The sequence below is a fragment of the Soonwooa sp. genome (assembly GCF_030151385.1).
Classification (GTDB): domain Bacteria; phylum Bacteroidota; class Bacteroidia; order Flavobacteriales; family Weeksellaceae; genus Soonwooa.
Genome location: NZ_JASLDS010000046.1, coordinates 1 through 115,343 on the forward strand (window position 1 = coordinate 1; position 115,343 = coordinate 115,343).

General features: G+C 34.9%; 93 protein-coding genes, 1 pseudogene and 1 riboswitch. Of the genes and pseudogenes, 43 read left to right on the forward strand and 51 right to left on the reverse strand.

What is annotated here, in order from left to right; translation table 11 throughout:
* The 5 genes and pseudogenes from Q1V95_RS16290 to Q1V95_RS08250 form a co-directional block, all read left to right on the forward strand.
* Positions 1–117, forward strand: a pseudogene (locus tag Q1V95_RS16290) (DDE transposase); the annotation flags it as partial.
* A 109-nt stretch (positions 118–226) separates the two neighbouring features.
* Positions 227–2,374 carry a DNA mismatch repair protein MutS gene (locus Q1V95_RS08235; RefSeq protein ID WP_300672804.1) on the forward strand — a complete coding sequence of 716 codons (2,148 nt, stop codon included), beginning with the start codon at positions 227–229 and terminating at the stop codon, positions 2,372–2,374.
* 90 nt (positions 2,375–2,464) lie between these two features.
* Entirely contained in the window at positions 2,465–2,926 is a 462-nt protein-coding gene (locus Q1V95_RS08240; protein ID WP_300672599.1) for a hypothetical protein, read from the forward strand.
* A gap of 86 nt (positions 2,927–3,012) precedes the next feature.
* Positions 3,013–3,381 (forward strand): hypothetical protein, encoded by a 369-nt coding sequence (locus Q1V95_RS08245; RefSeq protein ID WP_300672604.1) that lies wholly within the window; start codon positions 3,013–3,015, stop codon positions 3,379–3,381.
* Positions 3,382–3,509: 128 nt separating this feature from the next.
* A complete protein-coding gene (locus Q1V95_RS08250) occupies positions 3,510–3,740 on the forward strand; it encodes a hypothetical protein (protein ID WP_300672606.1) in 231 nt (76 codons plus the stop codon).
* Between the two features lie 151 nt (positions 3,741–3,891).
* On the opposite strand, the gene Q1V95_RS08255 is transcribed toward Q1V95_RS08250, so the two are convergent.
* Both Q1V95_RS08255 and Q1V95_RS08260 read right to left on the reverse strand, forming a co-directional pair.
* Positions 3,892–4,524 carry a hypothetical protein gene (locus Q1V95_RS08255; RefSeq protein ID WP_300672608.1) on the reverse strand — a complete coding sequence of 211 codons (633 nt, stop codon included), beginning with the start codon at positions 4,522–4,524 and terminating at the stop codon, positions 3,892–3,894.
* A 166-nt stretch (positions 4,525–4,690) separates the two neighbouring features.
* Complete coding sequence (locus Q1V95_RS08260; RefSeq protein ID WP_300672610.1) at positions 4,691–5,830, reverse strand: hypothetical protein; 1,140 nt, start codon at positions 5,828–5,830, stop codon at positions 4,691–4,693.
* Positions 5,831–5,987: 157 nt separating this feature from the next.
* On the opposite strand from Q1V95_RS08260, the gene Q1V95_RS08265 reads away from it, so the two are divergent.
* The 3 genes from Q1V95_RS08265 to Q1V95_RS08275 are packed head-to-tail and all read left to right on the forward strand — an operon-like array spanning position 5,988 to position 8,654.
* A complete protein-coding gene (locus Q1V95_RS08265) occupies positions 5,988–6,977 on the forward strand; it encodes a hypothetical protein (RefSeq protein WP_300672612.1) in 990 nt (329 codons plus the stop codon).
* Complete coding sequence (locus tag Q1V95_RS08270) at positions 6,978–8,075, forward strand: hypothetical protein (RefSeq protein ID WP_300672614.1); 1,098 nt, start codon at positions 6,978–6,980, stop codon at positions 8,073–8,075. It abuts the gene before it with no gap.
* A 12-nt stretch (positions 8,076–8,087) separates the two neighbouring features.
* Positions 8,088–8,654, forward strand: coding sequence for a hypothetical protein (locus Q1V95_RS08275; RefSeq protein WP_300672616.1), 567 nt, complete (start codon positions 8,088–8,090; stop codon positions 8,652–8,654).
* Between the two features lie 55 nt (positions 8,655–8,709).
* On the opposite strand, the gene Q1V95_RS08280 is transcribed toward Q1V95_RS08275, so the two are convergent.
* The 4 genes from Q1V95_RS08280 to Q1V95_RS08295 all read right to left on the reverse strand — a co-directional run bounded on the left by Q1V95_RS08280 (position 8,710) and on the right by Q1V95_RS08295 (position 13,736).
* Positions 8,710–9,297, reverse strand: a complete 588-nt coding sequence (locus Q1V95_RS08280; RefSeq protein ID WP_300672618.1) for an HD family hydrolase — start codon at positions 9,295–9,297, stop codon at positions 8,710–8,712.
* A 2-nt stretch (positions 9,298–9,299) separates the two neighbouring features.
* On the reverse strand, positions 9,300–9,983 hold the full coding sequence (locus tag Q1V95_RS08285) for a hypothetical protein (RefSeq protein ID WP_300672620.1): 684 nt from the start codon (positions 9,981–9,983) through the stop codon (positions 9,300–9,302).
* 12 nt (positions 9,984–9,995) lie between these two features.
* Complete coding sequence (pepE, locus tag Q1V95_RS08290) at positions 9,996–10,688, reverse strand: dipeptidase PepE (RefSeq protein WP_300672622.1); 693 nt, start codon at positions 10,686–10,688, stop codon at positions 9,996–9,998.
* 633 nt (positions 10,689–11,321) lie between these two features.
* A complete protein-coding gene (locus Q1V95_RS08295) occupies positions 11,322–13,736 on the reverse strand; it encodes a TonB-dependent receptor plug domain-containing protein (protein ID WP_300672806.1) in 2,415 nt (804 codons plus the stop codon).
* Positions 13,737–13,957: 221 nt separating this feature from the next.
* On the opposite strand from Q1V95_RS08295, the gene Q1V95_RS08300 reads away from it, so the two are divergent.
* Positions 13,958–14,338: a hypothetical protein gene (locus tag Q1V95_RS08300; RefSeq protein ID WP_300672623.1), complete on the forward strand. Its 381-nt coding sequence runs from the start codon at positions 13,958–13,960 to the stop codon at positions 14,336–14,338.
* A 173-nt stretch (positions 14,339–14,511) separates the two neighbouring features.
* Here Q1V95_RS08300 and kdsA read toward each other — a convergent pair whose 3' ends face one another.
* From kdsA to Q1V95_RS08325, 5 genes are all read right to left on the reverse strand, one after another.
* Positions 14,512–15,321 carry a 3-deoxy-8-phosphooctulonate synthase gene (kdsA, locus tag Q1V95_RS08305; RefSeq protein WP_300672625.1) on the reverse strand — a complete coding sequence of 270 codons (810 nt, stop codon included), beginning with the start codon at positions 15,319–15,321 and terminating at the stop codon, positions 14,512–14,514.
* Positions 15,322–15,325: 4 nt separating this feature from the next.
* The gene (locus tag Q1V95_RS08310) at positions 15,326–15,682 is read right to left on the reverse strand and encodes a DUF1697 domain-containing protein (protein ID WP_300672627.1); all 357 of its coding nucleotides are present in this window, start codon (positions 15,680–15,682) and stop codon (positions 15,326–15,328) included.
* Between the two features lie 34 nt (positions 15,683–15,716).
* Positions 15,717–15,857, reverse strand: coding sequence for a DUF1697 domain-containing protein (locus Q1V95_RS08315; RefSeq protein ID WP_300672629.1), 141 nt, complete (start codon positions 15,855–15,857; stop codon positions 15,717–15,719).
* Between the two features lie 7 nt (positions 15,858–15,864).
* Positions 15,865–17,211 (reverse strand): hypothetical protein, encoded by a 1,347-nt coding sequence (locus tag Q1V95_RS08320; protein ID WP_300672631.1) that lies wholly within the window; start codon positions 17,209–17,211, stop codon positions 15,865–15,867.
* A 67-nt stretch (positions 17,212–17,278) separates the two neighbouring features.
* Entirely contained in the window at positions 17,279–20,764 is a 3,486-nt protein-coding gene (locus Q1V95_RS08325) for a DUF2723 domain-containing protein (protein ID WP_300672633.1), read from the reverse strand.
* A gap of 216 nt (positions 20,765–20,980) precedes the next feature.
* On the opposite strand from Q1V95_RS08325, the gene Q1V95_RS08330 reads away from it, so the two are divergent.
* Entirely contained in the window at positions 20,981–22,018 is a 1,038-nt protein-coding gene (locus tag Q1V95_RS08330) for a cysteine synthase family protein (protein ID WP_300672635.1), read from the forward strand.
* Between the two features lie 50 nt (positions 22,019–22,068).
* Positions 22,069–23,340, forward strand: coding sequence for an aminotransferase class I/II-fold pyridoxal phosphate-dependent enzyme (locus Q1V95_RS08335; protein ID WP_300672637.1), 1,272 nt, complete (start codon positions 22,069–22,071; stop codon positions 23,338–23,340).
* Between the two features lie 441 nt (positions 23,341–23,781).
* Here Q1V95_RS08335 and Q1V95_RS08340 read toward each other — a convergent pair whose 3' ends face one another.
* The 3 genes from Q1V95_RS08340 to Q1V95_RS08350 all read right to left on the reverse strand — a co-directional run bounded on the left by Q1V95_RS08340 (position 23,782) and on the right by Q1V95_RS08350 (position 26,488).
* Positions 23,782–24,096 (reverse strand): helix-turn-helix domain-containing protein, encoded by a 315-nt coding sequence (locus Q1V95_RS08340; RefSeq protein ID WP_300672639.1) that lies wholly within the window; start codon positions 24,094–24,096, stop codon positions 23,782–23,784.
* A gap of 158 nt (positions 24,097–24,254) precedes the next feature.
* Positions 24,255–24,677: a transposase gene (locus Q1V95_RS08345; protein WP_300672641.1), complete on the reverse strand. Its 423-nt coding sequence runs from the start codon at positions 24,675–24,677 to the stop codon at positions 24,255–24,257.
* Positions 24,678–25,267: 590 nt separating this feature from the next.
* The gene (locus Q1V95_RS08350; protein WP_300672643.1) at positions 25,268–26,488 is read right to left on the reverse strand and encodes a hypothetical protein; all 1,221 of its coding nucleotides are present in this window, start codon (positions 26,486–26,488) and stop codon (positions 25,268–25,270) included.
* Positions 26,489–26,638: 150 nt separating this feature from the next.
* On the opposite strand from Q1V95_RS08350, the gene Q1V95_RS08355 reads away from it, so the two are divergent.
* The 4 genes from Q1V95_RS08355 to Q1V95_RS08370 all read left to right on the forward strand — a co-directional run bounded on the left by Q1V95_RS08355 (position 26,639) and on the right by Q1V95_RS08370 (position 31,805).
* Positions 26,639–27,010 carry a helix-turn-helix domain-containing protein gene (locus tag Q1V95_RS08355; protein ID WP_300672645.1) on the forward strand — a complete coding sequence of 124 codons (372 nt, stop codon included), beginning with the start codon at positions 26,639–26,641 and terminating at the stop codon, positions 27,008–27,010.
* Positions 27,011–28,266: 1,256 nt separating this feature from the next.
* Positions 28,267–28,722, forward strand: coding sequence for a glucosaminidase domain-containing protein (locus Q1V95_RS08360; protein WP_300672646.1), 456 nt, complete (start codon positions 28,267–28,269; stop codon positions 28,720–28,722).
* Positions 28,723–28,783: 61 nt separating this feature from the next.
* Positions 28,784–30,148: a hypothetical protein gene (locus Q1V95_RS08365; protein ID WP_300672647.1), complete on the forward strand. Its 1,365-nt coding sequence runs from the start codon at positions 28,784–28,786 to the stop codon at positions 30,146–30,148.
* On the forward strand, positions 30,138–31,805 hold the full coding sequence (locus Q1V95_RS08370; protein ID WP_300672649.1) for an MBOAT family O-acyltransferase: 1,668 nt from the start codon (positions 30,138–30,140) through the stop codon (positions 31,803–31,805). The genes Q1V95_RS08365 and Q1V95_RS08370 overlap by 11 nt, the downstream gene beginning before the upstream one ends.
* Before the next feature lie 722 nt (positions 31,806–32,527).
* Here the strand turns inward: Q1V95_RS08370 and Q1V95_RS08375 are convergent.
* A complete protein-coding gene (locus tag Q1V95_RS08375; RefSeq protein WP_300672651.1) occupies positions 32,528–33,838 on the reverse strand; it encodes a GDSL-type esterase/lipase family protein in 1,311 nt (436 codons plus the stop codon).
* Positions 33,839–34,414: 576 nt separating this feature from the next.
* On the opposite strand from Q1V95_RS08375, the gene Q1V95_RS08380 reads away from it, so the two are divergent.
* Positions 34,415–37,105 carry a T9SS-dependent M36 family metallopeptidase gene (locus Q1V95_RS08380; protein WP_300672653.1) on the forward strand — a complete coding sequence of 897 codons (2,691 nt, stop codon included), beginning with the start codon at positions 34,415–34,417 and terminating at the stop codon, positions 37,103–37,105.
* Between the two features lie 82 nt (positions 37,106–37,187).
* Here Q1V95_RS08380 and Q1V95_RS08385 read toward each other — a convergent pair whose 3' ends face one another.
* The 3 genes from Q1V95_RS08385 to Q1V95_RS08395 form a co-directional block, all read right to left on the reverse strand.
* Positions 37,188–37,904, reverse strand: a complete 717-nt coding sequence (locus Q1V95_RS08385) for a 3-ketoacyl-ACP reductase (RefSeq protein ID WP_300672655.1) — start codon at positions 37,902–37,904, stop codon at positions 37,188–37,190.
* A 192-nt stretch (positions 37,905–38,096) separates the two neighbouring features.
* The gene (locus tag Q1V95_RS08390) at positions 38,097–38,795 is read right to left on the reverse strand and encodes a glycerophosphodiester phosphodiesterase family protein (protein WP_300672657.1); all 699 of its coding nucleotides are present in this window, start codon (positions 38,793–38,795) and stop codon (positions 38,097–38,099) included.
* 73 nt (positions 38,796–38,868) lie between these two features.
* Positions 38,869–40,599 carry a hypothetical protein gene (locus tag Q1V95_RS08395; RefSeq protein ID WP_300672659.1) on the reverse strand — a complete coding sequence of 577 codons (1,731 nt, stop codon included), beginning with the start codon at positions 40,597–40,599 and terminating at the stop codon, positions 38,869–38,871.
* A gap of 266 nt (positions 40,600–40,865) precedes the next feature.
* Here Q1V95_RS08395 and ligA point away from each other — a divergent pair, with 266 nt between their 5' ends.
* Positions 40,866–42,872 carry an NAD-dependent DNA ligase LigA gene (gene ligA / locus Q1V95_RS08400; RefSeq protein WP_300672661.1) on the forward strand — a complete coding sequence of 669 codons (2,007 nt, stop codon included), beginning with the start codon at positions 40,866–40,868 and terminating at the stop codon, positions 42,870–42,872.
* A 652-nt stretch (positions 42,873–43,524) separates the two neighbouring features.
* Here ligA and Q1V95_RS08405 read toward each other — a convergent pair.
* Positions 43,525–44,862, reverse strand: coding sequence for a T9SS type A sorting domain-containing protein (locus Q1V95_RS08405; RefSeq protein WP_300672663.1), 1,338 nt, complete (start codon positions 44,860–44,862; stop codon positions 43,525–43,527).
* Between the two features lie 330 nt (positions 44,863–45,192).
* Between Q1V95_RS08405 and chrA the strand changes: the two genes are divergently transcribed.
* From chrA to Q1V95_RS08420, 3 genes are all read left to right on the forward strand, one after another.
* Positions 45,193–46,518, forward strand: coding sequence for a chromate efflux transporter (gene chrA / locus Q1V95_RS08410; protein WP_300672665.1), 1,326 nt, complete (start codon positions 45,193–45,195; stop codon positions 46,516–46,518).
* Between the two features lie 73 nt (positions 46,519–46,591).
* Entirely contained in the window at positions 46,592–47,011 is a 420-nt protein-coding gene (locus Q1V95_RS08415) for a transcriptional repressor (protein WP_300672667.1), read from the forward strand.
* Positions 47,012–47,057: 46 nt separating this feature from the next.
* Positions 47,058–49,055 carry a heavy metal translocating P-type ATPase gene (locus Q1V95_RS08420; RefSeq protein ID WP_300672669.1) on the forward strand — a complete coding sequence of 666 codons (1,998 nt, stop codon included), beginning with the start codon at positions 47,058–47,060 and terminating at the stop codon, positions 49,053–49,055.
* A gap of 73 nt (positions 49,056–49,128) precedes the next feature.
* Here the strand turns inward: Q1V95_RS08420 and Q1V95_RS08425 are convergent, their stop codons facing one another.
* Complete coding sequence (locus tag Q1V95_RS08425; protein WP_300672671.1) at positions 49,129–50,469, reverse strand: T9SS type A sorting domain-containing protein; 1,341 nt, start codon at positions 50,467–50,469, stop codon at positions 49,129–49,131.
* Positions 50,470–50,726: 257 nt separating this feature from the next.
* Here Q1V95_RS08425 and Q1V95_RS08430 point away from each other — a divergent pair, with 257 nt between their 5' ends.
* A complete protein-coding gene (locus Q1V95_RS08430; protein ID WP_300672673.1) occupies positions 50,727–51,389 on the forward strand; it encodes an MgtC/SapB family protein in 663 nt (220 codons plus the stop codon).
* A gap of 19 nt (positions 51,390–51,408) precedes the next feature.
* Positions 51,409–51,792, forward strand: coding sequence for a hypothetical protein (locus tag Q1V95_RS08435; protein WP_300672675.1), 384 nt, complete (start codon positions 51,409–51,411; stop codon positions 51,790–51,792).
* A 58-nt stretch (positions 51,793–51,850) separates the two neighbouring features.
* Here the strand turns inward: Q1V95_RS08435 and Q1V95_RS08440 are convergent, their stop codons facing one another.
* The 6 genes from Q1V95_RS08440 to Q1V95_RS08465 all read right to left on the reverse strand — a co-directional run bounded on the left by Q1V95_RS08440 (position 51,851) and on the right by Q1V95_RS08465 (position 58,822).
* Positions 51,851–52,807 (reverse strand): T9SS type A sorting domain-containing protein, encoded by a 957-nt coding sequence (locus Q1V95_RS08440; protein WP_300672677.1) that lies wholly within the window; start codon positions 52,805–52,807, stop codon positions 51,851–51,853.
* Positions 52,808–52,967: 160 nt separating this feature from the next.
* Positions 52,968–54,548, reverse strand: a complete 1,581-nt coding sequence (locus Q1V95_RS08445; protein ID WP_300672679.1) for a DHA2 family efflux MFS transporter permease subunit — start codon at positions 54,546–54,548, stop codon at positions 52,968–52,970.
* Between the two features lie 8 nt (positions 54,549–54,556).
* Positions 54,557–55,663 (reverse strand): HlyD family secretion protein, encoded by a 1,107-nt coding sequence (locus Q1V95_RS08450; RefSeq protein WP_300672680.1) that lies wholly within the window; start codon positions 55,661–55,663, stop codon positions 54,557–54,559.
* Between the two features lie 15 nt (positions 55,664–55,678).
* Entirely contained in the window at positions 55,679–56,983 is a 1,305-nt protein-coding gene (locus tag Q1V95_RS08455; protein WP_300672682.1) for a TolC family protein, read from the reverse strand.
* Entirely contained in the window at positions 56,964–57,596 is a 633-nt protein-coding gene (locus tag Q1V95_RS08460; protein ID WP_300672684.1) for a TetR/AcrR family transcriptional regulator, read from the reverse strand. Before Q1V95_RS08460 ends, Q1V95_RS08455 begins: the two co-directional genes overlap by 20 nt.
* A gap of 101 nt (positions 57,597–57,697) precedes the next feature.
* Entirely contained in the window at positions 57,698–58,822 is a 1,125-nt protein-coding gene (locus Q1V95_RS08465; protein WP_300672686.1) for a DNA polymerase III subunit, read from the reverse strand.
* Positions 58,823–58,993: 171 nt separating this feature from the next.
* Between Q1V95_RS08465 and Q1V95_RS08470 the strand changes: the two genes are divergently transcribed.
* From Q1V95_RS08470 to Q1V95_RS08480, 3 genes are read left to right on the forward strand one after another with little or no spacing between them, the layout of a single operon-like run.
* The gene (locus Q1V95_RS08470; protein WP_300672688.1) at positions 58,994–60,271 is read left to right on the forward strand and encodes a hypothetical protein; all 1,278 of its coding nucleotides are present in this window, start codon (positions 58,994–58,996) and stop codon (positions 60,269–60,271) included.
* Positions 60,272–60,289: 18 nt separating this feature from the next.
* A complete protein-coding gene (lptC, locus tag Q1V95_RS08475; protein ID WP_300672690.1) occupies positions 60,290–60,892 on the forward strand; it encodes an LPS export ABC transporter periplasmic protein LptC in 603 nt (200 codons plus the stop codon).
* Entirely contained in the window at positions 60,892–61,956 is a 1,065-nt protein-coding gene (locus Q1V95_RS08480) for an anhydro-N-acetylmuramic acid kinase (RefSeq protein WP_300672692.1), read from the forward strand. Before lptC ends, Q1V95_RS08480 begins: the two co-directional genes overlap by 1 nt.
* Here the strand turns inward: Q1V95_RS08480 and Q1V95_RS08485 are convergent.
* Positions 61,953–62,339: an SRPBCC family protein gene (locus tag Q1V95_RS08485; RefSeq protein WP_300672694.1), complete on the reverse strand. Its 387-nt coding sequence runs from the start codon at positions 62,337–62,339 to the stop codon at positions 61,953–61,955. The genes Q1V95_RS08480 and Q1V95_RS08485 overlap by 4 nt on opposite strands.
* 35 nt (positions 62,340–62,374) lie before the next feature.
* Between Q1V95_RS08485 and Q1V95_RS08490 the strand changes: the two genes are divergently transcribed.
* Entirely contained in the window at positions 62,375–62,986 is a 612-nt protein-coding gene (locus Q1V95_RS08490; protein WP_300672696.1) for an NUDIX domain-containing protein, read from the forward strand.
* On the opposite strand, the gene murF is transcribed toward Q1V95_RS08490, so the two are convergent.
* Together murF and gldJ are read right to left on the reverse strand one after the other, a co-directional pair.
* Complete coding sequence (gene murF / locus Q1V95_RS08495) at positions 62,981–64,252, reverse strand: UDP-N-acetylmuramoyl-tripeptide--D-alanyl-D-alanine ligase (protein ID WP_300672697.1); 1,272 nt, start codon at positions 64,250–64,252, stop codon at positions 62,981–62,983. The genes Q1V95_RS08490 and murF overlap by 6 nt on opposite strands.
* Positions 64,253–64,323: 71 nt before the next feature.
* Complete coding sequence (gldJ, locus tag Q1V95_RS08500) at positions 64,324–65,916, reverse strand: gliding motility lipoprotein GldJ (protein ID WP_300672699.1); 1,593 nt, start codon at positions 65,914–65,916, stop codon at positions 64,324–64,326.
* A gap of 158 nt (positions 65,917–66,074) precedes the next feature.
* Between gldJ and porU the strand changes: the two genes are divergently transcribed.
* The 3 genes from porU (at position 66,075) to Q1V95_RS08515 (ending at position 73,484) form a co-directional block, all read left to right on the forward strand.
* Positions 66,075–69,974, forward strand: coding sequence for a type IX secretion system sortase PorU (porU, locus tag Q1V95_RS08505; protein ID WP_300672701.1), 3,900 nt, complete (start codon positions 66,075–66,077; stop codon positions 69,972–69,974).
* Positions 69,975–70,019: 45 nt separating this feature from the next.
* Positions 70,020–71,174: a type IX secretion system outer membrane channel protein PorV gene (porV, locus tag Q1V95_RS08510; RefSeq protein WP_300672703.1), complete on the forward strand. Its 1,155-nt coding sequence runs from the start codon at positions 70,020–70,022 to the stop codon at positions 71,172–71,174.
* Positions 71,175–71,237: 63 nt separating this feature from the next.
* A complete protein-coding gene (locus Q1V95_RS08515; RefSeq protein ID WP_300672705.1) occupies positions 71,238–73,484 on the forward strand; it encodes an FUSC family membrane protein in 2,247 nt (748 codons plus the stop codon).
* 53 nt (positions 73,485–73,537) lie between these two features.
* Here the strand turns inward: Q1V95_RS08515 and Q1V95_RS08520 are convergent, their stop codons facing one another.
* The 4 genes from Q1V95_RS08520 to Q1V95_RS08535 form a co-directional block, all read right to left on the reverse strand.
* The gene (locus tag Q1V95_RS08520) at positions 73,538–75,514 is read right to left on the reverse strand and encodes a T9SS type A sorting domain-containing protein (RefSeq protein ID WP_300672707.1); all 1,977 of its coding nucleotides are present in this window, start codon (positions 75,512–75,514) and stop codon (positions 73,538–73,540) included.
* An 18-nt stretch (positions 75,515–75,532) separates the two neighbouring features.
* Positions 75,533–76,987 carry an ELWxxDGT repeat protein gene (locus Q1V95_RS08525; protein ID WP_300672709.1) on the reverse strand — a complete coding sequence of 485 codons (1,455 nt, stop codon included), beginning with the start codon at positions 76,985–76,987 and terminating at the stop codon, positions 75,533–75,535.
* A gap of 139 nt (positions 76,988–77,126) precedes the next feature.
* Positions 77,127–77,741: a 4'-phosphopantetheinyl transferase family protein gene (locus Q1V95_RS08530; RefSeq protein ID WP_300672711.1), complete on the reverse strand. Its 615-nt coding sequence runs from the start codon at positions 77,739–77,741 to the stop codon at positions 77,127–77,129.
* A gap of 168 nt (positions 77,742–77,909) precedes the next feature.
* Positions 77,910–78,044: a hypothetical protein gene (locus Q1V95_RS08535; protein ID WP_300672713.1), complete on the reverse strand. Its 135-nt coding sequence runs from the start codon at positions 78,042–78,044 to the stop codon at positions 77,910–77,912.
* Positions 78,045–78,386: 342 nt separating this feature from the next.
* Between Q1V95_RS08535 and Q1V95_RS08540 the strand changes: the two genes are divergently transcribed.
* The 7 genes from Q1V95_RS08540 (at position 78,387) to Q1V95_RS08570 (ending at position 89,251) form a co-directional block, all read left to right on the forward strand.
* Complete coding sequence (locus Q1V95_RS08540; protein WP_300672715.1) at positions 78,387–79,469, forward strand: efflux RND transporter periplasmic adaptor subunit; 1,083 nt, start codon at positions 78,387–78,389, stop codon at positions 79,467–79,469.
* 98 nt (positions 79,470–79,567) lie between these two features.
* Positions 79,568–82,768, forward strand: a complete 3,201-nt coding sequence (locus tag Q1V95_RS08545; protein WP_300672717.1) for an efflux RND transporter permease subunit — start codon at positions 79,568–79,570, stop codon at positions 82,766–82,768.
* Positions 82,746–84,197 carry an efflux transporter outer membrane subunit gene (locus Q1V95_RS08550; protein WP_300672808.1) on the forward strand — a complete coding sequence of 484 codons (1,452 nt, stop codon included), beginning with the start codon at positions 82,746–82,748 and terminating at the stop codon, positions 84,195–84,197. Before Q1V95_RS08545 ends, Q1V95_RS08550 begins: the two co-directional genes overlap by 23 nt.
* Before the next feature lie 164 nt (positions 84,198–84,361).
* Positions 84,362–85,675, forward strand: a complete 1,314-nt coding sequence (gene ahcY, locus Q1V95_RS08555) for an adenosylhomocysteinase (RefSeq protein WP_300672719.1) — start codon at positions 84,362–84,364, stop codon at positions 85,673–85,675.
* A gap of 80 nt (positions 85,676–85,755) precedes the next feature.
* Positions 85,756–87,891 carry a BspA family leucine-rich repeat surface protein gene (locus tag Q1V95_RS08560; RefSeq protein WP_300672721.1) on the forward strand — a complete coding sequence of 712 codons (2,136 nt, stop codon included), beginning with the start codon at positions 85,756–85,758 and terminating at the stop codon, positions 87,889–87,891.
* Between the two features lie 118 nt (positions 87,892–88,009).
* Positions 88,010–88,402, forward strand: coding sequence for an inner membrane protein YiaA (yiaA, locus tag Q1V95_RS08565; protein ID WP_300672723.1), 393 nt, complete (start codon positions 88,010–88,012; stop codon positions 88,400–88,402).
* A gap of 279 nt (positions 88,403–88,681) precedes the next feature.
* A complete protein-coding gene (locus Q1V95_RS08570) occupies positions 88,682–89,251 on the forward strand; it encodes a TMEM175 family protein (RefSeq protein ID WP_300672724.1) in 570 nt (189 codons plus the stop codon).
* A 60-nt stretch (positions 89,252–89,311) separates the two neighbouring features.
* On the opposite strand, the gene Q1V95_RS08575 is transcribed toward Q1V95_RS08570, so the two are convergent.
* Positions 89,312–89,812: an FUSC family protein gene (locus tag Q1V95_RS08575; RefSeq protein WP_300672726.1), complete on the reverse strand. Its 501-nt coding sequence runs from the start codon at positions 89,810–89,812 to the stop codon at positions 89,312–89,314.
* Positions 89,813–89,948: 136 nt separating this feature from the next.
* Between Q1V95_RS08575 and Q1V95_RS08580 the strand changes: the two genes are divergently transcribed.
* Positions 89,949–91,391, forward strand: a complete 1,443-nt coding sequence (locus Q1V95_RS08580) for an aminoacyl-histidine dipeptidase (protein WP_300672728.1) — start codon at positions 89,949–89,951, stop codon at positions 91,389–91,391.
* 64 nt (positions 91,392–91,455) lie between these two features.
* Here the strand turns inward: Q1V95_RS08580 and Q1V95_RS08585 are convergent, their stop codons facing one another.
* Positions 91,456–91,890, reverse strand: a complete 435-nt coding sequence (locus Q1V95_RS08585) for a DUF3060 domain-containing protein (RefSeq protein WP_300672730.1) — start codon at positions 91,888–91,890, stop codon at positions 91,456–91,458.
* 294 nt (positions 91,891–92,184) lie between these two features.
* Between Q1V95_RS08585 and Q1V95_RS08590 the strand changes: the two genes are divergently transcribed.
* The 3 genes from Q1V95_RS08590 (at position 92,185) to Q1V95_RS08600 (ending at position 98,029) form a co-directional block, all read left to right on the forward strand.
* Positions 92,185–94,941 carry a M4 family metallopeptidase gene (locus Q1V95_RS08590; RefSeq protein ID WP_300672731.1) on the forward strand — a complete coding sequence of 919 codons (2,757 nt, stop codon included), beginning with the start codon at positions 92,185–92,187 and terminating at the stop codon, positions 94,939–94,941.
* Positions 94,942–95,247: 306 nt separating this feature from the next.
* Positions 95,248–96,597: a DNA repair protein RadA gene (gene radA / locus Q1V95_RS08595; RefSeq protein ID WP_300672733.1), complete on the forward strand. Its 1,350-nt coding sequence runs from the start codon at positions 95,248–95,250 to the stop codon at positions 96,595–96,597.
* Positions 96,598–97,048: 451 nt separating this feature from the next.
* Positions 97,049–98,029: a hypothetical protein gene (locus tag Q1V95_RS08600; protein WP_300672735.1), complete on the forward strand. Its 981-nt coding sequence runs from the start codon at positions 97,049–97,051 to the stop codon at positions 98,027–98,029.
* Between the two features lie 81 nt (positions 98,030–98,110).
* On the opposite strand, the gene Q1V95_RS08605 is transcribed toward Q1V95_RS08600, so the two are convergent.
* From Q1V95_RS08605 to Q1V95_RS08620, 4 genes are read right to left on the reverse strand one after another with little or no spacing between them, the layout of a single operon-like run.
* Positions 98,111–100,378 (reverse strand): DUF5074 domain-containing protein, encoded by a 2,268-nt coding sequence (locus Q1V95_RS08605; protein WP_300672737.1) that lies wholly within the window; start codon positions 100,376–100,378, stop codon positions 98,111–98,113.
* Between the two features lie 29 nt (positions 100,379–100,407).
* Complete coding sequence (locus Q1V95_RS08610; protein ID WP_300672739.1) at positions 100,408–101,661, reverse strand: cell surface protein; 1,254 nt, start codon at positions 101,659–101,661, stop codon at positions 100,408–100,410.
* Between the two features lie 13 nt (positions 101,662–101,674).
* Positions 101,675–102,811 (reverse strand): DUF5074 domain-containing protein, encoded by a 1,137-nt coding sequence (locus tag Q1V95_RS08615; protein WP_300672741.1) that lies wholly within the window; start codon positions 102,809–102,811, stop codon positions 101,675–101,677.
* Complete coding sequence (locus tag Q1V95_RS08620; RefSeq protein ID WP_300672743.1) at positions 102,808–104,772, reverse strand: TonB-dependent receptor; 1,965 nt, start codon at positions 104,770–104,772, stop codon at positions 102,808–102,810. The genes Q1V95_RS08615 and Q1V95_RS08620 overlap by 4 nt, the downstream gene beginning before the upstream one ends.
* Positions 104,773–104,938: 166 nt before the next feature.
* Positions 104,939–105,123, reverse strand: a riboswitch (cobalamin riboswitch).
* A gap of 191 nt (positions 105,124–105,314) precedes the next feature.
* On the opposite strand from Q1V95_RS08620, the gene Q1V95_RS08625 reads away from it, so the two are divergent.
* Entirely contained in the window at positions 105,315–105,881 is a 567-nt protein-coding gene (locus Q1V95_RS08625) for an ACP phosphodiesterase (RefSeq protein WP_300672745.1), read from the forward strand.
* Positions 105,882–106,010: 129 nt separating this feature from the next.
* Here Q1V95_RS08625 and Q1V95_RS08630 read toward each other — a convergent pair whose 3' ends face one another.
* The 12 genes from Q1V95_RS08630 to Q1V95_RS08685 form a co-directional block, all read right to left on the reverse strand.
* A complete protein-coding gene (locus Q1V95_RS08630) occupies positions 106,011–106,757 on the reverse strand; it encodes a CPBP family intramembrane glutamic endopeptidase (protein WP_300672747.1) in 747 nt (248 codons plus the stop codon).
* Between the two features lie 142 nt (positions 106,758–106,899).
* Positions 106,900–107,490, reverse strand: coding sequence for a DUF6624 domain-containing protein (locus tag Q1V95_RS08635; protein WP_300672749.1), 591 nt, complete (start codon positions 107,488–107,490; stop codon positions 106,900–106,902).
* Between the two features lie 448 nt (positions 107,491–107,938).
* Positions 107,939–108,604, reverse strand: a complete 666-nt coding sequence (locus Q1V95_RS08640; protein ID WP_300672751.1) for a hypothetical protein — start codon at positions 108,602–108,604, stop codon at positions 107,939–107,941.
* Between the two features lie 7 nt (positions 108,605–108,611).
* A complete protein-coding gene (locus Q1V95_RS08645) occupies positions 108,612–109,082 on the reverse strand; it encodes a hypothetical protein (RefSeq protein ID WP_300672753.1) in 471 nt (156 codons plus the stop codon).
* A 187-nt stretch (positions 109,083–109,269) separates the two neighbouring features.
* On the reverse strand, positions 109,270–109,602 hold the full coding sequence (locus Q1V95_RS08650) for a gamma-glutamylcyclotransferase family protein (RefSeq protein WP_300672757.1): 333 nt from the start codon (positions 109,600–109,602) through the stop codon (positions 109,270–109,272).
* Positions 109,599–110,219 carry a GDSL-type esterase/lipase family protein gene (locus tag Q1V95_RS08655; protein WP_300672760.1) on the reverse strand — a complete coding sequence of 207 codons (621 nt, stop codon included), beginning with the start codon at positions 110,217–110,219 and terminating at the stop codon, positions 109,599–109,601. Before Q1V95_RS08655 ends, Q1V95_RS08650 begins: the two co-directional genes overlap by 4 nt.
* 106 nt (positions 110,220–110,325) lie before the next feature.
* Positions 110,326–110,853 carry a DinB family protein gene (locus tag Q1V95_RS08660; protein WP_300672762.1) on the reverse strand — a complete coding sequence of 176 codons (528 nt, stop codon included), beginning with the start codon at positions 110,851–110,853 and terminating at the stop codon, positions 110,326–110,328.
* 191 nt (positions 110,854–111,044) lie between these two features.
* Positions 111,045–111,365, reverse strand: a complete 321-nt coding sequence (locus Q1V95_RS08665; protein WP_300672764.1) for a barstar family protein — start codon at positions 111,363–111,365, stop codon at positions 111,045–111,047.
* Positions 111,366–111,369: 4 nt separating this feature from the next.
* Positions 111,370–111,960, reverse strand: a complete 591-nt coding sequence (locus Q1V95_RS08670; RefSeq protein WP_300672766.1) for a matrixin family metalloprotease — start codon at positions 111,958–111,960, stop codon at positions 111,370–111,372.
* Complete coding sequence (locus Q1V95_RS08675; protein WP_300672768.1) at positions 111,960–112,511, reverse strand: ribonuclease domain-containing protein; 552 nt, start codon at positions 112,509–112,511, stop codon at positions 111,960–111,962. Before Q1V95_RS08675 ends, Q1V95_RS08670 begins: the two co-directional genes overlap by 1 nt.
* A 10-nt stretch (positions 112,512–112,521) precedes the next feature.
* Positions 112,522–113,313 carry an NAD(+) synthase gene (gene nadE, locus Q1V95_RS08680; protein WP_300672770.1) on the reverse strand — a complete coding sequence of 264 codons (792 nt, stop codon included), beginning with the start codon at positions 113,311–113,313 and terminating at the stop codon, positions 112,522–112,524.
* 22 nt (positions 113,314–113,335) lie between these two features.
* Entirely contained in the window at positions 113,336–113,866 is a 531-nt protein-coding gene (locus Q1V95_RS08685; RefSeq protein ID WP_300672772.1) for a GNAT family N-acetyltransferase, read from the reverse strand.
* A gap of 112 nt (positions 113,867–113,978) precedes the next feature.
* Here Q1V95_RS08685 and Q1V95_RS08690 point away from each other — a divergent pair, with 112 nt between their 5' ends.
* Both Q1V95_RS08690 and gldC read left to right on the forward strand, forming a co-directional pair.
* Positions 113,979–114,974, forward strand: a complete 996-nt coding sequence (locus Q1V95_RS08690) for a gliding motility protein GldB (protein WP_300672774.1) — start codon at positions 113,979–113,981, stop codon at positions 114,972–114,974.
* Positions 114,975–114,985: 11 nt separating this feature from the next.
* Entirely contained in the window at positions 114,986–115,309 is a 324-nt protein-coding gene (gldC, locus tag Q1V95_RS08695; protein WP_300672776.1) for a gliding motility protein GldC, read from the forward strand.
* Positions 115,310–115,343 lie beyond the last annotated feature (34 nt).

Sequence of the window (115,343 nt, forward strand, 5' to 3'; positions counted from 1 at the left end):
AGCACAAATGCTTCAGCAGAAAGTTTCAATGCCAAAATCAAAAACTTCAGATTACAACTTCGCGGCGTAAAAGATAGATCCTTTTTTCTATTTAGATTATCCAATCTTTTTGCTTAGTCCCCAGGTTTTGTTCTTGATCCACTGCCACCTTACACATAACAAATAACACCTATTGCCTATCACCTATTACCTATTACCTATCACTTCAATTTCTTATCTTTGTATTGTGCAAGTCAGTCAAGAAAATTTACAAGAACTAGAGTTTCCGCGCTTGTTGGCCGAAATCGCGCCACTAGCCTACTCTCCCAAAATATCCGAAAAAATCCTAGAGCTTCAACCAATGCCAATTGATGAAGCCGAATTGTCATTGAAAAAAACATCGGAGTTCCTAAGCTCCTATGAAAGCGAAAACGCTATTCCGTTTGATGAATATGAGGATATCGAAGATGCATTAAAAGTAATGCACATCGAAAATTTCCGATTAGAAAATCATGCTTTTATCAAAATTAAAAACTTAACAGAGCAAGTTGGCAAGCTTCAAAATTACTTTCCAAAACTAATCGAAGTTTTCCCGAGTCTCAATGATGATGTTAAAGATTTAGATTTTAGAAAAGAAATCATTGACAAAATCGCTAAAGTCTTTAACCGTTTTGGTGAAGTTAAAAGTGATGCTTCAACGGATTTAAAAACGATTCGAGGCGAAATCCAACATGCCAGAAAAGCCATTCAAGAGAATTTTAATCGCGCATTATCTTCACTTGCGCAAGGTGATTTTCTAGATGACATTCGTGAAAGTATTATCGACGACCAACGCGTTTTGGCTGTTAAATCTGGTTACAAAAAAAGAGTTGCAGGTCGTACATTAGGTGTTTCCAAAACAGGATCCATCACTTACATCCAACCAGAAAGTGTCGTTAATCATCAGTTTCGTCTTCGTGAAAATGAAGAATTAGAAAAAAAAGAAATTGACAGAATTCTTAGAAAGCTAACTGCTGAACTTGCAGAGTTCCAACCGCAATTAGAAGATTATCAGGCTTATATTTTTGAGCTTGACATTATCCGTGCAAAAGCAAGGTTTGCCAAAATGATCAATGGTATTTTGCCAAAGATCAATCGTCACAAAAGTTTAAAACTGATTAATGCTTTCCATCCTTTACTTTGGTTAAGAAACAAAGCCGAAAACAAAGAGATATATTCGCAGACTTTAGAACTTTCTGAGAAGAATCGTATCATTTGTATTTCGGGGCCAAATGCTGGAGGAAAATCGATTACGTTAAAAACTTTAGGTTTGCTTCAGTTGATGATTCAGACGGGGATTTTGGTTCCTGTTCATCCAAAGTCGGAGATGTTTTTCTTTGACAAATTAATGACGGACATCGGCGACAACCAATCGATTGAAAATCATCTTTCGACCTACTCTTCCCGACTCAAAAAAATGGCGAGCATCATTCGCGAAGCCAACGAAAATACGTTATTGCTAATCGACGAATTCGGGACAGGATCTGATCCAGAATTAGGTGGCGCCTTGGCAGAAGCTTTTCTAGAATTTTTCTACGAAAAAGGAAGTTATGCGATTATAACAACGCATTATACCAACATCAAATTGGTTGTAGAGCAACTTCCACATGCGATGAATGCAGCAATGCTTTTCGATGAAGAAACCTTGGAACCGATGTACAAATTGGAGATTGGTCAAGCAGGAAGTTCATTTACTTTTGAAGTTGCGGAGAAAAATCGAATTCCGAGATTCATCATTCATAATGCAAAAAAGAAAGTTGAGCACGACATTGTTAATCTTGACAAAACGATTGTAAAACTTCAACAAGAAAAATATGAAGTTGAAAAACTAAAATCTGACCTTACAACTCGAAAAGAATCTGTTGAAGACAAACGTGACAATCTTCACAAACTAAATGAACAATTACAACAAAAGCTTTTCAATTTTCAAAAATTGTATGAAGACGAACATCGCAAATTGCAATTCGGAAACAAAGTCGAAGCCTTTATAGACAGCTATACCAAAGGAAAATCGCGTAAAGATGTGGTTAAAGATTTTGTTAAACTTTTGGAACAAGAAAAATTCCGAAAAGTTGGCGCCGACAAGGATGAATCCAAACGTCTGCAAGTTGTAAAACGCAAAATTACGCAACAACTCAAGAAAGAAGAAGTCATTGAAAAGATTGCTGAAACCAACGAAAAAATCGAAGAAAAACGTCAAAAAGAACGTGCGCTTTGGTTAAAAATTGGACAACGTGTTCGCATCTCGGGAAGCACGAGTGTTGGAACCATCGAAATGATTAACAAGAATAAAATCACGGTTAATTACGGAACTTTCAAAACAGTGATTAGCGCTGACGAGTTGGAGAGAATTTGAGGTTTTTTATTAAATTTATTTAGAAAAAAGATAAATTGATTCATTACCGTTCACCTTTCTTGGTTCTTATAATTTCAAAAAAACAATGCTATGAAAATCATATTGATAATTATAACAATATTTACTTCGCAAAGCTTATATTCTCAAGGAAATACTAAGCCAGAAATAATCAAAACTTTACTTAAAGAAGTACAAGAAATTAATCACATTTATAAATCGAATATTGTTGACAAAAATCTAAAATTACAAGAATATTTTACAGATATTGTATATTGTGATATTTGTGAAAAGAAAATAGGAGATTTATTAAATCCGAAAATAGAAAATCGAACATTTATACAAAACAATCTCATAGAAGTAATTAATTTATTAGATGTCAATAAATTAAAAAAAGGGAAGTACTTATATGACACCGAAACTAAAGAATACACTTTATCCTATCTTACAGCTGCACCTAATAAAAAAACAGGATTTGAAGGAGGAAGCGCAATAATTTATTTTGAAAAATTTGATGGAAAATTTAAAATTTGTCGTATAACAACTATACCTTAATTACATAAATACAAAAACATATACACATTAGTTAATATTTAAAAAATTCAAATTGCCTTTACAACATAGCTTGAAAATTGATATTTATGTCAAAAAAAATGCTTGAAAATCTTTTTGGAGTTCAAATCAATAAAAAGGCTAATATAGCAATCGGTCTAGGCGTTCTATTATTTGTAGTGCTGTGCTTCTATTTCGTGCCTAAATTTTCTAAAAAGCAAGGAATGATAGTAAAAGAAAATTGGTATAAATCTGAATTTTCAGGAACTGTTGATAGCCTATCCCACGATTATACAAATCATGGAGTAACCTCAATCTATCTAAGTAATGGATTAAAAAAAACGAACTTACCACAGGAATATTACTACGCCATCAAAAAAGGTGATTCTATTTACAAACCAATAAATAATGATTCTTTTTTTATTAAGCGACAAAACCAATTAATAAAATTTAGATAAAAATATCTGTGTTTCCTTTGTTTAAATATTACAGCATTTGACATGGCAAAGATTCTCCAAAAGCCGAAATACTAACTTTAAAAAATATCATATTTTTTTGCTTAAATTTGAATTAAACATTTTGCAAAGTGAGTCCAGCTGAATTAAAATTAAAACTTGAATTAATTAACCAAATAACTGAATTAAAGGAAATTCGGATTGTTAAGGAATTGAAAAAACTTCTTGATTTTGAGCTTAATGAGGAAGTTTTTGAGTTATCTCAAAAACAAAAAGACAGAATTAAAGAAGCTAGAGAAGAATATTCAAAAGGCGAAATATTTTCGAACGAGGAAGTTGAAAATGAAATCGAACATTACTAGTCATAACTCACAATTCCAACATACTTTTTGTCATTCCGACTAAGGAGGAATCTCAATTTAAGATTCTTCGCTTCGCTCTGAATGGCAGCCTTTTTTCTACCTCCAGCACTAAATCATAGAATAGTATAATATTTAATCTTACTTAAGAATATCAATTATTTTTCTGTCTGTAACTCATCATTTGGAATTCAAAACTTTTGAAAATCCAACTATTTGCTAAATCATTCGCAACTTGCTCACTTATTCTTATAGGCGGTTTTATTTCTTCAATATCATCAATAATGTGCGCCTTAAATCGTAATGGTTTTGTTTTACTTTTTATATAGGAAGTTAAATTTTGGTATAAAGGGTAAGAATTTGGTGAATGCAATTGTATGTCTTTATATATAAAATATTTTCCTTTTTTATCTTCCATATCAACGCTGACACCTTTTTGCAGTGTTATCTGTACAGCCCAAGAATTAATTCGAACCGCTTCTCTATAATATGGCCAATGCACCATATTTGCAGGATTTATTATAAAACCAATGCCGTTTTCAATGGACAAACTGCAAACAAAACTTTTTATGTTAATGAAAGAAATATTAGCTTGTTTCAGGTAATTTTTAGGCTTTTCTTGAGAAACAAGTGAGTTGTAAAACCTTTGATATTCTTTGTGGATATCTTGACCATTCTGAACAACAAATTTGATTTTTAGTTCTTCGCAATATTTTACAAAATCCGAAAATTCTTCAGGACTTAAAATAAATCCTAATTTCCAAAATCCATTTTTAATTGTTCCCATATTTTTTACTTAAAATTCTTACGTTATTTCCGTTATATCTCTCATAAATAAGCGTTTAGTTCAAAAGAACTAATAATCTTATCTGTTTGGGATGGTCGAAGAAATGAAGATGAAAGCGATTTTGACTATACCTAAAAAGCGATTAACAAAATTTGACATTAATATCCTACTTCGAAAAATGTCGAAACATCGCTAAATAAAAATAAGCCATTTCTTTGGAATGTCGATCGTTAACCCAATTGGAGATATTTTGTGTTGCTAAAAGCACATCTTTATTTTGGATTTTAGTTTTCAGAATGGCAGCATAAGCGACGTGGTCAAAAGCGTCTGTCAATTCCAAAATCATCGAATCTGCATCCGAATATTCTACTCTAAAACTTTTATATTTTGCAAACAAATAGTATTCAGCATTTGGAAACATATTTTCGTCGACTTGTTTTATCTTTTTAGAATAATAATTTTGAATGCTCGCCCAAGCTTTTCCATCATCCGTCGCAATTGGCATCACTTCCATTGACATTAATTTCAATTTCGAAAATTGCCTTTCTTTGGCAGATTCTAAGCTTGTTAAGAGTTCGGATTTTGTTTCTTTGACGGTTTCCAAATCCAAGCTATTCAAACTTTTTTCGTAAGCTTCCCACTCTTTCGGCAGCGCAACAGGCTCTGACTTAAAAAAGTTTTTCGCCAATGACAATTGACCAATCGCAAGCTCCAATTTTTGAGGAATATCAAGGTCAAATGAGAAATGTTCATTTGCCGAATAGAACACAGCAAAGGCTTTTTTATCTTTTAAATATTTGAAATAAATACAATTGACAGTTCCTCGATCTCGAAAGATAAGACTTTCGTTATCCGAATAATAAATCGCATCAACATCTTTTAGTTGTTTTTTAACTTTCTCAATAGTCACCGCATCTTCCTTGTCCGTCCACACAAGATTCATGGCACCTTGATCGATATTTTCATCCTTATATTTTAACTCATCTTCAAAACCAAAAGCAAAAAAATTATCACTTTCGCTATTTAATTCCAAATCACCAATTTGCCACATAAACAGAGATTCTGCTCGGTTTTTAGCTTTCATTTTAATATTAAAAGGCAAGGTCAATTTGTCCTTATCAAAACTTACGACTTTCTCAACTTTCTTTAATTGAAGCATTTTCGCAATCTCTTCTTGCGATGGTATTTTGTCCGAGGTAGCTTCTGGTTTTACAACAGTATCGGTCGACGACGTTTGCTTTGGCGTTTTGTCAGAACAAGAACCCAAAAAACACATTGATAATAAGCAAATTTGGATGATTTTCATTTTATGTTTTTAATTGAAAAATATTAACACTTCCAAAGTAAGAAATTTTAAAACCAAAAGCATCGTTCATTTCAAAAAATCATGTATAAATCCTCAATTATTTAACAAAAGCTTTTAATATTTAGAAATATATTTTTATTTTTAAACAAAATACAATATGAAAAAATTCCTTTGGATCGGCTTATCTATTGTCGTACTGTGGTTTTTGTACATTTGGGTGCAATACCATTTTCTTTATAAGTCCTATTCTCAGGAAGAAATCAACAGCATTTTTAAAAAAGAAAATCTAGAACCTCCTGTTTACGATTCAATATTTCTGCGTGGCTACCAAATCTATTATCTGACCAATAAACTTAATAGAAATGTAGAGCTTGATCCTAATACCAATAAGAGAAAGCCTTACTTAGTTCTATTGCACGATGGCGGAAAAAGCTCAAATTATTTTTTAGATTATTTCAAAAATAAAAACACCAATTCTCGCTATCACATAATTGCGATTGACAGATTAGGATTTGGAAAAAGTCATTTTATAAAACCTGAAAGTGAGCAATACATTTTCCCTCCCGATAAAGTCGAATATGGCGAACACGCTGAATATGTCAACAGTATCGCTCCAAAAGAGATACTAGGTCAAGAAGGTCAACATCTGGAAGAAACACGCATTGTCTCCGATGGCAAAACGGCTTATGTTGGACTGCGAGCTTATAATTCGAATTATCTATCTTTTGTTAAAACATTTCTTTTCTATCCCGATCTTGATAAAAGGTCTTCTATCGCTAAATTTTTTAGTAAAACGGTGGCAATGCAGCCAATTTCTTATCTATTTCCGCGCGCTTTCGTTAACAAACATCGGGATCTTATAATGTTGGATGAACCTAAAGATCGCGCAGATGATAACACACTTGGCAACGCAAAATATTCCGAAGATCAAGCTAATGAAGGTTACAACAATCTTAATATGAAAACTGTATTTTTTATCACAGATAACGAAAAGGAAAAACAGAAAATTCGAAAGGATATTGGTAATGACAAAAACTTTATTATCGATGTAGAAAAAAAGGAAAGTATCTACACCAATCCTAGTTTTGTTAATGATATTATTATGAAAAATGATGTCTATAATTTTGATTTTAACCGAATTAAATAAATGAAAGCAATACGATTTTCCAGTTTCATTTTATTTTTGTTTGTCAATACTTTCGTTTGGGCAAACATGGCGAAACCTACGGTGGATGGCTCAACTGGCTCAACATTATTGGGAAGTAAAGATTGTGACGTCATCAGCGAAAGGATAGATATCACAGCGATTACAAAGTATAATGAGTATCAGTTGTTTGATTTGCATTACAAAGTTTCTTATAAAATAAAAAGTGCAAAAACAGCGAATCTGCCTTTGCTTTTTATCGGTACTGGACTTACAACTCCAGACTACATTATGGTGAATGGTAAAAAAGTAAATTACCAATCCAGTAATAAAAATTCGATTGACAAGTTTCCGTTTCTGAAGCCTGTTAATGATATTGGTACCGAAAAAAAAGTCAGTTTCGATGGTGAGACTGATTATAGAATCCCTATTGAAGGGAATTTGTATTTTGATGCACCAATCGTCAAAGGCGAAAATACCATCACCTTAGAATATATTGGAACGCCAGAATATAATGTCTATGGTATTTTGCGAGAATTCAAAATTGAATATGCGTTGTATCCGTCAAAATATTGGAAGTCTTTTGGTCCGATTACAGTCTTCTTGCATTTGACACCCGACACCGAATTGAGATCAACAAATATTGGAAGTGCCAAAAAATTAGAAAATAACGACTATCAAATAGACATTGAGCATTTATCCCACGACAATCTCGAAATTATTTATTCTAAAAAATTATCGCTCCTTGCAAAGTTTTTGATCATGCTTGATCCATTTGGGATTTCTTGTATTCTCTTTGTAGCAATGGCATACCTGCATTATCGTTGGGTTGTAAAAGTCCGAAAAAAACGACCAAAGAAATTCAATTATACTGTATTATTGGGAAGTTTCATCATTTCGATTTTATATTCTTTAAGCTACATTTTCAGTTTTGACTTTATCGATTGGCTGGTTGATGAGCAAGGCATGAACCACGGTTATATTTTACTGGGCATTTTCGTTATGATACCCTATTCTTTTATGATCGAACTTATCTTTTCGTGGTACATCGATGTCAGAACTAAGAAAAAACTAAATACAATAGAAGAACAAAATAACTAAAAAAACAACTTTATGAAAAAAATTATGTTTGTATTAGGCGTCCTTAGCGCGCCCTTAGCATTCTCGCAAGTAAGCACAGTTACCGATGGTTTTTCCACCAATCTTACCAAATCCGATTTGGATTTTTCTGGTGACCGAAAGCTTTATGCTATTGGTCTTAACGACAAAACATCCGACAATTATTTAGTCGTTTCTAAAAACAAAATGGGCGCAGACAATGATGTTCTTTATGTTGAAAAATTCCGCAAAAATGGTGACGGAACTTTCACAAGAGTTGTCAGTGAAAAGTTTACCCATCCGATTAACAAATCACTTTCTTTTGTTAACAACCGAATGATGTACAGTGATGTTGACAAAGATGGAAACGCAGATTTCCTTTACAACATCGAGCAAAATGAAAACGGCGTCGAAAGTCCTCTAGAAAAAGCTTGGGGCTTAGTTGTTTTTAACAATAAAGCTTACAAACTTTGGAAAAATAAAGATGATAATTTTAAGAAAACTTATACAGACGAGGCTTTTCAAAAACTTCCGGATTCTGTCAAATCTAAATTCTTAGAGTTTTTCAACGGACTTTATTAAACATAAAAAACGCAAAGCTTTGGCTTTGCGTTTTTTGATTTTTATCTAGATTGGATTATTTTAGGCGTCCTTCAGCAATATTTTTGTCAATAAGGATATCGAAAACTTCACCCATTTCGTCGGACGAACGCTTCACAGCATTTTCGATAATTTTGCGCGCTTGCTCCGCTGTAACACCAGCTTCTGTCCAGCTTTTCCCTTCTGTGTAAGAGTTCAGGATGAATGGCATAATTCGGTCGATAGAACAAGCAAAAATAGCATCAGCTGTTTTTTCTTCTTCAAATTCTAGCCAAAGATTGTAAAATTCTTCTCCCAAATCTTCGCCAAGAATTCCGAATATCTTACGTGCTGCAATTTTTTCACGCTCAAATTTTCCTTCCATTAAGGCTTCATCGAAAATAAAAGTATCGCCTGCATGAATCTCTACCAAATCATGAATTGACAACATTCTAATCACACGTAACAAATCGATTTGCTCTTTTTGTTTAGCGTAAGGATAAAGAATCTGTGCCAAAATGATAATTTGCCAGCTATGTTCAGCTGTATTTTCGCGACGGCTATCATCAGCATTATAATTTCTGCGGTTAACATTTTTTAGCGCATCAACCGCCAATATAAAGTCTATTTCTTTCTGTAATTTCATTTTTATTCTTTGTAATAATCTTTGATTTTATAGGTTTTGGTCTTTGTTTGCCATTTTCCTTTTACTAGATTTCTGGTAATGACTTTAACGTTTTCGCCACCTGTTGCATCTTCTTCAAATTCCGATACCTTTACAAGTCCTTTTTTCGGCACAACCTCATATTCTGTTTTTATATGCCAGCAACAACCTGATTTTGCATAAGTTGTAATTCGTTTTTTGCTAGAATCGGTCTCGAACATCCCAAGATTTTCATAGGTTAAATCCGTTAATTCTTCGCTCAAAACATATTGCTTCTTTGTCGAATTATAAACATAAACATCATAAGACGGCCCTCCATAACTTCCTTGATTTCCGTTACGAACAGCGACATCTTCGGAACCATCAAAATTGAAATCACCAAAAATAAGTGGGCTTTGCTCACCATACATTTCGATAACATTGACGCTTGGCTTTTGGTTTTTGTTGAGATAAAAGTACAAATCTTCCGACGTCAAAGTTTGGAAAATCTTCTTCGTTTTTTTATCGATTAATTTTATTGTTCCTTCGCCGCTACAGGTATCGCCTTCACAATTCTGAACTGAGATTTTCGCATCGAAATCATTGCTCGCATTTTTGAGATTAAAATTGTATTGACCAAAACAAAACTGTCCCAAAACTAAAACTGGTAAAAAGGCTGTCTTTTTCATCGTTGTTTGTGTTTATAATTCGCTGCCCGATTCGATTTCGTAAGGTTCTTTGCCTTGTTCGAAGATTCGGGTTAGTTGTGAGCCTTCAACTGTTATTTTGTTGTCAATTCTTCTGATCCAGTTCCCTTCTCGTAAGCCAACAACTTTAAGGTTGTTCTGTGTCAGAAATTCTAAGATTCTTGTTTCGCGGGTTTCGCCATTGTGGTGCAAATCTGGATTTGGATCCAAATAATGTGGATTGATATTAAATGGAACCAATCCCATACAATCAAAACTTGGTGGATATACAATCGGCATGTCATTGGTGGTTTTCATATTAACACCACCAATATTGCTTCCTGCACTGCATCCTAAATATGCTTTCCCCGAAACGACATTTTGTTTCAGAACTGACATCAAATGTTCTTCATGCAATGTCTTTACCAATAGAAAAGTGTTTCCTCCTCCAGTGAAGTAAGCTTTTGCTTGGTTGATGGCTTCGGCTTTGTCTTCGAACTCATGAAGTCCTCTTACTTTTTTACCAATTGTTGCAAAAAAACTTGCTGCTTTTGCGGTATACTCTTCATGCGAAATGCCTCCTGGACGTGCAAATGGGACAAATAAAATCTCATCAGCGTCCGCGAAAAGTTTTTCTAATTTTGGTTTTAAGTATTCTAAATATTGTCCTCCATATAATGTGGAAGTCGATGCTAATATTATATTCATTTTTATTGTTTTATTTTTCAGATTTTGGATTTACGATTTACGATGCATGATTTACGATGTACGATGTACGATTTAAGATTTACGATTTAAGATTTACGATTCTTAATTATTAGGATTTCTCGATTCACTTCAGCTCCACTCAGTAACCACAGTATCTAACTCCTAATTCCTAAAACTTCAATTGTAATTCGCAGATAATTATGCTCCTCCATTCACTTCGGCTCCGCTCAGTGACCACAGTCCTTAATTCCTAATTCGTAAATCGTCATTCGTAAATCGTCATTCGTCATTCGTCATTCGTCATTCGTCATTCGTCATTCGTCATTCGTCATTCGTCATTCGTCATTCGTCATTCGTAAATAACGTTTTCTAATTTATGGACAAATTTCGGGATTCTGATTTGGATGGGAAAATTTTCTTATTATCACTTTCTGTGAGGGATGGCAGCGGCATCCTTGTGGGCGAGTGAGGCGGCGGAGCGCAGCGGAGCCGTCCGAGCCAGCCCGTCAAGATATAGCGAACAGCCCGACCCAAGCGAGGAACTGGAGGCGCGGCGTAGCAAGCGACGGAAGTTACCGAGCGAAGGGGCACAGCCTAAAACAAAAATGCTTCGCAAAATCGCGAAGCATTTTTTTATAGTTTAAACTCTAATTTCACATTAAAGAATCGTCCTGTTAATCGAACCGGAACTGGATAATAAGCGGTGCTGTTAACATCATTCACCCATTGATTAGCAACAGTGTTATTAATATTAAATGCATTGAAAATCTGAACGCCCAAAGTCAATTCTCGGAAATTACCCCAGAAACCACCTGTCACTTTGTTGTCTTTTTGATCGATGAAAACCTTCGTCAAACCAATATCAACACGTTTGTAAGCAGGCAAAGTTCTTTGATAATTATACGCAGCCAAATAATCTGGCTGTCCATTGTTATCGAACATCACAGGCGTACCAGACGGCAATCCACTTGCGTAAGTCAAGGTTAAGTTAACACGCATACTTGGGAATTTTGGCATATAATCTTGGTAGAACATCGAAAACTTGAATCGTTGATCTGTCGGTCTTGGAATATAACCATGGTTTTCGATATTTTCATAAACTCTGGCATAACTTGCAGAAATCCATGAATCTACACCTGGCACAAACTCTCCAAATAATCTTGTATCTAATCCGTAAGCATAACCTTCCGCATTATTTTTACCAGAATAACGTATTCTAACATTATCCAGATAATATGGAATTAAATTATCAAACTTCTTATAGTAAGCTTCAGTTGTTAACTTAAATGGTTTTGAATCTTTAGCAGTTCCTAAACGGAATTCGTAATCGTTGCTCAAGATAATTTGGTAAGAACGTTGCGCTTTGATATTCGGATTAAAATCACCATTAAGGTCTTTGATCTCCTTATAGAAAGGTGCTTGGTAATATACACCACCTGTCAATTTGAACAACATATCCATATCCCAGTTTGGCTTAATCGCAAACTGAGCTCTTGGACTTACCAAAGTTTCTTTAGTAAAACTCCAATTCTGAACTCTTACACCTGCATTAACAAAAACCTTGTTATCTCCCCAATTGAATTTTTGAGAATATTGTGCGTAAGCTGACAATCTCGTAGCATCGATGTCATTAACGCCCGCAATGTGGTATTTTAACTTTAACGCAGAGGCATCTAGATTTCCTGGAAGTACAAAATCTCTTGGCGTGCTGTACCCCAAAGAATCCACCAATTGCCATTCGTTAGTATTATCTTGTAATTTTTCTTTTTCGATTTTAACACCAACTTCGAAGTCTGTATTGACGTTTGGTGAAAAACGTGCTCTTGCTTGTGCGCCCATCGTACGAACACGTAAATCATTTCTGGCATGATCGATTTGTCCTCCAGCATCATAAGAAGCTACGGGATCTCCAGTTTTGGGATCAAAAGCCTGTAACATATATCCTGACGCAATGCTATAATATTCGCGCTCACGATTTTGATAAGCAAAAGCATCAACACCAAGATTCCATTGTTTGGTCGGCTTATAGTTAAAGCTCAAAGTTCCCATCATGTTTTTGTACTGATCGTCCTCTTTACCATTATAACCAACAGTCAAACGGATTGGCTGAAACAATGATCCAAACTCAACTTCTTTTTGTTTTGGAATCATCTCGTAGTCGTTTTTAGAAAAATATCCTAAGAACGATACATTCAGCTTGTCATTGAATTTATACGTAATATAAGATTGGAAATCCATATACTGAGGATTGAAATCCGTATCCTCATTAAGTGTATTTAGCACCAAATTCGTATTACGATATCTCGCACTCACAAGCGCAGAAAGCTTCTTGTCCTTCGTTGTTCCACCCAAAGTTAAACGACCTCCAATAAGAGAAGCTTCACCAGAAAGTTCTAATTCTCGCGGTTGTCTATAATAGATGTTAAGCACCGACGACATTTTGTCGCCATAACGCGCTTCGAAACCTCCAGCAGATACGTTAAGCGAGCCAACCATATCTGGGTTAATGATACTCATCCCTTCTTGCAAAGAGTTTCTAATCAAAAACGGACGGTAGATTTCTATATCATTAATGTAGATAAGGTTTTCGTCATAATTACCACCACGCACCATGTACTGCGAACTAAGTTCGGTATTGGAGTTAAATTGCGGCAGTGTCTTGATCAAACCTTCTACACCACCAGAAAGTGAGGCAACAATTTGCGCTTCTCTTGGCGAAATCTCTACAGAACTAAGATCGTTAGATTTTGGTTTTATTTTCTTTTGGAAAATTACTTCTTTGATCTCGTTAAGTTTAGCAACAGGCACAAACAACACATTAAGGTTTTGCGTTTTTGGCGTCAATGGAATTTGCTTTGTAAAAGATTTGAAATCTTCTTTTTCCACTGACAAGCTTGTAACTTCGGTCGCTAATGGGATTTTAATAAAACCTTTGTTATCGGTTTGGTATTCTTGATTGTTATAAGTCACTTTTGCTTGGCCAATTGCATTGCCGTCTTCGTCCAATACTTTTAGGTTAATTTGAGAGAAAACAGCCAAAGGCGTCATCAAAAGAAATAAGGAAATATAATTTTTCAATGCTTCGTTTTTTTGGTCGTTAAATATACGATTAATGTTGATTATCTAAAGTCTAAAAACGTTGAAATCTGTAAAAAGATTGTTTAAGTTTCTTAATTTTATTTATTTAATTTAACAAAAACAAAATTATTTTCAGAATACTAAATTTCGACAGCTTAATCTGAAATATTTGCCTCTACAATTTACGTGATATGAAAGAAAATGATATTCTCGATTTGATCGATAATAAATCCGATAAAAAAACTGTGAAACTTATTTTCAGGTTTTTCACACTGTTATTTGTGCTTTTAATTATATATCTCGTAGCTACAAATAATACATCTACGATTAATAAATTGTTGTCTATAGAACAATACGCTAAAGTTAATCGGATATATAACAATGAAAGAGAGCACAATTTTCTCTATGTTGAATACAGTGATGGAAAGAAAATGTTGCTAGAATACAATTATAAAATTGGAGATTCAATTTCTAAACGAAAAGGAGATTCAATAGAATATATTTTCAGAGGAGATTCCATACTAAAGAACAATCTTTTGGAGCGCGCTAGAAAAGATCGGTTAATTCATTAATTCTTTAGAAACAGAAATTTTTTAATCTAATTTTAATATTTTTTACCAAAGTCAATTTTCTAAATACATAGCTTTGCATAATTATATTAATAATCATTCAGATTTTTAATTGTTGTAAAATTTTTTCCACTAAAAACAAAAGGAGTTTGATATTTTCAAACTCCTTTTTTATTTTAAATAATCGCTTCTCTTACACGCGTCAACTTCTGTAATAGATCCTCCAATTTGTCTAGTCTCAACATATTGGCACCATCGGACAAAGCGGTTTCTGGTGTCGGATGTGTCTCTATAAACAATCCATCTGCACCAACAGCTATACCAGCTTTCGCAATCGTCTCAATCAGTTCTGGTCGACCACCTGTAACACCCGAGTTTTGGTTAGGTTGCTGCAAAGAATGTGTCACATCCAAAATAACTGGCGCATATTGTTGCATCGTCGGAATCCCACGGTAATCTACCACCAAATCTGTATAACCAAAAGAATTTCCTCTTTCGATAATGGCAACTTTTTGATTGTGAGAATCTGTAACTTTCTGAACCGCAAATTGCATCGCTTCAGGTGACAAAAATTGACCTTTCTTAAGCGTTACACATTTTCCAGTTTTAGCGGCAGCAACCAAAAGATCGGTTTGACGTACCAAAAAAGCTGGAATTTGTAACACGTCAACATATTGCGCTGCCAAAGCTGCATGTTCGTTTTCGTGAATATCGGTTGTTGTTGGAATATTAAAAGTCTCGCCAACCTTTTTAAGAATCTCCAAAGATTTTTCTTCGCCAATCGAAGTGAAAGAGTCTACTCTACTGCGATTAGCTTTTTTGAAACTTCCTTTAAAAATATAAGGAATATTGTATTTATCAGTAATTTCAATTACTTTCTCTGCAATACGAAGCGCCATATCTTCGCCTTCGATAATACAAGGTCCAGCAATTAAAAAGAAGTTTTTGGAATCTTTATGTTTTATGTTTTCTAAATACTGTATCATAAGATTATTTAAGTTTTGTTATAATTTTTTGAATCGTGTTAAAGTTACGACTCGTTAATTTATCTTTCAGACTTTTCTTTCCCAAAATTTTGCCAAAGTCGGATTGCACGGTATTTCCTTTTGGTGTCTGCCAATAGAACACATCATTGACAATTTTGGCAGATTCTTGCTCCTTGTTTTTAGCATTTTCAAAAAAAGTCAAAAGCTCTCTTGCTGTTTCTTTATCCGAAATAAAAACATAATTGTGAAAATCGTCTTTAGTATCAAAAGGCATAGCTTCAGCAATAATTTCAATCTCATCTAAACTTCTGACAAATAAAAAAGCATCATAATTAAAAGCCACAGACATTGCTTTTTCCAAAACTGGCTTTAAAGTTTCAAGCTTACTTTCAGATTCAAAAAGGATATTTTCCGCTTGCTAAAATACTTTGTACATTCTGCATTCCCGTTTTTGAAAACACGTCACAAACATCTTTCATTTTCAAGGAAGCGCCGTTAATATTAACACCTCGAAGAAAAGCACAATACTTTTTCATTTAACAGTTACCAATAATAATTTCCGATTAATTGCATTCCGAATGTTTGCAAAAGACACATAAAATATATGACAGAAATATCTCTACTTTCAATATTTTTTAAAAACAAAACAAAAAACGGAACAATATAAAGACAAGCTCTTGCAGTTTCGCCAGTACCATAAGCGCCCGTTAAAAACATAACAGCTAAGGCTATAATAGCTGAAAAAGAAAAAACTTTAATCTTCTTATCATCAAAGAAATTAATCTTTTCGTTCTTAAAACTAAAAAAATAAGCGACATATCCTAATGACAAAAAGAATAAAATCTCGCAAACATCTTCCAATCTTGTGAAGAAATAAATTGTAGGGTTATGCAAAAGCATAAATCCATTTGGGTTTTCGGAATGGCTGGCTTCTCTAAAGGTTTCTAAATAATTACTTCCTGTAAAATCTGACAACCAAAAGATAAATCCAGCTGTTAGAAGGACACTTAACAAAGAAGCAATGCTTACTGAAAATTGTTTTCTGTACAAAGTTGCTAAGCATAACAAGCCTGCAAATGCAATAAGGAACAATCCTGAAAAGGACATCAAATTCATAAATGTCAATCCTAAAAACATTGCCACTATCGAAATAATGTTTAGACGATTATCAACAAAAACTTTGGACAATCCGCAAGCAAACAATAACGCTGCCGTCAAAACCAATCCATCAATCGATACCAACATATAGATATTAACAGATGGAATAACAGCAAATAACAACAACATCAGTTTTCGGCGCGAGCTTTCGATGTCAAAATTTTTCATTAGGATGTTCAGCAATGGAAAGCTTAACACAGAAATAGCGAAAAATCCTAAACTCAATCCTAAAACATTTCCATTAAAAAGTTTCAGAAAAAAGTAATGTATCAAAGTGGTATATGGAGGATGCGTCCTTGTATGCATCTGGAATGACTCTAAGTTTTTATTAAAATCACGTAACCAAATTTGCCAATCTCCGATGTTAATTGCATCAGTATAATATTGTCTTCCTTTAAAATAAAATGGCTGTAGAAAGGCGATATCAATATTTCCTTGCCCCATATTTCCTAGAAAAACAAGGAGCACACACAACAAATAAATCCAGAAAAAATTTAGCTTTCGATAACTATTATAAGATAGCAAACCAACACCAAGAAATAACAAACAAAACAAAATGCCTGTTACCAAAAATGAAGAGGGATAGATTACCGAAAACGGAAACAAAATATTATTTCCTGTAAAAACAAATTGGTTGATATAGTAGATGCCTCCAGCTAAGAATAACCAAATGCCTATGGCAAGAAAAAAAATGCCAAGTGGAAAGTTAGATTTTTGTAAATATTTTATCATTTGTGTGTTATAATAACAGGCCTCAAGAGAACTTAAGACCTGTTTATTTAGAGTTTTTTTTGAAATGTTATTGAGCCACTTTCATTAAAGCTCGTGTTACTTGTTCTTCTTTTTCGGAAGCATAAGTTGTGTCATACTTATTGGTAACATCGAACAAATATTGATAGAAATTGGTAATGTTATGCGACTGATCTAGCTTGTTGTACGCTTTCTCTTTTCCTAACATTTGCAGTTCTTTAATAAAGTTGTCAAAACGCTTATCAATCACCGAAATAGCATTAACAGTATATTGATAACCTTTATCTTTTTGTCCAATTAATCGATAAGCATCCGAAATAGAATTGACTAAATAAGCGTATTCCATTGGTTTCGCATTCATTTGTCTAGCAGAATACATTTGGAATTCTGGCGACAAACTTAAATAGTAATCATATTCTTTAAAAATATCTTTCTTAATAGCATCAGCCATTTTAAGACCTCTCTGCTCATCTCCAGCAACGATATAGGCGTAAGCAATAGCGCTTACCGAACGTGGATCATTGTACTTGGACTCAGGAATTTCTGCACTAATTAAGTTAAGCAATTCAATTGCTTTTGCCTTTTGACCAGATTGTGCCAAGGCAACTGCAGCACGCGTTGTAGACAATCTATAACCCAAAATATTTTCTAATCCTGCAACATCAAAGTGAACATTCAGATCTTTGAAATTACCCCATCTATAATTTTTAATAACATTATACATTTGGTCAGGATTAACTCGGCCCAATTCTCCATTATCACTTTCTGGTGTTTTGATAGGAACCAAACGATAACTAAAGCCATCCAATTGAAGATAATCCTGAAGATAGAATACATTTTCAGAATCGTAAACTCCACCATTTGAGAAGTTAAGCGGACGCTTCCAATCGAAGTTTGCAAGAATATCCAACAACATCAAATTGTTCTTGAACATACTGTTCTTCTTATATTCGATCGTAATCGATTTCTCAGCCAAAGGCGCTTCTGCTGCGGTGATAATTCCAGATTTAACAGCATTATCAATATTTACAGGTAATACATATTTGGAAACTGGTATAAAGTTGAAACGTTCTGTCTTGCTATTTTCACCAAAAATCATTTTCAAAATCTCAGTTTTGTTATCAGATTTTTGTTTTAAGAAATTAACAACTTCTTTAACCGTCATCGAATCTTGTGTCAAGAATTTTCGATATTCCGCCAATTCAGTTTCTGGCGCACCAGCTTGTTGTAGATTAGCGAAGATATTTTGCCAATCTTTTTTCGTCATAATATAGACTTGGTCATTGGCGCCGTCACGATAATCATCATGCACAAAAGTCGATGGCACAGGAGCCGATTTGTAAGTTTGACGTTTCATTTGGTCGATATACCAAGGTGTTGCCAACAACGTGAAGTTAACCACTTTAACATCCGAACGGAATTCTTCTGTCTCTTGTAATCCCCAAACTGGATAAGTATCGTTATCACCAAATACAAATAACAAGGCATTGTTTTGCAAAGATTTTAACGAAGAATATGAGTAATCATAAGCAGCACTTCTTTTGCTTCTGTCATGCGAGTTGTAGTTTTGGAAGCCCATCATCATTGGAATTGCAAGCAATACAACACCGACAGCCCAATTGGCACCATTACTTTTAACACGTTTCTGTATCAAATGGAAAATAGTCGCCGCGCCCAATCCTATCCAAATCGCAAAGGCGTAGAAAGAACCAACCATCGCATAATCACGTTCTCTAACTTCAAAAGGTTTAACACCTGTATAGAAAACAATGGCAACACTGGTTAAAATAAATAAGGATAAAATCGCATAAAAACGTCCAAAATCTCTGTTCAATTGAAAGAAGAACCCGATTAAACCAAGTAAAAGCGGCAACATAAAGAAGTACACCGTACTTGTATTTCGGAATTTCGACGGCATATCATTTTGATTTCCCCAAAGACTATTGTCGATAACGGGAATACCTGTGATAAAGTTACCATTGGTATTTTGCATACTTCCTTCAAGATCATTTTGTCTTCCTGAGAAGTTCCAAAGCAAGTATCTAACGAAATAATAATAATTTTGGAATGTGATGAAGTAATCTAAATTCTGCGCCAAACTAGGTCTTTGGACATTGATAACCTCGAACTGTTTCGCATCATAATAATCGCTAGCTTTTAAAGTTCCACTTTCGAATTTCTTTCTTAAACCATCAAAATATTGTTGTGCTTCTTTACTATTTGCAGCATCTTCATTATCATAATTAAATGTAAAATCTGGTGCGCCATACATCGAAATATAATTAGCAATAACACTTTTATCTTCACTAAACATTCTTGGCAAGAAGCTTACTTGTGCAGGATTATAGACATAATTAATACGCTCACCTACAACACGATAACGACCAGTTTTCTCATCTTTTTCGTAAATATCTCCCGTTTTGGTAGTTTTAAAACTTCCATCTTCATTTTTCAAAATTCCATTATAATCTAGATAAGCCGTATAGTTTTGACCATACAAAGTTGGCCAATCACCATACTGAACACGATTATAATAATCTAACATCCCAATCGCGTTATCAGGATCATTAAGGTTCATTGGCGGATTTGCATTTGCACGAATCGGAATAACCATCCAACAAGAGAAACCAATAATCATATATACAACCGACAAAGCAATGGTTTGATATAATGACTTTCCTATTTTTCTAGAATAATTAATAAGGAAGAAACAAACCAATACCAAAACCACAAACGCGAAGATCGTTCCACTGTGGAAAGGAAGTCCCATTCCGTTTACAAAGAAGATTTCACTCTTCCCGAACAACGTCATAATAATAGGGAAAATACCTTTGAACACAGCAACCAAAACAAGCAAAGTTACAAGGTTAGCAATGATAAAATTCTTCCAAGTGAATTTATAATTACGAGCGTAATATACAAGGCAAGCAGCAGGCAACGCCAACATACACATCATGTGTACCCCAACAGAAAGCCCTACTACAAAGAAAGTCAAAATAATCCAACGTTCGTTTCCGTAATCGTGATACTCGTCTTCCCATTTGGTAACTAACCAAACAATTAAAGCAATAAACATAGAAGACATCGCATACACTTCACCTTCTACTGCTGAGTACCAAAACGTATCCGAAAATGTAAAACACAAAGCGCCAATTGCACCAGAGAACAAAATTCCGACTTGCTCACCTGTTGTTAAATCATAGTCTTTGTTAAATAAACGTCGTACAAAATGTGTAATAGTCCAGAAAAGGAACAAAATTGTTAGCGCACTACAAATGCCCGAAAGTGCATTGATTACCAATGCATAATTCTCCGAATTTCCAAAAGCGAACATCGCAAAAACAGCACCAATCAATTGAAACAAAGCCGCTCCTGGTGCGTGGGTTACCTCCAGCTTTACTGCCGAAGAGATATATTCTCCGCAATCCCAAAAACTCAATCGATGCTCGATGGTCGACAAATAGGTAATTAAAGCAATAACAAAAACACCCCAACCAATAACGGTGTTCCATTGTTTAAAAGTCCAATTCTTCATATTTTACACAAATTAGTGCGAAAATAATACTTTTAACTGATTTTCGTCCGTCTTTTAACAGAATTTTAATTTTTGGCGCAATATTTGAAAGTTTCACAACGACTATTTTACTGTAAAAATTGTAATAGCTGATTTTTTTTAGCAATAAGAATTAACTCTCTATTATTTTTTTTGTATTTTTGCAAACAGTTTTTTTAGTGAGAAAAATGTTAAATAATGACTAATGTATACGATAACATTCTTGGTTTAATAGGAAATACTCCTTTAATTAGATTAAACCGAGTTACAAAGGACATTCCTGCGACTGTATACGCTAAGTTGGAATCTTATAACCCTGGACATTCTACCAAAGATAGAATCGCACTTCATATTATTGAAAGTGCTGAAAAGAAAGGACTATTGAAACCTGACTCTGTCGTTGTAGAAACTACATCAGGCAACACGGGTTTCTCTCTAGCAATGGTGTGTATTATCAAAGGTTACAAATGTATCCTGGCTGTAAGCGACAAAACAAAACCTGAGAAAATAGCCTACCTAAAAGCTTTAGGTGCTACAGTATTTGTTTGTCCAGCTAACGTAGCAGCTGACGATCCCCGATCTTATTATGAAGTCGCAAAGCGTATTGCTAGCGAAACGCCTAATTCTATTTATATCAATCAATATTTTAATGAATTAAATATTGATGCACATTACCAATCAACTGGTCCCGAAATTTGGGAACAAACGCAAGGTAAAATTACACATCTTGTGGCTTGTACTGGAACAGGTGGTACGTTAACTGGTTCTGCAAAGTTTTTAAAAGAGCAAAATCCAGACATCCAAATTATCGGTGTTGATGCAGATGGTTCTATTCTTAAAACTTACCATGAAACAGGTAAAATTGATAAAACAGAAATCCATCCTTATCAAATTGAAGGTATGGGGAAAAATTTAATTCCTTCCGCGCTTCTATTTGACAAGATTGACCGTTTCATTAAAGTTAATGATGAGATGAGTGCTTACCGTACAAGAGAAATCGCTCTTAAGGAAGCAATTATGGGTGGTTACACAACTGGTGCCGCTGTGCAAGGTCTTATACAATATGCCAATAGCACACCTCTTAAAGAGACTGATGTTGTTGTTGTAATTTTCCCAGACCATGGTTCTCGTTACATTACAAAAGTATATAGCGACCAATGGATGGCAGAGCAAGGCTTTGTCAACAACTGCTTCCACAACTACGAAGAAGTTTTTAAAACAGAAATAATTAAATAAAAATACTCCCGGTTTTTATCGGGAGCTTATTTTTTATAAAGAATCATTACATGGATATTTTTGACAGAATTAAACAAAACCCTGGACCATTAGGACAATTTGCAGATTATGGCGAAGGTTATTTTATATTTCCACGATTAGAAGGCCCAATCGGACCAAGAATGCAATTCCAAGGTAAAGAAGTTATCTTTTGGAGTGCCAACGATTATTTAGGACTTTGTAACCATCCAGAAGTTCTTGCAGCAGACGCAAAAGCAGCAGCAGAATATGGTATGTTCTACCCAATGGGAGCTCGTGCAATGTCTGGAGAAACAGATCAACACTTGCAATTAGAACGAGAGTTGGCTGACTTTGTTAAAAAAGATGCAGCTTACTTATTAAATTTCGGTTACCAAGGTATGGTTTCTACCATTGATGCTTTGGTAGATCGTCATGATGTTATCGTATATGACATGGATTCTCATGCTTGTATCGTGGATGGCGTTAGATTGCATTCTGGTAAGCGTTTTACTTACAAGCATAACGATATAGCAAGTTTAGAAAAAAACTTACAAAGAGCGACTAAAGTAGCAGAAGAAACAGGAGGAGGAATTTTAGTAATTACTGAGGGAGTTTTCGGAATGAGAGGACAACAAGGTAAACTAAAAGAAATCTGTGCGCTTAAAGAAAAATACAATTTCAGATTGTTAGTTGACGACGCACACGGATTCGGAACTTTAGGAGAAACTGGTGCTGGTGCTGGAGAAGAGCAAGGATGTCAAGATCAAATTGATGTTTATTTCTCAACTTTCGCTAAATCAATGGCTGGTTTCGGCGCTTTCTTAGCGGGAGATAAAGAAATCATTAGATATCTTAAATTTAACCTTAGATCACAAATTTTCGCAAAATCTTTGACAATGCCGATGGTTATTGGTGGACTTAAAAGATTAGAATTATTAAGAACACGTCCAGAGATTAAAGCTAAACTTTGGGAAAATGTAAACAAATTACAAAACGGACTTAAAGAAAGAGGCTTCAATATTGGTGATACCAACACTTGCGTAACGCCGGTTATGATGCAAGGTACGCCGGTAGAAGCTACCCTTTTGGTAAAAGACCTTCGCGAAAACTATAGAATCTTCACATCTGTTGTTGTATATCCGGTAATCCCGAAAGGTATGATTTTGCTAAGATTAATTCCTACAGCATCTCATACCGATGCCGAAATCAACGAAACTCTGGCTGCTTTTGAAGCAATTCACGACAAGCTGGTAAACGGTTATTACAAGGAGCAAGAGCAAAAGTTATTGCAAGAACAAGGATTGCAGTTTAAAGAAATTTAATTAATCCTCGTTATCATATAAAAACCACTGATTTTCTCAGTGGTTTTTTTGTTATTTATTTAATTAGGTCAAAAAAAAATTATAAAGAATGTTTAAATGTTCTGCATATCCACAATAACACCTAAATCGATTATTTTTAATTAAGTATGTCATTGGCTGCGTCAGTTTTAATCCTAGTTTACTTAAATTTAAACACTTTAATTGTGACAAAATCAGTCAAAATATTGGCTTCAGCCAAATTTTTATAATATTTTGGCTAAAGCCGATTTAAAATTGATTATTATTTATAAACGGGCTAAAGCCCGCCCCTATTGATATTAATGGAATATTTATAATGAAATTCAGGTTTATAATTAAAGTTTAATCATTTACAACTAATATCGGGCTTCCCGATATGGTTTTTGCAAAATCTACCCAAAGTGAATGAAAAACAATTAAAATTTACACAATAAACATCTTCCTCCATTTTGCCACGGTGTTCCTGCTGAGCTTAAAATGATTTGCCAATTGGCTGTTGTTGAGTTTGTGTTTTTTCTGGTAATCCAATATTTTTAGAATATCAGATTTGTGATAAGAGTGGTATTTTTGGTTCGTTTTATCAGATTTTCCGAAAATTCTTTCATTGAGCCATAGAACGTCTATTGCAGATAAAGATTTTTTTTGAAGAAGATTAGTACATTCTGCAATTTTTTCGGGATACAATTTATTAAGAATATCGGTGTAGATTGTTTTGTAATCGGGTTGGGTATTTTTCATAAAATTCTAAATAATTGTGAATTTCCCGGGGTTACACCCCGGGCTATTGATGTACCGCCCCTTCGGGGCTGAATCCTTTTCATCGGGTTTCACTCGTGGTTATCAATGTATCGCCCCTTCGGACTTAGTTGATTTTCATAACTCATAATTCATAACTTCTATCTTTTGTATTTCTCTATCCATTTGTAAAGAGTTGTCTTGGGTATTCTGTAGCGTTCCATCACTTCGGTTTTGGTCATTTCCCCTGTTTTCATTTGTTCGAGGATAAAATCAATGACCTCTTTGGTATAGATGTTTTTACGGAATTGCGGGAGCGTAGTCTTTCTGATTTTTTGTTTCTTTTCCTGTGCTGCAACCGGTGCATACAATATCAGATGCTGGGAATAAAGCCTGAAAAAATCGTATTCCAACAGCTTACTCCATTTCAACAGAATATCTGTGGGGAGGCTTTCCTGTGTGTACATTTCGTTTATTTCATTTTCGGAACATTTAAAGAAGTTACAGATTCGGGATATTTCTATCCCGCTTTCTGCAACCAATGTTTCTACCATTTGCCCTATGTGTATTTCCTTGAAGTTCATTTTTGTATTTTTAAAAACCTAACAGGTTTCTGAAACCTGTTAGGTTTGGTTAGAGGAAGCCCAAAGGGCTTCAATTATTAATAGCCGTTGGTACACCACCCCGCCCTGTAGGCACCAGTGCCTCCCCTTTTTTATTTGTTTTTAATGGAATCGGCGAATCTCGTTCCTCGATTTCCAAAGGAGGGGAATTATTGAACCCCTGCGGGGTTCAATATTTTCCGTTCTGCATTTCGATTAGGTTTTTCATATTCTCCACGGGTCGCACCCGTGACTATTGATATCGCCCCTTTTCATAAAGCGCAGCCCTATGCTGTTGATGACGCCCCTGCGGGGCTTGATGTTGCTGTTTTCCTTTAAACATTTTTTATTTGCTAACCGCAACGTCACTTCGGGTGCCGACCAAAAGGAGGTGTATCGAGAAGTTTTTGAAAGAAGTCCTCGATACAATTTTTGTGTAAACAATGCTACTTCGTTTATCAAAGAAATACAAACAATTTTTAAGTATTAAAAACAAACCCCTCATCCCGAATTACAGGATTATACAAAAAACCATCTCTTACGAAATGGTTTTTGTTATTATGAAAGTACAATTATTGAATTCTTACCGCAACAATTGAGTTCTCCCCCCAAGCATTTCCACCATACGTATCGAATTGTGTCGATTTTCCCGTACCAGAGGTATATTCTCTTGCATCGAGCAATCCTGCATAGTAATAATACCTTTTTGTAAGCGTAGTGTTATTATTGATAATCAGTTTTCCAAACAACATATCATATTTTTGATTAGTGGCTGTAGTTCTCGGACCCGAGAACATCCCGCTTGCCAGATAAGTAGTTCCTACAAAATCCGCTGTCTGCTGACCATCGTTTATGCTTGCCTGATTTAATCCTGAAAAAGTAGTCTTCATCCAAAGCCAGTCATTTGTAGTCATTGTACCTGCTGTTACAGGCATCAGCATCGTAACGGAAACCTCCCATTTTCCCTGTGGCAAATCTATATAAGAACCGGTTCTTAAAAAATTATTATTCGTAAAAGGAATATTAACTCCCGCTCCCAAAACACCATTTATCCTCTCTATTGCAATAGGCCTCCATGTTCCGATACCATTAGCATCTGAGGTCAGCACGTAACCTGCAGACTGGTTACCGTCTCCCAGCTTAAAACCTGTAACAGGCGCAGCGGCAGTTCCCGTGGTCTTAATTTCGAGTTTCTGAGTGGGTGCAGCGGTTCCTATCCCAACGTTTCCGTTATCCAAAGCCACAAAGTCGGTATTGGTATCCCGTGCGGTGGTTCCGTCAGATTTTTTGCCCAATTTTACCATTGCATTAGCAGGGTCATTTATCCACTCATCATCGGTCTTGTCGCCAGCTATACTTCCGCTTCCTACTTTTTGCCACAAGCTTCCGTCAAAATAATAGTATCCTGTAGCGGTTATGTTTATCCTTTGGGAAAGATTATCCCCAGCAGAAACATCCGTAATGTAAACAAGAGCTCCTTTCTGGTCGGTTCCGTAAAGCGTGTTGCCTTTGTTTGTAAGCTCCAGCCTTGTTAGTCGGGGAGCCTGTAATCCCGTCACATCTGTAGCGAGGGAAATACCAGAGACATCTGCCTTTCCGTTTATGTCCATTGTGGTTTTCGGCGTGGATGTATTAATCCCCACGCGTCCTTGCTGGGCATAGGCAGCCGTTGAAACTGCAAATAGTGCAAGCAATAAAATTTGTTTTCTCATCATATTATTAAAATTGATTATTCTGTGCTTAATAAATGATTCCTGAAAAGCTGTTTTTAATTTTAAACATTTATTTGTCAATATCTAAAAAATCTTATGACTTAAGCAGCTTATTAGAATCTGATTGCAAATTTTTAAAATTTTACAGAGAAATATGAAAAAACACAGAGTTATTATGCTACTTAAAAGATTAATTGGTTACTTTTACGGAATAATTTACAACCAAAGTGTATGGAACCACAAAAACTGAACATTGGAGACAGCATCAAGAAATTCAGGGAGCTGAAAAATATGACGCGCGAAGACATCGCAGACCGTCTTGGATTAAGCGTAAGTGCTTACGGTAAAATCGAAAGAAACGAAACCGATGTTACCATCTCCCGTATCCAGCAGATTGCAGAGGTTTTGCAGGTAGAAATGTCCCAGATATTAAATTTTGATGTTTCACAAATTTTTAACATATCCAACAATCATCTGGTACAGAGTAACATTGGTCCAAAAGCAGAAAATATGCACTTTCATAATGATGAATATCGGGAAAAGTATATTAAAATACTGGAAACCGAAAATGAAAGGCTAAGAAAAATTGCCGGAGAAATCTAAAAACCACCCATCATTAAAACAATAAAACCACCTCATTTGGTGGTTTTATCTAAAGATAATTCGGGGTTAAAATCAGTTCGTTCGAATACCGAATCGTATCGAGAACTAAACAAAAGAATTCCAAATTTCATTTACAAACCTGAGTTCGATTTTTAATTCAATATAAAATTGAATAATAAGATATGAATTGCGTCGGGCTTTAGCCCGATAAAAGATGATAAAAGCAATCAAAATATTGGCTTCAGCCAAATTTTTATAATATTTTGGCTAAAGCCGATTTAAAATTGATTCTTATTTATAAACGGGCTAAAGCCCGCCCCTATTGATATTAATGGAATATTTATAATCGAACTCAGTTTATAATTAGAGATTAATCATTTGCAATTAATGTCAGGCTTCCCGATACGGTTTTTGCAAAATCTACACGAACTGACGTGTGTACATCTTCAATCGTATAGATGAAGTGACCTTGCTTCCGTCAGTTCGAGTAAGTTTCTGTAACGAAATGAAAGAAACTGTATCGAGAACTAAACAAAAAAATATCAAATTTTATTTACAAACCTGAGTTCGACTGTTATTTCAATATAAGATTCAATAATAAGATATGAATTGCGTCGGGCTTTAGCCCGATAAAAGATGATAAAGCAGTCAAAATATTGGCTTCAGCCAAATTTTATAATATTTTTGGCTAAAGCCGATTTAAAATTGATTATTATTTACAAACGGGCTAAAGCCCGTCCTTATTGATATTAATGGAATATTTATAATGGAATTCAGGTTTATAATTAGAGATTAATCATTTGCAACTAATGTCGGGCTTCCCGATACAATTTTTGCAAAATCTACACGAACTGACGTATGTACATCTTCAATTGCATTGCGTTAAAAAAAAATCTCCCGTCTTTATAAAAGGACGGGATTTTTAAATTCAAAAATTGAAACTCAATTCTTCTCGAAAAAAATGCAACTCATTCATTTTTAGGCATATTTTGGTCAAAAATAGCAAAAAACAGCAATCTTCCGCTATCGCCTTATCCAAAGGAGCTGACAGAGATTCAAAATCATTTTTTTAACATTTTCAAGCTTTTCAAAAACAACACAAACAACTGATTTACAATTATTTAAATACAAATGTTAAATAATTTTAACATATTTTTAAACTAAAACTTAACTCAAACCATGATAACGCGTTAAATAGTCTTAAAAATTTTTTCCGCCAGTTTTGGTGCTATACCTTCGCACCCAGAAATCAGCCCATGAGACATTTTACTAGCTTTAAAATCGTTATCGTAAGTTTATTTTTAACTTTAGGTTTTACATTTGCAAAAGGACAACAATCCTATGTAAAAGATTATAAATCTTTAGCAACAGAACTTTCATCACAATACGGAATTCCCGCAACCATTATACTTTCTATCGCATTTGTAGAATCGGGAGGCGGAACAAGCAAAAACAGCAAAATCCTTAATAATCACTTTGGTATCGCAGGAAAAAATACAGTTTCTTCTTCAAAATACAAAAGCTTCTCCTCTGTCAGAGAAAGTTATGAAGCTTTTTGCCAAATGGTTAGCCGCAAAAAATACTACGCCCAGCTAAAAGGTTCCGAAAATTATGCAGAATGGGTCAAGGCAATGGCAGCAGCAGGATATTCTACACAACCTGAAGTATGGAAATCGAGAATAAATTCCATTATTTCTAAAATTTCTAATTAAATTTCGCTTTGTCAGATTCTGAAAAGAATGTAAATTTGCATCACTTTTTTAATGATGAAAATTGGACAACCGTATCTCTAAAGTACTTTATGTTACTTTATTAAGCTTCTTTCTATACTTTTCTGTATCAATCATCTTTGAGGTTTTCAATTACAGTTGGGAGCCCTTTGACCGCATTAACTTAGTTTCTGATGTTTTTCATTCCGATAAAAAAGGAAAAGATTCTGCTCCAAAAACAAACGTTAAAGATTCTGTCATAGCTTCTAAAGCTAAAGATTCGGCAGCAACTGCAACCGATTTTGAGCTTTATAAAAAACCGCAACTGATTACCAATTTCAAAACAGATAATCAAAGTGCGCTTTCTTCTTTTGCAGAAAAACTGCAACGTCTAAAAAATGGCGAAAAAATAAAAATCAGAATCGGATATTTTGGCGACAGCATGATTGAGGGCGATTTGCTAACACAAACACTTCGTGCACTGTTGCAGCAAGAATACGGCGGTTCTGGTGTTGGTTATTTACCAATTACTTCTCTTACAAGTGGTTTCCGTCAAACAGCAACGGCTTCGGGAAGCAACTGGGAAGATACCAACTTCATGACGAAAGGTGCTAAAAACATGTACCTTTCCGGTCATTATTTCACAGGACAAGGTTCGGCTTCTTTTACCGACAATACCATTACAACACCAGAAGTTTTAATAGAAAAATCTTTAATTTTTGGTAAAACAAATCCAAAAAGTATTCGTTATAACGGGACATCTGTTGCCTTGCAATCTTCGGAACTGGTTAACCGACAAGTTCTTTCTAAAGACGCTTCAAAAATGATAAAGCTTCAATCTGAAAATGCAAACGACGTTTTGTATGGTGTAAGCTTCGAAAGCGAAAGCGGAATTTTCGTTGATAATTTTTCATTCCGTGGTATCACAGGTGTTGAACTTAACAAACTGAGCGAAGATTTTATGAAATCGGTGCAGCAAGCCAATCACTACGATTTGATTGTTCTGCAATACGGCGTTAATTTATTATTCCGCCCGAATGACACCAATTATGATTATTATACGAAAATGATGTCACCAGTCTTCAAGAAGATGAAAACTGCATTTTCGGATTCTGACTTTTTAATAATTAGTAGTGCCGACCGTGCTTTCAAATATGATGGTGTTTTCAAAACGGCTATTGGACTACCAAACTTATTGGAAACCCAAGCTTTACTGGCTTTCGATAATGGTTTTGCTTTTTATAACCAATTCGAAACGATGGGTGGTGCCAATTCGATTGTAAAATGGGCAGAGCAATCGCCGCCATTAGCAAATAAAGATTACGTGCATCCCAATCATAAAGGTGCCGAAGTGCTGGCAAAAAAACTTTTTGAAGCAATCCAGAACGATTATCATAAATACAGCCCTAAGAAAACAAATGGACAGTAAATTGTTGTACGATTTTATAAACCGTTTCGATGTTAATGCTTTTTTGCAGCAATTCATCTACGACCCAAAGAATCCTTTGCTCTTTAACAATGGATTTTTTGTGTATTTCTTCTTTTTATTTATTGTCATTTTTTATTTACTGAGAAACAAAACCGGTGCGAGAAAGTATGTATTTACCTTTTTCTCCCTGTACTTTTTTTACAAAGCAAGTGGGGCTTTTGTGCTTTTGGTAATTATTTCCGGACTCGTCAATTATGGACTTTCCAATAGTATCTATCACGCCAAACAGAAGACTTCTAAAAAGCTTTTGTTGCTGTTGAGTATCATTTTTAATTTGGGAATTTTAATCTATTTTAAATACACCAACTTCTTTATCGAACTATCCAACGAGATTTTTAAAACCGGATTTAATCCTCTGCATATACTTCTACCAATAGGAATTTCGTTTTTCACATTCGAAAATTTAAGTTATACGATTGATGTTTATCGTGGCGACTTCAAACCGGCAAAAAAGTTTGTAGATTATCTATTATTCCTTGCTTTTTTTCCAAAATTAATGATGGGACCAATTGTAAGAGCGCACGACTTTGTTCCACAAATTGATAAACCTTATTATGTTTCGGAAAAAGATTTTGCAAAAGGATTTTATTTAATTGTTTCGGGCTTAATCAAAAAACTGGTAATTTCCGATTATATCACGCTAAATTTAGTCAACTATATTTTTGATAATCCTTCTTTGCACACAGGTGTCGAAAACCTGTTTGCACTTTATGGTTATGCGATGGTCATCTATTGTGATTTTAGTGGTTATAGTGATGTTGCGATAGGAATTGCACTTTGGTTAGGTTTTAAAATCCCGCCAAACTTCCTTTCGCCTTATCAAAGTTCCAACGTTACCGAATTTTGGAGAAGATGGCATATTTCCCTTTCTTCATGGCTGAAAGATTACCTCTACATTCCGCTTGGAGGAAACAGAAATGCAACATTTGCATCGTATTTATTCGTGGTTCTGTTTCTGGGAGGAACTTTTCTGATGATGAATCACCTCTTTGATTTATCCTATTTGTATTCCGGAATTGTCACTGCGATTTTCTTATTAATATTTATTTTACCACCATTAATAAATAAAAAACCAAAAGGAATTGCCGCCAACTTTAACCTATTGACAACAATGCTTTTAGGCGGTTTCTGGCATGGCGCAAGCTGGAATTTCATTATTTGGGGTGCTCTGCATGGTATTGCATTGGGAATTCATAAAATATGGATGATGCTGACTGGCAAAGCTTTCTCAGGCTTTAATAATTCTAAAATTTACAATTTTGTAATGGTCATCATTACATTCCATTTTGCATGTTTTTGTTGGATTTTCTTCAAAGCTGAAAATTTTGATATTGCCATGTCGATGATTCATCAGATTGTCTACAACTTCGATTGGGAAGTCTTTATGCCATTCTACGAAAATTATAAATACGTGCTTTGGATGACTGCTTTTGCACTTTGTATCCACTTTATTCCAGATACTTTCCCAGATAAAGTTATTGATAAATTGGGACGCGTTCCGTTATTGGTTTACGTTTTGGCATTTTTCGGGTTCCTTATTTTGTATGGATTCTTTAAATCGTCGGAGCAAGTAATGCCGATTTATCTACAGTTCTAATTTTTAAAGTTTAAAATATTTTTGAAATCGGAGGTTTGAAAATTTTCGAGTTTTTTGGATGAGTCTTCTAAGAATGATTTGCCGAATTATCAGGTCGCTCCTACGGAGCTCAAATGTAAATTCCAATATTTCTATTAACAGTAAGCTCCTACGGAGCTTTTCGATTTACTTAGAAGAATGTCAATCTTTACGAAACGTCATTTCGAGTAACGTAGCGAAGCGAAGCGTATCGAGAAATTTTTGAAAGAAGTTCTTAATATGATTTTTTCAAAGTCAACTAACTGATGTTAATTTTATTATATTGAATTCACTAAGAACTAATTTTCAAATTATCAGGTCGCTCCTACGGAGCTCAAATGCAAAATTCCAATATTTCTATTAACAGTATGCTCCTACGGAGCTTTCCAATTTAATTAGAAGAATGTCAATTTATATGAAGCGTTATTTATAGTAACGCAGCGTAGTGAAGTGTATCGAGAAATTTTTGAAAGAAGTTCTCAATATGATTTTTTCAAAATCTCAACTAACTGATGTTAATTTTATTATCCCAAACTCAGTAGAAACCAATTTTAAATTATCAGGTCGCTCCTACGGAGCTCAAATGTGAAATTCTAACATTCCTATTAACAGTAAGCTCCTACGGAGCTTTTTCAAAACCGTATTATTTTGTTTTTGTTTAAAATGCGTGGATATATCAAGAAAAACGCTTGTTTACAAAAAACTTACTTCAAATAGTTTTCAAAAGCTTTCCAAATCAATTCGCCTTGTTCCTCATAACCCGATTGCATGAAATGAACAGTATCGGCATTGGCTTTTTTAGCTTTTAAAGACTTCGAAAAATATCCAGCTCCACCTGTCGCCTTGTACATATTGAGATACGCCGTATTAAACTTTTCGCTAACTTCTTTTATCCATAGAACAACCTCAGCCGTTTTTTTTCCATTCATATTGTTATCGGTTGGAGAAATTAAAACAATCGGAAGATTAATATTCTCTTTTCTTAATTCCGAAATCAAATTGCCAGCGTTTTTAATAAAATCATCTTTAGAAATAGAACTTACACCTTCGTTAGTCCCGAGCGAAATAAAAACAACATCAGGATTGGTCTTCTTTAATTGTTGAAGTTGCAACGGAAATTTAACAAAATCCGCATAAGTAGCACCATTTACACCAACCGTATTAAAAACAACACCTTTGGTCACTTTGCTTTTCAAAAACTGAAAACCATACAGAATATTTCCATTTTTAGCATTGGTTTCCATCAGAAAATTGTTCGTTGACTTTGGATATTTAAAGGTCGTTTCCGTTCCTGTAAATTTTCCATCACTTATTTTTTTAATATCGTTTTCAAAGTTGGCATCGTAAATAGGTTCCGCCCTTTCCACAGTTACCACCTGCCCTGCTTTTGGATTCTTAATGGCGTTCCCACTTAGCTGCACCAAACGCGTTGTTACAATATTGAATTTCGCTGCCAACTCTGGAAAAGTTTCTCCCTCTTGGACAGTATATTTCTCAATAGTCTTTTTAGGTTTTACAAAATCCTTTAAAGCATTTGGACTTTCATAAATTGTAAAATTCTCGCCAGACATCGATGCATCATTATAAATTTTAACCTCATCGAAATCACTGTCGGTTGCATTAAATTGAATGTTTAAAAACGAATCTTTTTTATTTCCCATCACAAAACCCAAAGCGCCCATTTCCTTGAAAACATCCTGCTCATAAACCAAACGAAACGTTTCCCAAGCTTGGTTAGAAACGGAAGTATAATCTTGGGGGCCATTAGAATTTGCCACAGCATAAGGAAAAAGCGTTCCTCTTCCTGCATTACCATATTTCTGTTGAAAATGCTCTCTCAAGACTTTCGGAATCCAGCCCGCCTGAATATGAGAATCGCCAAGAAACAAAATATTGGTTACTTGATTATCCGATTTTAGCTTTGTAGAAAATGAACCGAGATTCGATGTATTTTCTAATTCCTGAGCAGAAAATAAAGCAGAAACCAAAAGAGGAATGGCAAAAAAGAACTTCATAGATTGAAAATTTTACTGAAGCAAATATAGTATTCTGAAATTTTAAAGACAAAACCAAGTTTTTAAAAATTTCGTTCAAGGGCTTAGTAATGGACAATCTTAAATAAAATCCCGCCGATATTTCAAATTGAAACATTTCTCAATTTAATCTGCTAATTTTTGCGAAATCAATTAATATTAAATATAAAAAAACAACATTTTACACCACTATTAACGCAAGCTTAAATATTCGTAAATTTTAATTAAAACATAAAAAAGAACTAACGTTAGTTAGTTTTTGTATAGATAAATTATCTATAAACCAATGAAAACCAAAGGAATTAAATCTATAATTAATTATATATCAAACACTTACAAAAAATTTAAAATTTTCTTGCATCATTAACAAATGTTTGTATATTTAGAACCGAAGCAAAACAGTAATATTTTCTAAAATCAAATCCATTTGCAAAATATATTTTTGAAATGGTAAAAATTTAAAGATATTACATTTAATTTTTACAATAAACCAAACATCTATTATTAATTTTTAAATATCTAGGAAACTAAATATTTATAACACCTAAACGAGTTAATATGAAAAAAAATCAACTTAAGGCGCTTTTAATTCTTCCTGCAGTATTTTCTTTTATTTTTGGAAGTGCACAGTCTTATCAAGAACAAATTTCTAGCTATCTAAAAGCTGATAAACGTATGGCATCTGTACCAAGTGTTGCCACAGATTTTAACATTATTAATGTTGATAATTCAAAATCGATGAAAGCTGATGTTGTTGTCGTTCAACAAAAAATTAATGACATTCCTGTTTTTGGAAAATCAGCCAACTTCTTAATTAGAGACAATAAAATTGTATATGCAACCAATTCTTTTGCTAACTCTGTTATCAGTACTTCCAAAATTGCGGATAGAAAAGCAAGTTTATCACCAGAAGCTGCTTTTACGATTGCTGCTAATAAGCTAAAAATTAAAGATCAAAACTCTTATAAATTTGCTAAAAATGTAGCTGAGAAAAAAGGTCTAGCAAAAGTGAATTCGGCTAACGAGGTTATTGATCAGCTTGTGTATTACATTAAAGATTCTGAAGCACGCCTTGCACACCAAATAACTTTCACAGAGAAAGGAACACCAGACCGTTGGTTAACATTAGTAGACGCGCAAAATTCGCAAATTCTTCTACAAGTTAACCAAACTGTAAAAGATCATTTCCATGACAGTGAGAATTTCTTAAATCAAAATTACGATGATGAGAATGCAACAAAAACAGTTGCATATCCTTTAAACAAAGCAGCAACTTCTTCTTTGGTAAAAGCAAGTGCTGGAAAATATAATGTTTTCAAACTTCCAGTAGAATCACCAACTTTTGGTACTCGTTCTATTGTTAATGAACCTTTTAACCCAAGCTATGCACCGTTTGGTTGGAACGACACGCAAAACCCAGATTTTGAAATGTTCCAAGAATATACGATTGGGAATAATGTTGTTGCCTATTCTGATCCTTATGACACCAACAAGTTGGAAGATCTTGATCAATTAGCTTATGGTGGTCCAGACAAAATTTTTGACTTCCCATACGATGGTGCCTTACCTGCAAATACTTTCCGAGATGCAGCGTTAACCAACCTTTTCTATATTAACAATATGGTGCATGATGTTTCTTATCAATTTGGGTTTACAGAAACAGCTAGAAACTTTCAATATAACAACTTCGATCGCGGTGGCGAAGGCGAAGATTTTGTTAATGCACAAGGACAAGATGGTGGCGGTGTAGATAACGCGAACTTCCAACCTTTCCCAGAAGGAAATGCACCAATTATGCAGATGTACCTTTGGTCGCCAAGCTATTATAGCGGTGTCCATGTTAATACGGCAGGTGACTTATCAAATTTCTCTACCAACACAAAGTTCCCTGTAACAATCCCAACTTGGCCTGCTGGCGGTGTGACTGGTGATTTGGTCATTGCACAACCAGAAGATGCCTGTACAAATATCACCAATAATGTTGCTGGCAAAATAATGTTGGTTAAAAGAGGCAACTGTACCTTTACAGATAAATCTACTGCAGCTGCAAATGCAAAAGCAGCTGGAGTAGTATTTTACAATGCTAGCCCAGATGAGCAAATCGTTGCGTACGGTCCAGCGTTTTACGTAGATTATGTCTATAGCGCATTGATCGACAACGCATCAGGATTACAGCTAAAAAACAAACTTGATCAAGGGCAAAATCTTAATGTTACAATTAATAAAGACTATTCAACAGTTGCTCAACCTGATGGAAGTCTAGATAACGCCATTGTTGCACACGAGTATACACATGGTATCTCTAACAGGTTGACAGGTGCAGGTGATGGTTCTTGTCTACTTGCAACTGAAGATAATGAGCAAATGGGCGAAGGTTGGTCAGATTATTTCGCATTAATGCTTACACTAAGACCAACAGATAATGCGAGTGTCCCAAGAGGAATGGGAACTTATGCTGTAAGCCAATCACCAACAGGTCTAGGAATTCGTCCTGCAAAATATTCTCCCAACTTTAGTATCAATAACTATACGTATGGCAAAACCAATGGTATGGAAGTTCCTGCTGCAATTTTTGGTGTAGTGTTCGGAACCCAACCAGATGTTCACTCAATTGGATTTGTTTGGGCAACAATGCTTTGGGATCTTACGTGGAACATGGTTGACAAATATGGCTATAACTATGATGTAACGGCTGACCCAAACAGTGGAACTGCCAAAACCTTACAATTGGTAATGGATGGTATGAAGTTACAACCATGTAATCCAACTTTCGCACAAGGGAGAGATGCGATTTTGCAAGCAGATCAACAGATCAACAATGGTGCTAACAAATGTCTAATTTGGGAAACATTCGCTAAAAGAGGTCTTGGTGTTAATGCACAGTCAGGAGGTTTAAATGGTCTTTGGGTAACAGATAACGGAACTCCAAATCCAGATTTGTACGATCAAATTGAAGACTTTAATGTTCCTGGAGAATGTAAACTTGCAACGAATGAAGCAGCGACCAAATCAGATCTTAGTATCTACCCTAACCCTGCCAAAGATCAAGTATTCATCAATGCAAAAAATACTAAAGGTAATCTTATTGTAAAAATCTACAATATGGTTGGTAACCTAGTATCGGAAAGCAAAATTACTTCTGGATCTAATGAGAGCATCAACACATCCAAACTTACAAATGGCGTATATATCGTAAAAGTTGAAGGTTTTGGAATTGACCAATCTCAAAAATTAATTATTAAAAAGTAGTATTTTAATTCTATACATTTAAGTTGAAACAGAAAGCGCAACCAGACTTGGTTGCGCTTTCGTTTTATATTTTTTGAATAAACTACGGATTCGTAGAAAAAATAGAGCCGTTTGCAATCATCGCTCTGCGATTCATTTTGAGAATATCTCTAACCCATTCTGCAAAATCTTCTGGTTGAAGAACCGTTTCAGGATTTCCGTCGGTTAATCCTCCTTGAATACTCATGTCAGATGCAATGGTGCTCGGCGTTAAAGTAATCACACGGATATTATCTTTTCTCCATTCTGCCATCATCGATTGCGAAAGAGAAATCACCGCTGCTTTACTCGCTGCATAAGCCGACATTCCTGCGCCACCTTTAAGACCTGCTGTAGAAGCTACGTTTACGATGTCACCTTGACCTTTTTCTTTCAAAAATGGATAAACTGCTTTCGAAGTATAAAGAACGCCAAACAAATTGGTTTTCATGACTTGCTCCCAAACTTCAGTGTTCATATCATTGATTTTCCCAAAGTCACCAATTCCAGCATTATTTACCAAAATATCGATGCTTCCTAAATCAGCAACTAAAGTTTTAATGCCATTATTTACCGCTGCTTCATCATCAACACTGAAAACAGAATAAGTTGCATTAACACCTAAATTTTTAAGTTCGTCAACCGTATTTTTAAGATTTTCTTCGTTTCTTCCAGTAATTCCGATATTTACACCTTCATTAGCAAGTGCAATGGCAACAGCCTTTCCTAATCCTCTTCCACCGCCTGTTACGATTGCGTTTTTTCCTTTTAAGCTCGTCATTTTTTTAATTTTTTATGATTAAACTTTACGTTTTGCAAAGGTAACAAATGCTTTTTCGAATCGTCTACAAAGACTATTAACTAAATGTATATTTTAACTTTTAATAACAAAAAAACAGGAGAAAACAGCTTCTTAAAAGCTTTCTTTAAATTTTTGCTTTTTGCGAATGTTAAGATTCTTTAAGTTTTAAAGTTACTTACTCAGGAAGACATCAGGCGTATTTGTCGTCACAAAATCAATTCCCGCAGCTGACAGTTTATCAAAAACTTCAGCATCATTCACTGTCCAAGAATTGGTTTTTAAACCTAAATTTTGAGCTTCAGAAATCCAATTTAAATTTTCTAAAAGCAGTTCAAAATCGTAATCAAAACCATCCAAACCTGCTTCTTTCAATTCTTGTGGATTCAAATCACCGTTCAAATAAAAAACTATAAAATTTGGTTTCTGTTTTTTAATTGTTTTACAAATATTTAAACTAAAAGAAATAAACTCACACTGATTTTCTAAATCATATTTTTGAATTAAATCCAATGCTTTTTTCACCATTAAATTTTCCAATTCATTGCTTTTGCAAGGTTTTAATTCTACTATAAGTTTACAGCTTGGATTTTTCTGTCCTTGAATTAAATAATCTTCAAAACGAGGAATTTTTTCAGCATTTGAAAGTTTTAAATCTTTTAAATCCTCAAAATTTGTTTCGGCAATTTTCAAAGCATCAATCCATTCATCATGAAAGACGATGAGCTCTTCATCTTTTGTCATTTGAACATCAAATTCGGAACCGTAAACTTGTAATTCTTGAGCATTTTTTAAAGCTTGAATGGAATTTTCAGAGGTTTCCGGATTGGTTTGCCAGAATCCACGATGCGCAATTATTTGTGTCTTTTTCATTTGATAGAATTAATCAGGTGAAAATACTAATTTAGAATTAATGATTTTTACTTGATTAGTAAATTCTACTTTCTTATGAAACCTCTAATTCATACCAGTTAATACCATCACTTTGGAACGTAGAAAATTGATTGACGTTGGCGGTAGAAGATACTTGTGAAGATCCCATTAAAACAAAAGTTCCTCCTATGATGGTCTTAAGTGTTGCATTACTTGTACTATTCATATTGGTGATTTTTATAATTCGTCCTATGTTTGCATTCGACGCAGCTGGTAAGGTTATAGTAATTGGAGTAGTGGATTTATTTACAATCTGATAATCGTAATCTGCAATGGTATAATTAGCAGTAATAATTTTTATGGACATACTTACACTTCCAACTACCTGAAGTGCACTATTAGGCTTTGTAGTTCCAATACCAACATTTGTAGAACTTGTAGCATAGTTGACATTTACCACAGAACCTAAAACCAAAGAATTACTTTGATCAACTCTGGAATTTGCTCCGATAGCCGTTGCGTTCGTTAGGTTGTCCGAAATATCTGAAAAAGCGCCAATGTTGATGTTATTATTTCCTGAATAATTAGTAAGTGCAGCATTATAACCGATAGCAACATTATTACTTGCTGAATTGTAATTGGTTCCTGCATTAGTTCCTAAAAATGTATTTTGATTTCCAGTAGAACCATTCACACCACCAGAACCTTGCCCAGCGCCTCTACCGACAATAACGTTACTTTGACCTATTGAAGATGTTGCAGCGTAAGATCCAACAACAGTGTTATTTTGTGTTGCAGTATTTCCGGCAGAAGCAGAAAGCGCAATATATCCAAGCGCCGTATTTCCAGAACCTTTTGCATACTGCCCTGTATTGCTTCCTAGATAGGTATTCATAGTGCCATTACCTGCATTTGCACCACTGTTGCTGCCTATCATAACATTATCACCTGCTCCATTTTGTCCACCCGCGCTCAAACCAATTAAAATACTATTATTGCCTGTTGATTCAGCTCCGGCAGAAGGTCCCAAAAGAATATTATTATATCCATTTATTGCTTTTCCTGCTTGATTTCCTATTGCAATATTACTACCAATAGATCCTGTAGTAGATCCTAAGGCTTGATTACCTATAGCAACATTATTAGATCCATCAACAATGTAATTACCAGTACTTTCTCCCAAAATAATATTCTGAGTACCTGATGTTAAAGATCGTCCAGAATAATAGCCTATAACTGTATTACTGGTTCCTGTTAAAGCTGAAACAGCATTTTGAGCTCCAATAATGGTTGCCCCAGGCGCATTAATACTATAGCCAGAACTTGCACCGACCACCGTACTATTATTCACGTTTTGTCCTGCTGTTTCAGAACTATATCCAAAAAAAGTATTGCTAAGATCAATTCTACCAGAGGCGGTATTATAGATTCGGAAACGAAGAGGGTTACTGTCCGTAGTCCCAATAAAATTGTTCGCAGAAGTGGTTCCTGCATTTCCTGTTGTTAACCAACTATTAGCCGCTTTTACACTAACTGCTATCCATTTAGCACCATCCCAATAATGAAAACCTTGAAAATAAGGTGCTGCATCGGCAATAAGATAAACGAGTTGTCCATTAATTGTACCATTTACTGACAAGGAGCTCACTCTCGGAGCTAATATACCATCTGCTGGAGAAACGGTCCCGAGATGATTGATCGCTCTCACATCTAAAGTAGTATCAGGTGTAGCTGTGTTAATACCAACTTGTGCAGAAAACAAAACAGAACATAAGAATGCTATAGGAATAAATATTTTAATCATTTTGTATTTTTTTGCAAATATATAAACATATGTCCCATATTTGATACAATATTTTTTTTTGACGTTTAAATTCTATCTATTATTAAATAAAAATTGAATATTTATAACAATTTTTTTAAATAACACCTTTAAAAATCACAATTAATATGAAGGATGTTTCTAGCAATATTTGTTTTAATCCTCATATTCATAAATTATTATTTGGCATGGTGAAATCAAAGTTTTGAAGCAAGTTTTATTATCTTTGTTTTTACAATTTCAAAAAGATGTCCAAGGAGATTCAGCATAAAATAGAGGCTTTGCGTGAAGAGCTTCACCAACACAATTACAATTATTACATTCTTGATGAGCCGAGTATTTCGGATTTCGAATTCGATGCTTTGCTTAAAGAATTGCAAGATTTAGAAGAAAAACATCCCGAATTTGCGGATGCCAACTCTCCTACTTTGCGTGTTGGCGGTGGTGTAACTAAGAATTTCCCGACAGTGCAACATCAATTCAGAATGTATTCTTTGGATAATTCTTACGATTTTGATGATTTGGAAGATTGGGAAAAGCGCATCATCAAAACCATTGAAGAACCTGTGGAATTTGTTGCGGAACTGAAATATGATGGCGCTTCAATTTCGATTTTGTACGAAAATGGACAGCTTTCGCAAGCAGTTACACGTGGCGACGGATTTCAAGGCGATGAAATCACAAATAATGTGCGTACAATTTCCGATATTCCTTTAAAATTAAATGGCAATTTCCCGAACCGATTTTTTATTCGAGGTGAAATTTATTTAACCCGAAAAAACTTTGACAAACTCAATGCAATTCGTGAGGAAGAAGGCCTCGATCCTTTTATGAATCCACGCAATACAGCAAGTGGAAGTTTGAAAATGCAAGATTCTGCGGAAGTTAGAAAACGTGGACTTTCGGCGGTTTTGTATCAATATATTGCAGAAGAATTCCCAGCGGAAACGCATTGGGATTTGCTTGCAAAAGCTAAAAATTGGGGTTTCAAAGTTTCAGAAGACCAAGCGAAATTATGCACCACTTTGGAGGATGTCAAAAATTTCATTAATTATTGGGATACTGAACGTCACAATTTGCCTTTTGAAATTGATGGAATTGTAATTAAAGTTAATTCTTTAAAACATCAGCGTCAATTGGGTTATACGGCAAAATCTCCTCGTTGGGCGATGGCGTATAAATTCAAAGCCGAGAAGGTTGAAACCGAATTGCAAAGCATTTCTTACCAAGTTGGAAGAACAGGAGCTGTGACGCCAGTTGCTAATTTGAAACCTGTTTTGCTTGCAGGAACGATTGTAAAACGCGCTTCTCTACACAATGAAGACATCATTAAAAAACTTGATTTACACGAAAACGATTTTGTTTACGTAGAAAAAGGTGGTGAAATTATCCCGAAAATTGTTGGCGTTAACACCGAAAAGCGTACTGCTGAAAGCGAGGAAGTAAAATACATCACAAATTGTCCAGAATGTGGAACCGAATTGGTGAAAGTTGAAGACCAAGCGATTCATTTTTGTCCAAACGATTTGCATTGTCCGCCACAAGTTGTCGGAAGAATGATACATTATGTTTCTCGAAAAGCTTTAAACATCGAGAATCTCGGGAGCGAAACGATTGAGCAATTGTATCGAGAAAAATTAATTGAAAACCCAGCTGATTTTTACACTTTGACCAAAGAACAATTGTTGCCTTTGGAAAGAATGGCGGAAAAATCGGCTCAAAATATCATTGATGGCGTTGAAAAATCAAAGCAAATTCCATTTGAAAAAGTCTTGTATGGAATTGGCATCAAACACGTTGGTGAAACGGTTGCTAAGAAATTGGTGAAGAATTTTGCGACAATTGAAGATTTGAAAAATGCAACTGCCGAAGAATTAACTCAGGTTGAAGACATTGGTGGAAAAATCGCTGAAAGCATTGTTGAATTTTTTCAAAATCAGGAAAACCTTTTGATGATTGAACGTTTGAAAAATTATGGCATTCAACTCGAAAAAGGCGAAAGCACCAACGAAGTTTTGAGTACCGTTTTAGAAAACAAAACCTTCCTTTTCACAGGAAAATTATCTTTATTCACAAGAGAGCAAGCCGAAGAAATGGTAGAAAAACACGGCGGAAAAAATATTTCTGCAGTTTCTAAAAACCTTAATTATCTGGTGGTTGGTGAAAAAGCAGGAAGCAAACTAAAAAAAGCCCAAGACATCGGAACAATTACTATTTTGGACGAACAACAGTTTTTGGATTTGATTAACTCATAGGATGATTGCATTATTCGGGCTGGATACCAAAAAAAGCATTGAGAAGAAACGCTTAGTTTATGATGAAAATGGTTTCGATATTTTTAATCGCTACTTCATTTATTTCATGTTTTCAGTCCTCATTTTTTGCTTTTCAATGATACTCTATGACTCGAATATGCCTTTAAAGGATTTGGGATTTGAATACTATCTGTTAATACTGGGGATTTTTTTCTGTATTTATGTCTGTTATCGGAAAGCCACCGAAAAGAATCTTTATGTGCAAAAAAGTGATTACTCCAACGATCATACAAAAACTTTAATTCGAGATTTCTGTAAAAATCGAGGCTTGACGGAACATTTTGTATATAAAGAATTAATTATTTTCACCGAACCATTGATGATGTCGTTTAATTATGATAGTGAAGTTTCATATATTTTCATCGTCGAAAACTCTGTCGCCTATTTTGCAGTTTTAAAGAAAGGTGATCGCGCAAATTTCCCCACTTTAACAACTCATCTATTTTTGAAAAGAGATATACGAAAATTACTACTGAAAAAACTTTGACAAGCCTGTAGTTATCTGTATTTACACGCGAAATACAGAAAATAAAAAGTCTGGAAAAATTTTCCAGACTTAATTTAAACCAAAAAATAATGCATAAGAAAAAAACTACTTTTTTATAAAAGTCTTTGACACCTCTTTACCATCAATTGTCATTTTTAGAATGTAAGTTGACTTTGGTAGTTTAGAAACATCAATTGAATTTTCTGCGCTTTTAAAATCATTTCTTAAAACAACTTTTCCAGCCATATCGTAGATTTCATATTTTGAAATGTTTTCTTTTGTATCTATTTTCAAAATATCTTGTGCTGGATTCGGATAGATTTTAACATCAACAGAAGCTTTAGTCGTATTAAGTGTAGCCATGAAACTATCTGGCAAAGTAATTTTGAAAGCCACATTACCTGTCGATGTTACGCCAATACCTACAATATGTTTTCCATTTGTTGAGACTTTAAGTGGTACGGCAAAACGAATTCCTAGGTCATCAAATCCCAAATCTTTAACTAAATCATTTAGATTTTTAAAGCCTGTTTTTTCTGTCCATAAGAAACCTTGTCCATTACCTGGATTAACAGCATTCGGACTTTTATAATAACCGACTATCAAACTAGCATCATAATTAGAGGAAGTGGTCAATCCTGTAAAAGTCGTCGCTGCATTAGGATCAACCAAATCAACAACACCAGTCGCCTCACTCCATTTCATCGCATAAATACCATGTCTACCCAAAGCCCATTTTCCATCACCAGAAACTGTCTGAATGGAAGTTACAGGCTTATTGTTGCTATCTACAATAATTGTTTGGACACCATCTTTCCAAATACAACCCAGACGAGTTCCATTTTGATTATCTTGATAACCAACCATAACTTTAGAATCAGCACTTACGCCCCAAGCTGCAAAATATTCATCAGGATACAATGATGGAAGCGTTTGGAAATTATCATTCCCTGCTTTCCAATAGATACCTCGACTATATGCGTATGTATCTGGACTAGCTGTACCAACAATTACACTTGCGTCTGGTGTAATCGCATAAGGAACACTTAGATCAGTATTGTAATCTGTACTTTTAGAACCTAAGTAATCCCAAGTATTGTTGCTTATGTTGTACACCGAAATTTGATTAGTTCCGCTAGCCATATTACCCGAAAGCATGACTGCCTTTTTTCCATCACTTGTAATGTTAACTGATCCTGCAGAATAATCATCTACACTTATTAGTTGACCAACTGGTTTAATACCATCTGCTTCCGTCCAAATATAGTTTTGTTTTGTTGAGTTAAGACCAATTACTTTTCCATCATCCGAAACACCGTTTGCAAAAGGTGTATTGTTAACATCGTTAGAACGCGTCCCAATCATATAAACTTGCGCATGAGTGGGCAAAGAGAATAAACCCATCATCAGTAACATTTTAATTGATAAATTTTTGATTTTCATAATTAAGATTTAAGTTAGATTTTTAATTAAAAAATGAAAAAGTGTTAAAATAAAACACCTTACTTTTTGTAAACCTAAATTATGTACAATAATCTAAAGAAACTCAAACCTCAATCTTTCTTATAATAGACACGTAATAGACAAGACTTACAAATAATTAAAAAACAATCAATTACAATAAAAAGGACAAACGCATTTCTAAAAATATCAATCACAATTTTACATTTTATTAGTACTATTTAGAACAAAAAAATAACAAAAATGTAACCCAAAGTCCTTTTAAAATCCATCAATTTTCCGTATTTTAGAGCATATTTATAGTGCTAATAAATGCAGAATATTCCACAAAATAAAATTGAAAAACCTTCCTTTTGGGAGGCTTTTTGGTTTTGGTTCAAATTGGGGTGGATTAGTTTTGGTGGAACTACAGGACATATCACGATTATGCATGATTTTTTGGTCGAAAAAAAGAAATGGGTTAGCGATTCCAAGTTTTTTCATATCCTAAATGCTTGCATGATTTTGCCAGGACCAGAAGCGCACCAAACTGCCATCTACATAGGCTGGAAACTTCATGGCATAAAAGGCGGAATTATTTCGGGATTATTTTTCATTTTGCCATCCACGCTCATTTTGTTGGCGCTCAGCATTATTTATGCAATCTACGGCAATCATCCGTTTCTTATTTCATTGTTTGATGCTTTGAAACCCGCAGTTTTAGCGATTATTTTGTTCGCCACTTATAAAGTTGCAAAAAAATCTTTGCTTTCGGTGGTTCATATTTTTGTTGCCTTTGCGGCTTTTATTTTATCATTTTTCGTAGGCATTCCGATGCCTTGGATTATCTTGGGAATTATTGTTCTGGGAATTTTAATTCAAGTACTAAATCCAAAAATTTTAAACTTAAAAAAGCCAACAAAAGAACATTTAAAAAACGAAGAAAACTATTATATCAATAGTTTACAGGAGAATCCAAAAATATCGATTAAGAAGTTATTTTTACAATTTTCAGTTTTTGTTGTGTTATGGATTATTCCTTTTTTAATGCTGATTCATTTTAGCAATGATGGCGCATTTTTTACCTGTTTTTCATTATTGTTTACCAAAGCTGCATTTTTCACGATTGGTGGTTCTTACACAGTGATTCCGTATGTTGCGAACTTGGTTACTCAAAAACTTCATTGGTTAACGAATACGCAAATGGTTGACGGTTTTGCACTTGCCGAAACCACGCCTGGACCCTTGGTGATTGTTTTGGCTTATGTTGGATTTATGGCAGCTTTTAACAACAGCGAACATTCTTTATTGATTGGAAGTATTGGTCTGTTGGCGGCCGCATATTTTACTTTTTTGCCCAATTTTATGCTCATCTTTTTGGGCGGACCTTTCATCGAAAAGTGGCAAAAAAAATCGACTATTCAAGCGGTGCTTTCTTTAGTTACTGCGGGAGTTGTCGGCGTTATTGTGAATCTCGCATTTTATTTGGGCGAAAATGTTCTGTTTTATAATTCAAATTTCAATTTTGAAAACATCAATTGGATAAGCCTTATTTGGGCTGGAGTTTGTCTTTTACTCTTAACCAGATTCAAGGTTAATATGATTTATGTAATTCTGTTGAGCATTGGTTTTGGCGTGATACGGTACTTTTTGATTTGAAACGACTATCGGTAAAATCAATCGTAAATAAAAGTGTTTATCTGTACTAATTTCGTAATTTTAATCCATGAAAATGCAAGAAATAGAACGCATCCTCGAAAACAAAAATATTCCGATTACGCCAATGCGACAATTGGTATTGTCTGAGTTTTTGAAAAGAAAGCATTCTATTTCGTTAGCAGAGTTAGAAGAAATCTTGGAAACCGCCGACAGAAGCACGATTTATCGAACTTTAAAAACCTTTGAAAAGAAAGGTTTAATTCACAGCATTCAGGAAAATAACACCACGCAATATTTATTTTGTCACGACCATTGCGACGAGGACAATCATCACGATTATCATTTGCATTTTTTCTGTACAGAGTGTAAAAACACGGTTTGCTTAGAAAATATCAATTTTCAGAATGTCGATTTTCCAAAAGATTATTTAATTAAAGAATTAAAATTCGTAGCCAACGGCGTTTGCAAAGATTGTCTGCAAACAATGCAATAGTGTTGCACGCCTATCCTGCTTACCTTTGTTGAAAATAAAGTAAGTTATGGAATGCTGCTGCTCGGACGAACGTCCTAAAAATAAACCTCACAATCACGATTCTCACGAACACGGTCACGACCACAATCATGAACATGGACATTCGCATGATCACGACCACGACCATGATTCAGACAAATCGACTTTTCAACTCTTTTTACCTGCGATTATTTCGTTTTCGTTGTTGACTGTTGGTTTAAGCTTAGATTATTTGGTTAAACCCGACTGGTTTTCGGGTTGGCTAAGATTGGTTTATTACCTAATTGCTTACGTTCCTGTTGGTTTGCCAGTAATAAAAGAAGCCGTTGAAAGTATCAGATATGGCGATTTTTTCTCTGAATTTTTCTTGATGGCGATTGCAACGATTGGTGCTTTTGCGATTGGTGAATATCCCGAAGGTGTTGCAGTGATGTTGTTTTATTCGGTTGGGGAAGCTTTCCAAGGAATGGCAGTATCTCGAGCGAAATTAAATATTAAAACTTTACTCGACCAAAGACCTGATGAAGTTACCATTTTAGAAGAAAATCAACCTAAAACCATTAAAGCTGAACATGCCAAAATTGGTCAAGTCATTCAACTGAAACCTGGTGAAAAGTTAGCTTTGGATGGCGAATTACTTTCAGAAAAAGGTTCTTTTAATACCGCTGCTTTAACGGGAGAAAGTAAGCCAGACGGCAAACAAAAAGGCGATGCTGTTTACGCAGGAATGATTAATCTAAATTCGGTTTCGGAGGTTGTTATTAAAACTGAATTTAAGGATTCTAAACTTTCCAAAATTTTGGAAATGGTGCAAAATGCGACCACTCAAAAAGCGAAAACGGAACTTTTCATCCGAAAATTCGCCAAAATATATACGCCGATTGTTACGTTTTTGGCTTTGGGAATTTTCCTATTACCCTATCTTTTTGTAGAAACCTACGATTATAAAGTTTGGTTGTACAGAGCTTGTATTTTCTTGGTGGTTTCTTGTCCGTGTGCTTTGGTAATCAGTATTCCGTTGGGATATTTTGGAGGAATTGGAGCTGGAAGTAAAAACGGAATTTTATTTAAAGGAAGTAGTTTTCTTGATGTTTTAGCTGATATTAAAAATGTAGTGATGGACAAAACGGGAACGCTTACAGAGGGCGTTTTCCAAGTGAAAGAGGTTAATATTTCTAATGATTTTAATAAAGATGAAATTTTAAAATACTTAAATTTTATCGAAAGCAAATCCACACATCCGATTGCGACTGCGATTCATGAATATGTAGGTGAAATCGACCATCATTTAGAAATGGAAAACATTGAAGAGATTGCTGGTCACGGTTTAAAAGGAAGTATCGACGGAAAAGTTTTTCTTGCAGGGAATTTTAAATTGATGGATAAATTTGGAATTCAACACAATGTAGACCATTCTCAATTTGTAGAAACCTTGATTGCCATTGCATTTGATGGAAAATTTGCAGGTTACATTACGATTTCGGATAAAATAAAAGAAGATGCTGCAAAAGCGATTTCTGAACTTAAAAGTTTAGGCATCAAAACAACAATGTTGAGCGGCGACAAATCTGCTGTCGTAAAATCTGTTGCCGAAAAACTCTCTATTGACAATGCTTTTGGAGACCTTTTACCAGAAGATAAAGTCAACAAAGTGAAAGAAATAAAAGCACGAGGCGAAAGTGTTGCTTTTGTCGGCGATGGTGTTAATGACGCTCCTGTTGTGGCTTTAAGTGATGTCGGAATCGCAATGGGCGGCTTAGGAAGTGATGCAACGATAGAAACTGCTGACGTGGTGATTCAGGATGATAAACCGTCCAAAATACCAATGGCAATCCGCATCGGCAAGGAAACCAAAAAGATTGTTTGGCAAAATATTATTCTTGCTTTTGCAGTTAAAGCTGTAGTTTTGATTCTTGGAGCAAGCGGAAAAGCATCAATGTGGGAGGCGGTTTTCGCGGATGTTGGTGTGGCTCTTTTGGCAATTTTAAACGCAGTGCGAATTCAAAATATGAATTTTAAAAAATAGAGAAAAATATTTATGTCAAAAAATAAACAAACCCGAAAGTCATTTCGGGTTTGCTGTTTAAAAATCAAAAATATTATTTTTTCACAAATTGCTTTGTAACAATTTCGCCATCAATGATTAGTTTTACAAGGTAAGTTCCTTTTGGTAAAGAAGCTACATTAATTGATTTGTCACCAGCAGCCGATTTGTTTGAGGTCACTTTTTTACCAGACATATCAAAAATATCAAATGATTCAATTTTTCCAGATGTTTTAACATTAAGATCAGTAACAACTGGATTAGGATAAATTTCTATATCATTTGATTTAACATTGTTTGTAGCCAAAACACTATCTGGCAAAGTAATTAAAAACGGAACCATTAATCCATTTGCTTTACTACCAACCCCAATGATTTGTTTGCCATTAGAAGACATTGCCAACGGCGACGAAAAGGTAATTCCTAAGTCGTCGAAGCCCAAACTCTTAACATAAGTATTAAGGTTTTTAATCCCTGAATTTTTAAAATAAATAAAACCTTCTCCATCACCAGGAATGCTGTATTCCTCACCAATATAGTAACCAATCACAATGCTCGCATCATAATTGGCAGCCGTTGCAACGCCAACCGCTTCTGGATTAGAAGTATGCGTATAGTTTAATTCTTTAAGACCTGCAGTTTCATTCCACATAATTGCCTTCGTATAAGTGCTACCAAGCGCCCATTTTCCATCTCCCGAAACTGCTTCAAAAGGATTAAGAGGCATTCCTGAATCTTCGTCAAAAACTTTTTGAGTACCATTTTTCCAATAACTTGCGTAACGACTTCCGTCCTCCGCTGTTTGGAAACCAACCATTACTGATGCATTGTCACTAACATCGTACACACCATATACATTGTCTGGAATAATTGATCCAACATCCTTCATTCCTGTTGTAGAATTCCAAGATATGCCTTTTACGTAACTATAATCATCCGCAAGAGCCATTCCAACAATTGTTGACCCATCTGGTGTCATTCCATAAGGTGTAGTATCATCTTTTTTGAAAGTTCCTCCACTTGTACTCCCTAAATATTGCCAAGTCTTAGAGTCAATATTATAGATAGCCATTTGATTAACATTATCTTGAGCATTTCCTGAGTACAGAACTGCTTTTTTTCCATCTTTTGTTATCCCCACTTTACCAGCAGTATAGAGATTATCATTAACAAAACTCCCAATTTTTACCAGACCTGCTTGTTGTGTATAATAATAGTTAGCACTAACACTAGACAATCCAATCACCTTTCCATCATCAGAAACGCCACTAGGAATTGTAAGATTATCAATATTGCTTGTTGGAGTACCAATCGAATAAACTTGTGCCTTGATATTAGTTTTTGCTACAAAACATAGCAATAAGGCAGACAGACATGTAGTAAATTGTTTTTTCATATTAATTCTTTTAATTTAAATTTTGAATAATTTAATCTAGGCCTTGTGATCAAAAACAAATTAACTACTAAAAAACATCCCGTTTCACGATATATACGAAATGCAGTAATATACAATCAATATACATTTATTGTAAAGTATTAATTTTCAACACATTACACTTTCGTAATATTAAAAACATTTAATTGAAAAAACTTGCAAAAAACATAAAATAACTAAGCATAAAAATCTTAACTTTATTCTTGTAAATAAAATACATGAACTTTTTTGAAAAGATTAATTTTTTAGAATCTGCCAATGTTGGTGACCATTTGATTCTTGTTTTTGCTTCAATATTAATTGGACTTATTATAGGTGCCGAACGCGAATATCAAAACAAATCTGCAGGTTTGCGAACTTTTATATTGGTAAGTTTTGGTTCATGTTTGTTTACCATTTTAAGTATCGATATCGGTGTACAAAACCCTGATCGTTTGGCTGCAAATATTATTACTGGAATTGGATTTTTGGGTGCAGGTGTCATCTTTAAAGATGATAATAAAATTGGTGGTATAACAACAGCAACCACCATTTGGGCAACAGCATCGTTAGGAATGGCTGTTGGTTCTGGACATTTGTATTTAGGTTTTTTAGGTACTTTTTTGGTGATGATCATCTTGAGATTACTTGTATATCTTCAAAATTTCATTGATAATTATAACAAAATTCGCGATTACAGAATTAACACCAATTCATTAGAAAATTTTGAATACTGTAAAAAACTGTTTGATGATTGCAATCTGAAATACAGTATGATCAAACAACAATACTCACAAGAACTGATTAGCACAACTTGGCGTATCCGAGGAAAAACAGAGCAACATCAAATTTTGGTTGCAAAAATGATACAAAACGATAGAATTAACGCATTTCAATATTAAATTAAAATATTAAAACACAATGAAACAACCTACAAAACAAAGCATGGAAAACATTTGGTTAAAAGAACCTGAAGATCACGATTTTCCAGCCGCTCAAGATTATCTAGAGCTAATCTATGAACCAACAGAGGCAGCAAAACTTTCTAAAAAATTGAGAGCAGCAAAAACGATTGTTAAGAAATCAAAAGACATTTTCCGTGCAAGCGGTTTGCATATTTTGCCTGCGGACAACAAACATATCCAAGCGAATATTCAAAAGATTGTTTTAAGAAAAAAGCTTTCGCCAATATTATTGGTTCGAGATAATGGTCGTGTTGTCATTGCTGATGGCTATCACCGTTTATGTTGCAGTTATTATTTAACTGAAGATCTGGATGTACCATGTAGATTGGTTTCGAGATAAAAGTAAAAAAGCATTTGACAAAATCAAATGCTTTTTTTAGGTCAATATAAATATAGGTTTAGTTTTTAATAAACTTCGAACTGATAGAACTTCCGTCCTTAAGAATTTGCTTAACAATATAGTTCCCTTTTGCAAGCTTGCTAACATCAACATCTTTTTGCACCGTTTCTAAAACGATAGAACCTGCGAGGTTATATATTTGTACTTTAGCAGTTTTATCTGCGTCTAATAAAGTAATTTTCGAACTGCTCGGATTTGGATAGAATGTTGATTTTGTAGAAAAAGATTCTTTAACGCCTAAAGTTGCACTTGCCCCTTCAACAAGCATATTAACATTATTAGTAGATGGAAGTTCTAATACTGCTAAAGGCGTCCAATTCGTAAAATCTTGATTAAAGCTATCATTTTCATCAATAAAGTATCCATTGTTATTGCCATCATCAGATAAAAAATTATACCATACAGAAGAATCGGCTTCATCAAAATCAACCTTCGCAGCAAAGGCAATCCAATAGGTTTTATTAGCATCTAGGCTAAGTCCAGCACTATTACTAACATTTGTCAAATCAATTGTAAAAGTAACAGTCGTGCTTTGGATTTGATACGTAACAGCTGTATTATTTTGATCAAAATCAAAATTAAATTTAGCAGACTGAGCATTTGCTGGCTTTCCAGCTGGTTTTCCATTGTTATCTTCAAAAATAATAAAATGCCCGCCACGATAAGCTTGATCAAAGAAACTGTTAGAATCTAGTTGCCCTGCTATTTTAATACTTTTTAAAGTTGTTGATTGTGGAAAGCTAATATCATCTGCTGTATAAATGCTAAAATTATAATTAGGATCTATTGTTGCTGCAACCGTAACATTGCTAGGCGCTTGATTAACCAAAACCGACGCCTTGTTAGACACTTGCACCTGTTGTGCTGGTGCATTTAGCGTTTTAGAAATTTGTATTTTCTGAGCAAAAATACCTGTAGATACTAACAATAAAGCAAAAAGTAATTGTTTTTTCATGTTTTAAAAGATTTTATTTGTTGCCGCTAAATATATAAAAATTTTAACATCAACATTAACAAAATGTAATTTTTATAAATTAAAAAATAATTAAACATTAAAACAAACAACAAAAGCAGCCAAATATGACTGCTTTTATTAACTTTTTGACACAATATTATTAATGCATAGCTTCACTAAGATCGATTTTCTCGCCGCCTTTTTTATTTTTAACTAAAAGTACGAACGGAATACATACCAAGAATGCAATTCCTAAATATAAAAAGACATCCATATATGATAATACCGTTGCCTGCTTAGTAACAGAATAGTCTAGCATCTTGTAAGCCGATTGCAAAGCAACATCAGGACTTAAACCTTTTGCCATGAAACTTGCCTTTAGTCCAGCGACTCTCTGCTGAACATCGAGGCTATTAACATCTAATTTTTCTACCAAATCGCTTCGGTATAACATACTTCGATTAGCAATAAAAGTGGTGATAGCTGCAATCCCAAATGATCCACCTAGCTGGCGCATCATCCCAGTAAATGCCGCACCTTGCCCAATTTCGGGACCTTTTAGGGTACTTAATGATAGTGACGTAATTGGTATGAACAATAATCCAAGTCCACAACCACGAACAATCAACATCCAGAAGAAAGCATCTTTTCCTGTGTCTGGCGTCAAAATTTTGTAACCCCAAAAACTATATACAAAGAAAATAAACAATCCTAACGCCACTAAAACCTGCTGTTTTGCACCTTTCGTTAATAACTTACCAATAATTGGCATCATAAAGGCTGTTGTTAAAGCTGCTGGAATCATCAATGCACCCGACTGTAAGGCTGTCCAACCCAAAATACTCTGGGTATAAAGTGGTACAATAAAGGTAGAACCATATAAACCGAATCCTAATATAAATGACATAATTGTCCCGACTCGAAGATTCCCGTTCTTAAGAACCCGAAGTTCAACAATTGGATATTTAAAAGTTAATTCGCGCCAGATGAATAGAATAAATCCTACAACTGCTGTAATCGTACAATACACAATAACTTGGCTCTCGAACCAATCATCTTCATGTCCTCTTTCCAAAATATATTGTAACGAACCGACAAAAGCAGCAAGTAAGCCAATCCCCAGCCAGTCAACATCCGAAGCTTTCCGCTTTTCGGCATAACGTGGACTTTTAACAAACTGAATCGTTAGCAAAGTCGCAATAATCCCCAAAGGAATGTTGATATAAAAAATATATGGCCAACTATAGTTATCTACGATATAACCTCCTAATGGCGGTCCCAAAGTTGGTCCAATAATAACACCAAGTCCATAGATGGCTTGTGCCATACTTCGCTTTTCGATAGGATAAGATTCGGTGATAATGGTTTGCGAAGTTACAAGCAACGCACCACCACCAATTCCTTGACAAAGTCTAAAGAATACCAATTCCCAAATATTAGTTGCATTCCCACATAAAAAAGAAAATATGGTAAATATCACAATCGAAGCAGCGAAATAATTTCGGCGTCCAAACTGTTGAGAAAGCCAGCTTGTCATCGGTACGATAATAACGTTACCAATGGCATAAGCTGTGATTACCCAACCAACTTCTGACAAGGTAGCACCGAGATTTCCTTTCATCTCGTTAAGTGCCACGTTGACAATCGTTGAGTCCACAATTTCCAAAAGTGCACACAATATCGCGGTAATCGTGATAATGGCACGTCGGAAACCATACTCTACTAAAGAATCATCTTGCATTGGATGTTTTAGTTTTTAAGTGAAACAACAACCTTCACATTCATACCAGCACGAAGTTTTTCCAAAACTTTGGGATCGATGTGGTCAAAAGAAATTTTCACAGGAAGACGTTGTACAACTTTTACGAAGTTACCACTTGCGTTATCTGGTGGCAGCAACGAAAAGGTAGAACCAGTTGCTGGAGAAAATGAGCTAACAACACCACTAAATTCGTGGTCTGGGAAAGCATCGATTTCGATATTAACTTTTTGACCTTCCACCATTTTAGAAAGTTGCGTTTCTTTAAAGTTAGCAATTACCCATTTATCGTTTTTATTTACTAAACTGAAAATCTGAGATCCAGCTTGTAAAAATTGTCCTTTTTGTGTTGGGACTTTTGATACAAAACCATCTTCTGGTGCAAGAATTACGGTGTAAGAAAGATTAAGTTTTGCGTTTTCAACATCCACTTGTCTTTGTTTAACCACAGAATTAGCGATACCAATTTGCTCCGACGTTGCCATCGATTGCGAGCTTACGCTTCCTGTTTGTTGTGTTGCTTGATTTCTCTGTTCGATTAAAACTTGAAGTTGTCTATCAGCAGTTTGTTTCGCTGCCAAAGCTTGTTCATATTGTTGCTGTGTAATCGAGTGATCTTGCACCAAAGTTGAGTAACGTTTTAGATCTTGTTCTGTTTTCCAAACGTTAACTTTTGCCGCTTCGATCTGTGCATTTGCAGTTGCAATTGCTGCTCTCGATGTATTAATATTTTGAGAAGCAGCATTAGCACCAGCTTGTGCACTGCTCACATTACTGCTTGCTGTTCCCAAAGCTGCTTGCGCTTGTTCCAAAACCATTTTTTGATCACGGTTGTCCAAAACTACCAAAGTATCGCCTTTTTTAACGAATTGGTTGTCTTTAACTTTAACCTCAGAAACATAACCTGAAATTTTAGAAATAACAGGCGTTACATCTGCGGCGATTTGCGCATCATCTGTCTCCTCGTGAGATTGCGAATAGTTATATTCTTTAATCCCATAAAAGCCTCCACCCAATAGCACAGCTGCCATTACGATGTACATCACGGGGCTTTTCTTTTTGTTAGTATTTGTTGTTGTATTGTTTGCGTCTGACATTGTCTTATGTATAGTTTAATTAATAGTTCCTGTAGTTTGTAATAATTTTTTGTGCGCCAAAGTAGCATCCGCCTTAGAATTGATAAGGTTAACCTGAGCTGCTAATTTTGCAGTATCGGCATCTAACAATTCGGTCATCGTTGCCAATCCATTATCGAATTTATTTTTTGTAATTCTGTAATTTTCGTCAGCTTGTTCGACTGCACGTTGGTAAACATCAATTTTTCGGTAAGCTAATTTTTCGTTTTGAATATCTTTTTTAACATTCAGAGTGATGTTATCATTTAACAATTCCGAAGAAGCTTCAAGTTGCTTTTCAACCGCCAAAGATTTACCAAGGTTAGAATTCTTTTTCCAAATGTTGGCTAAATTATACTGAACGCCAACCCCAAAATTAACAGCATTAGTAACTGTCAATACTTTTGGAATATCGGCTGCAACGTAACCTCCTGTCAAAGCAATTGTTGGAAGATTCTCTGCTTTTGCTGCTTTTGTACCAAGCGTCGCTGCTTTTTGTTGGTATTCTAAAGCTTGTTTGTCTTTTCTATTTTTGAAAGCTTCCGTTAAATAATACGTATCATCTTGTAGATTTTGCTCTTCTATATAATTAGGATCAATTTCGATTTCGGTGTTATCCGCCAAACCTAATAATAGATCCATATTGATGTTCGCAATATCATAATTGTTATGCGCTTCCAAAAGTTGAACTTCGATATTAGAAGTTTGCAACTGCGCTTTCAAACGGTCGTTACGAGCAATGACACCATTATCTTCTAGTTTTATAAAAGATTGATCGCGTTTTTGAGATGCCGTAAGACTTTCTTCTAAAAGTTTAATAGCTTGTGAAGCCTTGAAAAGATTATTATAAGCCTGCGCAATATTATATGCCACAGAAATTTTATCATTTTCGGTGCTTAGCTTCGAAGCTTCAACCAGATATTTTGCAGATTCAATCCCATATTTAATACGTCCTCCAGCAAAAATTGGATAAGATAAATTGGCAGAACCATACATCACCTGATTAACATCTGGACCTGCGCCGCCAGCCATATTCGGAAGTTTGATATTAACATTCGGCTTAATCGGCATATACATATAAGTTCCCGAAACATTAAAATCTGGCAATTGCTTATTTTTAGCTTCTAGAAGATTAGCAGTTGCTTCCTCTACTTTGGCTTCATCAATTTTCAAGCTTTTGCTATTCTTAATCCCGAGGTCGATAGCTTCGTTAAGCGACAAATTCTTTTTTGTCTGTGCTTGAAAAAAAATATTACTACTGATGAGTAGTAATATTCCTAAACTAATTCGTTTGTTTTTCATTATAACCTAATAGGTATTTTAGTACGTTTTTTAAATGTTCTTTAAGATCTGCAAAGAATACAGATTCGAAGTTGGCATCATCCTGAGCGCCAAAAAACTCTTTGTACATTTGTACACCATTAATCCCAGAAAACATTGTTCCAGCAATTGTTGAGTGGACAAATTCCACTTTTGGTTTTTTTGTAAAAAGTTTGTTGTTATAACCAGAAGTAATTAGCTCTTTGTAAAACTTCAGAAAACTCATTTTTGAAGTTTTAAGAAAATCCAAAATATATGGCGTTTTGTTGGTTAATTGTTCACGTTGCATAATGCAGTAAAATCCTCGCAAACGAATAACTCTACCAGAAAACTGATCAATTAACAAACATATTTTTTCCCACTCGTTAAGATTGGTTTGTGCCAAAATATCTTTTCCGAAACTAATACTCTCATTCATTCGATATTCGAAAATTCGCTCATAAAGCTTCTCTTTAGAGCCGAAATAGTACGAAATCATCGAAATATTGACATTCGCTTCTTTACAAATTTCGCGCGTGGAAGTTCCCCCGAAACCATTTTTAGCAAAAAGTTTTTCGGCAGCAAAGAGAATATTTTCTTCTTTTGAAATTTCCATTTACAATTATTTTGCTGCAAATGTAAATCATTTTTAAATAAAATCAAACGATTGATTGAATAAATTTTTATTAAATAAAGATTAAATATTTTGCGAAAAAGCTAAACCGCCTTTTTATGAATGTGTCGCGTTAATTTGATGCCCATATCAGTCAAGACCACTTTAGCATTGGCATTACGAGAAATATGATAACTAGCGTCCGTCAACTCATCCAAGATTGCTTCGATGTTGGCACCACTGATGTAAGTCGAAAATGCATCCCAACCAAAACCATTGCTATCCAGTTTTCGATAAACAAGATTTGGAGTGCCGTAATTCTGCATCAAAGCCAAACGAAAAGTCTCTGTACAAAATTCTAAAAAACGAATTTGTTTATCACGATTCCAAGCGCTAATCTCATGTGACCAACGGATAATCGCGCGCAAAACTTCGGGCTTCTTTTTCGCCATAAAAGCATTACGAACCCATTGTATGAATAAAGTTTCGAACTCATTGGACGAAGATCCAGTTTCCAAAATCTTTTGCGCATCATTCAGATTTCCACGTGCTTGTCCTACCGCAGCAGTAATTTGCGATGCATCAACATCTGGAAATTTTGAAGTTAGATAAGATTGTACAGCTTTATCCTCAATTCTCGGTACTTCAACAATTTGACAACGCGAAAGAATTGTCGGAAGAATATTGTCAATTTTTTCGGCACAAAGGATGATGTAAGTCTTCTTCGGAGGTTCTTCTAGAAACTTTAGAATTTTGTTTGCCGCTTCCTCATTCATTTTGTCAGCGCGCCAAATGATCAGAATTTTGCTTCCACCTTCAAAACTTTTAAGCGCAAATTTGGCATGCATATCTTCTGCCTCCTGCGCCGAAATAAAAAACTGCTTCTTCTCCGAATCTAGATAATTGGTCCAATCATCAAAACTTGCGTATGGATTATTAAGAATCATCTCACGCCATTCCGTAAAATAACGTTTACTAAGGGAAATGTTTTTTTCAGTAAAAATCGGAAAACTAAAATGTAAGTCAAGATGGTTAAGATGTTCTACCTTTTGCGCTGCTGTCGCATTCTCGCGAGACAAAATCTCTTGAGAAAAAGCCAAAGCCATTGCTAATGTTCCGTAGCCTTCTTCACCAACAAAAAGTTGTGCATGCCCTACCCGATTATCATCAATACTTGATAAAAGAAGTTGCTGCAATTTTTCTTGACCAATGATGTTTTCCCATTTCATGCCAACAAATATAAAGAAATAAGTTTGAGGTTTTGTTCTGTTTTAGTTTAATAAAAATCAAAAAATATCGGCAATTCTTGTCGTATTCATCTACTTAACAAACTTTAACGCCAAATAAATTTTTGAGATTCATTATTAATTAAGATATTTGCGGTTTGATAATAATAACGAATGAAAAAGACTTTTGTCGTATCATTACTTACAGCGGGACTTTACCTAAACGCACAAAGCATCGGTAATTCTCCATATGCAGCTTACGGAATTGGTGATATAAAATATGATAACACAGTAGACATTGGTTCTATGGGAGGTATTTCTACAGCGTATATCTGGGATTTTAATAACAATTTCAACTTTAAAAACCCTGCCGCGAATACCAATCTAGAATTAGCGACTATAAAAGTTGAAGGTACTAACGAAAACAATTTTTATAAAACAGACTACAATAATACGAGCGTAACAAAGCACTCAACTTATTTGTCAAACATTTCGATCTCGATGCCTTTGAGTAAAAAGGTAAAATTCGGATTAGGATTCCAACCTTATAGTTCTAAACAATACGAGATTCTTCGTACTTTGAATAATCCTGACACAGGAAATATTGAAGGTCACAAATACACTGGTAAAGGAACGCTTAATACTGTACAAGCAGCAGTTGGTTATCAAATAACGCCAAGTTTTGCTTTAGGTCTTAGAACCAACTTCTACTTTGGAAAACTTTACGACATCGAAGAAGTTACGTTTTCTGACGCAGAATTGTTAAGTGGATATTCTAACAGCAACAAGATTGCATCGTTCAACTTTACACTAGGTACAACTTATCAAAAGAAATTCATCAATGATCACAAATTGACATTTGGTGCAACCTATACTTTTGGTACAACTGGCGAAATGGAAAGCAAATATGTCAACAGCACTTATTATACAGGTGTTGGAGGTGTCAAAGGTTACGAAACCATTATCGACGAGCTTGATACAAAAGATAAAAAATTCTTACCTCAAGAATTCTCTTTAGGTTTGGGTTATGGCCACGATACAAAATGGTTTGTTGGGACACAGCTTGATTATAGAAATGGTGAAAACTTTAATTACTTAGGTCAAACACTTAAGTATCACGATTCTTATAAAATCTCTGCTGGTGGATGGATTTTACCTAACTACAACAACTTTAGAAGTTACTTCTCTCGCGTTGTTTACCGTTATGGAGCATACTATCAAAAAGGAGCACTTAATATTGCTGGACAAAACATCAATAGATTTGCCGTGACTGGTGGTGTTACACTTCCATTCCAAAAAAGTAGTATTACAAGAATGAACTCTGTCGATCTAGGTTTAGAAATCGGTAGAACTGGTACGCTTACTAACAATCTTATCCAACAGAACTTCGTCAACCTACGTTTCGGAATTAACTTTGGTGATAAGTGGTTCGGAAGAAGACTTTACAACTAAAATTAAGATTTATTACTAATGATTTTCAGAATTAGTAACATATCAAAATATACAGCATTAAGAAACAAAATTCTTTTAAGTTTCTTAATGCTTTTTGTTTTACAATCTTGCGACGAAGATATTACCAAGCGCGATCATAAAAAGAATACCAACTTTGCATCACAGGTTATCCATAACGCCAAGATTATCCAACGCGATTCTGGACAGGTAAAAGTAAGATTTGATGCACCTTTACTCGAAAAGTATGAGTTAATTGACTCACCATATGTTGAAGCAAAAAAAGGTTTTTACCTTGAGTATTTTGATAAGAAAAATCCAAAAGTTCCTGGGAAAATTTGGGCTAAATATGCAAAATATGATGAAAAAAAAGATTTCTATTTTGCTAAAGGCCGCGTAAAAATTATCACCAACGAAGGTCGAACTTTCGTAACGGAAACCATCAACTGGGACAAAAAAAATAAAAAAATGTATACCAAAGACACAGTATACGTTTCTGACCAAGATGGCAATATTTTGGTGGGCGCCAACGGAATGGTTGCAAAAGACGACTTTACAGAATATACATTCTACAACAACTCTGGTCAGTTCAACACCAAAGGACTTCCAAAAACCGGCTTATAATGGCCACTTCACAAGAATTTTTCGCAATCGGTTTGATGTCTGGGACTAGCCTAGACGGACTTGATATTTGTTATTCTAAATTTTGGAAACGAGAGGAAAAATGGCATTTTGAGATTTTAAAAGCCGAAACCTTTTCTTATTCTAAAACTTGGGAAAACAAGCTAAAAAGTGCTGTCAATCGCGATGCAGTATCTTTGTTTGAATTAAACTCAGAATATGGTTTTCTCCTTGGCGAATTGTGTCAAGAGTTTATTACTAAGCACAGCATTGATAAGCTAGATATTATCGGCTCGCATGGTCACACGGTTTTTCATCAACCTGAAAAGAAATTTACAGTTCAGATTGGCGATGGTCGCGCGATACAGATTTTAACAAAGAAAAATATCGCTTACGATTTTCGAATGCAAGATGTGTTGTTAGGCGGAAGCGGCGCACCTTTGGTTCCGATTGGTGACCAACTTTTATTCTCTAATGTTGAGGCTTGCGTTAATCTTGGTGGCTTCTCAAATATTTCATTTAAAAAAGATGAAAAAAGAATCGGCTACGATATCTGTCCAGTCAATATTGTTTTGAATTATTTTGCTCAAAAACAAGGTCGAGATTTTGATAAAGATGGTGAATTAGCAAAGCAAGGAAACATTAATTCTGAACTTTTAAACCAATTAAATAAAATTGAATTCTATCATCAATCCGAGCCAAAATCTTTGGGTTACGAATGGGTAGAATCTCAGATAATGCCTTTGTTAAAGGACTTTTCGGATTTGGATATTTTGGCAACATTTACCGAACATGTCGCAGAACAAATTGCCATTAATCTAAGTCAAAATAATATCAAAAATGCTTTGTTTACAGGTGGTGGCAGTCACAACGCTTATTTAATAGAAAAAATTAAAGCAAAAACCAAAACCCAAATCATCATTCCTAATAAGGAAATTATTGATTATAAAGAAGCTTTGATTTTTGCTTTTATGGCTGTTTTAAAAATGAATAACGAAATCAATGTTCTTTCCTCAGTTACAGGAAGTTCTCACGATCATTCGTCGGGCATTTTTCTTAAATTCTAAAGTTGCTCGATTTTATCAGTAAGAGCGTCGATAAAGTTTTTCAAAGGTTTTTCAACCATCATTTTGATAAAAGGATTGAATTTTCCTTCAAATAATAATTGTACTTCTGTTTGGTTATCGCTAATTGGATTCATATTTCCTGTTAAAGCAAAATCCAAACTAGAACTTGCAGAAACTAAAACAACTTTTTGCTCAGTAACTTCCTGAATCTTAAGCGCAATCTCTGGCATTCCTTTCAAAGAAAACTTGAATCCATCCTCTCTTGCTTCAAAATTTTGAAGACTGTCTGGCATCAATGCTCTGTAATCTTCAGCATTTTTTAGCATTTCTGTCAAATCTTTAACCGATTTATTTACGATAATTTTGCGTCCTTCTAGATTCATTTTTCTATTTTTGTATTAATATTAAAGCTACACAAATGTATAAAGTTTTTATCAATGAAAAAAAATTAATCCTTAGTGAAACGCCTCAAAGTGTTGAGCGAAACATAGCATTTGAGGAAAATCTTCAGTTCGATATCGCTTTAGACCTTTTACAGAACACTTCGACAAAAGATGCAGCAATATATTATCATGATGTAGAAGCACTTTGGACTAAATTTCAGGAACATTATCAAGTCATCGAAGCAGCAGGTGGTATTGTTTTGAACCCTGAAAAAAAGATACTCTTCATCTATCGCCTTGGCAAATGGGATCTTCCGAAAGGCAAAATTGAAAAAGGAGAATCTAGTGATATTGCGGCTTTGCGCGAAGTTGAGGAAGAATGCGGATTGACCAACTTGGAACTCAAAAACTTTATTAATACCACATTCCACATGTATCAAATTAAGTCAAAACCTGTGCTTAAAAAAACATATTGGTACTATATGGAGCACGATGGCGTTGCACAACCAAAGCCACAGGTTGAAGAAGGCATCACCAAAGTAGAATGGAAAAATAAAGTGGAAATCCAACGCGATGTCGAAACTTCCACTTTCAATAATATTCTTTTAATTCTTGGCGAATTTTTGTCTAAGCACGAGATCTCATAATACTTCAATAGCTTTCTCTAATGCGATTCCGCGTGAAGCTTTTAGTAAAATATTGTCTGTTGTAATTGGATTTTCTTTAAGAAATTCAATGAGTTCGGTCGTATTTTCAAAGGCTAATTTGTCGTGATTAACTTTCTTAAATTCTTGACCAACAGTTATTATTTTATCAAAATTAAGTGATTTTGCTTTGTCAAAAATAGACTGATGTTCAGCTTCACTTTCGGAACCAAGCTCCAACATATCCCCGATAATAATTGTTTTGGAACCTTCGAATTCATTAAAGTTATCCAAGGATGCCGACATACTGCTTGGGTTAGCATTGTAAGTATCGAGCACCAAAGTTTTGCCATCCTTCTTCTGAACTTGCGAACGCATATTACTAGGGAAATAAGCTTCCACAGCGTCTTTGATATCGCTAAATTCTATTTTGAAATGCAAGCCTAAACTAACTGCCGCAGACAAATTGGTAAAATTATAGCTGCCCGTTAAATTTGAAAGCAATTTTTCGCTTTGGTAAATTAATCCAACAAAGTGATCTTTTGCAAAAACTTCAAAAACATAATCTGAAGTTAGTTTTCCAAATGAAATTTTGTTAACATAATCCATTGTCTTTTCCAACTGAATAGTGTCTGCTTCGTTAACTAGAATTGTCTTATCATTAGCTTTTAGACAGTCATACAACTCGGATTTACCTTTAATAACACCTTCGAAACCACCAAAACCTTCGAGATGAGCTTTTCCAAAATTCGTAATGTAACCAATTGTTGGCTGCGCAATTTTACAAAGCGTTTCAATTTCTTTTTGATGATTAGCACCCATTTCTACAACCGCCAACTCGTGCTCAGGTTTAATGGACAAAATCGTTAAAGGGACTCCGATGTGATTATTTAGATTTCCAAAAGTATATTGAAGATTAAACTTTTTTGACAAAACCGTGCTTATCATTTCCTTTGTTGTCGTTTTTCCGTTACTTCCAGTCAATCCAATAATTGGAATATTGAGATGACTTCTATGATAAATTGCCAAGTCTTGCAAAAATTGCAATGTTGACTCAACGTAGAAAATATTACGACCTGGATTGTTGTATTTAATATCCTCAACAATAACAGCAAGTGCACCACTTTCTATAACCTCTTCGGCTTTTTCGGCGGCATTGTAATTGTCTCCAGAAAATGCAAAAAAGATGTCTTTTGGTTGAAGCTTTCTACTGTCAATAATGCAGTTGTTAGCTTCTTTATATAAGTTGTAAAAAGATTCGATATTCATGCTTCAAAATTAAGATTAAAAAATAGTACTGCATAAAAAAAGCAGTAGAAAATCTACTGCTTTATAAAGTTTTATCTTTTTGTTCTCTTACCTGTATCTTTAGCATCTTGTGCTACACGGAAACCAATCCAACTGAATGTTTTCCCTTGATCTTTGTATCTTCTGTGTCCTGGATCTAACCAATATGCAGAATCTAACCAAGAACCACCTTTAACAACTCTTACTTCGTTTGTAATATCGGTTGTTACTGTTTTTTTCTGTTTTTCTAGAACAACGTTTCCATATTTGTTAACTACGAAACCTTTTCTAACAGAGTTATACATATTATATGTGCTATCAGTATTAGTACCAGACATATCTAAAGATGATTGGTAATCTCCATCTCTATAGTTTCTGTCATCTTGTACAACTTTTCTTTCATATTCACCTGGTAGACCTTTGTATACCAATTGCCCATTAGCCATAGTATCGTACTTGATCTCTACGTTTCCAACTTTTTTGTAGCTACCATCTGCATTCTTTTCAGATTGCAAAACAACATTACCTCTATAATAGTTGAAGTCGCTGAAATCTTCATCAATCTGCGGTCTGTATACGTCCGCTACCCATTCGGCAACGTTACCATACATACCATAAATACCTAAGTCATTTGATTGATATTTTCTAACATCAGAAGTCGTTGGCGATCCATCATTCTTCCATCCTGCAACACCAGAATAATCACCTTTAGCCATTTTGAAGTTTTCCATATACATACCTCTGTTACGACCTTTAACACCTTTTAGCTTGTCAATTTCAGGTTCTTTACCTAGGTAATTGTTATACTTTCTGTTCTTCTGCATTCCTAAAGCTGCAAATTCCCATTCTACTTCTGTCGGTAGTCTAAACTTCTCAACAATACCAGAGGTTGCGCTACGGTTAGCAGCAGCAATTCTTTGGTTAGATGTTTTGATACCTGATTGCTTTTGTAGTTTATTTTTATCTACAATATTATCAAGCTCTGCATCATTAGCCTTGTATTTATCTAAGCTAAAAGTACTTTCGCCATTAAAATTAGCATCATTAGCATAAAGGTCTTTTGGAAGAATCCCTTTTTGCATCAAAGCTTTCTCGTTAGATCTGTTCGTTAACCAATCGCAATACTTAGTAGCTTGTAGCCAAGATACACCAACTACTGGATAATAGTCGAATTCTGGATTTCTGAAATAAGTCTCTGCATAAGAGTTACGCGAAAGTTTGTTATTCCATACCAAAGTATCTGGTAAAGCACCGTTATAGATATTTTTGAAATTAGGGTCAGAAGGTGGGAATACATACTTTAACCAAGTAACATATTCTCTATATTCGTAGTTAGTAATTTCAGTTTCACCGATAAAGTAAGAACTTACCTGCATACGACGTGGCGTATTGTTCCAATCATGCATCACATCGTCTTGGACAAGCCCCATCGTGAAGGTTCCACCATCAACGTATACCATACCTGGCCAACCTTTTTGCTTCTGTTGTTTACCAGAGAAAAAGTAACCATTTTTCTCATTAGGTTTCCAACCAGTTTTACTAGTAAAACGTTTTGTTCCACCACCTTTTTTCGAATTCCCTCCGCCGCAACTTGCAAGTACCAAAGCTGATCCGAGAGCAAGTGAAAACAACTTAATTTGTTTCATAGTTGATATAATCATTTACAAAGTACAAAGAAAAAATAAATATTTTAATAAATCAAATAATGATATGCTTTTTTTCTAACGCAGATAAATTAGTTTTATTGTTATATATCTTTTTTTAGAAAATTTCGTTTATTTTGTACAATTGAATTAATCATGTAATGAGAAAAAACTTATCCTTTCTTACATTGTCATTATTATCAGCATCTTTATACTCCCAGAAGGTTACTTTACAGTGGGAAGGAAGCAAAGCTATTGATAATGGAATTACCGTTACAACGATGCCTTTTTTCAAAAATGAGGGTTATAATATCGACAGTAATGGTGTTATTTTGACACTTTCCAAAAAAAATGATGGTAAGGAACTAACCGTGAAAAACTTGGCTTGGGAAAAAGCTAATCCCAAAGACCTTTTTGACCTCGATAAAAATGTCTTACCTACAGACAATAATTTCGGGGTTAGCTATTTCTTCAATGAAAAAGAAAATGCACAAGTTGGTAACCTTAGAATCTCGACTTTCAAGGTTGTAGACAACATTGTATATCGTCTTGTTTCTTTTGATTTTGACCAAAGTGCTAAACCTTTAGTTCTCGGTAAAGGACAAGGACTTGGCACCACAGAAAACCCTTTAAATAGCGGTACTTTTTATAAAATAAAAGTTGACAAATCGGGTATTTTCAAAATCAATAAGAAATTTTTACAAGATAATGGTATCAATGTCGCTAGTATAAATCCAAAAAATTTCCGTATTTATGGAAATGGAGGATTAATGCTACCTGAGTATAACCAAGATCCTAAATATTCGGCATTGCAAGAAAACGCAATACAAGTTGTAGGTGAAGAGGATGGCGTTTGGAATGATAATGACTATGCACTTTTCTATGCTCAAGGACCGAACGGTTTTAATATCTATCCCTCCGACAATTATCCTGCAAGAAACAAACGTACAGAAACCAGAAGTAATAAAAGCTGGAATGTTGTAAACATATATGAAGATTACTCTTACTATTTTATAAATTTTGATATTGGTCATGGAAAGCGTGTTTCTGATGACGGAACAAGCCTTCCTCAAAGTAATCTTATCACAAGATATGATGATTATCAATTCATAAATGAGGAGAAATTTAACTTGATGAAACTTGGCCGTATATGGGTTGGAGATACTTTTAACACGCCTAAAACAGTCACATTCACAACAAGAACTCCTATAAAACCAGAAGATAAAATTGTATACCGTACTAGGATCGCAACTTTGAATGCAGAAGGAAATACATTAGGATTTGACATTAATGGTAAAAATGCGATAACTTCTACTGCAGTCAAAGAGTACAGTTTTATTTCTTTCGAAAATTATGGAACAACTGGTCTTTCTGGAAACACTATTAATTTTCAATACAAGCCAACAATTGGAGCAAATCCAAATGGTCAGTTTTATTGGGACTATGCTGAAGTTATCTACAAGCAAGATTTGACATTTAACAATAGTCAGTTTAACTTTAGAAGCTATGACATAGCAGAAAATTCTAATAACAAATATGGATTTTCGATGACATCAACCACTGGCTTAGAGCAAATTTGGGATGTATCAGATATTACAAATGCGACTAGAAAAACTAATAAAAACAGCAGTGGTTCTAGTTTCGATTTTGCCTATACTGCTAATAGTTCGGTTTTTAATAATGAATTTGTAGCATTCAACGCGACCTCAGCGTACTCGCCAGCCTTTGTTGGAAGAATTGATCACCAAGACCTTAATGCATTGAGTAATGTCGATTATCTTATCATAACGCAACCTAGTATGATGGGCGAAGCACAACGTCTAGCTAATTACTATAATGGTAAGATGAGCACCCAGGTTGTTGATGTAAACAAAATCTACAACGAATTCAGTAGTGGTAGTAAGGATATTACTGCAATTAGGGATTTTGTGACAAGGCTTAAAACGGTTGCAGGAAATCTAAAATATGTATTTTTATTAGGAGATACTTCTTATGATTTCAAAAATAGAACCGCAAATAATACGGATATCCTGCCAAGTTATCAAAGTGAAAACAGTCAGAACTATTCTGATAGTTATGTAACAGATGATTATTTTGTTTTGACTGCACCACAATCGGATGCCTATATCTACAATAATCTTCCTTCTATCCCAATTGGTCGACTGCCAGCGGCAAATCTAAGTGAAGCGAAATTACTAATTGACAAAACATTATCCTATTATAATGCATTACCCAATCAATCTTCACCTTTTGGAGAATGGCGTATGAAACTTGATTTTGTTGTTGATGATGATTCGGATAATCCAACAATACCAGATCCAATAGCATTCCACAAAACGATGAATAATGTTTTGGTAGACGTTTTTGAACAAGGTCAAAGATCTGAGTACAATGTTAGAAAACTTTACCTTGATGCTTTTCCAGCGGAATCTAGTGCAGGTGGGCAACGTTATCCACAGGTAAACCAAGCTATCAGTAATGATGTAGGAAATAGTTTGTATTTGTTTTACTTCGGACATGGTGGTATTAATGGATGGGCGCAAGAACGTGTTTTAACAAGTACTGAAGTTCAAAACTTTAATAATTATAATAATCTATTCGCAAGATTTCCTTTAGTATCCACTATCACTTGTGAATTTACGCTTTGGGATGAGCCAAATACTAACTCTGTAGGAGAACAGATTATAAAGCTAAAGACAGGTGGAGCAGCTACGATGATTACATCAAGTCGCGCAATCGGTATACCTTATGGTATAGATATGACCAAGTACTTTACACAAAGAATTTTCAGTCTTACAAATGATAGTTTTGATTCATTGGGAGATGCTTTTTTAAAAGCAAGAAAAGACAAAGGCACCGACATCAACCATTTAAAGGTTAATTTCTTAGGTGACCCTGCAATGAAGCTTTCACGACCAAAAAGATTGGTTAAACTAGACGAGGTTCCGCAATTAATTAGAGCATTAGATTTTGTTAAAATTAAGGGAAGTATAACCAAAGAAGATGGTAGTATAGACACTAGCTTTAATGGTAGAGTTGCAATTAACATCTTTGATAAAAAGTTAGATAAAAAGACCCTTAACAATGATAATTCCAATGAAATGAAAGATATTCTTCATTTCAAAGAAGAAGGAAGTCCAATTGTAAAAGCCTCAGGTACTGCCACTAATGGTATTTTCACAGTAGAGTTTTACGTTCCTAAAGATATTAATTATACTGTTGGAGACGGACGTATATTAGCTTATGCTGACAATTTCAAAAAAGGAGATGTGACTTCTTTTGATGTTTTTAGCAATCAAGTACAGAAAGTTGGAGATATTAATCCAAATGGTATTAATGACACTGAGCCTCCAAAGGTGCAACTGTACATGAACAATACCAACTTTGCTGATGGGGGAATTACCAACCAAAATCCAAATTTGTTAGCTTGTGTTACCGATAATATTGGGATCAATTCTACTGGAGCAGGTATTGGACATGACATTACAGTACTATTAGATGGCGAAGTTATTAATACGACTGTCTTAAATGATTTCTTCACTTCTGGCGAATCTAATGGCTGTCTTAACCCTAGTTTTGCGGATTATCAGAAAGGAAGTGTATCCTACCCTTTCAGAGATTTAAAACCAGGCGATCATCAATTAACATTTAAAGTTTGGGACATCAACAATAATTCCACAACCTCTACGTTAAACTTTGTAGTGAAAGATGAAAGTCAACAACAATTGGTTATTAACAGACCTCTTAACTGGCCAAATCCATTTACTAATAAGACATATGTGCAGTTTGAGCATAATTGTGATGATATGCTAGATGTTAATGTTCAGATTTTTACCATTACCGGAAAATTGGTAAGGACATTGACAAATGCTGTGACAGCAGAGCCTTGGTTGGAAGGATATAGAACTCCAAAACAAGCAATAGAATGGGATGGAAAAGATGATTTTGGTGATACTGTTGCAAAAGGAACGTATATTTTTAAGATATTTGCAAAAAGTCAAAATCAAGACAAATGTAAAGGAAGTGCTACAGCTGTCGAAAAAATGGTATTATTAAAATAAAAATAGAATTATATAAACGGTAAAACTACCACTAACTAACTAATTATGAATTTTACAAAAAAACTCTTTTTAGGTCTGGGATTAGGAATGAGCGTTGCAGCTTATTCTCAATCTGACTATACAGTGCTAACAGGAGCTCCTTTTTTAAGAATTTCGCCAGACGCAAGAGCAGGAGGTATGGGAGATCAAGGGGTTGCGACATCAACTGATGTTTTTTCACAATTTTGGAATGCTGCAAAATATCCGTTTGCAAAAAACTCATCAGGTGTAGGTGTTAACTATACACCATATATGAGTAAACTTACAAATGATGTATTCTTACTTTATGGATCATTCTATACTTTCTTAGGTGATGACGAAAGATCTACATTAAGTGCAAGTATCTACTACTTCAATATGGGACAAGTTGACCTAACTTCTTTGGTAGGAACTGAAGTTGTATCAGGTGGTGTTACTAAACCAAACGAATTCTCGATTGACTTAGCTTATGGTCTTAAGTTGTCAGATACCTACTCGATGGCAGTTACTGGACGTTTCATCAGATCAGATCTAGGAGGAAGTTTCAACACAGATAACACGTTAAAGCCGGCAAATACTTTCGCAGTAGATGTTTCTGGTTATTACAAGTCTCCTAAACATCAAAGTTTTGGTGATTACGAAGGACGTGTTAACGCAGGTTGGGCTGTACAAAACTTAGGTCCAAGATTAGACTACACAGGAGATGAAAACTCAAGATCATATCTTCCAACTATGGCAAGATTAGGGGTTGGATATGACCTTTTCATTGATGATCTTAACAGAGTAAGCCTTAGTGGTGAAGCTTCAAAACTATTAGTGCCTGGTCCAGAAATTACAGGTTATGACACCAACGGAAAACCAGAATTTGGAATTCCTAACGTTGGGGTTATGCAAGGAATTGGAAAATCTTTCAGCAACAAAAAGAGTATGATGTTCTCTGGTGCTGCAGAATATTCTTATGACAACGCATTTGCAATCCGTGCTGGTTACTTTACAGAAAGCCCAGAGCAAGGTGCAAGACAATATGCAACAGTTGGTGTTGGTCTTAAATACCAATCTTTCGGTTTAGACTTATCTTACCTAATCAATACTTCTAAAGTTAACAGTGCTTTGGATAACACACTTAGATTTGGTCTAACTTGGAATATTGGAGGCGAAACTTATAACTCTCAAGATTATTAATCTTTATCCAAATATTATTACAAATGCCTCTTTTTTGAGGCATTTTTCTTTTATTTTTGTTTTATGAATTATACCTCGGAACTTAAAAAGTTTTTAACAAGCCAATATATTTTTGCTGGGACAAGAATTGCATTGGCAATTGTTATTCCGAGTATTATTCTTGCCCATTTTGGATTACTACAAGAATACTTTCTTTTCCCAATGGGAACCAGTTTTGTTGGTTTAACAGATCAACCTGGACCATTTATCAGAAGACGAAATACATTAGCTTTCGCCGTTGTTTCTTATTTTTTAGTCGCGTTAATAGCCAGTCTCGTCAAAGATTTCCAAATTGTAGTATACTTAGAGATTATCCTTTTTGGGATGTTCTTCTCATTAATTGGCGTTTATGGAACGCGACTTGCTGGCGTCGGATCTCTATCATTAGTTGTCCTCAGCATCTTTATTGATGGACATCTCACAGGACATGATGTTGTCAAAAGTCTAGGAATATTCCTTGCTGGATGCGTTTGGTTCGTTATTGTTTTCTTGGTTGTCTCGACATTACAACCTTACAAATTAGCGAGTCAAATGGTTGGCGAAAACTATCTCGAACTCGCCGATTATCTTAGAATAAAAGCCAAATTTTATAAAAAAAATGAAAATGTTGACGAGCTTCTTAACCAACTTATTTCACAACAAATTAAGATAAAAGATCAACAAGAAGCCACTCGAGAGATTGTTTTCAAAACCCGTAGAATCGTCAACGAGTCGACGACGCAAAGCCGTATTCTGATGTTGATGTTCCTCAACTCAGTAGATCTTTACGAAAAGCTTTTCACTTCCGAAAACGACTATCGAAAGCTAAATCATGTTTTTGGGGAAACCAAAATCCTCAATATGATGCACGATTATCTTATCAATATGGCGAATGAGCTTACCAATATCGGCATCGCTTTGCAAGGAAATATCCGAACAAAAGAACAATACAATTTTGATAAAGAATTAAAAAAAATATACCATCAATTCTACGAACATCGTGCAGTAGTCATTAATTCTGAAAACCTAGAAGACTTTATGCTTCTTCGCCAAGTCTTGATGCGTGTGACTGATGTTACTGACGAGGTCAAAACTATTTTTAGAGTTTTTGATCAAGATGTAAAACTTGCTAAAAGTCTTTCTACAGGACTTGATCTTAATAAATTTGTTCCGAAAGAAGAACGACTTAACCGCAAGGTTTTGTTTAGTAATATCTCGCTAGAATCTGGGCACTTCCGTCATGCTGTACGAGTGACTTTAGCCTTGTTTATTGGTTATTTATTTTCCAAAATGGCATTTTTAGGAATTGGTCATGCCTACTGGATTATGATTACCATAACAGCCATCCTAAAACCTGCTTACAGTACTACAAAACATCGTAATCTACTGCGACTTTATGGCACTATTGCTGGCGGAATTATGGCCTATGTAATTTTGTATTTCGTCACTGACAGTACAGTATTGCTCGCTACCCTTTTGTTAGCAATGACATTATGTTTTAGTTTGTTAAAATCTAAATATTTTTGGGCTGTATTTTTTATGACAATATATGTTTTCTTGTCATTTAATTTTTTAAAACCTGGGAATGTTAACCTCATCTTCAAAGATAGAATTATAGATACAGCCATTGGTGGTGCCGTAACATTTTTGGTAGCCTATTTTGTTTTCCCTGTTTGGGAACACACACAGAATCTCCAATTGATGAAGAAATCTGCAAAAAGCAATTTGGAATACTTCCGAATTGTCATGGATCTTTTCATTAATAAACAAGAAAATGATGAGCAATACCGTCTTAAAAGAAAAAATGCCATTATCGACCTTGCGAACCTTTCCGACAACTTCCAAAGAATGATTTCGGATCCGAAAGACCAGCAAAAAAAGCTCGAAACTGTGCATCAATTTGTGACGACTTCTCACCTACTAACGGCTTATACCGCGTCGCTTTCTCAGTTCGCAAAGAATGAAGACCAATATCCCGAAATCGACAGCCAAAGTTGGAAAATAAAAATCTCTTCAGAATTAATTAGAAGTAATTCGTTGTTGCATAAGGAAGAATTCGATCATGATATTATCGACCAAAGCAAAATTGAGCCCGATGATCATGTTGACGAGCTACTCGAAAAACGCCGTCAAGAACTTGATGAAAGCGAATATCGCGACCATCGTGATCCAACAAAGATCAGTCATTTAACAGAGTTAAAAAGTATTCACGATTTGTTGGAATTAATCTACGATGTTGCCAAAGACCAACGCAAAGTCGTTGAAAACTATTACAAGAACAAAACAGAATAAAAAAGCAGTCCCATTTCTGAGACTGCCTTTCGATTCAAAATTTAACAAGATATTTATTTAACAATAACTTTAGAAGTTGTTACTTGACCATTAATAGTTAATTTAACAACGTAAAGACCTTTAGAAAGATTAGCAGCAGATACAATCTTCGTGTTAGATTGATTAATTACTAAATTCCCAACAGCATTATAAACCTCGAATTTATCCGCTTTATCTAAAGTACCAATGCTTTTTGTTTTGTCGTCAAAATAGATTTTTGCTTCCGATTTTTTAACATCATTAGTTGCAAGTGTAGAGAATGGAACATCATAAAACTCTGTTGTTGTAACACTTGCCGTATTTTGATACAACATCGCAAGTTTTAGAATCGCTTTTTCATGTTCGTCTCTTAAAAAACCACTCGAGACAATATCGCCATAACTACCATCACCTTTTAAAGCAAAAATTGGCGTTTGATAATCTTTAGAGATACTGAATTCATTATACATTTTTGATCCTGTTGGAAATTTATGCTTGTGAATATAAGTAAACTCATAATCGTCATCCGAATTATAAACATGCGGATCCAAAGTTTCTCCATTCAGGATTGGTACAAACATCTGTGGATTTGTCCCGATATTAAGTTTAATTTCTTTTTTGAACTCGCCATCCTTAAAATATTGGTTAACCAAACCATAAGCAACATTGTCAATTTGCTTACCCGATCCTAGACCAATTAGATAGTCATAGCCGTTTGTTGAAGGAATTCTATTGAAATTGGTAGATAAGATTTGATCATTATATTTTGCTGGGAAAGAAAAACCATCCTTCCACGATTGAAGATCAAAAGTGTCGATAGAGCTACCGAAATCGCCTTCTCCAATAATGAAAGCTAATTGATCGTCTTTGCCTGCAATTGGTGCCATCTCCCCTACCGAAATAATTTTTTTCTCCAAAGATCTGATACGTCGTCCTTGCTCGTTAGCAACGTAATAATTGGCCCAACTTTTATCATTGATAACATCCTCATAACGAATGGTGTACATAATTTCCAAATCATCATCATCGTTAAAGGTCTTATCCGTGATCTCAAACTTATAATTAAAAGGCAAAGTTCCGAAATCTCCAAGTGCAAAAATATAAGGCGACTCTGGATATATCGATGTTAAATCTAAAGGAATAGTCTTTTCTAGGTTAAAATCTGTATCGTAGATTTTCACTAACAAATGGTTGTCTGGTGTAACTTCGTACGTCTGTTGGTTCATAAAAAGTTTCTCATAATGCGCCAAAACAATTTTGTCTTGACCTTTAATCTTTAAGAAACTTACTGGAGAGCCAGCATAATTAGTCGACAATTTAGCAGCAACTGGAACTGATTTCATTTCATTAAAATTCGCATCATACAAACGGAATTCGTTGTTTTCTTCTCCATCATAAGCTCCAAAAATTCGAGTCTCTCCACTCGCTGTACGAATATATTTTGCTGAGTTTACTGGCAATTCTTTTAACTTAACACCATTTTCGTTAAATACCCAAACTGCACTTTTCTGAAATGCAGGACCAACACCACCTTCGAAATAATGAACAAACATCATGATTCTTCTACCATCTTCTGCCTTTGACATCGTTGTAATAATAGCAACTTTATTAGCCGTTGTTGGTAAACTTGCGTTAAAACTTTTTGTTTCTTTGAAGTTATTATCCATGAAAGAAAAAGTCAAATTTGCTCCTGTTCCGAATTTATATTTAATGGCATAGTTTTCAGCAAGTCCTGTTTCAACAGCTAAAATTTTGCCCCAAGAGTCGACAGCAATCGTGTTGGTAGGAGCTGCGGTGCTCGTTTTAGAAGCGTTAACATAAGAGGTCGGAGTCGCGTTATATTGTTGTAGATTTTGTTTCGCCGTGAATAAGCTATTAAAATCTGGACTTGTTTTTAGAATCTTTGCTGGTTTTTCAACTTTTAGTCCAGCATTTTCAAATAGGATTGTTTCTTGCGCATTTACAATATTAGTCGCTAAAATTGCAGCTGCCAAAATTATAGATTTCTTCATAACATATTTCTTTTTAGATTATTTAATAATGATTGATGTCGATTGTGATTTGTTGCCAGCTTCTAAAACTAAAACATATTGTCCTGCTTTCAAACCAGACTTAATTTCTTGATTGTTAATAGCACCGGATTTCACCAATTTACCAGACAAATCATAAATCTTAAAGTTTTGGAATTCTTTTGTCGTAATCTTAAAATCACCATTGGATGGATTTGGGAAAACTTTTAGAGTACTAGACGAGCTTACAGAAGTTCCTAAATTGCTCATTTTAACCTCATAAAGTTCTTTACCAACCGCAGTTTCTACCATTCCCACGATATACAATTTGTTATTGTAAGAAATAATATCAGAAATTGAACTTCCCGTTGCTCCTGGTACTATATCAAGATATAGTTTTGTACCAGCTTCCGTACCATCAGTTACAAACAATTCGCGTCCTAAAGCGGCGTCATTAGCTACAAAAAATAATAAATCATTATGGATTGTAAACGTCGATGGATTACTGCTTGCACTTCCAGGAATTAAATCTTTTAGCATTTTGGTACCTGCTTCTGTACCATCGCTAACCCAAACTTCCGACCCATTAACTCCGTCATTTGCAGCAAAATAGATTTTACCCTTGTATTCTATCATTTGCGTAACACCAGAGTTCGTAGTACCTTGATCTGATCCAACTTTGTTAATATCTTTTAGAAGTGTAGTACCCTCGGTTGTACCATCAGTTATCCAAGGTTCTGTACCATTTTGATCCGTTCTAGCAGTAAAAAACATTTTTTTAAGCGTAGGACTATAATAGAAATTATTCGGAGTGCTGCTTGCCGAAGGACGAATATCTTTGATGAGACTAAACTCTGCACCCGTACTTTTATAGATTTCTACGTCACTAAGATCTGTACCACCAGCTGCGATAATAGTATTATCTAATGCCATCATCGCTGTGTAAGAAATAAATGTTGAGCTCAACGGCGTCGGCGCATTTACACCATCCGTTTTATAGATTCTTGCAGCAGTATCGACTGCATCACTTGCACGGAAGTATAATAGACTTCCATCAGCATTAACTTGCAGTTGCGAAGGCGAAGATCCCGCACTTCCAGGTTTAATATCTGCAAATAACTTGATACCCTCTGTTGGATTGTATTTGTAAAGTTCGATACCATTAGGCATTGATCCTATTCCACCAGCGAAAAATAATTCGCCTTGTTTAACACAAAAATTAGTTGGGTTAAAATTGCCACTTCCAGTATTGTAATCTTGCACAAGCTTGGTACCTGCATTTGTTCCGTCAGATTCCCAAAGCTCAACACCAGTTGTACCATCGTTGGCAGAAAAATAAAGTTTGTTATTGTATTGTACAAAATTGGCTGGACTTCCTGAGCCAGAACCAGGTCTAATGTCTTTTACTAATTCCACAGATTGCGATTGGTACAAAGCTGCAGTTAGCATTAAAAGACTTAAGTAAACTTTCTTCATATTAATAATTATTTAAGCTCCTCAAAACTATTGAAGCCAAATAATAACATCAAGAACTAGTCTATCAAAATTCGGTAAAACTGAAAGACAACAATATACAATCAACTGATTTTAAACAACTTAAAAATAGCATTTCATTTTATTCCAACACCACTGAAAAGTAATAATCGGATATTTCAAAAACTTTCACATCAAAAAAATCCTCAAAACTATGGTCATACACTCTAGCTTTTACAGAGAAGTTTTCTGACGGCTGAAAAGCTTGTATATCGTAATGTTTTTTTAACGACCAATGCTTAGAATGATGGATTTTGTACAGAGATTCTTTTACCGTCCAGATGCTTGTGAGATAATCCACTTCTCTTTCGTTGTCAATAAAATCATTTTCGTGAAGAATAAACTTGTGACGGACTAGTTTTATTTTTTCTTTTTTACGTTCGAGATCGATACCTATTTTGCATTTAGAAATTCCAATCGCAGCCAAAGGAAAAGAGTGACTTATCGAAATATTAAAATCGTTGGGCTCCAAAAAAGGTTCGCCATTTTCTTTGTAAAGAATTTTATGATTTGGTAAAATCTGTTTTAGCATTTTACGAACCATCAAAACTTCTTTTACTTTCTTTGGATGATAGCCTTTCACTTTGTCATAGTTTTCTTTTTCTAAAAGAAAATTAATATCCAAAACTTCGTCTTCATCATATTTCCAAATAAGAAGTTGGGCTTTATCATTAGAAAAATTTTTGTACAAAGGCATTCTCAAATTTTAAACATCAAAATTACAAATAATCAGTTCTTCAGACTTAAAATTTTAACCTAAAATCTTAACCTTAAAAAATTATTAAATTTCAATTATTAGTATTTTTTTAACGCTTCGATAAGTAATTTTGCAATGAGAGAAATGAAATCCTTTTTCGTGTACATACTAACGGCTTTGCTGCTGCTTTTCTGTGTTGTTAGCAAATCTTACCAGACCAGTGGATCTAGTTCCGCAAAAATGGTCTATAAAGTTGTGTCCAAAAGTCAACACCTCAACCACAGCCTCCATAATACCAATCATACAAGAAGTACTGTTCTTGGTTTTTCTTCAATTATTAGTGACAACGAGCTAAATCCTGAACATTCTTCAGAACACTTTCTAATTATAGTAGGCATTTTAAGCCTTGCTAGCTTCTTGATTTTGTACTTTAAAAAATTCCATAGTAAAATTCAATTTTCAGAAAAGTTTTATAGTCCACACGTAAAAAAATTTATTCTTATCCGAGCAATTCGAATTTAAAATTGAACAGAAGTTTTTATTAATTTAATAAAAAAATAACGTTATGATTATCAATATAAAGATAATTATAAAATCTATTCTCGGTTGGTTACAGCTAAATATTACTAAAAATACATTCAAGATATGAAAAGAGTCGCATCATGCGTTGCTCTAAGCGCCGTTCTTTTATTGGCAAGTTGCAATAAAAAGGAAGAAGAAAAAGAAGACAGCTCTGTCTACCCTATCACATCACCGATTAAAATGGACACCGTGGTTACCAAAGAATTTGTAGCCCAGATTCGTTCAGAAAAAAACATTGAAATCCGTGCACAAGAAAAAGGCTTTCTAGAAAAAGTCTATGTTGACGAAGGTCAATATGTCCACGCTGGTCAAGTCCTATTTCGTATCATGCCACAACTGTACGAAGCTGATGTTATGAAAGCCAAGGCAGAAGTAGCGCAAGCGCAAATCGAGTTGCAAAATTCGAGTACGCTAGCCAACAACAATGTGGTTTCGGTTAACGAAAAAAGAATGGCAAAAGCGAAACTAGATGCAGCTAACGCCGAATTGAAATTAGCACAAACCCATCTTTCATTCACGACCATAAAAGCACCTTTTTCTGGTATTATCAATAGACTTCCTCTCAAATTAGGAAGCTTGGTTGACGAAGGCGATTTGTTGACGAGTCTTTCTGACAATGGCGGCATCTTCGCTTACTTTAATGTGTCGGAACCAGAATATCTTAATTACCAAATGCATTCTGCGGAGCGTGGCAATGACATTGTTTCTTTGGTGATGGCAAATGGAGAAAATTTTTCTGACAAAGGTATTATCCAAACCATTGAAGGGGAATTTGACAGCGAAACTGGAAACATTGCTTTCCGTGCAAAATTCCCAAATCCTAATTCACTTTTAAGAAATGGTCAAACGGGAAAAATCTTGATGACGCTTCCTTTGACCAATGCTTTAATTATTCCTCAAAAAGCAACTTACGAAATCCAAGATCAAACTTATGTTTTCGTTGTTGACAAAAATGGTGCTCTTAAATCTAGAAACATCAAAATCCAATACGAATTGCCAGACATCTATGTTGTCGGTTCTGGACTTGCAGTTGGCGACAAAATTTTGCTGGAAGGTGTACAAAAGGTAAAAGATGATCAAAAGATAAAAGTGAAATTCGAAGATCCGAAAAAGGTGTTACAATCATTGAAACTTCAAGCGAACTAAAGAGAGTTCCGAAGGGAGAATTTAACTCAAAATAAAGTGAATGTTTATTTAAGTTAAAAAATTCCTCGAATTTCAAATTAAAATTTCAAACTAAAAAAATGTTTAAGAAATTCATACGCAGACCCGTTCTGTCTATCGTTATATCGTTAATCATTGTATTCTTAGGGATACTTTCGTTAACGTCGCTGCCTGTAACGCAGTTCCCATCGATCTCGCCTCCCAAAGTAAATATTACAGCAGATTATCCTGGTGCCAATAACGAGTTGTTGATAAAATCCGTAATTATTCCATTGGAACGTTCCATCAATGGTGTTCCTGGGATGAAGTATATGGCGTCAAATGCTGGTAACGACGGTGAAGCGCAAATACAAGTTGTATTTGATTTAGGAACCGATCCCAATGTTGCGGCAGTTAATGTCCAGAACCATATTTCCTCAGCGATTAACAAATTACCGCCTTTGGTTGTAAGAGAAGGGGTGAAAATTACGCGTGAAGAACCCAATATGCTAATGTACATCAACTTGTACAGTGATGATCCAAAGTCCAACCAAAAATTCTTATTTAACTATGCTGACATCAACATTTTATCTGAATTAAAAAGGATAAAAGGTGTTGGTGATGTCGACATCCTTGGTACTAGAGAATATGCGATGCGTATTTGGCTAAAACCAGACCGTATGACGTCTTACAACATCTCGGCAGATGAAGTTATGGACGCCTTACAAGCGCAAAGTATTGAAGCTTCGCCAGGAAAAACTGGGGAAAGTTCGGGAAAACGCTCTCAATCTTTTGAGTATATTTTAAAGTATCCAGGTCGTTACAACAATGAAAAAGAATACGGAAACATTATTCTTAAATCTTCTCCTGATGGTCAATTTGTAAGATTAAAAGATGTTGCAGATATTGAGTTTGGAAGTACAATGTACGACATCTACTCCACGCTTCACGGCAAACCATCAGCGGCAATCACTGTTAAGCAATCTTATGGTTCTAACGCTTCGGAAGTTATCAAAAACATAAAAGTCTTAATGGAAGATTTGCAAAAACACAATTTTCCAAAAGGCATGCATTACGAACTTAGTTATGATGTGTCAAGATTCTTAGATGCATCGATTGAGAAAGTTGTGCATACACTTTTCGAAGCCTTTATCTTGGTAGCGATTGTTGTGTTTTTATTCTTAGGAGATTGGCGTTCAACTTTAATTCCGACCATTGCGGTGCCTGTTTCTCTAATCGGAACATTCGCAGTGATGTCCGCATTCGGGATTACTTTAAATATGATTTCGCTTTTTGCCCTCGTAATGGCAATTGGAGTCGTCGTCGATGATGCCATTGTCGTCATCGAAGCCGTCCACGCCAAGATGGAGGAAAAAGAACTTTCGCCGTTAAAAGCGACTGAGGAAGCGATGCACGAAATTAGCGGTGCTATTATCGCAATCACTTTGGTTATGGCATCGGTGTTTATTCCTGTTGCCTTTATGAGTGGACCTGTGGGAATTTTTTACCGTCAGTTTTCCATTACAATGGCATCGGCAATTATCCTTTCTGGTACTGTTGCATTAACTTTAACACCAGCGCTTTGTGCTTTAATTCTAAAAAATAATCACGGGAAAAGAAAGAAAAGTATCGTTAACAATTTCTTGGACAAGTTTAATAGCCTCTTTACTAAAGGTCAAACTAAGTATGAAGGGCTTTTAAACAAAACAGTTACTAAAAAATTCTTTACGCTACCAGTTTTGTTATTATTCTGTCTTGGGACTTATTTACTTAGCAATAATATACCATCTGGATTTGTACCTACCGAAGACCAAGGGATGATTTATGCGATTATCCAAACACCACCTGGCTCTACGCTAGAAAGAACCAATCAAGTGGCACTTCAACTTCAAAAAGAAGCAGAAAAAATTGAAGGCGTCCAATCGGTTTCTTCGCTTGCAGGTTACGAAATCTTGAGTGAAGGTACAGGATCTAACTCCGGAACTTGTTTGATTAACCTAAAACCTTGGGATGAACGAAAAGAAACCGCCGCCGAAATTATCGAAAAATTAGAACAAAAATCTAAAGACATTGCAGGTGCCAATGTCGAATTTTTCCAACCGCCATCAATTCCTGGTTATGGTGCAGCAGGCGGTTTTGAACTTCGCCTTCTTGACAAAACAGGAAATGGCGATTATCATAAAATGGAGCAAGTGAGTAATGATTTTGTAAAAGAATTACAAAAACGTCCAGAATTGGGCTCTGCCTTTACATTCTATTCTGCGAGTTTTCCTCAATATATGTTGAAAATCGACAATGATTTGGCAGAGCAAAAAGGCGTTTCTATCCAGAAGGCGATGGATAACTTATCGACTTTGGTTGGATCAGATTACGAAACGAGTTTCATCAGATTTGATAGACCTTACAAAGTTATTGTACAGGCTGGCCCGCAATACAGAGCTTTGCCAACGGACATTCTTAAACTTTATGTTAAAAATGATAAAGACCAAATGGTTCCTTATTCCGACTTTATGAAAATGGAAAAAGTATATGGTCTATCCGAAATTACAAGACATAACATGTATAACTCTTCGCAAGTAAGTGGTACACCTGCGCCAGGATACAGTTCTGGGCAAGCGATTGCGGCAATCCAAGAAGTTGCTGATAAAACGCTTCCTCGTGGTTTTGCTATCGATTGGGCGGGAATTTCTAAAGACGAAGTGTCAAGAGGTAACGAAGCAGTTTACATTTTCTTAATTTGTTTAGGATTTGTTTACTTAATTCTATCTGCACAGTACGAAAGTTTTGTTCTGCCTTTGCCAGTAATCTTGTCACTTCCTGTGGGTATTTTTGGTGCTTTTTTATGTTTAAAACTTTTAGGCTTAGAGAACAATATTTACGCACAAGTTGCAATGGTAATGCTCATTGGTCTTCTTGGTAAAAATGCCGTTTTGATTGTAGAATTTGCAATCTTAAAGAAAAACGAAGAAAACATGCCAGTCGCCAAAGCAGCGATTATAGGAGCTACAATTCGTTTCCGACCAATTTTGATGACATCTTTCGCATTTATTGCTGGTCTACTTCCTTTGGTTGTCGCCTCTGGACCTGGTGCAAATGGTAACAGAACAATTGGTACTGCAGCAGCTGGCGGTATGTTAATTGGAACCATTTTCGGATTGATAGTTATCCCAGGCTTATATTACATATTTGGTTTATTATCTGAGAAAACGAAACTTTCTTATTATGAAGAAGAAAATCCGTTAACTGAACAAACAGAACCTTACAAACATGATGGAAAATATGAAGACCGTAATCAACAATAAAATAATATTAAGCCTAGGTGCTGCGCTACTTCTTGCAAGTTGCAAAGCGCCTATGGCAACCAAAGTTCAGGATCGAGTTAAAGACACTCTACCTACGAATTTTGCAGATAAACAAGCTTCCCAAGATATGTCAACCAACAGCGGAATGACACCTTGGCGCCAGTTTTTTACAGATCCAAATTTGGTTAATCTCATTGAAGAATCGCTTAAAAACAATCAGGAGCTACTCATTACACTTCAAGAAATTGAAATCGCAAAAAGTAATGTTCTTGCAAAAAAAGGTCAATTAAGTCCAACTGTTGGCGCTGGTATTGGTGCAAGCGTTGATAAAGCTGGTCGCTACACTTCTGCAGGTGCCGGTAATGCTTCAACAGAGATAAAACCTGGCAAAGAAATGCCTGATCCGCTTGGAAACTTTAATGCTGGTTTTACCGCAAATTGGGAACTTGACATTTGGAAAAAACTTAGAACCGAAAAAGAATCTGCTGTTTCGCATTATTTGGCGACAGTGGAAGGAAAGAATTTTGTTTTGTCAAGCCTTATTGCGGAAGTTGCTGATAATTATTATGAGCTTTTGGCTTTGGATAATCAGTTGGATATTATTCAACAATATATTGAACTTCAGAAAAAAGCTTTAGAAATAGCAAAAATCCAAAAACAAGCTGCAGCTGCAACGGAATTGGCGGTAAAAAAATTCGAAGCCGAATTAGCAAAATCCAAGGCAACGGAGTTTACCATCAAACAACAGATTACCGAAAAGGAAAACGAAATCAATGCTTTGCTCGGACGTTATCCACAACCGATTGTAAGAAGCAAGGAAAGTTTTATGACAACCATGCCACAAACGGTGTACACTGGAATTCCGTCTCAACTTTTGTCGAATCGTCCCGACATCAAACAAGCTGAGCTAGAATTAAAAGCAGCACAACTCGATGTCGAAGCAGCTCGTAAAGAGTTTTATCCAAGTTTAGCAATTTCGGCAACTTTGGGATTGGAAGCTTTTAAACCATCTTATTTAGTGAAGATGCCTCAATCTTTGGCTTACAATCTTGCTGGCGATTTGGCTGGTCCACTTATCAACAAAAGTGCGATAAAAGCAAACTTTCAAACTGCGGATGCCAAGCAAATCCAAGCTTTGTACGAATATGACAAAACGATTTTGATGGCTTATCTGGATGTTGCCAATCTGATGTCAAAAGTCAAAAACATCGATCAATATTATGATCTTAAATCCCAAGAAGTTAAATCTTTAGACGAAAGTATCGGCATTGCCAATCAACTTTTCCGAAATATGAGAGCCGATTATCTTGAAGTTTTGATGAACCAAAGAGATGCTTTGGATTCTAAAATGGAGCTTATCGATGCCAAACAACAACAACTAAGTACTGTCGTAGACATTTACAAAAGTCTTGGCGGTGGTTGGAAGTAAAAAATACACATTTCTCTCACCTCATCCTTTGGGATGAATCAGCGCGAAACGCTCACTTCGATAGAAGAATTTCTGACTTAGAAAGCGTTTCCGCTTTTTTTTATTATCTAAATTTTTAATCGTATTTTTGCATCGAAAATTAATTCAAAAACAAATCTGTATTTATGGATACAACAACACAATATGTTCCTTACAAGGTTAAGGATATTTCTCTAGCAGAATGGGGAAGAAAAGAAATTACTTTAGCAGAAGCTGAAATGCCAGGTTTGATGGCGATTCGTGAAGAATACGGACCATCTCAACCATTAAAAGGTGCTAGAATTGCAGGATGTCTTCACATGACAATCCAAACCGCAGTTTTGATCGAAACTTTGGTAGCTCTTGGAGCAGAGGTTACTTGGTCTTCTTGTAATATCTTCTCAACTCAGGATCACGCTGCTGCTGCAATTGCTGCTGCTGGAATTCCCGTTTATGCATGGAAAGGTCTTAACGAAGAGGAATTCGATTGGTGTATTGAGCAAACTTTGTTCTTCGGTGAAGATAGAAAACCATTAAATATGATTTTGGATGATGGTGGAGATTTAACAAATATGGTATTTGATAGATATCCAGAATTCACAAAAGATATCAAAGGACTTTCTGAAGAAACAACAACTGGTGTTCACAGATTGTACGAAAGAATGAAAAACGGAACTTTAGTAATGCCTGCAATCAACGTAAATGATTCAGTTACTAAGTCTAAATTCGATAACAAATACGGTTGTAAAGAATCTGCTGTTGATGCAGTAAGAAGAGCAACTGACGTAATGTTAGCTGGTAAAAGAGTGGTTGTTTGTGGTTATGGAGACGTTGGTAAAGGTACTGCAGCATCTTTCAGAGGAGCTGGTTCTATCGTTACTGTTACGGAAATCGACCCAATTTGTGCGCTTCAAGCAGCTATGGACGGTTACGAAGTAAAAAGATTAGATACTGTTGTTGACAATGCAGACATCATTATTACTACAACTGGTAACTTCAACATCGTAAGACCTGAGCATTTTAAGAAAATGAAAGATAAAGCGATTGTTTGTAACATCGGACACTTCGACAACGAAATCGATATGGCTTGGTTAAACGAAAACTATGGTTCAACAAAAACTGAAGTTAAACCTCAAGTTGATATCTATACTATCGATGGTAAAGAAATCATCATCTTGGCTGAAGGTCGTCTAGTAAATCTTGGATGTGCTACTGGTCACCCATCTTTCGTAATGTCGAACTCGTTCTCTAACCAAACTTTGGCTCAAATTGAATTGTGGAACAACTCTGCAAACTACAAAAACGAAGTTTATATGTTACCAAAACATTTAGATGAAAAAGTAGCTGCTTTGCACCTTAAGAAACTAAGCGTTGAGTTAGAAACTCTTTCTCCTGCACAAGCTGATTATATCGGTGTTCCAGTTGAAGGTCCTTTCAAACCAGAATATTACAGATACTAAAATTTCTTAGTTCTTAAAATATCAAAATCCCGTTTCAAAATTTGGAACGGGATTTTTTTTATTTTTGCAAAAACATTTTTATGAAAATTAAATTTACTTTTTTATTAACGCTGTTATGCATATTCACTTTTGCACAGAATGAGTTTATTACAGTTTGGAAGCCTAGTAATCCTTCAAGTACAATCCCAGGCTTGCCTAAGAGTTCCCTTAACGAAATCTATTTTCCTGGAGCAGGAAATAATTATAATATTTATTGGGAGGAAATAGGGAATGCTTCTCATAATGGTACTTTGTTGAATGTAACGAATACGATATCCACCCCTATATTAATTAATTTTGGAATCGGCGCAACATGGAACGCACAGTATATTCTAAAAGTAAGCAATGGTAATGGTACTTTTTCAAGCATTGAAAGTACTATGGGTGATTATGAAAAATTATTAGAGTTAAAACAATGGGGAAATATTAAATGGCAAAGTATGGAAAAAGCCTTTTATGGCGCCAAAAATATGGATGTGACTGCTACGGATATTCCGAATTTGTCCTTAACTAATAGTATGCAGGGAATGTTCTCTGTATGTGGGAATCTTAAAGCAAATAAATCTTTTGAACTCTGGAATACATCGACCATCACAAATATGGATTCCATGTTTAATGGCGCATATTATTTTAATCAAGATATTGGTAGTTGGGACACTTCTAATGTTACTAATATGAGTAAAATGTTTATGAACACATACTTTAATAAGAATATTGGTAGTTGGGATACTTCCAAAGTTACAGATATGTCTGAGATGTTCTCTTCTGCGTATAACTTTAATCAAGATATTGGTAGTTGGGATACTTCCAAAGTTACAGATATGCATAAAATGTTCTTTTTAGCAGATAAATTTAATCAAGATATTGGTAGTTGGAACACTTCTAAAGTTACAAATATGCAATTTGCGTTCAATAATGCTACTTCATTTAACCAAAATATTGGAAATTGGAACACCTCCAATGTCACGGATATGTCACTAATGTTTTTTAAGGCATCTGCTTTCAACAAAAATATTGGGAATTGGGACACTTCGAAAGTTACTACAATGAATGCTATGTTTTATTCAGCTTCCGCCTTCAATCAAGATATTGGAAATTGGAATACCTACAATGTCAAGAATATGTCACGAATGTTTTACAATGCTTCTGCTTTTAATCAAAATATTGGAAATTGGGATACTTCTAATGTTACCGATATGAATAATATGTTTTACGAAGCATCTGTTTTTAATCAGAATATCGGCAATTGGAACACTTCCAACGTTATAAAAATGCACTTGATGTTTTACAATGCTTCTGTTTTTAATCAAAATATTGGAAATTGGAATACCTCAAATGTCACGGATATGTCATATATGTTTTATAGAGCTTCCGCCTTCAATCAAGATATTGGAAATTGGGATACCTCTAATGTTACTGATATGAACAATATGTTCAATTACGCATCTAAATTTAATCGAGATATTGGGAATTGGAATACTTCTAAAGTTACTAATATGAATGGTATGTTTTCTTTAGCTTCTGCTTTCAATCAAAATATTGGGAAGTGGGATACTTCTAATGTTAAAAATATGGCGATTATGTTCTATGTATCAACAGCTTTCAATCAAAACATTGGTAATTGGGACACTTCGAAGGTGGAAAATATGAATTTTATGTTTAGTCGTGCATATAATTTTAATCAAGATATTGGAAACTGGAACCTAAAAAGCATTGTGACGATAGACGGAATATTCCAAAATACAAATTTATCTTGTCAAAATTATGACAAGACATTAATAGGTTGGGCCAATAATTCTAATACACCTAATAATCTAGAATTTACAGATAATACTAATACAATCTATTCATCACAAGAAGCTGTTAATGCTAGAAATTATCTCATCAATACAAAAGGCTGGACAATAACAGGAGATAATTATGATCCTAATTGCGCCTTAGCAACCGATGAAGTGCAGAACAAAAAAATCAAAATATATCCTAACCCAGCTAGCGATTATGTAATCCTTGACAACGTAAAAACCGCGACCGAATTCGAAATATATGATATGCAAGGAAAACTTGTAAAAAAAGAGAAATACCAAAATGCAAAAATCTCACTTAAAAATTTAGCAAAAGGTATTTATTACATCAATATCCCGTCAGAACAATTTTCGCAAAAGATAATTGTTAAATAGATTATCATAAATTCAAATATTTATCCCGTTTCAAGCTTTGGAACGGGATTTTTTTTATCAAATAGTTTTTCTATGTTAAAAAAAACTATATTTTTGATTTAAGTTAAAAAACAGAATTATGAAAAAACAAAAGGTATCAAATGCCTTCGTCGCAGCATCGTGGGTTGCCTTGGGTGCAGGAATGATCGGCTTTATCGTGGGATTAACAAGAGCCGAAATGGAACTAAACGAAAAAGGTTATTATTTTACAATACTTCTTTATGGTTTATTTGCAGTAGTTTCTTTGCAAAAAGCTGTGAGAGACCGTCTAGAAAACATCAAAGTAACGGACATCTATTATGGAATTTGTTGGTTCGCAACACTGTCATCTATTGTCCTTTTGGCAATCGGCTTATGGAATGCGACAATTCTCCCAAGCGAAAAAGGTTTCTATGCTTTTGCATTTCTTTTGGCATTATTCGGAGCAATTGCTGTACAGAAAAATACCAGAGACAATATGCTTGAAGATTAATCTCATTCTTTTTTAAAATATAAAACGCTTCTCAATTGGAAGCGTTTTTTTATTATTTTAGATTAAATTTTAATTTTGAAAAGTATTTTACTATTTTGAATTTGTATACTCTCACTTAATTTTTGTAGTGATTTCGGTTCGACTTTAGACTATAATCTAGTTAACCCTAAGAATAACGATTGGATTGTACCACTTGATAGTCTCAAAGTTTTAATCAATTTTTAAGTCTTCAAGAAAAACATTTAATTTGCAAAAAACTAACTTTATAAAAATTTTTGAATGACCACTTCCCGACTAGAAGCCTTTAGCGATGGCGTTATTGCTGTTATTATCACCATCATGGTTATGTCTCTACAAGTTCCCAACACACCTGATTGGTCGGGAATTCGTGCTTTAGCGCCAAAATTTGTTAGCTATATTTTGAGTTTCCTATATGTTGGTATCTATTGGAATAACCACCATCATTTACTTAACAAAACCAATACAATTAATGGAAACATTATGTGGAGCAATCTCTTCTTTTTGTTCACATTATCTATTACACCTTTTTCTACGGCTTGGATGGGAGAACATCAGTTTCAGAAAAACACAACGATTCTTTATGGTATTATCCTGATGTTTAATGGTGTTGCGTATGGCATCCTCTCTTATTTTATAGCGAAAAACGAAGGTCAAGATTCGGATTTTGCAAAGGCAATTGGTGCAGGCAACAAGGAGAAAATTTCAATTGTAGTCTATATTTTAGGTATAGCAGCTTCATTTTTTGAACCTTATGTTGCTTTGGTATTTTACTATATCGTTGCCTTAATGTGGATTATTCCTGACAAACGACTTACAGACAAAGACTAAAATAATAAAAGCCTTTTCGCTATGGAAAAGGCTTTTTATCTTTTATTGAAAAGCTTAATTCTAATCCATCATTTTTTTAGCATTCGAAAACAAAAACGTAATTAGCAACGCTACCGTACAACCAATAACCACACAGACAATTCTTTCGATGGCAACTGTCCAATCTTTGTGACTACTCTCTTCTACCAAAACGATAACAACTGCAGCCAAAGCGGTCCGAATTGTTTTGTCAAATCTTAAAGCCAAACCGATGACAATTGTTAAGGCGATTCCTAGTCCTAACAAAAGCATGTTTGGCAAAGGGACAAAGTACAACAACATCCCTATTCCGCCGCCTAGCATATTACATTTTATTCTATCAAAAGCCAATTGGTTATTATTCTCTGGTGTAAAAACCAAAACAGTTGATACGACTGCCCAATACAAAGGATACTGTGGTAACAAAAAGTAAAACGAATAGCAAATCAAAGCGCCCAAAACACATTTTACCAAATAGATTTTTTCGGCATGTGTCGCATCAAATCGTATAAAAGAGATTATTTGTCGAAATAATCGAGTCATGTTTAAAAATTGAACCCACAAAATTACAAATTCTTCGCGCAATTAATATTCAATCCTATAATATTTAAAGCTTAAATATTTTAGAAAAACTCCAATTATTAGTAACTTGCCATTAATAAATAAGAATTAAAACAATATGGAATATTCTCAATTAGAACCAAAAAATATTTGGAAGAATTTCGCATTGCTTAACGCAGTACCACGTCCATCAAAAAAGGAAGAACGTGTGATTGCTTTCATTAAAAAATTTGGTGAAGACCTAGGTCTTGACACCCACGTTGATGAAGTTGGCAATGTTATTATCCGCAAAGCAGCAACAGCTGGTATGGAAAACCGTCAACCAATTGTATTACAATCTCACCTTGATATGGTTTGTCAAAAAAACAGCGATGTCGATTTTGACTTTGACACGCAAGGCATCCAGATGTATGTCGATGGCGATTGGGTGAGAGCTAAAGGAACGACTTTAGGTGCTGACAATGGTCTAGGTGTTGCAACTATTATGACGATTTTGGAAAGCAACGACATTCCGCATCCTGCTATGGAAGCGCTTTTCACGATTGATGAAGAAACAGGGATGACAGGCGCACTTGGTCTTAAAGGTGGACTTTTGCACGGCGATATTTTACTAAATCTTGACACAGAAGAAGATGACGAAATTGATATCGGATGTGCTGGAGGTGTCGATGTAACAGCGACGGCTAATTTTGGGACTGTTGATGCAAAAGCTGATGTATATTCTATTCAGATTAAAGGTTTACAAGGTGGACATTCTGGAATGGATATCCATAAAGGTTTTGGAAACGCTAACAAAATCTTAGGGAGATTCTTATTTGAAGGATTAAACAATGATATTCAAATTATTAATATCGATGGTGGCGGCTTGAGAAATGCGATTCCTAGAGAGGCGAAAGCTTTGGTTTCTGTTACAAATGCAGCAGATTTTGAAAAAGCAACTTCCGACCTTAAAGCAAGCATTCTTGAAGAATTTGCTAAAATCGAAAAAGATCTAGCGATTACAATTGAGAAATCGTCTACAGCAGACAAAGCTCTAAATATCGAGGATTCAAAAAAAGTGGTATACGCTATCAATGCCGCGCACAATGGTGTTTTCCGAATGAGTCCAGATGTTGAAGGCTTGGTGGAAGCCTCTAACAATGTAGCGAGAGTTGAGGTTAAAGATGGTTCGGTTAAAATCTTAAACCTAACGAGATCTTCTGTAGAATCTACTAAAATTGAAGTTGCACAACAGCTAATTTCTTCATTCGAAAGCAATGGTATCAAAACTGAATTGACAGGAAGCTATCCTGGCTGGAAACCAAATCCAGGCGCCGAAATCATCCAGATTATGACCAATCTTTACGAAAAGGATTTTGGCGAAAAACCAGTGGTTGTCGCTTGTCACGCTGGATTAGAATGTGGAATTATCGGTACCAATTATCCAAAAATGGAAATGGTAAGTTTTGGACCAACTATTAAAGGAGCGCACTCACCAGACGAAAGAGCATGCATTTCTTCAGTTCAAAAGTTTTGGAAATATCTACAAGAGATTTTGCAGAACATTCCCGTAAAGAAATAATCTGAATTATTCATAAACAAAAACTCCTTTCAAAAACTTGAAAGGAGTTTTTTGTTACCAAAAATTATTTCTGTTTGATGACACCAGCGCCAGGTCCCTCAACTTTCGCATCGGGACGTTTGGACTTATTATCTGTCGTTCTGTAATAGACTTTAGAACTAGAACCACTAATTAATACATTATTTACCTTATCAACATATACCGTATTCCCAGCGCCTTCCACAATAATTTTGGAAGCAAAACCATTAATCGTAATGACGTTACTTGTTCCATCGACACGCAAAGTTCCTCCAGAAAGGCTAAAAGTTTTTTTGTAACCAACACCTTCCACGTGTACATTTCCATTCTCCTCAGTGATGTCACCTGCTGTACCAGCATTACCACCTGCTTTACTTGCCATACCAGCAGCATCGTTTAGGATTCCGCCAAGATTTTGGCTGTATACATTGCTAAAAATTAAACCCAATCCTAATACAAGTACAAAATTTAATTTCTTCATTTTGTTTTTATTTAGTTTAATGCTACATAAATAACGACTTGAACGAAATAAAATTCCCTAATAAACATTAAATAATTAATAACTTCATTGCAAAAATTAAATTTCAAAGCATCAATCAAAAAAAATTAAAATCATTAATCAATTTCGACATTAAACAACATTATCAATAAACAAAATGCATAAATAATCGAAAACCGATAAAAAAAATCAATAAAAACAAAATCCAAATATGATATAAATCATAATTTTTCGTTAAATTAGCGCCACATAAAAATCGCATTTAATAAATTTATAATGAGAAAAAATCTACTTAGTTTAGGATTTATAGGTGTTTTGTTTTTGTCAGGTAATTTGACTGCACAAAACCAGATTAGCAACAAAGTATTACACGAAAATGGAACTCCTAGCTTGATAAGCTTTGCTCCTAGTAATAATCTATCTTCTTTATCTTCACAGAATATTTTTCAAGAATATCTTGGTCTGTCACCTAAGACAGAAATGAAACTTATAAAAAGTGAAGTTGACAACACTGGAAAATTCAAAAATGAAAAATACCAAATGTATTTTGAAGGGATTCCAGTAGAATACGGTGTATACAACTTGCATTACAAAAATGCAATGTTAACAGCAATGAATGGTGAGATTTTCAAAACTGACGCTGTACAAAACCAAGCTTCAATCACCGCTGAACAAGCATTTAGCAAGGCTAAAAAATATGTCAATGCAACTTCTTATATGTGGGAAGATGCAGGGTACACCAAATCTTTTGGTTATGCTAAACCAGCAGGAGACAAGGTGCTTTTACCAATTGCAACAGCGGATGGAGGATATAAGTTAATCCTGGCTTACAAGTTTGACATCTATGCATCTGCCCCTATTAGCAGAGGTTGGGTATTTGTTGACGCAAATGATGGTAAAATATTAGCTTATGATGCGATTATGAAGCATGCTAAGATGAATGATAATTTCCCTACTAACAATATTAACTTCGAGCAACCCATCACGCTTAATACAGCTTATACACAAGAGGCATTATTTGTAGCAGGTACTGCGGCAACAAGATATAGTGGAGAGCGTAGCATTGATACGACCTTATTAACAAGTGGTACTAATAGTGGAAAATATGTGCTTACTGATTATTCTCGCGGAAATGGTATCCTTACCAAAAATGCTAAAAAAACAGCAACTACTAGCACAACTTTAGATTTTGTAGATGATGATAACAATTGGACTGCGGCGGAGTTTGACAACGCAGCTTTTGATAATGCAGCTTTAGATGCTCATTGGGGAGTTTCAAAAACATACGATTACTTTAAAGATACTTTTGGGCGTAACAGCTATGATAACGCAGGCACAGCTTTGCGTAGCTATGTTCATTATAGCACATCATACGAAAATGCTGGCTGGACTGGTACAGAAATGATTTATGGCGACGGCGCAACTAGATTCAAACCGCTTACTGCTTTTGATGTGACAGCTCATGAGCTTGGCCATGGCGTATGTCAAGAGTCAGCAAATCTTGCCTACCAAAGAGAATCAGGTGCTCTTAATGAAGGTTTATCAGACATTTGGGGTGCAATTATCGAGCACAAATATGCTCCAGAGAAACAAGCGTTCTTAATTGGTGAAGATATTGTAAAAATAGCGCCAAATTATTTAAGATCAATGATAACTCCAAAAACAGGACTTACTGCGCAACCAGATACTTACAGAGGCACTAACTGGTACCCTTCTTCTGTTGAAGAATGTGCAGTTCCTAATAGTCAAATCAATGACAATTGTGGTGTACATTACAATAGTGGTGTCCTTAACCATTGGTTCTACATCTTAGTAATGGGCAAAACAGGTACTAATGATCTTGGTAACTCTTATGATGTTACTGGAATTGGTTGGGAAAAAGCAGAAAAACTTGTTTACAAATTAGAAACCGAATACCTAACAGCAAACTCAAATTATAAGAATGCGCGCGACTATGCTATCGAAGTGGCAAAAGCACTTTACGGCGTAAATTCGCCTGAAATGATTGCGGTTCAAAATGCATTTTTTGCAGTAGGTGTTGGCGTTAAGTATCTTACAACGCCAGATACGACGCCACCGACAATTCCTACTAACTTAACAGCAAGCAACATTAAAGGCAATTCAGCAAAATTAAGTTGGGGAGCATCTACAGATGACAATGCAATGGAAGGCTACATTATTTACAAAGATGGAACCGAAATTGGTAGAACAACAACTGCTCTAACTTTTGATGTAAAAGGTTTAACACAATTAACAACTTATAACTTTACTGTAAAAGCCTTAGATGCTTATGGAAATATGTCAGAAGCGAGTAATGTTGCAAAAGTTACTACAACTGACGAATTAGTATACTGTGCTTCTCAAGGGAATTCTGCAACGGACGAAATCATCAATCGTGTACAATTTAATACCATTGACAACACGAGTACAGCAAAAGTAGGTTACGAAGATTTCACAAGTATTTCGACGACATTAGAAGCTGGAAAAACTTACGAAATAAGAATCACACCAAAATGGTCGTCTGCTTCTTATGAAGAAGGTTATGCAGTATTTATCGATTGGAACAATAATGGTTCTTTCGATGATGCTAACGAAGTAGTATTGACACAACAACCTACTAAAACCAATCCAGTTGTTGGAAACATTACTGTTCCTGCAAACGCTGTTCTTAACAAAAATGTAAGAATGAGAGTATCTCTAAAATGGAATGGTATCCCGACAGCCTGCGAAACCTTCCCTTATGGGCAAGTTGAAGACTATTCGGTAAAAGTTGTTGACAAATTAGCTGTAGCAGATATTAATAAAAACAATGCTTTCAGCGTCTTCCCTAACCCAGTTAAAGATGTGCTTAACATCCAGACTAAGAAATCTGGCGAAATTAGTTACCAAGTGATTAACACTGCAGGACAAGCAGTAATGTCAGGTAAAACTAAGGAAAATAACATCCAAGTTCAGTCATTGCCAGTTGGTAATTACATCATCCAAATGACAAATGGCGAAGAAACTTCTACTCAAAAATTCATCAAAAAGTAGAAATCTTTCGAAACTATATTTTACAAACCGTTGCTTCTGGCAGCGGTTTTTTATTTGGAGCTATTCCCGCTGTCCGCTGTATCTTTAGTGCGAGGCTCGGATGGCTCCGCTCCGCTCCGCCACCTCACCTCGCCCCAAAGGATGCCGCTTCCATCGGGGCTAGAAGTGAGGGATAATTATTTAACCTTCTACAATTAATTGAAAATACCTCTTCAAAAGCACTAACATTTCCAAAAACTCAAAAATTGAATTTTATCAGTTTTCAAAAGCCGTGGATTTTTCAAAAAAAATCAAGAAATTAGCAGAATGGCAAAACTCAAAACCGTCTACTTCTGTCAAAACTGTGGAAGCCAATTCCCAAAATGGCTTGGACAATGCACTAACTGTGGTGAATGGAATACACTCGTAGAAGAAGTGGTCGAAAAAACATCGACTTCCAAAAACTATTCTGGCGACAAAAAGCAACATATCATCAACATTATCGAGGTTAATGCGCAGGAAGAACCTCGCATTGCAACACCAAGCGAAGAGCTCAATCGCGTTCTCGGTGGTGGAATTGTATTAGGCTCCGTTACCTTAATCGGTGGCGAACCAGGCATCGGAAAATCGACTTTGTTGCTACAATTAGCCTTGAAGATGCGCAAAAAAGTATTTTATGTTTCGGGAGAAGAAAGTGCATCACAAATAAAAATGCGCGCAGACCGATTAACCGATTTACAAAACCCAGAATGTTACCTTTTCACAGAAACTTCGGTGGACAAAATCCTGCACGAAGCCAAAAAGCTGAAACCAGATTTCATCATCATCGACTCTATCCAGACGTTACATTCTAGTTTGATAGAAAGCTCGCCAGGAACAGTTTCTCAAATCCGAGAATGCTCTGGCGAAATCATAAAATTCGCGAAAGAGACCAGCACGCCAGTATTTCTTGTAGGTCATATTACCAAAGATGGACAAATTGCAGGGCCAAAAGTTCTAGAACACATGGTCGATGTTGTCCTCAATTTTGATGGCGACAGAAATCATCTTTTCCGCTTGTTACGCGCCAACAAAAACCGTTTTGGCTCAACTGCAGAAATCGGAATTTACGAAATGATTTCGCAAGGTCTAAAAGAAATAAAAAACCCATCCGAAATACTAATCACCAAAAAATTTGAAGAACTTTCTGGCAATGCTGTAGCCGTCACTTTAGAAGGAAATCGCCCGATGTTGTTGGAAATTCAGGCTTTGGTGAGTACTGCCGTTTATGGTACACCACAACGTAGTTCGACAGGATTTGACTCTAAAAGGTTGAATATGCTTTTAGCCGTTTTAGAAAAACGTGCAGGCTTTCAATTGGGAGCAAAAGACGTTTTCCTAAATATCACAGGCGGAATAAAAACAGACGATCCTGCTTTGGATTTGGCTGTTGTTGCATCGATTCTTTCGTCTAACGAAGATTTTGCGATTTCGGAGAAGTATTGTTTTGCAGGGGAAATTGGATTGAGTGGTGAAATCCGTCCAATTCCGCAAGCAGAACAACGTATTACGGAAGCTGAAAAATTAGGCTACGAAAAGATATTTGTCTCTAACCTTAATAAACTGCCGAAACGTAAATTCGGTATCAAAATCGAAGAAGTTGGCAAAATAGAAGATTTCCACGAAAGATTGTTTTAAGTTTTAGTAAAATTCTAAACCACAAAAGCATTTAACCTGAGTTAGGGATAATAAAACTAGCTTTAGTTTGAGTTATTTTCGAAGAAAACTGTATCGAGAACTTCTTTTAAAGACTTCTCGATACAAAATCTTTCAGATTTTTACTCAAAGTGACGCCTTGTTGATTTATCTCAAGCTGACGTTATTTAATAAAGTAAAAATGGGTAATATTTAATAATACTAATTCAACCACGCCATCATTAGCTGCGCCGAATCTTTGATTTCAGAGCTACGAGGAATCTCCGAAAAAAAAGATTTAAAGTTTTAAAAAAGTTTATCAGAAAAATTCAATATATTGATTTTTTGGAATCATGATGATGCTCATTTCTAAATTTATTATCGCTTAAAAAGATTAGATACTTTACCTTCATCATGAAAACTGATTTAAAACTTTATTAAAAAACTCAAATACATGTGGTTCGAAAAACTAACTGGTTTTCAAGAAAAATCCCCCGAAAATGTTAGACAAAACCTGACTATCGAAGATGATTATTTCATCAGCTCCGCTAACTTTCAAAAACTAAAATTTGGAAGTTTAGACATACCAACATTGGGAGATTTGCGACTTAACAATCCCGAACTTAACAATTTCAATAGTAAGATTAAAGTAAGCGAAATTGTCGCCGATGTACAGAAACTACACATCGACGAAGCAAATGCCAATGCCCTATTTCAGGTAGCTTCACAATTTAACTTATTGGAAATGATAAATCCTAGAGTCACACCCGAATCAGGAATAGACCAATATGAATTCGACAGAACGCAAGGTCCTATTTGTGCAATGTCTTGTGGTGCAGGCACAATCTATAGAAATTATTTTGTAGAAGTCAATGGAAAAATTGGACAAACCGAAAACAACCAAATTGACTGTCTAGACTTAATTGGAAAAGCTTTGGAAAATGAACATCTTAAGCTTTGGGAGATGAAAAACGGTTATGCTTTAGCTAGCCAAAATGAGCTTTCAATAATTAATGAAAAGCTTGCAAAGCTTAATGATATCGATCGCGAAAACCTAAAAGCAAAGCTAAAAGTCGGCATACAATGGAATACCGAGGTGACGGTTTCGGAAACCAAGCATTTGGTATCGCAAATATTTTGCTCTGCCCTACCTGTAGCTTACAGTCCTGTAGCGTCTCATCATTGGGAAGCTTTTGCTAGAATCATTCTCGAAGCATTGTACGAAGCAACACTTTATGCTGCTTTAATAAATTTGAAAAATAATCACTCCAACTTAGTTTATCTCACCTTAGTTGGTGGCGGTGCCTTTGGAAATGAAGAAGTTTGGATTTTAGAATCCATGCAAAAAGCAATTCACAAATTTAAAAACACTGCTTTAGATGTTAAAATAGTAAGCTACGGACAATCTAACCCACGACTAAAAGCGTATTTTTAATTTAAAAAAATTTACATTTTTATAAAACAAAAAAGCTGCCCAAAACTGAGCAGCTTTCATTAGTTAAAGAAAAATATCAAATTAGTTTTTAACCAATTTTCTTTGATAAGATGCTTTGTCTGTTGTCACTTTAACAACGTAAACACCTTTTGCAAGGCTTCTTACATCCAATTGGTTGTCCACGAATGGCAATGCGATGCGTTTTCCTGAGAAGTCGTAGACTTCAACATTCGTTACTTTATCACTAGATTTCAGACTGACGAAATCAACTGCAGGATTTGGATAAACTTGAAGATCAACTTTAGAAACATTATCAGTTGCTAATGTTGCAGAAGCAATAGTCATCGTATGATCAACTACTTTTCCATTTGAGTTAAAGCTAAGTACCAAAGACGAAGTTCCTGACATAATTGGTGTAATAACAAGTTCGTCATTTTCGTTGATTTCAGCTGAAATAAATGGGTTTTTGTTTAATGATTTAATGCTTGCTACAACTCCCGCTGAAAGGTTATCTTGATCAATCACTTTGTTTTTAAGATCGATTTTTGTAACGCCGTTAATCGTCAAACTATCTGGTAAACTTGGACTTACAACTGGATCAAAAACATCTGGGAAAACCGTCACAGCTGGGAACCAATAGTAATCGTTAAGCGTTTGTGTTTTAACCACAGCACCTGTTGTATCAATAGTATGAATCCAGTTCTTTTGGTAATGTGCTCCGTAACCACTTTCTGTCGTATTCAAAATTAGTTTATCAGAAACAGGGTCAACTCTCAATGCAGCGCCGTAAGGAATTTGTTTGTAAGTTCCTGTTTGTCCTGGAATTGCAGAGAAGTTTTCGTTAAATGTTTTATTAGTCACATCAAATTTTACAACTTGTGTTCCCGAAGCCCAGTCACTAATAGAATTAATCCAGTACAAAGCATTTTGTTGTGTACTTGCTGTGAAACTTCCTGCATTCCAAGCGCCCCATGCTCCAATATATTTAGTCGTTGGGATTGGATATTCTGTTGTCGCAAAAGTTGTTGGGTTAATGTTAATCAACTTTTTATCCTGAATCGCCCAAACACTTCCGTCTTTAGCTTGTACAATAGAATGGAAAGCTCCTGCAATTGTTGTTTTTAAAGTATGTGTTTTTGGATCGATTACAAGAACGCCTGTAGTTTGTTTAACAGCAAAAACATATTGAGAGGTTCTAATCATATTTCCGATTTGACCCGAATAAGTCGCACCGCCGCCTGTTCCAACAATCAAATCACCAACTTTCATATTAGCAATATCGAAAAGATAAACACCATTAGACGCTGCAATATAACCTGTATTTTGATCAATTCCAACGAAAGAACGTCCATCACCACCTCCGATACTATCGAAACCAGCAATTTTCTCCATCGTCTTCGCATTCGCAACAACTAATCTTCCACCTGCACCATATTGTGTATCACCACCATCTTTCTGTTGTTTAGAAATGAAATAAAACTTATCACCATAGATTGTCCCGTACTGTGTCGTTGCACCAAAAGCTTCATTGTTGTTCTTCTCGCTGTACACACGGTAGTAGATTTGATCGTTATTTCCTACGAAATTAACAGAACCGTTGGTATGCCCGAACCACTCTTCATTTACCATAAAGAATCCTTTGGTAAAATCTGCTTGCGCGGAATACACGGACACTGGTGTAAAAGTCGTTGCAATATCTTGTGGCATCATATCAACATTGTAGTTCCATAAATCCCAAGAACCATCTACCAATTGACGTCCCGTTGCACCAACTCCAGAATATCCATAATCATCCTCGGCGGTATCTTTCACCCAGTATGACCAATAACCTTGGTACCAGCCTGATTGCCAATGATCATTGGCATCAATTGCTTTGTATTTATCAAAATCGTATTCTGTAGTATTAACAATACCATCTAATGGATAAAGCGGATAAGTAGTGTTGTTGTTTTTGTACAGACCTACAGTTCCTTTCCCATCTAGATCGAAACCAATACCAGCAATAGCGCTACCATATTGTGTCCCTTGATAAAGCAAAGTATAAAAACGCTTGTCCACTTTTGCAATCGCTTTTACCATCTCCTCACCTGTTGCCTCGCCATCCCAACGGAATCCCCAAACAAGCGCATCAGGATTTTTTTCATCATTCCATTGGACTGCTAAAACTGCTTTTTTTGATCCAGTCCCAACCCAATAGACAACATCGTCCATGGTAAAGCCATTTTTCTTAGCTTGTTTTTTTTGCGTTATGTTTTTAACCTCTGATCGAGGAACGCCTTGCACTGTTACTTGAGCATTCGTAGAGAATGCAAAAAGAAACAGCAAAAAGAAAAGATACATCTTTCTCATAAGTACTGATTTTTATTGTTTTTGAAATTTTATTTAAAATGTAAATCGTAAGCGCCAGCAACTTCTGTGGAGACTTCACCTAACCAACCAGCTTCTTGATTGATACCTGTATAGACTTTTACGAAATCGATACCTGGAAGTTTGACATAATTGCCGTATTTATCTACAGCCCAAGATATATCGATGTTAGAAGCATCATCATCATTAGGGGCATTGTCGGCGTAACCATAGGCATAAGATTTGCCAACCCAATAATTTCCTGTACCACTTTGGTCATAGAAATTATCTTTAAGGCGCGTACCTCTTAGTTTATAAGACAATTCCGAAAACCATAATGGATAGTAACTTTGCGCATGGAATGTATTTCTTGTTTTGAAACCTGAGTTCCCTAGATTGTCTTGCCATTTAATATACTCGGTATCGGTTTGCCAAAACTGAGAACCAGGCACTGGCGTTTTATTTTCATCCGGTTTGAAGTAAGTGATCTCGTAATTCTTAATCGTAGTATCTTTAAAATATTCACTTCCTGCAATCTCGTACCACTCGTCTTCATCAGGTTTTCCATTTTTATTTCGGTCGTATGCCACCATGATAATACCAGGCTCACAAGAACCAGTTCTTTCTTCAATAGCATCATTTGCCCAAAACGCATTTCCTAAAATTTTGAAATCACGTCCATCATAATTAGGAATAGTATGGTCAAACCCAAAAACAACATAACCGCCAAATCCGCCTAAAGTAATCATCGTCGCATTGCCACCGACAATAGATTCTTTAGCTTTTTTAATCATTTTTTCTTGAGTATCACCAGTGGCGTACTCAGGAATTTCATTAATAAACTGTCCCACAGCAGGTTTAAAATCAAATACATCAGAAATATACTTGCTATACGTTTTTGGTTCTTTATTAACAATAACATGCGTCTCATATTTCTTAGTGTTTCCATTTCTTTCCGCTGTCAAAGTCAATGCATAATCTTTTGAATAACGCGAAATAAATTCTAGCTTTGATACATTTTCCGCTACAATCGAATCATAAGCGACTGTGGTTGTATCTACAAGCTTTGTTGTTCTAATACTCCATGTAAGTTTTGTATTAGTTTTTAATCTAGAATCGATATCTAAGACTTTATAACGATTTGTAGAATATTGGCTGTCCAAAGCATTTTCTGGTAATACTTCACCATTATCAAATTCCTCGCGATCCGATTTACAAGCAACAAGTCCAACAAGCAAGCTGCTTGCAAAACCTAAAGTCAATATTTTTATAGCATTTTTTTTCATAATTCATTAGATTTTATTTATACAGAAAAACAAAATGCGCTGGGATATTTCCAGCTTCAGTTTTCCATTTGAATTTTCCATTTTTATCAAAACAATACACAAAACCCATCGACACATAATTGCGCGCATCTGTCATGTAGATATCTTCCGTAATAGGATTAACCGCAATACCATAAGGTGTTTTTATAGCATCGGCATAGGTTGATTCGATAATGTTTTTAGAAATAATTTGTTCGGTTTTAACATCGATAATTCCGAAAGATTTGGTGTAGGTATGCGTGTTGTAATTAAACTCGTTACCATAATAATAGAGCTTATCATTAACAATAGTCATCTCGCTGACAGCAACGCCAAAATCTTTTTTAACCTTCCCGGAAACAGGATCAACCAAATATAAGCTCGATGGAATGCTGTAATAGTCACCGCGAGAACTCACATATAAATCGCCGTAATTATCCTTTTCGATATGGTGAAGATTGATTGCAACATCAATTTGTCTTAATTCTTTAAATGTCGCTAAATCTACTTCCGACACGGTTCTATCGTAATTAGGAAAACGGTAACCACCAGAATTGGCAACATAAAGTTTGTTTCCAATAATTTGCATTTCTTCTGGTTGATAACCTACGGTTACCTCTCTCGTAATCGCCAAAGAAAGTGTGTCTATTTCTGCGACTTTACCAATCGGTGCGTTAGGATCTAACACGACTGGACCTGCATAACTGCTTGCATAAGCTTTTCCATCTTTGAAAGCCATATAACGGCAGTTCTGAAGTTTAATCGTTTTGATACGCTTGGCAGTTTTAGCATCTAGAACTTCAATTTTGTTGGAAACATTGACCACAACATACATTTTGCTTCCGTAGATTTTGATATCGTTCCCGACATCGCCTAATTCTTTAACTACCTCTGGATTAATATCAGCATAGATATTTCTGTGGTAAGTTCCCGTTGCATAGTCGAAGTAATCCAAAGTCGATTTGTTACTTCCCATATTTCCTTCATTTAAAAGATAAAATCCTTTGATAGCTGTATTTTGTGGAGGTTCCAAACCAGACTCCACTTCGGGACGAACAATAACATCATCCGTTCGACAAGAGAAAATCAACAATAAAAGTGAAAATGAAAAATATAGTTTTAGATGTTTCATAAGGTGTAATTTAGGATGAGACGGAAACTTCTGCCAGGCATCGGAAAATTGATAACCACGTCATAATACTGATTGAAAATATTGTTCATTTCTAAACTTGCTTTAAACTGATGCTGCTTCCAACGGAAAATCTTTTGTACCGACAAGTCGTGCGTATACCAAGGCTGCACATAGTTGTACTGAATGTTATCTTGGTTAACATCGTAACGCTCACCAACATACATTGCACTGTAATTAAAACTCCAATCTTTGTAATCCGCCATCATCGTAAAAATCCCACTGTGCCATGGCGTGTACGGAATTTGATTTTTGTAAAAAGTATCCTCAGGATCGCTGACATCCTGCGCTTTTTGATAAGTATAAGAAACTAAAGGTCTTAGTTTCACATTGCCAATCTTGAAACTAGCTTGTACATTAACATCAACACCTCGAATTTCCACGCGACCAAGATTCATCATCAACCAACGGAACATACTGCCATTGGGTGCTGCCACAATTTTGTCCTGAACTTCATTGTAATAGCCATCAACTTTTAAATAAAACTCTTGAAAAAAATCATTTCTAAAACCTTTATGATAAGTAAAACCGACATCGTATTGCGTGGTATATTCAGGCTTTAGATAGGTATTCCCAATATTAGTGTAATACAAATCGTTAAAAGTTGGCATTCTAAAAATCCTTTTGTAGAAAGCTCTTAGCGTTAAATCTTTATTATTAAATGGCTGATAAGCAGCATAGAAAGCGGGTGTCCATTCTCGACGGTCTGGCGATTTCGCATTTTTTTCAACGTTTTCGTGCACGAAAGTTCCTAGAAGACTTCCCATAAAACGCAGTCGACTCCATTGGTAGGTCGATGCTAGCGCCACCAAATTGGTATAACGCGTCGGATAAGAAAAGTTGACCAAATTAGCATCCAAATTATTAAATTGGAAATCGCCATTCAAGCTGACATCCCAATTGGGCGTAATCGTGTAGATGTTAGAAGAACTGATATAGACTTCGCGCTGGGTATAAGCATTTTCCGACCTAATCACATATTCTGTACGAACAGTATCTGCATAATAGGTGTAGTCGTAAGCAAATTTTGCTTTTAGTTGGGTTTCGAATTTTGGAAAAAGTTTCTTTCGGAAAGTACCTTGGACAAAATAATTGTCATCCGTCATCCTTGCACCACGAGCTCCAAAGCGACCATTAACAATCGCCGCAGGAATACCACGATTGGAGTTGTAAGCGTAACCACGGATACTCCAAGTTCCGTTTCGTAATGTACCATTTATTGAGGTTTCAAAACGCTTGGCTTTGATGTCAGAATCTTGTCTTTTTGCAATCGTGTCATAAGCAATCGCACCATCTGGATATCTTTTGAAATAGCGAAACTTGTACACGCCATCACTTTCCAGATATTCTGAGCTAAAACTCATCGCAAGTTTATCTGACAGTTTCTGCTCTAGCCTAAAAGATGGATTAAATAATTGTATCGTACTATTTTTGAGTCTGATAGAAAGGTTCGTTTTTTTGTCACCCGTAAAAGATGGCGTTTTTGGCTGAAGATAAATAGCACTCGCTGAGGCAAAATCTTTTGCAGGTTGGAAGATTTCACTTTTTTGACCATTATATAAGGAAATATTTTCGAGGTCATCCAAGGAATAACGTCCCAAATCGACCAAACCATTTTGTGCATTTCCGAGTTGGATACCATCATAGAAAACGCCAACATGTTGACTTCCCAAACTCCTCACGTTAATGGTTTTGAGACCACCAACACCGCCATAATCTTTAATTTGTACTCCCGAAAAATATCGCAAAGCATCTGCAACCGACTGACTGCTCAAGCGTTGCAAGTCCTCTCCACTCAAAGTCTGCGCCGGAATCACTTCCTTTAGATCACGCTTGATAACCACAACTTCTACGATTTCTTTTTTTGAAATTGTATCATGGGATTGTCCAAAAACTAAGGACATAGCAAGAAAAGCCACAAGAAATGTCGCTCGAGAAATCGATAAAAAAAATCGTGTCACCATTAGCTCATTTAGAATAATGATGACGCTAATGGAAAATAAGAATACAAAGTAACCACGCACAATTGCACAGCAACTTTATTGTTCTAGGCTTTATTCCACGAAAGCGCCAAACGTTAAACATCCTGGCAGGTCTTCTGACTTACTTCATTTTCGGAATCCTTCCCATTCTAAGAACAGTGGATGTAATTTCCGAAAACCTTGTGTGAAGCTTACAGCAGCGGGTCTGTCTGGGATTTTCACCCAGTTCCCTTTTAAAGCTTTTTATAGCTCACCAGTTTTGCAAAAGTATTAAATATTAATCAAACAAGAAAGCCTTTTTCGTTAAAGTACGAAATCGCAAATTATTTTTCTTATTTTTAAAATATTTTAGAAAAATTTATCTAAAACAATAAGATTCACTTGGCACAAAAAAGTATTTAAAAGAAATAAATTGCTTAAATTGTATTTAGTTTCATAACATTAAAAATCGTACAAACATTACAATGAATTATCTTGCACACTCTTATTTATCCTTTACTGATGGGCAACTTGTTGGGAATATGATTGCAGATTTTATCAAAAATAATGAGCGCGAAAATTTTCCTTTAGAAATTCAAAAAGGTATCAAACTGCATCGCGCAATCGATAGTTTCACCGATACACATCCTGCAGTATCGCAAGCGAAAAAAATTTTTAGTCCTCTGGTAAGACTTTATGCAGGTGCATTTGTCGATGTGGCATTCGATTATTTTGTAGCACATTCTATGTCGGATGAAGCACTTTTTGAACATTCGCAGAAAGTCTACAAAACACTTTGGAATTACGAAGAATGGCTTCCAGAGAATTTTAAGATAATGCTAAAAAAAATGGAGGAAGACAATTGGTTATACAATTATCGCGAAGATTGGGGCATAAAATTTAGCATGAAAAACGTGCTTAACAAAGCCAAATATTTAGAAAAAGATATTCCCGTTTTTGAAGCATTTTTAAGTCATAAAAAAGAAATCGGAAAAGAATTTGATATTTTCTTTCCCGATATTAAATCTTATCTCGATACTTTGGATTTATGATTTATTCTTTTTTCGAATAAAAGAATAAATAATACGAATAACAACTCCTTTCTATTATAACAAGCCTTGCATTTGACTAGTTCACCTCTTCGTTAGGTTACGCTAATACCTATTTAGCCACAGGCATTTTTAAAGATTTTCAACAGTTAAAAATACTAAGTGCGTAAATATATGCGCAATCATTGCTGTCTCAAGTCCCTTTTTCCAATACAACCAACCAAATATCAGTCCTCCAATAAAGTTCCCTAATATTATGTAAGAAATTAGTTGGATTGACGGATTGGAAACCAAACTAGCAACTACTGGTAAATGTCCAAGCCCAAACAATGCAGAAGATATAATAATTCCGACCCAATAAATCCACGAGTTTTTATTCTTTGAAATTTTAAACAAAATCCAAACAAGAAAAGTCATAATTCCAAATCTCATAAGAATTTCTTCAGTAATTCCTCCATAAAAAAATCTATTCAAAACATTTGGTTTAAATTTTTCAAGTTCAAGTGGAATATAATTATGAAATATATTTGAAACAATTGTTAATAAAGTTCCTCCCAAAATTCCTCCCAAAATTCCAAATTTTAAAATCACTTGCCATTCGATTTTACTATTATCTTTAAAAGCAATTTTTTCAAAAAAAGGAAGTTTGAAATTAACTTTTTCATAAACCAGTGTACCAACAGTTACTAAGATTATTAGCATAATAGTTGGGTTCATTAAGGACAATAATTTAAACTGAAACGGCGTCAGGATTTTCTCCATTTCTAGTTTCGTATTTTCAGATACAGGAATTTCCATTGTCAATATTGATAAAATTCCAATAAAACCAAATACAAAAAGTAATATTCCGAGCCTTAATTTGGGCGGTATTTTTTTCATATGCTTCTAACTAACTTTGAATTTTAAAACTGATAATCAAATAGTTATCTTTTTTTTCAAACCTTTAGATTTGTACAAAACCCGAATTTGACTACGTCACCATTTCGTTCGGTTTTGCTAGTAAAATGTTATGTGTCGGATTTTAATTCGGATTGAACTGAATATTGAAATACTTTAAATAATCCTCTATTGGTTCCATTCCCATTTCTTTTCTTCTTTCATTCACAGTTTCAGGATTTTCTAGTTTATACAACTTAGCGTTTTCAATCTGAGAACCATATATTTGGGGTTTTCCGTCGTCCATTAACATTCTATCTTTCATCAATGCATATTGCTGTTTAGATAAGTCTCCATTTTCTACCGCTTTCTCTATTTGTGGAAAATACTTTTTCCTGATTTCTTTAGTACTATGTTGCAGTCCCAACCAGATTGCATCCATTTGTTTTTGCCCCACCTCTTTTAATGTTGGCATACCACATTTTTCAATAATACTAATCACTAATTCTTGATTTCTATGATCTTCTTTAGCGTATTTGATTAGTTCATTTGATTTTCTAATCCTTTGGTCACTTTCTAAAACATCGTTCAAGATTTGAAGTTTTTTGCTGCAATCGACTTCAACAATATCAACTGAACCGACATAGACAAATTTATCCCTATTCATATAAAGGAATATTGACATTATTAAAACAAGAGCAGCAAATATGCTGAATAATATTTTTTTTATTTTCATTTTTATTTTTGGTTTACAAAAGCAGTGGCATACAAATATTACAAATCCTTATATTACACTTAATCACAAAGTAAATACCAAATACAAAATGAATGTCGCTTAAGTTGATTTTGTCAGTTTTTTATGACAATATTTTATTAAATATTTAAAAAAAACATGTTATTAATTTAATAAAAATTACTTTTTGTCATAAAATCGCAGACAACGGGAAAAGTATTGGCGTATTTTTAGAGAACTAATAAAGGATTATCTTGATATTCTCTTTCCCGATTCTTGATACTTTGGATTTATGATTTATTCTTTTTCAAATTGAAGAAAAAACAATGTGAAACTGAAAGTTCGCTGATACTAAAAAAAAAGAAAGAGGCTTTCTATTGTAACAAGCCTTGCATTTGACTTCGTCGAACCACTTCATTAGGTTTTGAAAATAAATTGTTAGCCAACTTTTTTATTTTAACATTATATTCATTCCAATTATGCTAATTAGTGTGAATCCACTGACGGCTAAAAATAAATAAATGATGTTATTGTTAGAAAGTTTTTTTCCATCTTTAAAAACTAATTTTCTAAATTTCTCAGAAAACAAAACTAATAACGCACTTACAAATAATAATGATAATGCCGAAATAACACCAAGTCCAAATGGAAATTTATTTGCCGAATAATTTAGAAAAAATGGAACGAAATCATATAGTAATAATAAAACCCATAAAATTATGAATGATATCGCAACATTATTTTTTATCAAAAATCCACTCATTTCTGGCCTTTCATTATTCTTAATACTTTCATCTTTTATTTTCGGATTTATATTATTTAAGAATCCCGTATTTTTAATTTCTTCCAAAACAATATTTGGATCTTGGAAAGTCCAAAAAATTATCTTTGAACTATATTGGGGAACCTTGTGGTTTATCTTTATTCCCTGTCCAAGTATAGGAATCAAAGTATAAGCTTCTATTGAGCTAATGTCTTCGGGTCTAAAAAAATAACTACCAACTATAGATGCGTTAATTTTTAAAATGCTTTTATCAACATATAAGCTTACAAAAGGATAGCTAGCCCATGAAAGTCCAATTCTAGCACCTCCCGTCAATTCGTAAGTTTTACTCATTTAGGATTTACTTTCTATTCTTCAATTGTTTTTCAGGGAAAATAATCATTTGATTTGGCTGTTCTAATGGTTCAATGTCAAATCTATATAATTCTGGTTTTTCGTTGTTCATGTTATACGTAAAAATAAATCTCAAACTATCACATTTTAAATAATATTCGTAGATATAAGCTGTTTGATCAGTTCCTCCAATATTTTTCATGGTATAAAAATCAACAAATTTCCCATCTCTATTTTTCCAATCACAATTTTTTGCAATTCCAGCTACAACTTGTTGAACTTGGCTCTTATTAGGAAAATTTTTAGTAGGAAATTCTTTTAAAATAGTTTCATTGTCCAAATTTTCAATAATGTAATCTGCATTTTTTTGTGCAAGATTAGATTTTTTCATATTTCCGTTTCCAATGAAAAACAAAATTGCAGCTCCTATAACAATTAGAAGAAAAATTGCTCCAATAATTTTTAAAGTTCTATTCATATTTTAAATGGGTATTTATAAAATGTTGACTACCATTAGTATCAGCATATTTTTGGAAATCTAGTAAAGCATTATTTTGACATTTCATCTGAATTGAGAATAACAAAACAAATATTCCAAATACAAGTTTAATTTTCTGTATCATTTTAGTCCATAAGTTTTACCAATGCAATTGTAATATGCAGTGCTATTTTTTAATATAAATAAAGCCTTCTTTTCCTGATAAGAATTGAGTTTTTATCCTTTTATAATCGCTTACCTCATATTCATCAGCTTTTCTTAGTTCTTCATCAGTGATAGAAAAAAGAGTTCCTTCGACTTTATCATTAATATTTCCACTATAAGAGATTATTGGGTGAAATTTTTCCTCAGATTTTCTTAAAACTTCTTCATCCAGAATTTCAATAAATTCGAGTTTATATTCTTGTAAAAAATCTTTTTCTCCTTTTAGTATTCTTCCAAATGTTTCAATTTGTACATTTTCTTTCTGAAGTGTACCATACGAAAATAATAAATTCATAAATATTTTTCTAAAATCGGTTTTATACAATCACTAATTACTTGATAGCCTTTTTCATTTGGATGAATGCCATCTTTCGATATATATTCATCAGTAAATTTTGAAAACTTCGAGTTAATGTCTAAATAAGTAACATCTTCTAAGACAGATACACGCTCTAATACTTTATTATATAGATTAACCCTTGCATTAGTTCTTGTTTTTCCAGATGAAACCGTGACGCCATCTATTTCTGATTTAATTGGGATTATACTAATTAAATATATTTCGGTTGTGTATCTTTTCGCAATTTTTACAGCCTCCTTGATATTTATTTCAAATTCTTGTACGGGAATTGTTTCTTGATTATTTTTTATTGCTAAATCATTGGCTCCATAAAACAAAAAAATCAGATTATGTTCTGGGGATAATCTTGCTAAAATTTCATTATTAATTCTTGAAAGTAGGCCCTTCGTATTTTCGCCTCCAATTCCTAAATTAAATGCATTGACTTCTTTTGCATCATCATTGTAATATCTACTATGCAAATAACGTTTTAAGTTATCAACCCATCCTCCGAGAATTCCGTCATATTCTCCATAAGTTATACTATCTCCAAAAAATAAACTATTTGTCATAAACGATGTCTTACAGCATTACACATAATGTTAGTATTGGCGCATTTTAGCGGAGCTACTAGAGCATTAATTTGAATTTAGAATAACAAATATTCCAAATGTAAATTTAATTTTGGGTATCATTTTGTCCCTGAAGTCTTGGCAAATAACGCTCTTCGATGATATTAAGATGATGAATATTGTGACCGACAATCAGCTTCCCAATTGTTTCCACACTTATAGAATTGCCGTTGGCATTACCTTTTAACTGTAATACCTCATCGCACAAATCGTCAAAAAATAAGATGCTTGCTTTTCTGACAAAAGAAAACTCGTCGATTAGATTTTCGAGACTTCTATCATTAGCATGAGAATTTTTAGCCCAAAGCTCTTCATCAAAGCTTGGCAATTCTGCAGGATCTTGCCTTGAAAAACGCATCGCGCGATACGCAAAAACTTTTTCGGTGTCTATTAAATGTTGTAATAATTCTTTGAGCGTCCATTTGCCATCGTCATAAGCGAATAGACCTTGCTCTTCAGTCAAATCACTGAAAACACCGAAAGTTCTTCCTCCAGCAATATCCAAAGCATCGATCCACTCCTCATTTGGAACCAAATCCAAATAACGTTGAATGTATTTTTCGAAATCTGTCATAGTTTAGTTTTTATTGAATAATTATTAAAGATAACAATTATTCGTTAACCCATTCGTAAAATTTCACTTCATTATAGATTTAAAATTCACAAGTTGGGTACAATTGATTTCCAATGTTATTTTGTTTTCCTGTTTTAAGAAGATTCCAAAAGTATTTTCTTCGAGACCGGTATCAAATTTTCCGAGTGATCTTAATCGGTTAAATCGTCTTCGGAATCGCCATCTTCATCATCCTCGAATTGTTCCAAATAATATGAAAATGTAAAACCGTCAACCTCTTCTTCCGCATCTTCCAAAGTTCTTAAAAGATCTTCAAAAGTATCCAATTGATCAACGCTCATATTAACAAACTCGATGTGAAGTGGCATTTCCAAATCTCCCGAAATAACGTCGTACAAAGCGTCTAGATTATCTCCAAAATAATCAGGAAGTTTAATTTTCTTTTTTAATTCGGCATAAAAATCTTCGTAGTCACCTAAATCTACAAAGTCGATATATATTGTATTTTCCATAAAGTTAAAATTTCCAATCTTTTGTTTTTAAAAATGATTTACACTTGTCGCAAAAATCTACTACTTCTTTTCCAAAGCTTTTTCCTTCCGCACTTTTCATTAGGCAATTAGGATTTGGACAATGTTTCAGTCCTTGCGTATGTCCCAATTCGTGGATTGCCACCTTAAAAAATTCTTCTTGCCTACTTTCTTTTTTGGTTCTAAAACTAGAAGCTATTGCAGATTTTCCTGGTCGATAAGCTAGCCCAAAAATTCCGAAATCTGTAATTTTTCCTTTTGTAGCGCTAATATCTTTATTAGTCAAGCCCAATGTTACAAAATTATCTGCTGTTCTTTCACTTAAATATTTAATTAAAGAATCTGCACGATAACGATTTCTTTCCTTATAGTAAGCTTCTTTTGGGAGTTTAATTTTCTCCAAAATTTTGACATTTGGATAGTAGTTTTTTATTTTTTCGGTAACAAAATCCACATCCGAACTTGGCACCTCGCCCAACGCTTGCACTAAAATTACAACTTCCTTTTTAGCAGGTTTTGAAATCTCTTTTTCTTTTTGACAAGAAATAAAAATCAACAGAATAATTAGCCATCGCATTATTGCTGTTGAAAAGTCTTATAATGGTCTTTTGACACGAAAACCAATCCGTCGTTACTGAAAACAATTCTGTCTGCATCGCGATGTCCACAAGAATAATTGACATCGGCTTCATAGTAAACGCGTCCTCCTTGTGTTGGCAGATTTTTTTCTCGGTTCGAAAATCGATCCCCTCCAATAGCTCTTCCAGGTAGGACATCGCAAAGATTGCCTTTGCTAGGCTTCCAGCCAGAAGATTTTGCTTCGCGTTTTGTGATATAATAGTCTGGCAATTGTTGATGCGCTTTGATATAGGCTACTACAACCACTTCCTTGGTTAAAGCATCGATGGATTGTCCACCATTATCTTGGCTCGTATTTTCGTTATATTTTTTATTCTTTTTCCCAGAATGTTGATCTTGATTAAAATCGGAATTTGGATTAAAATCTTGCGTCGAAACTTCTGTCGAGTGATTAGATCGAGACTTTGATGGACTGATAAGATACATCACCAAAATCCCAGCAAGAGCGCCAACAACGAAGAATAAAAAGGTTTTTAGTTTTGGATTCATTTAAAAAAAATTAAGATTTATACTCCTTTGGGATTTCACAAATCGGAATCGGATTAATCTTGTGCAAAGTAGCACGATGCATCCTTTGATAGATGGCAAACACTTCCTTTTCGCGACCTTCGTAATCTTCAGGCTTTTTGCTTTGATCTTGCTCCATCGCCCACTCTAGCTCTGGATAAGTTGCGCCAATCTGCTGCTCGTCGGTTCTTTCGATATCCCAAAGTCCATCGGTAGGAATTGCTTTTTGGATGCTTTCGACAACATTAAGATATCGCGCTAATGTGTAGATTTGTGTTTTGTATAAATCGGCGATCGGCGAAATATCGACGCCACCATCGCCATATTTTGTAAAAAATCCAACACCAAAATCTTCAACTTTGTTTCCAGTTCCTGTTACCAAAAGTCCGTGAATCTGTCCATAATAATACAAAGTTAACATCCTAAGACGTGATCGAGAATTGGCTAAAGCCAATTGCTCGGCAGGAAATTCTTGATCCGGAACATCAACCGTATTTTGAAACGTGTCAAAAGTTGGCGTCAAATCTACTCGTAAAGCCTCAACATTTGCAAACTTAGATTCCAAATCTTTGATATGCTCTTGCGCACGATTAACCTCAGCTTCTTTTTGACGAATCGGCATTTCTATTAACAAGGTTTTAAGTCCTGTTTTAGCAGCCAAAATAGAAACAACTGCTGAATCTATTCCTCCCGAAACACCAACAACGAAGCCTTTCATTCCAGAATTTTGGGCGTAATCTCTAAGCCAGTTAACAATATGATTTACTATTTTTTCAGATTGCATTTTTTATTTTTTTGTTTAAATTTTAAAAAGATTTTGCGTTGATTTCGTACCAAAAACAATCGCCATCTGGTTCTGTAAAAGTTCCTGTTTTGGTAAAACCTAATTTAGTAAGAACATGATTGGAAGCACCATTTTCAGAATGCGCGTATGCATAAAGGTTGTCAAGCTTCATCTCATCAAAAAACTTATCAACGAAAGCTTTTCCAGATTCGGAAGCATAACCTTTTCCCCAAGTTTCAGGAAGAAAACGATAACCCAATTCATAAAAATTTTTGAAACCATTAATCTCGGAATCGTTAAATTTTAAGCCACTCCAGCCAATCAATAATCCTGAATCCTTTTCGACAACGGCAAATCTACCAATGCCAAATCGATCATATTGATCACGGATCATCTTGATAACTTGTGTGGATTCTTCTGGCTTTGACAAAGTAGGCACGCCAATATATTTCATCACTTCTGGATCGCTGTCCAAAAGGTACAATCTGTCGGCATCAGAAAGTTCGAGAGGTCTTAAAATTAATCTTTCGGTTTCGAAGGCGTTGAGCAACATTAAAATTCTTATTTTTGTAGTTTCAAATTCTTAGGTAAAATTAAAGATTATTTTCTAGCCGACTTTAGAGAAACTTTGATTTTTAAAAGAAATTTTCAAAAGTATCAAAATAATGAAGAAACTTATTGCAAGTCTATCGATTGTCACGTTGTTGTTAGGTTTTAATTCTTGTAAAAAAGAAGCCGAAAAACCGCAATGGGAGCAGGAAGTTAAAAATCCTATCCAAAAAATTGACTTGGTAGATATTTCGGAGAAGTTATACGATCCAAAGGTATCGATGGAAGATTTTAAGAAAGATTTTCCGTGGTTCCAAGGGACCGTGCCAGATGATGCTTTTGTAGAGCGCAGAAAAGATCCTGAAGAAATAAAAATCTACAAAGACGCTATTTCGAAAATTGATAAGGTTAAACTTAACAATGATTTGGCTGCACTTTTTTCGCACATTAAAACCTATTTTCCAAGTTTTAAAACGCCAAAAGTTTTCTTGTATTCGACGGCGGTTTATTACGATAGTATCTTGTCTCCAATTTTTTACAAACCAGAGGAAAACTATCTATTTATAGACATTTCCGCTTTTATGGGTTATGATAACAAGGCTTATAACGGCATTGATAAGTACATTCAAAAATCAATGAATCCCAACAACATCGTTCCAAAAGTGTCGATGTCTTTTGCGGAACAAATGGTACCTAGGAATCCAAAAGAATCTAAATTTATTGATGAGATTATCTACAATGGAAAAATCCAAATTTTACAAGATATTTTCTTGCCAGATACGCCTGATTTTTTAAAAATAAATTACACCAAAGAGCAGGAAGAATGGAACATCGCAAACGAATTTAACATTTGGAATTACTTCGTAGAAAATGATTACCTCTTCAAAACAGATGCAGATTTGGCAGGTCGTTTTATCCAGCCTGGACCTTTTTCGAAATTCTATACAGAAATAGATAACGAAAGCTCGCCGCAAGTTGGCGTGTGGACAGGATGGCAAATTTGTCGAGAATATCTTGCAAAAAATCCAAATGTAAAAATCCCTGAATTTTTAAATAAAAATGCCACCCAAATTTTTAACGGCTCTGGCTACAAACCAAAAGAAATTAAATAAATTATTATACAATGAGAAACACCCAAATAACGATAAATGTAGAGCTTGACGAAAACCACGTTCCCGAAAAAATGACTTGGAATGCTGAAGATGGCGGCGTTAAAGCGCAAGAAACTAAGGCAACAATGATTTCAGTTTGGGACGACAATGCGAAAGAAGCATTACGTATCGACCTTTGGACCAAAGATATGCAAGTGGACCATATGAAGCAGTTTTTCCACCAGATTTTGGTGTCGTTAGGACATACTTATCAACGTGCAACTGGTGAAGATGATGTTGCGGAATGGCTAGGTGAAGTTGCTGAAGAATTTGCAGTAAAGTCAGCTATTAAGTAGTTTAGATTTTTGATTTACGATTTATGATTTATGA

Bases quoted from the DNA above. Each gene is read 5' to 3' on its own strand.
- Q1V95_RS08245 (WP_300672604.1), top strand. From the start codon at position 3,013: ATGTCAAAAAAAATGCTTGAAAATCTTTTTGGAGTTCAAATCAATAAA.
- Q1V95_RS08525 (WP_300672709.1), bottom strand. From the start codon at position 76,987: ATGAAGAAAGTTTACTTAAGTCTTTTAATGCTAACTGCAGCTTTGTAC.
- radA (WP_300672733.1), top strand. From the start codon at position 95,248: ATGGCAAAACTCAAAACCGTCTACTTCTGTCAAAACTGTGGAAGCCAA.
- Q1V95_RS08520 (WP_300672707.1), bottom strand. From the start codon at position 75,514: ATGAAGAAATCTATAATTTTGGCAGCTGCAATTTTAGCGACTAATATT.
- Q1V95_RS08390 (WP_300672657.1), bottom strand. From the start codon at position 38,795: ATGAAAAAGACACAAATAATTGCGCATCGTGGATTCTGGCAAACCAAT.
- Q1V95_RS08585 (WP_300672730.1), bottom strand. From the start codon at position 91,890: ATGAAGAAATTAAATTTTGTACTTGTATTAGGATTGGGTTTAATTTTT.
- Q1V95_RS08325 (WP_300672633.1), bottom strand. From the start codon at position 20,764: ATGAAGAATTGGACTTTTAAACAATGGAACACCGTTATTGGTTGGGGT.
- Q1V95_RS08635 (WP_300672749.1), bottom strand. From the start codon at position 107,490: ATGAAAATAAAAAAAATATTATTCAGCATATTTGCTGCTCTTGTTTTA.
- Q1V95_RS08435 (WP_300672675.1), top strand. From the start codon at position 51,409: ATGAAACAACCTACAAAACAAAGCATGGAAAACATTTGGTTAAAAGAA.
- Q1V95_RS08420 (WP_300672669.1), top strand. From the start codon at position 47,058: ATGGAATGCTGCTGCTCGGACGAACGTCCTAAAAATAAACCTCACAAT.
- Q1V95_RS08670 (WP_300672766.1), bottom strand. From the start codon at position 111,960: ATGCGATGGCTAATTATTCTGTTGATTTTTATTTCTTGTCAAAAAGAA.
- Q1V95_RS08370 (WP_300672649.1), top strand. From the start codon at position 30,138: ATGGACAGTAAATTGTTGTACGATTTTATAAACCGTTTCGATGTTAAT.
- Q1V95_RS08490 (WP_300672696.1), top strand. From the start codon at position 62,375: ATGTATAAAGTTTTTATCAATGAAAAAAAATTAATCCTTAGTGAAACG.
- Q1V95_RS08655 (WP_300672760.1), bottom strand. From the start codon at position 110,219: ATGACAAATAGTTTATTTTTTGGAGATAGTATAACTTATGGAGAATAT.
- nadE (WP_300672770.1), bottom strand. From the start codon at position 113,313: ATGCAATCTGAAAAAATAGTAAATCATATTGTTAACTGGCTTAGAGAT.
- Q1V95_RS08580 (WP_300672728.1), top strand. From the start codon at position 89,949: ATGGAATATTCTCAATTAGAACCAAAAAATATTTGGAAGAATTTCGCA.
- Q1V95_RS08280 (WP_300672618.1), bottom strand. From the start codon at position 9,297: ATGAAATTACAGAAAGAAATAGACTTTATATTGGCGGTTGATGCGCTA.
- Q1V95_RS08285 (WP_300672620.1), bottom strand. From the start codon at position 9,983: ATGAAAAAGACAGCCTTTTTACCAGTTTTAGTTTTGGGACAGTTTTGT.
- Q1V95_RS08600 (WP_300672735.1), top strand. From the start codon at position 97,049: ATGTGGTTCGAAAAACTAACTGGTTTTCAAGAAAAATCCCCCGAAAAT.
- Q1V95_RS08415 (WP_300672667.1), top strand. From the start codon at position 46,592: ATGCAAGAAATAGAACGCATCCTCGAAAACAAAAATATTCCGATTACG.
- Q1V95_RS08620 (WP_300672743.1), bottom strand. From the start codon at position 104,772: ATGTCCTTAGTTTTTGGACAATCCCATGATACAATTTCAAAAAAAGAA.
- Q1V95_RS08590 (WP_300672731.1), top strand. From the start codon at position 92,185: ATGAGAAAAAATCTACTTAGTTTAGGATTTATAGGTGTTTTGTTTTTG.
- Q1V95_RS08575 (WP_300672726.1), bottom strand. From the start codon at position 89,812: ATGACTCGATTATTTCGACAAATAATCTCTTTTATACGATTTGATGCG.
- Q1V95_RS08270 (WP_300672614.1), top strand. From the start codon at position 6,978: ATGAAAGCAATACGATTTTCCAGTTTCATTTTATTTTTGTTTGTCAAT.
- Q1V95_RS08650 (WP_300672757.1), bottom strand. From the start codon at position 109,602: ATGAATTTATTATTTTCGTATGGTACACTTCAGAAAGAAAATGTACAA.
- Q1V95_RS08340 (WP_300672639.1), bottom strand. From the start codon at position 24,096: ATGAAAAATACCCAACCCGATTACAAAACAATCTACACCGATATTCTT.
- Q1V95_RS08645 (WP_300672753.1), bottom strand. From the start codon at position 109,082: ATGAATAGAACTTTAAAAATTATTGGAGCAATTTTTCTTCTAATTGTT.
- kdsA (WP_300672625.1), bottom strand. From the start codon at position 15,321: ATGATACAGTATTTAGAAAACATAAAACATAAAGATTCCAAAAACTTC.
- Q1V95_RS08515 (WP_300672705.1), top strand. From the start codon at position 71,238: ATGAATTATACCTCGGAACTTAAAAAGTTTTTAACAAGCCAATATATT.
- Q1V95_RS08260 (WP_300672610.1), bottom strand. From the start codon at position 5,830: ATGAAAATCATCCAAATTTGCTTATTATCAATGTGTTTTTTGGGTTCT.
- Q1V95_RS08545 (WP_300672717.1), top strand. From the start codon at position 79,568: ATGTTTAAGAAATTCATACGCAGACCCGTTCTGTCTATCGTTATATCG.
- ligA (WP_300672661.1), top strand. From the start codon at position 40,866: ATGTCCAAGGAGATTCAGCATAAAATAGAGGCTTTGCGTGAAGAGCTT.
- Q1V95_RS08470 (WP_300672688.1), top strand. From the start codon at position 58,994: ATGAAAAAGACTTTTGTCGTATCATTACTTACAGCGGGACTTTACCTA.
- chrA (WP_300672665.1), top strand. From the start codon at position 45,193: ATGCAGAATATTCCACAAAATAAAATTGAAAAACCTTCCTTTTGGGAG.
- Q1V95_RS08630 (WP_300672747.1), bottom strand. From the start codon at position 106,757: ATGAAAAAAATACCGCCCAAATTAAGGCTCGGAATATTACTTTTTGTA.
- Q1V95_RS08550 (WP_300672808.1), top strand. From the start codon at position 82,746: ATGAAGACCGTAATCAACAATAAAATAATATTAAGCCTAGGTGCTGCG.
- Q1V95_RS08355 (WP_300672645.1), top strand. From the start codon at position 26,639: ATGGAACCACAAAAACTGAACATTGGAGACAGCATCAAGAAATTCAGG.
- Q1V95_RS08530 (WP_300672711.1), bottom strand. From the start codon at position 77,741: ATGCCTTTGTACAAAAATTTTTCTAATGATAAAGCCCAACTTCTTATT.
- Q1V95_RS08685 (WP_300672772.1), bottom strand. From the start codon at position 113,866: ATGTTGCTCAACGCCTTCGAAACCGAAAGATTAATTTTAAGACCTCTC.
- Q1V95_RS08385 (WP_300672655.1), bottom strand. From the start codon at position 37,904: ATGACGAGCTTAAAAGGAAAAAACGCAATCGTAACAGGCGGTGGAAGA.
- Q1V95_RS08275 (WP_300672616.1), top strand. From the start codon at position 8,088: ATGAAAAAAATTATGTTTGTATTAGGCGTCCTTAGCGCGCCCTTAGCA.
- Q1V95_RS08315 (WP_300672629.1), bottom strand. From the start codon at position 15,857: ATGAAAAAGTATTGTGCTTTTCTTCGAGGTGTTAATATTAACGGCGCT.
- Q1V95_RS08665 (WP_300672764.1), bottom strand. From the start codon at position 111,365: ATGGAAAATACAATATATATCGACTTTGTAGATTTAGGTGACTACGAA.
- Q1V95_RS08240 (WP_300672599.1), top strand. From the start codon at position 2,465: ATGAAAATCATATTGATAATTATAACAATATTTACTTCGCAAAGCTTA.
- murF (WP_300672697.1), bottom strand. From the start codon at position 64,252: ATGAATATCGAATCTTTTTACAACTTATATAAAGAAGCTAACAACTGC.
- Q1V95_RS08265 (WP_300672612.1), top strand. From the start codon at position 5,988: ATGAAAAAATTCCTTTGGATCGGCTTATCTATTGTCGTACTGTGGTTT.
- gldC (WP_300672776.1), top strand. From the start codon at position 114,986: ATGAGAAACACCCAAATAACGATAAATGTAGAGCTTGACGAAAACCAC.
- gldJ (WP_300672699.1), bottom strand. From the start codon at position 65,916: ATGAAACAAATTAAGTTGTTTTCACTTGCTCTCGGATCAGCTTTGGTA.
- pepE (WP_300672622.1), bottom strand. From the start codon at position 10,688: ATGAATATAATATTAGCATCGACTTCCACATTATATGGAGGACAATAT.
- yiaA (WP_300672723.1), top strand. From the start codon at position 88,010: ATGAAAAAACAAAAGGTATCAAATGCCTTCGTCGCAGCATCGTGGGTT.
- Q1V95_RS08425 (WP_300672671.1), bottom strand. From the start codon at position 50,469: ATGAAAAAACAATTTACTACATGTCTGTCTGCCTTATTGCTATGTTTT.
- Q1V95_RS08295 (WP_300672806.1), bottom strand. From the start codon at position 13,736: ATGACGCCTTTGGCTGTTTTCTCTCAAATTAACCTAAAAGTATTGGAC.
- Q1V95_RS08360 (WP_300672646.1), top strand. From the start codon at position 28,267: ATGAGACATTTTACTAGCTTTAAAATCGTTATCGTAAGTTTATTTTTA.
- Q1V95_RS08395 (WP_300672659.1), bottom strand. From the start codon at position 40,599: ATGATTAAAATATTTATTCCTATAGCATTCTTATGTTCTGTTTTGTTT.
- Q1V95_RS08540 (WP_300672715.1), top strand. From the start codon at position 78,387: ATGAAAAGAGTCGCATCATGCGTTGCTCTAAGCGCCGTTCTTTTATTG.
- Q1V95_RS08405 (WP_300672663.1), bottom strand. From the start codon at position 44,862: ATGAAAATCAAAAATTTATCAATTAAAATGTTACTGATGATGGGTTTA.
- Q1V95_RS08320 (WP_300672631.1), bottom strand. From the start codon at position 17,211: ATGATAAAATATTTACAAAAATCTAACTTTCCACTTGGCATTTTTTTT.
- Q1V95_RS08610 (WP_300672739.1), bottom strand. From the start codon at position 101,661: ATGAAAAAAAATGCTATAAAAATATTGACTTTAGGTTTTGCAAGCAGC.
- lptC (WP_300672690.1), top strand. From the start codon at position 60,290: ATGATTTTCAGAATTAGTAACATATCAAAATATACAGCATTAAGAAAC.
- Q1V95_RS08345 (WP_300672641.1), bottom strand. From the start codon at position 24,677: ATGAACTTCAAGGAAATACACATAGGGCAAATGGTAGAAACATTGGTT.
- Q1V95_RS08330 (WP_300672635.1), top strand. From the start codon at position 20,981: ATGACTAATGTATACGATAACATTCTTGGTTTAATAGGAAATACTCCT.
- Q1V95_RS08465 (WP_300672686.1), bottom strand. From the start codon at position 58,822: ATGAAATGGGAAAACATCATTGGTCAAGAAAAATTGCAGCAACTTCTT.
- Q1V95_RS08690 (WP_300672774.1), top strand. From the start codon at position 113,979: ATGAAGAAACTTATTGCAAGTCTATCGATTGTCACGTTGTTGTTAGGT.
- Q1V95_RS08440 (WP_300672677.1), bottom strand. From the start codon at position 52,807: ATGAAAAAACAATTACTTTTTGCTTTATTGTTAGTATCTACAGGTATT.
- Q1V95_RS08445 (WP_300672679.1), bottom strand. From the start codon at position 54,548: ATGCAAGATGATTCTTTAGTAGAGTATGGTTTCCGACGTGCCATTATC.
- Q1V95_RS08615 (WP_300672741.1), bottom strand. From the start codon at position 102,811: ATGAAACATCTAAAACTATATTTTTCATTTTCACTTTTATTGTTGATT.
- Q1V95_RS08570 (WP_300672724.1), top strand. From the start codon at position 88,682: ATGACCACTTCCCGACTAGAAGCCTTTAGCGATGGCGTTATTGCTGTT.
- Q1V95_RS08380 (WP_300672653.1), top strand. From the start codon at position 34,415: ATGAAAAAAAATCAACTTAAGGCGCTTTTAATTCTTCCTGCAGTATTT.
- Q1V95_RS08535 (WP_300672713.1), bottom strand. From the start codon at position 78,044: ATGATTGGTATTATGGAGGCTGTGGTTGAGGTGTTGACTTTTGGACAC.
- Q1V95_RS08375 (WP_300672651.1), bottom strand. From the start codon at position 33,838: ATGAAGTTCTTTTTTGCCATTCCTCTTTTGGTTTCTGCTTTATTTTCT.
- porV (WP_300672703.1), top strand. From the start codon at position 70,020: ATGAATTTTACAAAAAAACTCTTTTTAGGTCTGGGATTAGGAATGAGC.
- Q1V95_RS08605 (WP_300672737.1), bottom strand. From the start codon at position 100,378: ATGAGAAAGATGTATCTTTTCTTTTTGCTGTTTCTTTTTGCATTCTCT.
- Q1V95_RS08660 (WP_300672762.1), bottom strand. From the start codon at position 110,853: ATGACAGATTTCGAAAAATACATTCAACGTTATTTGGATTTGGTTCCA.
- Q1V95_RS08675 (WP_300672768.1), bottom strand. From the start codon at position 112,511: ATGAATCCAAAACTAAAAACCTTTTTATTCTTCGTTGTTGGCGCTCTT.
- ahcY (WP_300672719.1), top strand. From the start codon at position 84,362: ATGGATACAACAACACAATATGTTCCTTACAAGGTTAAGGATATTTCT.
- Q1V95_RS08450 (WP_300672680.1), bottom strand. From the start codon at position 55,663: ATGTCAGACGCAAACAATACAACAACAAATACTAACAAAAAGAAAAGC.
- Q1V95_RS08480 (WP_300672692.1), top strand. From the start codon at position 60,892: ATGGCCACTTCACAAGAATTTTTCGCAATCGGTTTGATGTCTGGGACT.
- Q1V95_RS08640 (WP_300672751.1), bottom strand. From the start codon at position 108,604: ATGAGTAAAACTTACGAATTGACGGGAGGTGCTAGAATTGGACTTTCA.
- Q1V95_RS08335 (WP_300672637.1), top strand. From the start codon at position 22,069: ATGGATATTTTTGACAGAATTAAACAAAACCCTGGACCATTAGGACAA.
- Q1V95_RS08485 (WP_300672694.1), bottom strand. From the start codon at position 62,339: ATGAATCTAGAAGGACGCAAAATTATCGTAAATAAATCGGTTAAAGAT.
- Q1V95_RS08460 (WP_300672684.1), bottom strand. From the start codon at position 57,596: ATGGAAATTTCAAAAGAAGAAAATATTCTCTTTGCTGCCGAAAAACTT.
- Q1V95_RS08560 (WP_300672721.1), top strand. From the start codon at position 85,756: ATGAAAATTAAATTTACTTTTTTATTAACGCTGTTATGCATATTCACT.
- Q1V95_RS08300 (WP_300672623.1), top strand. From the start codon at position 13,958: ATGAAAGAAAATGATATTCTCGATTTGATCGATAATAAATCCGATAAA.
- porU (WP_300672701.1), top strand. From the start codon at position 66,075: ATGAGAAAAAACTTATCCTTTCTTACATTGTCATTATTATCAGCATCT.
- Q1V95_RS08255 (WP_300672608.1), bottom strand. From the start codon at position 4,524: ATGGGAACAATTAAAAATGGATTTTGGAAATTAGGATTTATTTTAAGT.
- Q1V95_RS08430 (WP_300672673.1), top strand. From the start codon at position 50,727: ATGAACTTTTTTGAAAAGATTAATTTTTTAGAATCTGCCAATGTTGGT.
- Q1V95_RS08455 (WP_300672682.1), bottom strand. From the start codon at position 56,983: ATGAAAAACAAACGAATTAGTTTAGGAATATTACTACTCATCAGTAGT.
- Q1V95_RS08625 (WP_300672745.1), top strand. From the start codon at position 105,315: ATGAATTATCTTGCACACTCTTATTTATCCTTTACTGATGGGCAACTT.